At 71.5% G+C, this 115,343-nt stretch carries 92 protein-coding genes, 1 tRNA gene, 3 pseudogenes and 1 riboswitch (2 of these 97 cut by a window edge); of the genes and pseudogenes, 46 read left to right on the forward strand and 50 right to left on the reverse strand.

The genetic code is table 11. The annotated features are described in order from the left end of the window. From yidD to ABZ990_RS08235, 7 genes and pseudogenes are all read left to right on the forward strand, one after another. A protein-coding gene (yidD, locus tag ABZ990_RS08205; RefSeq protein WP_361227152.1) for a membrane protein insertion efficiency factor YidD crosses the window boundary here: on the forward strand, nucleotides 1-318 show its 3' portion. The gene continues 9 nt to the left of window position 1, outside the view; the window shows 318 of its 327 coding nt (coding positions 10-327); its start codon lies off the left edge, out of view; the stop codon is at nucleotides 316-318. A gap of 3 nt (nucleotides 319-321) precedes the next feature. Then, nucleotides 322-1,623 (forward strand): membrane protein insertase YidC, encoded by a 1,302-nt coding sequence (gene yidC / locus ABZ990_RS08210; protein WP_361227155.1) that lies wholly within the window; start codon nucleotides 322-324, stop codon nucleotides 1,621-1,623. A gap of 29 nt (nucleotides 1,624-1,652) precedes the next feature. Continuing rightward, nucleotides 1,653-2,162: a R3H domain-containing nucleic acid-binding protein gene (locus tag ABZ990_RS08215; RefSeq protein ID WP_361227158.1), complete on the forward strand. Its 510-nt coding sequence runs from the start codon at nucleotides 1,653-1,655 to the stop codon at nucleotides 2,160-2,162. A gap of 58 nt (nucleotides 2,163-2,220) precedes the next feature. Continuing rightward, nucleotides 2,221-3,004: pseudogene (gene rsmG / locus ABZ990_RS08220) on the forward strand (16S rRNA (guanine(527)-N(7))-methyltransferase RsmG). 325 nt (nucleotides 3,005-3,329) lie between these two features. After that, complete coding sequence (locus tag ABZ990_RS08225; protein WP_361227160.1) at nucleotides 3,330-4,418, forward strand: ParA family protein; 1,089 nt, start codon at nucleotides 3,330-3,332, stop codon at nucleotides 4,416-4,418. Next, nucleotides 4,415-5,503: a ParB/RepB/Spo0J family partition protein gene (locus ABZ990_RS08230; RefSeq protein WP_361227163.1), complete on the forward strand. Its 1,089-nt coding sequence runs from the start codon at nucleotides 4,415-4,417 to the stop codon at nucleotides 5,501-5,503. The genes ABZ990_RS08225 and ABZ990_RS08230 overlap by 4 nt, the downstream gene beginning before the upstream one ends. A 155-nt stretch (nucleotides 5,504-5,658) precedes the next feature. Next, nucleotides 5,659-6,276: a GNAT family N-acetyltransferase gene (locus ABZ990_RS08235; protein WP_361227166.1), complete on the forward strand. Its 618-nt coding sequence runs from the start codon at nucleotides 5,659-5,661 to the stop codon at nucleotides 6,274-6,276. An 81-nt stretch (nucleotides 6,277-6,357) separates the two neighbouring features. On the opposite strand, the gene trxA is transcribed toward ABZ990_RS08235, so the two are convergent. From trxA to ABZ990_RS08270, 7 genes are all read right to left on the reverse strand, one after another. Beyond that, entirely contained in the window at nucleotides 6,358-6,693 is a 336-nt protein-coding gene (gene trxA, locus ABZ990_RS08240) for a thioredoxin (RefSeq protein WP_361227169.1), read from the reverse strand. 47 nt (nucleotides 6,694-6,740) lie between these two features. Continuing rightward, nucleotides 6,741-7,706 (reverse strand): thioredoxin-disulfide reductase, encoded by a 966-nt coding sequence (gene trxB, locus ABZ990_RS08245; protein WP_361227172.1) that lies wholly within the window; start codon nucleotides 7,704-7,706, stop codon nucleotides 6,741-6,743. Nucleotides 7,707-7,906: 200 nt separating this feature from the next. After that, the gene (locus tag ABZ990_RS08250) at nucleotides 7,907-8,803 is read right to left on the reverse strand and encodes a hypothetical protein (protein WP_361227175.1); all 897 of its coding nucleotides are present in this window, start codon (nucleotides 8,801-8,803) and stop codon (nucleotides 7,907-7,909) included. Continuing rightward, nucleotides 8,800-9,510 carry an RNA polymerase sigma factor SigM gene (gene sigM, locus ABZ990_RS08255; RefSeq protein ID WP_361227178.1) on the reverse strand — a complete coding sequence of 237 codons (711 nt, stop codon included), beginning with the start codon at nucleotides 9,508-9,510 and terminating at the stop codon, nucleotides 8,800-8,802. The genes ABZ990_RS08250 and sigM overlap by 4 nt, the downstream gene beginning before the upstream one ends. A 66-nt stretch (nucleotides 9,511-9,576) precedes the next feature. Further along, nucleotides 9,577-11,313: a protein kinase family protein gene (locus ABZ990_RS08260; protein ID WP_361227180.1), complete on the reverse strand. Its 1,737-nt coding sequence runs from the start codon at nucleotides 11,311-11,313 to the stop codon at nucleotides 9,577-9,579. Between the two features lie 129 nt (nucleotides 11,314-11,442). Further along, nucleotides 11,443-13,824: a murein biosynthesis integral membrane protein MurJ gene (gene murJ / locus ABZ990_RS08265; RefSeq protein WP_361227183.1), complete on the reverse strand. Its 2,382-nt coding sequence runs from the start codon at nucleotides 13,822-13,824 to the stop codon at nucleotides 11,443-11,445. A gap of 46 nt (nucleotides 13,825-13,870) precedes the next feature. Next, nucleotides 13,871-16,234, reverse strand: a complete 2,364-nt coding sequence (locus ABZ990_RS08270) for a DUF6049 family protein (RefSeq protein WP_361227186.1) — start codon at nucleotides 16,232-16,234, stop codon at nucleotides 13,871-13,873. A gap of 221 nt (nucleotides 16,235-16,455) precedes the next feature. Between ABZ990_RS08270 and ABZ990_RS08275 the strand changes: the two genes are divergently transcribed. Beyond that, nucleotides 16,456-17,901 carry a CCA tRNA nucleotidyltransferase gene (locus tag ABZ990_RS08275; RefSeq protein WP_361227189.1) on the forward strand — a complete coding sequence of 482 codons (1,446 nt, stop codon included), beginning with the start codon at nucleotides 16,456-16,458 and terminating at the stop codon, nucleotides 17,899-17,901. A gap of 95 nt (nucleotides 17,902-17,996) precedes the next feature. On the opposite strand, the gene ABZ990_RS08280 is transcribed toward ABZ990_RS08275, so the two are convergent. The 3 genes from ABZ990_RS08280 to ABZ990_RS08290 form a co-directional block, all read right to left on the reverse strand. Next, nucleotides 17,997-19,256 (reverse strand): MFS transporter, encoded by a 1,260-nt coding sequence (locus tag ABZ990_RS08280; protein WP_361227192.1) that lies wholly within the window; start codon nucleotides 19,254-19,256, stop codon nucleotides 17,997-17,999. A gap of 127 nt (nucleotides 19,257-19,383) precedes the next feature. Further along, on the reverse strand, nucleotides 19,384-20,466 hold the full coding sequence (locus tag ABZ990_RS08285; protein ID WP_359876399.1) for an inositol-3-phosphate synthase: 1,083 nt from the start codon (nucleotides 20,464-20,466) through the stop codon (nucleotides 19,384-19,386). A 48-nt stretch (nucleotides 20,467-20,514) separates the two neighbouring features. Then, the gene (locus tag ABZ990_RS08290; RefSeq protein WP_361227196.1) at nucleotides 20,515-21,195 is read right to left on the reverse strand and encodes a PadR family transcriptional regulator; all 681 of its coding nucleotides are present in this window, start codon (nucleotides 21,193-21,195) and stop codon (nucleotides 20,515-20,517) included. A 422-nt stretch (nucleotides 21,196-21,617) separates the two neighbouring features. On the opposite strand from ABZ990_RS08290, the gene ABZ990_RS08295 reads away from it, so the two are divergent. Then, nucleotides 21,618-24,461: a transglycosylase domain-containing protein gene (locus ABZ990_RS08295; protein ID WP_361227199.1), complete on the forward strand. Its 2,844-nt coding sequence runs from the start codon at nucleotides 21,618-21,620 to the stop codon at nucleotides 24,459-24,461. Between the two features lie 113 nt (nucleotides 24,462-24,574). After that, complete coding sequence (locus ABZ990_RS08300) at nucleotides 24,575-26,086, forward strand: glycosyltransferase 87 family protein (RefSeq protein ID WP_361227202.1); 1,512 nt, start codon at nucleotides 24,575-24,577, stop codon at nucleotides 26,084-26,086. A 112-nt stretch (nucleotides 26,087-26,198) separates the two neighbouring features. On the opposite strand, the gene ABZ990_RS08305 is transcribed toward ABZ990_RS08300, so the two are convergent. The 3 genes from ABZ990_RS08305 to ABZ990_RS08315 all read right to left on the reverse strand — a co-directional run bounded on the left by ABZ990_RS08305 (nucleotide 26,199) and on the right by ABZ990_RS08315 (nucleotide 28,917). Then, complete coding sequence (locus ABZ990_RS08305; protein WP_361227205.1) at nucleotides 26,199-27,230, reverse strand: alanine racemase; 1,032 nt, start codon at nucleotides 27,228-27,230, stop codon at nucleotides 26,199-26,201. An 89-nt stretch (nucleotides 27,231-27,319) separates the two neighbouring features. Further along, nucleotides 27,320-28,438, reverse strand: coding sequence for a peptidoglycan bridge formation glycyltransferase FemA/FemB family protein (locus ABZ990_RS08310; RefSeq protein WP_361227207.1), 1,119 nt, complete (start codon nucleotides 28,436-28,438; stop codon nucleotides 27,320-27,322). Nucleotides 28,439-28,602: 164 nt separating this feature from the next. Next, the gene (locus ABZ990_RS08315; protein WP_361227210.1) at nucleotides 28,603-28,917 is read right to left on the reverse strand and encodes a hypothetical protein; all 315 of its coding nucleotides are present in this window, start codon (nucleotides 28,915-28,917) and stop codon (nucleotides 28,603-28,605) included. 307 nt (nucleotides 28,918-29,224) lie between these two features. Here ABZ990_RS08315 and rpsF point away from each other — a divergent pair, with 307 nt between their 5' ends. From rpsF to rplI, 4 genes are all read left to right on the forward strand, one after another. Beyond that, complete coding sequence (gene rpsF / locus ABZ990_RS08320; protein ID WP_004950685.1) at nucleotides 29,225-29,515, forward strand: 30S ribosomal protein S6; 291 nt, start codon at nucleotides 29,225-29,227, stop codon at nucleotides 29,513-29,515. Between the two features lie 73 nt (nucleotides 29,516-29,588). Further along, complete coding sequence (locus tag ABZ990_RS08325) at nucleotides 29,589-30,164, forward strand: single-stranded DNA-binding protein (RefSeq protein WP_361227213.1); 576 nt, start codon at nucleotides 29,589-29,591, stop codon at nucleotides 30,162-30,164. A gap of 58 nt (nucleotides 30,165-30,222) precedes the next feature. Further along, the gene (rpsR, locus tag ABZ990_RS08330; protein ID WP_008746874.1) at nucleotides 30,223-30,459 is read left to right on the forward strand and encodes a 30S ribosomal protein S18; all 237 of its coding nucleotides are present in this window, start codon (nucleotides 30,223-30,225) and stop codon (nucleotides 30,457-30,459) included. 18 nt (nucleotides 30,460-30,477) lie between these two features. Next, on the forward strand, nucleotides 30,478-30,924 hold the full coding sequence (gene rplI / locus ABZ990_RS08335; protein ID WP_361227217.1) for a 50S ribosomal protein L9: 447 nt from the start codon (nucleotides 30,478-30,480) through the stop codon (nucleotides 30,922-30,924). Nucleotides 30,925-31,088: 164 nt separating this feature from the next. Here the strand turns inward: rplI and ABZ990_RS08340 are convergent, their stop codons facing one another. Then, nucleotides 31,089-32,426, reverse strand: a complete 1,338-nt coding sequence (locus tag ABZ990_RS08340) for an MATE family efflux transporter (protein ID WP_361227220.1) — start codon at nucleotides 32,424-32,426, stop codon at nucleotides 31,089-31,091. Nucleotides 32,427-32,866: 440 nt separating this feature from the next. On the opposite strand from ABZ990_RS08340, the gene dnaB reads away from it, so the two are divergent. Beyond that, nucleotides 32,867-34,342: a replicative DNA helicase gene (gene dnaB, locus ABZ990_RS08345; protein ID WP_361227546.1), complete on the forward strand. Its 1,476-nt coding sequence runs from the start codon at nucleotides 32,867-32,869 to the stop codon at nucleotides 34,340-34,342. 102 nt (nucleotides 34,343-34,444) lie between these two features. Here the strand turns inward: dnaB and ABZ990_RS08350 are convergent, their stop codons facing one another. From ABZ990_RS08350 to ABZ990_RS08365, 4 genes are all read right to left on the reverse strand, one after another. Further along, the gene (locus ABZ990_RS08350) at nucleotides 34,445-35,008 is read right to left on the reverse strand and encodes a dihydrofolate reductase family protein (RefSeq protein WP_361227223.1); all 564 of its coding nucleotides are present in this window, start codon (nucleotides 35,006-35,008) and stop codon (nucleotides 34,445-34,447) included. 96 nt (nucleotides 35,009-35,104) lie between these two features. Next, nucleotides 35,105-35,464 (reverse strand): DoxX family protein, encoded by a 360-nt coding sequence (locus ABZ990_RS08355; RefSeq protein ID WP_361227226.1) that lies wholly within the window; start codon nucleotides 35,462-35,464, stop codon nucleotides 35,105-35,107. Further along, nucleotides 35,461-36,093, reverse strand: coding sequence for a TetR/AcrR family transcriptional regulator (locus ABZ990_RS08360; RefSeq protein ID WP_361227229.1), 633 nt, complete (start codon nucleotides 36,091-36,093; stop codon nucleotides 35,461-35,463). The genes ABZ990_RS08355 and ABZ990_RS08360 overlap by 4 nt, the downstream gene beginning before the upstream one ends. A gap of 100 nt (nucleotides 36,094-36,193) precedes the next feature. Further along, nucleotides 36,194-37,402 carry a GNAT family N-acetyltransferase gene (locus ABZ990_RS08365; protein ID WP_361227232.1) on the reverse strand — a complete coding sequence of 403 codons (1,209 nt, stop codon included), beginning with the start codon at nucleotides 37,400-37,402 and terminating at the stop codon, nucleotides 36,194-36,196. Nucleotides 37,403-37,561: 159 nt separating this feature from the next. On the opposite strand from ABZ990_RS08365, the gene ABZ990_RS08370 reads away from it, so the two are divergent. Then, nucleotides 37,562-38,944: a serine hydrolase domain-containing protein gene (locus ABZ990_RS08370; protein WP_361227235.1), complete on the forward strand. Its 1,383-nt coding sequence runs from the start codon at nucleotides 37,562-37,564 to the stop codon at nucleotides 38,942-38,944. A 57-nt stretch (nucleotides 38,945-39,001) separates the two neighbouring features. Here the strand turns inward: ABZ990_RS08370 and ABZ990_RS08375 are convergent, their stop codons facing one another. Continuing rightward, the gene (locus tag ABZ990_RS08375) at nucleotides 39,002-39,454 is read right to left on the reverse strand and encodes a GNAT family N-acetyltransferase (protein ID WP_361227238.1); all 453 of its coding nucleotides are present in this window, start codon (nucleotides 39,452-39,454) and stop codon (nucleotides 39,002-39,004) included. Between the two features lie 178 nt (nucleotides 39,455-39,632). After that, entirely contained in the window at nucleotides 39,633-40,511 is an 879-nt protein-coding gene (locus ABZ990_RS08380) for a GNAT family N-acetyltransferase (RefSeq protein WP_361227241.1), read from the reverse strand. 171 nt (nucleotides 40,512-40,682) lie between these two features. Between ABZ990_RS08380 and ABZ990_RS08385 the strand changes: the two genes are divergently transcribed. Then, complete coding sequence (locus ABZ990_RS08385; RefSeq protein WP_361227244.1) at nucleotides 40,683-41,366, forward strand: HAD-IB family phosphatase; 684 nt, start codon at nucleotides 40,683-40,685, stop codon at nucleotides 41,364-41,366. Between the two features lie 94 nt (nucleotides 41,367-41,460). On the opposite strand, the gene ABZ990_RS08390 is transcribed toward ABZ990_RS08385, so the two are convergent. The 3 genes from ABZ990_RS08390 to ABZ990_RS08400 form a co-directional block, all read right to left on the reverse strand. After that, nucleotides 41,461-41,940 (reverse strand): NUDIX hydrolase, encoded by a 480-nt coding sequence (locus tag ABZ990_RS08390; protein ID WP_361227246.1) that lies wholly within the window; start codon nucleotides 41,938-41,940, stop codon nucleotides 41,461-41,463. Nucleotides 41,941-41,975: 35 nt separating this feature from the next. Continuing rightward, the gene (locus ABZ990_RS08395) at nucleotides 41,976-42,872 is read right to left on the reverse strand and encodes a LysR family transcriptional regulator (RefSeq protein WP_361227249.1); all 897 of its coding nucleotides are present in this window, start codon (nucleotides 42,870-42,872) and stop codon (nucleotides 41,976-41,978) included. A 286-nt stretch (nucleotides 42,873-43,158) separates the two neighbouring features. Further along, on the reverse strand, nucleotides 43,159-43,536 hold the full coding sequence (locus tag ABZ990_RS08400) for a phage holin family protein (RefSeq protein WP_361227252.1): 378 nt from the start codon (nucleotides 43,534-43,536) through the stop codon (nucleotides 43,159-43,161). 51 nt (nucleotides 43,537-43,587) lie between these two features. Between ABZ990_RS08400 and ABZ990_RS08405 the strand changes: the two genes are divergently transcribed. From ABZ990_RS08405 to ABZ990_RS08420, 4 genes are all read left to right on the forward strand, one after another. Further along, nucleotides 43,588-43,905: a cupin domain-containing protein gene (locus tag ABZ990_RS08405; protein WP_361227254.1), complete on the forward strand. Its 318-nt coding sequence runs from the start codon at nucleotides 43,588-43,590 to the stop codon at nucleotides 43,903-43,905. A gap of 248 nt (nucleotides 43,906-44,153) precedes the next feature. Continuing rightward, nucleotides 44,154-44,369 carry a DUF5326 family protein gene (locus tag ABZ990_RS08410; protein ID WP_361227256.1) on the forward strand — a complete coding sequence of 72 codons (216 nt, stop codon included), beginning with the start codon at nucleotides 44,154-44,156 and terminating at the stop codon, nucleotides 44,367-44,369. Between the two features lie 329 nt (nucleotides 44,370-44,698). After that, the gene (locus ABZ990_RS08415) at nucleotides 44,699-45,469 is read left to right on the forward strand and encodes a helix-turn-helix domain-containing protein (protein WP_361227259.1); all 771 of its coding nucleotides are present in this window, start codon (nucleotides 44,699-44,701) and stop codon (nucleotides 45,467-45,469) included. Between the two features lie 137 nt (nucleotides 45,470-45,606). Continuing rightward, nucleotides 45,607-46,041 (forward strand): SsgA family sporulation/cell division regulator, encoded by a 435-nt coding sequence (locus tag ABZ990_RS08420; protein ID WP_359880199.1) that lies wholly within the window; start codon nucleotides 45,607-45,609, stop codon nucleotides 46,039-46,041. Between the two features lie 19 nt (nucleotides 46,042-46,060). Here ABZ990_RS08420 and ABZ990_RS08425 read toward each other — a convergent pair whose 3' ends face one another. Beyond that, nucleotides 46,061-47,428 carry a YibE/F family protein gene (locus ABZ990_RS08425; RefSeq protein WP_361227262.1) on the reverse strand — a complete coding sequence of 456 codons (1,368 nt, stop codon included), beginning with the start codon at nucleotides 47,426-47,428 and terminating at the stop codon, nucleotides 46,061-46,063. Between the two features lie 71 nt (nucleotides 47,429-47,499). Beyond that, a riboswitch (TPP riboswitch) is annotated at nucleotides 47,500-47,615 on the forward strand. On the opposite strand from ABZ990_RS08425, the gene thiC reads away from it, so the two are divergent. Further along, nucleotides 47,610-49,403 (forward strand): phosphomethylpyrimidine synthase ThiC, encoded by a 1,794-nt coding sequence (gene thiC, locus ABZ990_RS08430; RefSeq protein WP_361227264.1) that lies wholly within the window; start codon nucleotides 47,610-47,612, stop codon nucleotides 49,401-49,403. (Overlaps the previous riboswitch by 6 nt.) Before the next feature lie 101 nt (nucleotides 49,404-49,504). Here thiC and ABZ990_RS08435 read toward each other — a convergent pair whose 3' ends face one another. The 3 genes from ABZ990_RS08435 to ABZ990_RS08445 form a co-directional block, all read right to left on the reverse strand. Beyond that, the gene (locus ABZ990_RS08435) at nucleotides 49,505-50,425 is read right to left on the reverse strand and encodes a hypothetical protein (protein ID WP_361227267.1); all 921 of its coding nucleotides are present in this window, start codon (nucleotides 50,423-50,425) and stop codon (nucleotides 49,505-49,507) included. A gap of 157 nt (nucleotides 50,426-50,582) precedes the next feature. After that, on the reverse strand, nucleotides 50,583-51,917 hold the full coding sequence (locus ABZ990_RS08440; protein ID WP_361227270.1) for a metallophosphoesterase: 1,335 nt from the start codon (nucleotides 51,915-51,917) through the stop codon (nucleotides 50,583-50,585). A 440-nt stretch (nucleotides 51,918-52,357) separates the two neighbouring features. Further along, nucleotides 52,358-53,464, reverse strand: a complete 1,107-nt coding sequence (locus tag ABZ990_RS08445; RefSeq protein WP_361227273.1) for a LacI family DNA-binding transcriptional regulator — start codon at nucleotides 53,462-53,464, stop codon at nucleotides 52,358-52,360. A 458-nt stretch (nucleotides 53,465-53,922) separates the two neighbouring features. On the opposite strand from ABZ990_RS08445, the gene hisC reads away from it, so the two are divergent. From hisC to ABZ990_RS08470, 5 genes are all read left to right on the forward strand, one after another. Then, entirely contained in the window at nucleotides 53,923-54,996 is a 1,074-nt protein-coding gene (gene hisC, locus ABZ990_RS08450) for a histidinol-phosphate transaminase (RefSeq protein ID WP_361227549.1), read from the forward strand. 557 nt (nucleotides 54,997-55,553) lie between these two features. Next, nucleotides 55,554-57,056: a cytochrome ubiquinol oxidase subunit I gene (locus ABZ990_RS08455; RefSeq protein ID WP_361227276.1), complete on the forward strand. Its 1,503-nt coding sequence runs from the start codon at nucleotides 55,554-55,556 to the stop codon at nucleotides 57,054-57,056. 18 nt (nucleotides 57,057-57,074) lie between these two features. Further along, nucleotides 57,075-58,079, forward strand: a complete 1,005-nt coding sequence (gene cydB, locus ABZ990_RS08460; protein ID WP_361227279.1) for a cytochrome d ubiquinol oxidase subunit II — start codon at nucleotides 57,075-57,077, stop codon at nucleotides 58,077-58,079. A 91-nt stretch (nucleotides 58,080-58,170) separates the two neighbouring features. Then, on the forward strand, nucleotides 58,171-61,944 hold the full coding sequence (cydD, locus tag ABZ990_RS08465; protein ID WP_361227282.1) for a thiol reductant ABC exporter subunit CydD: 3,774 nt from the start codon (nucleotides 58,171-58,173) through the stop codon (nucleotides 61,942-61,944). A 20-nt stretch (nucleotides 61,945-61,964) separates the two neighbouring features. Continuing rightward, a complete protein-coding gene (locus tag ABZ990_RS08470) occupies nucleotides 61,965-63,674 on the forward strand; it encodes a GAF domain-containing protein (RefSeq protein WP_361227285.1) in 1,710 nt (569 codons plus the stop codon). A 170-nt stretch (nucleotides 63,675-63,844) separates the two neighbouring features. On the opposite strand, the gene ABZ990_RS08475 is transcribed toward ABZ990_RS08470, so the two are convergent. The 6 genes from ABZ990_RS08475 to ABZ990_RS08500 all read right to left on the reverse strand — a co-directional run bounded on the left by ABZ990_RS08475 (nucleotide 63,845) and on the right by ABZ990_RS08500 (nucleotide 70,476). After that, nucleotides 63,845-64,705, reverse strand: coding sequence for a Cof-type HAD-IIB family hydrolase (locus tag ABZ990_RS08475; RefSeq protein ID WP_361227288.1), 861 nt, complete (start codon nucleotides 64,703-64,705; stop codon nucleotides 63,845-63,847). Nucleotides 64,706-64,861: 156 nt separating this feature from the next. Further along, the gene (locus ABZ990_RS08480) at nucleotides 64,862-65,764 is read right to left on the reverse strand and encodes an LLM class flavin-dependent oxidoreductase (protein WP_361227291.1); all 903 of its coding nucleotides are present in this window, start codon (nucleotides 65,762-65,764) and stop codon (nucleotides 64,862-64,864) included. Between the two features lie 183 nt (nucleotides 65,765-65,947). Beyond that, nucleotides 65,948-66,490, reverse strand: coding sequence for an RNA 2'-phosphotransferase (locus ABZ990_RS08485; protein ID WP_361227294.1), 543 nt, complete (start codon nucleotides 66,488-66,490; stop codon nucleotides 65,948-65,950). A gap of 89 nt (nucleotides 66,491-66,579) precedes the next feature. After that, complete coding sequence (locus ABZ990_RS08490) at nucleotides 66,580-67,527, reverse strand: MerR family transcriptional regulator (RefSeq protein WP_361227551.1); 948 nt, start codon at nucleotides 67,525-67,527, stop codon at nucleotides 66,580-66,582. A gap of 154 nt (nucleotides 67,528-67,681) precedes the next feature. After that, nucleotides 67,682-69,472 carry an SDR family oxidoreductase gene (locus tag ABZ990_RS08495; protein ID WP_361227553.1) on the reverse strand — a complete coding sequence of 597 codons (1,791 nt, stop codon included), beginning with the start codon at nucleotides 69,470-69,472 and terminating at the stop codon, nucleotides 67,682-67,684. 101 nt (nucleotides 69,473-69,573) lie between these two features. Next, nucleotides 69,574-70,476: a M24 family metallopeptidase gene (locus tag ABZ990_RS08500; RefSeq protein WP_361227297.1), complete on the reverse strand. Its 903-nt coding sequence runs from the start codon at nucleotides 70,474-70,476 to the stop codon at nucleotides 69,574-69,576. Nucleotides 70,477-70,790: 314 nt separating this feature from the next. On the opposite strand from ABZ990_RS08500, the gene ABZ990_RS08505 reads away from it, so the two are divergent. The 4 genes from ABZ990_RS08505 (at nucleotide 70,791) to ABZ990_RS08520 (ending at nucleotide 74,496) form a co-directional block, all read left to right on the forward strand. Continuing rightward, nucleotides 70,791-71,798, forward strand: a complete 1,008-nt coding sequence (locus ABZ990_RS08505; RefSeq protein ID WP_361227555.1) for an ABC transporter ATP-binding protein — start codon at nucleotides 70,791-70,793, stop codon at nucleotides 71,796-71,798. An 11-nt stretch (nucleotides 71,799-71,809) separates the two neighbouring features. Further along, the gene (locus ABZ990_RS08510; protein ID WP_361227557.1) at nucleotides 71,810-72,748 is read left to right on the forward strand and encodes an ABC transporter permease; all 939 of its coding nucleotides are present in this window, start codon (nucleotides 71,810-71,812) and stop codon (nucleotides 72,746-72,748) included. Nucleotides 72,749-72,845: 97 nt separating this feature from the next. Then, the gene (locus tag ABZ990_RS08515; RefSeq protein WP_361227300.1) at nucleotides 72,846-73,760 is read left to right on the forward strand and encodes an ABC transporter ATP-binding protein; all 915 of its coding nucleotides are present in this window, start codon (nucleotides 72,846-72,848) and stop codon (nucleotides 73,758-73,760) included. 16 nt (nucleotides 73,761-73,776) lie between these two features. Beyond that, complete coding sequence (locus tag ABZ990_RS08520) at nucleotides 73,777-74,496, forward strand: ABC transporter permease subunit (protein WP_361227303.1); 720 nt, start codon at nucleotides 73,777-73,779, stop codon at nucleotides 74,494-74,496. 238 nt (nucleotides 74,497-74,734) lie between these two features. On the opposite strand, the gene ABZ990_RS08525 is transcribed toward ABZ990_RS08520, so the two are convergent. Both ABZ990_RS08525 and ABZ990_RS08530 read right to left on the reverse strand, forming a co-directional pair. Further along, nucleotides 74,735-76,027: an MFS transporter gene (locus ABZ990_RS08525; RefSeq protein WP_361227559.1), complete on the reverse strand. Its 1,293-nt coding sequence runs from the start codon at nucleotides 76,025-76,027 to the stop codon at nucleotides 74,735-74,737. 278 nt (nucleotides 76,028-76,305) lie between these two features. Beyond that, nucleotides 76,306-76,938: pseudogene (locus tag ABZ990_RS08530) on the reverse strand (FCD domain-containing protein); the annotation flags it as partial. A gap of 184 nt (nucleotides 76,939-77,122) precedes the next feature. Between ABZ990_RS08530 and lpdA the strand changes: the two are divergent. Both lpdA and ABZ990_RS08540 read left to right on the forward strand, forming a co-directional pair. Continuing rightward, the gene (gene lpdA, locus ABZ990_RS08535; RefSeq protein ID WP_361227306.1) at nucleotides 77,123-78,526 is read left to right on the forward strand and encodes a dihydrolipoyl dehydrogenase; all 1,404 of its coding nucleotides are present in this window, start codon (nucleotides 77,123-77,125) and stop codon (nucleotides 78,524-78,526) included. 276 nt (nucleotides 78,527-78,802) lie between these two features. Further along, nucleotides 78,803-79,408: a rhomboid-like protein gene (locus tag ABZ990_RS08540; protein ID WP_361227309.1), complete on the forward strand. Its 606-nt coding sequence runs from the start codon at nucleotides 78,803-78,805 to the stop codon at nucleotides 79,406-79,408. Between the two features lie 198 nt (nucleotides 79,409-79,606). Here ABZ990_RS08540 and ABZ990_RS08545 read toward each other — a convergent pair whose 3' ends face one another. The 9 genes from ABZ990_RS08545 to ABZ990_RS08585 all read right to left on the reverse strand — a co-directional run bounded on the left by ABZ990_RS08545 (nucleotide 79,607) and on the right by ABZ990_RS08585 (nucleotide 89,876). Further along, on the reverse strand, nucleotides 79,607-80,413 hold the full coding sequence (locus ABZ990_RS08545) for an HAD family hydrolase (RefSeq protein WP_361227311.1): 807 nt from the start codon (nucleotides 80,411-80,413) through the stop codon (nucleotides 79,607-79,609). Continuing rightward, nucleotides 80,410-81,699, reverse strand: coding sequence for a serine--tRNA ligase (gene serS / locus ABZ990_RS08550; RefSeq protein WP_361227314.1), 1,290 nt, complete (start codon nucleotides 81,697-81,699; stop codon nucleotides 80,410-80,412). Before serS ends, ABZ990_RS08545 begins: the two co-directional genes overlap by 4 nt. 543 nt (nucleotides 81,700-82,242) lie before the next feature. Then, nucleotides 82,243-83,178, reverse strand: coding sequence for a prephenate dehydratase (gene pheA / locus ABZ990_RS08555; protein WP_361227317.1), 936 nt, complete (start codon nucleotides 83,176-83,178; stop codon nucleotides 82,243-82,245). A 200-nt stretch (nucleotides 83,179-83,378) separates the two neighbouring features. Then, nucleotides 83,379-84,608 (reverse strand): iron uptake transporter deferrochelatase/peroxidase subunit, encoded by a 1,230-nt coding sequence (gene efeB, locus ABZ990_RS08560; protein WP_361227562.1) that lies wholly within the window; start codon nucleotides 84,606-84,608, stop codon nucleotides 83,379-83,381. 177 nt (nucleotides 84,609-84,785) lie between these two features. Next, nucleotides 84,786-86,744 carry a copper resistance protein CopC gene (locus ABZ990_RS08565; RefSeq protein WP_361227320.1) on the reverse strand — a complete coding sequence of 653 codons (1,959 nt, stop codon included), beginning with the start codon at nucleotides 86,742-86,744 and terminating at the stop codon, nucleotides 84,786-84,788. A 24-nt stretch (nucleotides 86,745-86,768) separates the two neighbouring features. Then, a complete protein-coding gene (locus ABZ990_RS08570; RefSeq protein WP_361227323.1) occupies nucleotides 86,769-87,257 on the reverse strand; it encodes a copper chaperone PCu(A)C in 489 nt (162 codons plus the stop codon). Continuing rightward, nucleotides 87,254-87,916, reverse strand: coding sequence for an SCO family protein (locus ABZ990_RS08575; protein ID WP_361227565.1), 663 nt, complete (start codon nucleotides 87,914-87,916; stop codon nucleotides 87,254-87,256). The genes ABZ990_RS08570 and ABZ990_RS08575 overlap by 4 nt, the downstream gene beginning before the upstream one ends. A gap of 121 nt (nucleotides 87,917-88,037) precedes the next feature. Next, nucleotides 88,038-88,796, reverse strand: a complete 759-nt coding sequence (locus ABZ990_RS08580; protein WP_361227326.1) for a YcnI family protein — start codon at nucleotides 88,794-88,796, stop codon at nucleotides 88,038-88,040. 180 nt (nucleotides 88,797-88,976) lie between these two features. Then, nucleotides 88,977-89,876 (reverse strand): hypothetical protein, encoded by a 900-nt coding sequence (locus tag ABZ990_RS08585; RefSeq protein WP_361227328.1) that lies wholly within the window; start codon nucleotides 89,874-89,876, stop codon nucleotides 88,977-88,979. 229 nt (nucleotides 89,877-90,105) lie between these two features. On the opposite strand from ABZ990_RS08585, the gene ABZ990_RS08590 reads away from it, so the two are divergent. Next, a complete protein-coding gene (locus ABZ990_RS08590) occupies nucleotides 90,106-90,609 on the forward strand; it encodes an ATP-binding protein (RefSeq protein WP_361227330.1) in 504 nt (167 codons plus the stop codon). Nucleotides 90,610-91,439: 830 nt separating this feature from the next. Here the strand turns inward: ABZ990_RS08590 and ABZ990_RS08595 are convergent. Together ABZ990_RS08595 and ABZ990_RS08600 are read right to left on the reverse strand one after the other, a co-directional pair. Beyond that, nucleotides 91,440-92,909, reverse strand: coding sequence for an aminopeptidase P family protein (locus ABZ990_RS08595; RefSeq protein ID WP_361227332.1), 1,470 nt, complete (start codon nucleotides 92,907-92,909; stop codon nucleotides 91,440-91,442). A gap of 309 nt (nucleotides 92,910-93,218) precedes the next feature. Further along, nucleotides 93,219-94,913, reverse strand: coding sequence for a PP2C family protein-serine/threonine phosphatase (locus tag ABZ990_RS08600; protein ID WP_361227568.1), 1,695 nt, complete (start codon nucleotides 94,911-94,913; stop codon nucleotides 93,219-93,221). 680 nt (nucleotides 94,914-95,593) lie between these two features. Between ABZ990_RS08600 and ABZ990_RS08605 the strand changes: the two are divergent. Both ABZ990_RS08605 and ABZ990_RS08610 read left to right on the forward strand, forming a co-directional pair. Then, nucleotides 95,594-96,446: pseudogene (locus tag ABZ990_RS08605) on the forward strand (bifunctional DNA primase/polymerase); the annotation flags it as partial. Nucleotides 96,447-96,728: 282 nt separating this feature from the next. Then, nucleotides 96,729-97,394 carry a hypothetical protein gene (locus ABZ990_RS08610; RefSeq protein WP_361227334.1) on the forward strand — a complete coding sequence of 222 codons (666 nt, stop codon included), beginning with the start codon at nucleotides 96,729-96,731 and terminating at the stop codon, nucleotides 97,392-97,394. 231 nt (nucleotides 97,395-97,625) lie between these two features. Here the strand turns inward: ABZ990_RS08610 and ABZ990_RS08615 are convergent, their stop codons facing one another. The 3 genes from ABZ990_RS08615 to ABZ990_RS08625 all read right to left on the reverse strand — a co-directional run bounded on the left by ABZ990_RS08615 (nucleotide 97,626) and on the right by ABZ990_RS08625 (nucleotide 100,484). Continuing rightward, a complete protein-coding gene (locus tag ABZ990_RS08615) occupies nucleotides 97,626-98,603 on the reverse strand; it encodes a DUF5926 family protein (RefSeq protein ID WP_361227336.1) in 978 nt (325 codons plus the stop codon). Between the two features lie 300 nt (nucleotides 98,604-98,903). After that, nucleotides 98,904-99,506: an ATP-binding protein gene (locus ABZ990_RS08620; protein WP_361227338.1), complete on the reverse strand. Its 603-nt coding sequence runs from the start codon at nucleotides 99,504-99,506 to the stop codon at nucleotides 98,904-98,906. A gap of 156 nt (nucleotides 99,507-99,662) precedes the next feature. Further along, nucleotides 99,663-100,484, reverse strand: a complete 822-nt coding sequence (locus ABZ990_RS08625) for a glycerophosphodiester phosphodiesterase (protein WP_361227341.1) — start codon at nucleotides 100,482-100,484, stop codon at nucleotides 99,663-99,665. A gap of 145 nt (nucleotides 100,485-100,629) precedes the next feature. On the opposite strand from ABZ990_RS08625, the gene ABZ990_RS08630 reads away from it, so the two are divergent. From ABZ990_RS08630 to ABZ990_RS08675, 10 genes are all read left to right on the forward strand, one after another. Then, nucleotides 100,630-102,192, forward strand: a complete 1,563-nt coding sequence (locus tag ABZ990_RS08630; protein ID WP_361227344.1) for a trypsin-like peptidase domain-containing protein — start codon at nucleotides 100,630-100,632, stop codon at nucleotides 102,190-102,192. Nucleotides 102,193-102,489: 297 nt separating this feature from the next. Next, nucleotides 102,490-102,574: transfer RNA gene (locus tag ABZ990_RS08635), tRNA-Ser, on the forward strand. Between the two features lie 398 nt (nucleotides 102,575-102,972). Continuing rightward, nucleotides 102,973-103,275 (forward strand): hypothetical protein, encoded by a 303-nt coding sequence (locus ABZ990_RS08640; RefSeq protein WP_361227347.1) that lies wholly within the window; start codon nucleotides 102,973-102,975, stop codon nucleotides 103,273-103,275. A gap of 205 nt (nucleotides 103,276-103,480) precedes the next feature. Continuing rightward, nucleotides 103,481-104,719: an acyl-CoA dehydrogenase family protein gene (locus ABZ990_RS08645; RefSeq protein WP_361227350.1), complete on the forward strand. Its 1,239-nt coding sequence runs from the start codon at nucleotides 103,481-103,483 to the stop codon at nucleotides 104,717-104,719. Next, nucleotides 104,716-105,837: a bifunctional MaoC family dehydratase N-terminal/OB-fold nucleic acid binding domain-containing protein gene (locus tag ABZ990_RS08650; RefSeq protein ID WP_361227353.1), complete on the forward strand. Its 1,122-nt coding sequence runs from the start codon at nucleotides 104,716-104,718 to the stop codon at nucleotides 105,835-105,837. The genes ABZ990_RS08645 and ABZ990_RS08650 overlap by 4 nt, the downstream gene beginning before the upstream one ends. A gap of 1 nt (nucleotide 105,838) precedes the next feature. Continuing rightward, nucleotides 105,839-106,876, forward strand: coding sequence for an acyl-CoA dehydrogenase family protein (locus tag ABZ990_RS08655; protein WP_361227356.1), 1,038 nt, complete (start codon nucleotides 105,839-105,841; stop codon nucleotides 106,874-106,876). Then, on the forward strand, nucleotides 106,873-107,445 hold the full coding sequence (locus tag ABZ990_RS08660) for an acyl dehydratase (protein WP_361227359.1): 573 nt from the start codon (nucleotides 106,873-106,875) through the stop codon (nucleotides 107,443-107,445). Before ABZ990_RS08655 ends, ABZ990_RS08660 begins: the two co-directional genes overlap by 4 nt. Next, a complete protein-coding gene (locus ABZ990_RS08665; RefSeq protein ID WP_361227361.1) occupies nucleotides 107,442-108,611 on the forward strand; it encodes a lipid-transfer protein in 1,170 nt (389 codons plus the stop codon). The genes ABZ990_RS08660 and ABZ990_RS08665 overlap by 4 nt, the downstream gene beginning before the upstream one ends. A gap of 314 nt (nucleotides 108,612-108,925) precedes the next feature. Next, entirely contained in the window at nucleotides 108,926-109,615 is a 690-nt protein-coding gene (locus ABZ990_RS08670; RefSeq protein WP_361227364.1) for a SigE family RNA polymerase sigma factor, read from the forward strand. 322 nt (nucleotides 109,616-109,937) lie between these two features. After that, on the forward strand, nucleotides 109,938-111,590 hold the full coding sequence (locus ABZ990_RS08675) for a long-chain fatty acid--CoA ligase (protein WP_361227367.1): 1,653 nt from the start codon (nucleotides 109,938-109,940) through the stop codon (nucleotides 111,588-111,590). A gap of 85 nt (nucleotides 111,591-111,675) precedes the next feature. Here the strand turns inward: ABZ990_RS08675 and ABZ990_RS08680 are convergent, their stop codons facing one another. Further along, nucleotides 111,676-115,343, reverse strand: the 3' portion of a protein-coding gene (locus ABZ990_RS08680) for a PAS domain-containing protein (protein ID WP_361227370.1). It continues 337 nt past the right edge of the window; 3,668 of the gene's 4,005 nt are visible here — the last part of the coding sequence; its start codon lies beyond the right edge, outside the window; it ends in the stop codon at nucleotides 111,676-111,678.

Here is a 115,343-nt window from a genome sequence, read left to right on the forward strand (position 1 = left end):
CCGCTGCTGGCTCTCATCAAGCTGTACCAGTGGACGATCAGCCCGCTCCTGGGCCCTGTCTGCCGGTACTACCCGTCGTGTTCCCACTACGGATTCACGGCCATAGACCGGCATGGCGCGATCAAGGGCACTGCCCTGACCGCCTGGCGCATCCTGCGGTGCAACCCGTGGTCGCCCGGCGGCGTGGACCATGTCCCGCCGCGCAAGCGACCGCGCTGGCACGAAACGCTGCGCCATGCCCTGCGCGGGGACGAGGGCGGGCTCTCCGCCGAGACGAGCCCGGCCGCAGAGACCTCGCCCAATGCTCAAGGAGCCTGATTAGTGGACACGATTGCCAGTCTGTTCAGCTTCATCACCACACCTGTCTCATGGGTGATCGTCCAGTTCCACACCATGTACGGGGCGATCTTCGGCCCTGACACCGGTTGGGCCTGGGGTCTGTCCATCGTGTCCCTGGTGGTGCTGATCCGTATCTGCCTGATCCCGCTCTTCGTGAAGCAGATCAAGTCGACGCGGAACATGCAGGCGCTCCAGCCGAAGATGAAGGCGATCCAGGAGCGCTACAAGAGCGACAAGCAGCGTCAGTCCGAAGAGATGATGAAGCTGTACAAGGAGACGGGCACCAACCCGCTCTCCTCGTGCCTTCCCATCCTGGCGCAGTCCCCGTTCTTCTTCGCGCTGTACCACGTGCTGTCCGCGATCGCCTCGGGCAAGACGATCGGCGTCATCGACGAGCCGCTGCTCGCCAGCGCCCGTCAGGCCCACATCTTCGGCGCGCCGCTGGCCGCCAAGTTCATGGACAGCCCGGAGAAGGTCGAGGCGCTCCACGCCTCGCTGACCGACGTCCGTGTCGTCACCGCGATCATGATCGTGATGATGTCGGCCTCGCAGTTCTTCACCCAGCGCCAGCTGATGATGAAGAACGTCGACCTCTCGGTGAAGACCCCGTACATGCAGCAGCAGAAGATGCTGATGTACATCTTCCCGCTGATCTTCGCCGGCATGGGCATCAACTTCCCCGTCGGTGTCCTCGTCTACTGGCTGACCACCAACGTGTGGACCATGGGCCAGCAGATGTTCGTGATCAACCAGAACCCGACCCCGGGCAGCAAGGCCCAGGACGCCTACCTGCAGCGTCTGCTCAAGAGCGTCACGCAGCACGGTGAGGTTCGCGGCCGTCGTCGGAAGACCATCGTCAAGGTGATCGTCGCCAAGGGCGCCGACCGCAACGACAACGAGCGCCGCTTCTTCGCGGGTCTGGCCAAGTCCGGCTTCGCCGCCCAGGCCGACGGCACCGTGATCAAGAGCGACAATGTCTCGGTCGAGGCCGAGGGAGGCGCTCCCAAGCGCCAGCAGCCCAAGCGCCAGACCAAGTCCCAGCGTCAGACGGGCAGCGGTCAGCAGGCGGGTGGCCAGCAGACGGCGGAGCAGCCCGAGCAGACGGAGCAGGCCGAGCAGGCCGAGCAGGCCGCTCCTTCGCTGGAGAAGAAGCCGCAGGCGTCGCAGAAGGGCGCCAAGGCCGGTTCCGCCTCCGCGGGTGACAAGCCCGCCCGCCCGAGCCGGGCCAATTCCGGCCAGCGCAAGGGCCAGCAGCGGCCCAAGCACCCCTCCTCCAAGAAGTAAGCCTCCACGAAGCTAGAAGGAGTCCATCCGTGACGGAAGGCACCACCTCCGCCGCCGAGGGTGTCGACACCCTGACCCGCCTGGAGCAGGAGGGTGAGATCGCGGCCGACTACCTCGAGGGCCTGCTCGACATCGCCGATCTCGACGGTGACATCGACATGGACGTCGAGGCGGACCGGGCCTCGGTCTCGATCATCAGCGACTCCAACGGCCGTGACCTGCAGAAGCTGGTCGGCCGTGACGGAGAGGTGCTGGAGGCCCTTCAGGAGCTGACGCGGCTCGCCGTCCACCGGGAGACCGGTGACCGCAGCCGTCTGATGCTCGACATCGCGGGCTTCCGCGCCAAGAAGCGGGCCGAGCTGGCCCAGCTGGGCGCCCAGGCCGCGAGCGAGGTCAAGTCCACCGGCGAGCCGGTGAAGCTGGACCCGATGACCCCGTTCGAGCGCAAGGTCGTGCACGACGCGGTCGCGGCGGCCGGTCTGCGCAGCGAGTCCGAGGGCGAGGAGCCGCAGCGCTTCGTCGTCGTGCTCCCCGCCTGAACCCTCTCTTCGTGTCGGCCCCGTCTGTTCGCAGGCGGGGCCGCGTTTTGTCAGCCTGATAGTCAGCACCCAGTGCGCTCGGACGGTACGTGCGCGGTACGGAAGGACGGTTCCCCGTGACGGAGGCAGCGGAGGCAGCGGAGCTTCCCCAGGCGCCGGAGCAGGCGCGGACGGTCTTCGGTGAATACTTCCCGGAGGCGGTCCGGTACGCGGAGCTCCTGGCGGACGCCGGGGTCAAGCGTGGTCTCATCGGCCCGCGGGAAGTCCCGCGACTGTGGGAGCGCCATCTGCTGAACTGTGCCGTGCTCTCCGAGGTCGTCCCGGAAGGCGTCACGGTCTGCGACGTCGGCTCCGGCGCCGGTCTGCCCGGCATCCCGCTGGCCCTGGTCCGCCCGGACCTGAAGATCACGCTGCTGGAGCCGCTGCTCCGCCGCACCAACTTCCTCCAGGAAGTCGTGGAGCTGCTCGGTCTCGACCATGTGACCGTGGTCCGCGGCCGGGCCGAGGAGATGCTGGGCAAGCTCCCGCCGGTGCATGTCGTGACCGCCCGGGCCGTGGCCCCCCTCGACCGGCTGGCCGGCTGGGGCGTGCCGCTGCTCCGTCCCTACGGCGAGATGCTGGCCCTCAAGGGCGACACCGCCGAGGAGGAGATCGTCGGAGCCCGTGCCGCGCTCGCCAAGCTGGGTGTGGTGGAGGCATCCGTGCTGCATGTGGGCGAGGGCATCGTCGACCCGCTGACCACGGTGGTCCGGGTCGAGGTGGGCGAGAGCCCCGGTGGTGTGCGGTTCGCCGCCAAGCGGGCCAAGGCCGCCCGGACCAGCCGGCCGCGCCGTCGCCGCTGACCCGGCAGCCGCAGTCGTAGCCGCAGGCACGTGTGTGCCTGCGGCTTTCCGCACCCTTGTGATCATTCCTCCCGCTCTGCTCCGTACAATCGGCGATACCTGCTGATGTCGGAGTGTCGAGAGCTCCCGGCCCTGTGGCACGTGCATCGTGTTTCACGTGAAACGTCGCTCACTGCTGCAAGGGATCATCAGCCGTGGCCGTGCGGTTGCCACGCCCCGGGATCGCACACCTCAGGCGAAGCCCCCCGTGAGGGTTACGGAGTTGTCCACAGAGGTGGATTCATCCACAGATCCACGGGCCTCGCTGGTTCACGGCCCCGGAAGCATGACAGGCTCTGTGCATCGCGAGCCTGAAGCCGAGGAGAGTGAATCCTTGCGGTCCGACGCCAACACTGCGGGACCGATGACCGACCCGGTCCCCGGTCCCCGAACCGAATCGGTCGGGGCGGATGTTTCACGTGAAACACCGCCTCCGATGGACGACACCCCCATCGGCCGTGCGGCCCAGCTGGCCGTCCAGGCCCTGGGCCGGGCCGGTGAAGGACTTCCCCGGCCCGCCCGGACCCGTGTGATGGTGGTCGCCAACCAGAAGGGCGGCGTGGGCAAGACGACCACGACCGTCAATCTGGCCGCGTCCCTCGCGCTGCACGGCGCCCGCGTCCTGGTCATCGATCTCGACCCGCAGGGCAACGCCTCCACCGCGCTCGGCATCGACCACCACTCCGATGTCCCCTCGATCTACGACGTCCTCGTGGAGAGCCGACCGCTCTCCGAGGTCGTCCAGCCGGTCCTGGATGTCGAGGGCCTGTTCTGCGCCCCCGCCACCATCGATCTCGCCGGTGCGGAGATCGAGCTGGTGTCCCTGGTGGCCCGGGAGAGCCGGCTCCAGCGCGCGATCCTGGCGTACGAGCAGCCGCTCGACTACATCCTGATCGACTGCCCGCCCTCCCTCGGACTGCTGACGGTCAACGCCATGGTGGCCGGCGCCGAGGTTCTGATCCCCATCCAGTGCGAGTACTACGCGCTGGAGGGTCTCGGCCAGCTGCTGCGGAACGTCGAACTGGTGCGAGGGCACCTCAACCCGGCCCTGCATGTCTCGACGATCCTGCTCACCATGTACGACGGCCGTACCCGGCTCGCCTCGCAGGTCGCCGAGGAGGTGCGCACCCACTTCGGGGACGAGGTCCTGCGCACCAGCATCCCGAGGTCGGTGCGTATCTCGGAGGCGCCGAGCTACGGGCAGACCGTCCTCACCTACGACCCGGGCTCCAGCGGTGCCCTGTCGTATCTCGAAGCCGCACGCGAGATCGCCCTCCGTGGCGTCGAGCTGCGCTATGACGCCACCCAGGCCCACGGCGGACAGCCGCCCATGGGCCACCAGAACAGCCAGCGAATGTCGGAGGGGATGCAGTGAGCGAGCGACGTAGGGGGTTGGGACGGGGCCTCGCCGCGCTGATCCCGGCTGCTTCCCCGGAGCCTCAGGTGTCGGCCGTCGGGGCGGGGGCCGCCGGGGCCACCGTGTCTCCCGCGGGTCTTCCCGCACTCGGCTCGGAGCGGGGGGTGGCTGCGGCGAAGCTGGTGACCCTGCCGGAGAGCGGCCGGCCGGTGGAGTCCGCGTCGTCGGAGCCGGGACCCGCGCCGCTGCCGGAGGCCCCGGCCGGTGCGTTCTTCGCCGAGCTGCCGCTGGACTCCATCACGCCGAACCCGTGCCAGCCGCGCACGGTGTTCGACGAGGACGCTCTCGCCGAGCTGGTCTCCTCCATCAAGGAGGTCGGTCTGCTCCAGCCCGTCGTGGTGCGCCGGCTGGACGACGAGCGCTTCGAGCTCATCATGGGCGAGCGCCGCTGGCGGGCCTGCCGCGAGGCCGGACTGGAGCGGATCCCGGCGATCGTGCGGGCCACCGAGGACGACAAGCTGCTCCTCGACGCCCTGCTGGAGAACCTGCACCGGGCCCAGCTGAACCCGCTGGAAGAGGCCGCCGCCTACGACCAGCTGCTCAAGGACTTCGACTGCACCCATGACCAGCTGGCCGACCGGATCGGCCGGTCGCGTTCGCAGGTCACCAACACGCTGCGGCTGCTCAGGCTCTCGCTGCCGGTACAGAACCGGGTCGCCTCCGGGGTCCTCTCGGCCGGTCATGCCCGTGCCCTGCTCGCCGTGCAGGACCCGGCGGCGCAGGACCACCTCGCCCACCGGATCGTGGCCGAGGGGCTCTCGGTGCGGAATGTCGAGGAGATCGTGACGCTGATGGGCTCCGAGCCCTCGGCTCCGGTCAAGCCCCGGAAGCCGAGGGCGGGCGGCCGGGTCGCGCCGGCTCTGCAGGATCTGGCGACCCGGCTCTCCGACCGGTTCGAGACCCGGGTGAAGGTCGACCTGGGCAAGGAGAAGGGCAAGATCGTCGTCGAGTTCGCCTCGATGGACGACCTGGACCGGATCCTGTCCACCCTCGCCCCGGGCGAGGGCCGTGTCCTCGGCCAGGGCAACGCCGACCAGGGCTGAGTTCCCGCAGTCGTCCCCAGGGCGGGGCGTGATCCGGACTTCACCGGATCACGCCCCGCCCTTTGCCTGTCGGCGGTATCGCCCCGAACAGGCCGTCGTTACGATGCGGAAAGGCTTATTCGTACGGCGCTGGCCGAGGGAAACGAGGAGGAGCCGTGGGGCGTCGGCTCGTACCGCTCACCCTGGACAACCTTCCGGATCTCCCCAAGCGGTGTCGCTCCTGTGTCTTCTGGGAGCTCGACCCGGTGAGCGGGGAGGCGGCCGTGAAGGCCGGCCGCCCGGAGCTGGAGAAAGAAGCCTGGATCTCCGCGGTGCTCCTCGAATGGGGTTCCTGCGGACGGGTCGTCTATGTCGACGAGGTACCGGTCGGCTATGTGCTGTACGCGCCTCCGGCGTATGTGCCCCGTTCCACCGCCTTCCCCACCAGCCCGGTCGCCGCGGATTCCGCGCAGCTGATGACGGCCTGGATCATGCCGGGCTATCAGGGCCAGGGGCTGGGGCGGGTCATGGTGCAGACCGTGGCGAAGGATCTGCTGCGGCGCGGGTTCAAGGCGATCGAGGCGTTCGGGGACGCCCGCTGGAAGGAGCCGGCCTGTGTGCTGCCCGCCGACCATCTGCTGGCCGTGGGCTTCAAGACCGTACGGTCGCACCCGGCCTATCCCCGGCTCCGGCTGGAACTGAGGTCGACGCTCTCCTGGAAGGAGGACGTCGAGATGGCGTTGGACCGGCTGCTCGGCGCCGTACAGAAGGAGCCGGTCCTGCGGCCCCTGTGAGGTGCGGCGGCCGGAACGACGGCGGCCCGCCCCCTCGGAAGGGGGCGGGCCGCCGATGTTTCACGTGAAACAGCGAGAAGGTCAGGCCTTCGCGACGAGGAAGTCCGCCAGGTCACGCTCAAGCGCGGCCTTCGGCTTGGCGCCGACGATCGTCTTCACGACCTCGCCACCCTGGTAGACGTTCATCGTCGGGATCGACATGACGCCGTACTTCGCGGCGGTGGCCGGGTTCTCGTCGATGTTGAGCTTCACGATCTCGATCTCACCGTGCTCGGCGGCGATGGCCTCCAGCGACGGGGCGATCTGACGGCACGGGCCGCACCAGGCCGCCCAGAAGTCGACGAGAACGGGCTTGCCGCTCTTGAGGACCTCTTCCTCGAAGTTGGCGTCGGTGACGTTCTTGAGAGTGCCGGCCACGGCAGGCTCCTTCATTCGTGGGGTGTGGGGTGGGGGAGAAGAAAGGGTCAGACCGCGGGGGTCTCGGCGAGCTTCTCGCTGTCGGCGAGGGCGGCCAGGAAGCGCTCGGCGTCGAGAGCGGCGGAGCAGCCGGTGCCGGCGGCGGTGATCGCCTGACGGTAGGTGTGGTCGACGACATCGCCCGCACCGAAGACACCGGTGAGGTTGGTGCGGGTGGACGGGGCCTCGACCTTCAGGTAGCCCTCCTCGTCCAGGTCCAGCTGGCCCTTGAAGAGCTCGGTGCGCGGGTCGTGACCCACGGCGATGAAGAGGCCCGTCACCGGGAGCTCGCTGGTCTCGCCCGTCTTGGTGTTGCGCAGGGTCAGACCGCTGAGCTTCGGGTCACCGTGGATCTCGGCGACCTCGCTGTCCCAGGCGAACTTGATCTTCGGGTCGGCGAAGGCACGCTCCTGCATCGCCTTCGAGGCGCGCAGCGAGTCACGGCGGTGGACGATCGTGACCGACTTGGCGAAGCGCGAGAGGAAGGTGGCCTCCTCCATCGCGGTGTCGCCACCGCCGACCACGGCGATGTCCTGGTCCTTGAAGAAGAACCCGTCACAGGTGGCGCACCAGGAGACACCGCGGCCGGAGAGGGTGTCCTCGTTCGGCAGGCCGAGCTTGCGGTGCTGGGAGCCGGTCGTGACGATGACGGCCTTGGCCTGGTACACGTTGCCGGCGGTGTCCGTCACGGTCTTGATCTCGCCCGTGAGGTCCACGGAGACGATGTCGTCCGGAACCAGCTCGGCGCCGAAGCGCTCGGCCTGGGCGCGCATGTTGTCCATGAGGTCCGGGCCCATGATGCCGTCACGGAAGCCCGGGAAGTTCTCCACCTCGGTCGTGTTCATCAGCGCGCCACCGGCGGTGACAGCACCCTCGAAGACGAGGGGCTTCAGCGAGGCGCGAGCGGTGTAGAGCGCAGCGGTGTATCCCGCGGGCCCGGAGCCGATGATGATCACGTTACGGACGTCGCTCACGGGTTTGTTCCTCGTCTCTGCAGACTGCCTACTGCCTACGGCGGCTGGGATTGCTTCCTTCACCCCACCCAACGGATCCTACGGGGCGGGCATTCCCGAGACCGTCACTCGGCACGACGAGGAATGAGTCAGGGTTTGTCCGGCGGATCGTGGCCGGGCGCCCCTGAATCGCGCACCAGGCGGGATTCGTCAGACACGGCCTAGCGCGGCAGGGACAGCTGGGCCAGGACCGTGGCCTTGCCGCTCTCTTCGTCGGCGCAGGAGACGTCCATCACATAAGCGTGCACCCGGGTGCTGTCCGCGGTGTCGGGGAGCACGACGAGATAGGCGGGCGTGCCGCTGTAGTCGCCGCGCTGGAAGGCGAGGACCGGGTCGGTGCGCTGGATGCCGGCCCGCACACAGGCGGGCAGCTCGTCGGCCGCCGCGCTCTTCTCGCTCTTCCCGCGCGCTTCGGCGGAGAACGATTCAGGAGCGCCGCCGCCCTCCTGGGAGGCCCTGAAGCCGGCGTCCCGGTGCAGCAGGGTGCGCACCGTGGTGGCGACCGGACGGCCGTCGAACCGGGTGGTGCCGGCGGCGACGGTCGTGTCGGCCGGGCTGTCGGCGGTCGTCTCGTCGTTCCGGTCGTTCGACTGGAGGAAGAACAGCCCCAGACCGAGGACCGCGGTGCCGAAGGCGGTGCCGAGGAAGGCGGTCCGACGGCGGATCCGGCGGGGGCGACCGGGTCCGGTGGCGGCGGACGGAAGCCGGGAGGGGCGGTCGGCCGCAGGACGGGCCGGGACGGAGGGACCGGGGCGGCCGCGCGATGTTTCACGTGAAACATGGGCGTCGGCGTCCGGCGCGGTCGCGTTCAGCAGGGCCTCGGCGGCGAGGGCGGCGTCGATCCGGCCGGCGATCTCGGAGGGCATCCGCGGCGGTCCGGGCAGGGTGCCGAGCAGTCCCCGGATGTCCTCCAGGGCGGTCCGGACATCGGTGCACAGAGAGCATCCGTCGAGGTGCTCGCGGATGGCCGCTCCCCGGGAAGGGGACAGCAGACCCTCGGTGAGGTCGGAGATCTCCGAGACGTCCGGGTGCCGAGTCGTGTCGGCCGTGGAAGTCACGCGCGCCCACCTCCGCCCTTCACAACAGCTGGATTGCCCGGTCCGGATGATGTCGGTCCCGGCACCGTTGGGACGGATGCCCCCGGCGTCCGGTTCCTTCCCCCATCGGAGCCCTCGTTACCCACCGTGTCACCGCGCAGATGAGTGAGGAGCGGCAGAAGTTTGGCCCGTCCGCGCGCGCATCGGCTCTTCACGGTGCCGGTGGGGACATCGAGCAGCCGTGCGGCCTCCGCCACCGGGTATCCCTGCATGTCCACCAGGACGAGGGCCGCCCGTTGTTCGGCGGGCAGCGTGGCGAGCGCGGCGAGCAGCTGGCGGTGCAGATCCTGCCGCTCGGCGGGCGCCTCGGCCGATTCATGAGGTTCGAGGAGCTGCTCGAAGCGGGCCGTGTCGTCCACGGGGGACGTCCGGCGCGAGGCCGCCTTGCGGGCCCGGTCGAGGCAGGCGTTCACGGTGATCCGGTGCAGCCAGGTCGTGACGGCCGACTGGCCCCGGAAGGTGTGGGCGGCCCGGAACGCCGACACCAGGGCGTCCTGGACGGCGTCGGCGGCCTCCTCGCGGTCGCCGAGCGTCCGGAGCGCCACCGCCCACAGCCGGTCGCGATGGCGCCGCACAAGCTCCCCGAAGGCGTCGGGATCACCGGCCACATGGCCGGCGAGCAGATCCTGATCGCTCGGGGAGCCGGATTCGACGGCCTCTGATGCCACGTCCCCCTCCTCGATCAGTGGCATTACCCGTATTCACGCTGGTGCAACATCCGGGGAGCGGGAAGGTTACGCCGAGGACCCCTTGAAGGACACGTTGGTGACGGCCTGCTTGTAGCCGGCGTTGCTGTATTCGTCTGCCCCGGAGTGCGGGAGTGCCGTGAACCAGATCAGTACATAGCGGACCTTCTCCGGTGACTTCAGGGTCATCGGGAGAGAGGAACCGGAGGTCGTCGCCGTGGCGAGCTTCTTCATCGAGTCGGGGGAACCCCCCGGACTCAGGGAGTCCGCCGCGTACATCGTCGCGGCCGTGTGATTGCCGCCGTAGCGCAGGTCTATGGACACGGAGGCGAGACTCTGCTCGGAGCCGAGGTCGTAGACGATGCCCACGCCCTGCCGGAAGGGCGCCAGCACCGGTCCCTCGAAGAAGCTCTTGGTACGCCAGTAGGTGGACGGGTCCTTGTCGTAGGTGGCGCCCACGTTGTTGGCGTTCTGCGGTGGGCCGTCCGGGGCGTACTCCTGCGCCGCTGCGATGGTGAGCGGCTTCGCCGGCTCGGGCTTCTCGTCCCCGCCCGGGGTCTGCTGGGTGGGCGCGGGGGTCTCGGGAGTGTTCCCCTGCAGGAGCCGGTCCGCGATCTGCCAGCTGCCCAGGCCGAGGGCGGCGATCAGGAGGGCCGAGACGGCCCACTTCAGCGCCTTTCCGGTACGGCTCTGCAGCGGGGGCGGCGGGACCACGACGGGCTGGGTGACCGCGGGATGCGCCGGCGGACGCCCGTAGGTGCCCTGCTGATAGGTGGTGCGCTGGTACTCGGGCGGGCTGGGGAGCGGGAACTCCGGCTCCGGCGGGCGGATGCGCGGCATCGCCGCGACGGCCTTGGCCAGCTCGTCCGGGGTGGTGCAGGGCGGCTCCTGGCGCGAGGCGGTGGCCCCGTCGTTCGCCAGGGCCCGCATCGCGATCTCCGAAAGCCCGCGGTGGACGCCCGCCCGTACCTGATCGGGGGCGAGCAGCCCGGTGCCCTTGGGCAGGCCGGAGAGCCCGTACGCGTCGCTCTCGTACGGCCAGCGCTGGGTGAGAGCCGCGTACAGCAGGGCACCGATCGCCTCGGTGTCCGTGCGCTGGGGGCGCTCGGCGCTGATGCCGCGCAGCGCGGCGTTCACGGCGAGGCCGCGGATGCGGTACTGGCCGGTGGAGCTGCGCAGGACGGCACTGGGGGTGAGACGCAGATGCGAGAGGCCCTCGCGGTGCGCGGCGGCCATGGCCTGCGAGACCTGGCTGACGAGCTGGTAGGCGTCGTGCGGCTCCATGGGGCCGGCCGCGAGCAGCGCGGTCAGTTCGGTGGAGTCGGGCAGCCACTCGTGGACGACGTAGACGAGGTCGTTCTCCTCGACGGCGTCGAGGACCTGGACGAACCGGGGGTCTCCGAGCAGCGCGGCCGAGCGGGCGGCGGCGAGCACGGAACGGGCGCGGGGGTGGTCGGCGGGCAGGATGTGCACGCCGACGGCGCGCCGCAGCTTCTCGTCCACGGCCCGCCAGCTGCTGAAGCCGTCCAGCCGGGTGACGCACTCCTCCAGCCGGTACCGCTTCGCCAGCTTGTGGCCGCTGTGCAGTTCGGTTGCCGTGGAGGAGGACGGCTCGCCGTCGCTCTTCCGGTCGGCCGCTTCGTCCTTCGTGGTCTCGGCGGAAGGATCCGCCTTCTTCCGCTCTTCCGCCACCCCGTCGGTCGCGGCCGTGTCCGCCTTGGCGGTCAGCGGGTCGTCACCGCTGTTGTCGGCCACGTCGACGGCAGCCGTGCTACGTTCCGCCACCGTCGTTCCTGCCTCCCCATCCGTTGCGCCACATCCAACAGCCATGCCAATTGTGCCCACAGTCCGGCGCTATGCACGACACGCGTCGGCCCCCGATGGTTGTGCCGATCGCGCGTTCTCGTGCGTGGATCAGCGTCCCAGACGGCCGCGGACCATGCCGACCATGGAGTTGAGTTCCGCGATCCGCATGCGCTTGGCCGCGACGAAGAAGACCCCGAGCAGGACCACACCGCCGACCACGAGGGCGGCGAGCGACCCCAGGGCGCCGTCACCGAGCAGCTTCATCAGACCGAAGCCGGTCGCGCCGCCGACGAGTGCGGCGGGCAGCGCGGCCAGGCACAGCCGGGCGTAGGTGCGCAGGACGTGCGCGCCGTCCAGATCGCCGCCGAGGCGGTTGCGCAGCCGGCGCCAGGCGATGCCGACGCCGACCGCGTAGGCCAGGCCGTAGGCGCCGGCCATGCCGACCACGGCCCACTGGGCGGGCAGCACCACGTAACAGACGGCCGAGACGGCCGCGTTGACCGCGGCGACGATGACGGTGTTGTAGAAGGGCGTCCGGGTGTCCTCGTAGGCGTAGAAGCCGCGGAGCACGACGTACTGGACGGAGTAGGGGATCAGGCCGAGGCCGAAGGCCATCAGGATGAAGCCCATGCCCCGGGCGGCCTCGACGCCGCTGGACGCGTAGAGCAGGGTGCACATCGGGACGCCGAGCGCCAGGAAGGCGAAGGCCACCGGGACGATCGCGACGGCCGAGTTGCGCAGGCCCTGGGAGATGTCGTCGCGGACCGCGCCCGCGTCGTCGTCGTGGGCGGCGCGGGAGATCCGAGGCAGCAGGGCGGCCATGACGGAGACGGTGATGATGGCCTGCGGCATGCCCCAGATCAGCTGGGCGTTGGAGTAGGCCAGGAAGCCGGCGCCGTTCTTGCCGGACTCCTCGCCGGCCGCGGTGGCGAGCTGGGTGACGACCAGGACACCGGCCTGGTTGGCGAGCACGAACAGCACGGTCCACTTGGCCAGCTTGACCGTCTTGCCGAGGCCGTGGCCCTTCCAGTCGAAGCGGGGGCGGAAGCGGAAGCCGGTCTCGCGCAGATACGGGATCATCGCCAGGGCCTGCACGACGAGGCCGAGCAGGGTGCCGATGCCGAGCAGGCGGACGCCCTCGTCGGGGATGGTCGTGACGCCCATGTGGGATTCGGCGGAGGTGCCGTACACCCAGATGAACAGGCCGAAGGTGGCGATCATGACGATGTTGTTGAGGACCGGGGTCCACATCATCGCGCCGAACTTGCCGCGGGCGTTGAGGATCTGTCCCATCACCACGTGCACACCCATGAAGAAGATGGTGGGCAGGCAGTAGCGGGCGAAGGTGACGGCGACGCTGTTGGCCGCGGCGTCGTCGGCGATGGTGCTCGACATCGCCTTGATCAGGAGCGGTGCCGCGAACACGGCGACCGCGACGATCGCGCCGAGCGCGACCATGACGAGGGTGAGCAGCCGGTTGGCGTAGGCCTCGCCGCCGTCCTCGTCGTTCTTCATGGAGCGGACCAGCTGCGGCACGAAGACCGAGTTGAGGCCGCCGCCGACGGTGAGGATGTAGATCATCGTCGGCAGGGTGTAGGCGACGGTGAAGGTGTCACCGAGCAGGGCGGCGCCGAGGGCGCCGGTGATCACCAGACTGCGGACGAAGCCGGTCAGCCGGGAGACCAGGGTGCCGGCCGCCATCACGGCGCTCGACTTGAGCAGCCCGGACGCGCGGCCGGTCTTCTTCGGCGCGGGGGGCGCGGGCAGCGGGTTCGGCTCCGGGGCGGGCGGCGGCACCTGGCCGGGGGCCTGCTGGTCGCGGTAGAGGTGGGCGAAGGCGTCCGCCTCGGTCGCCTCCTCCCCCGCCGCGGTCACCAGGTCGTCGACACCGGTGAACTGGACGGTGTGGGCGTCGTCGGCGTACGGCAGATGGCGCGAGGGGCCGTCGGGCTCCGGCGCGGGCGTCTGGGCCCACACCCGCGGGTCCGGGGCGTGCGGCTGCACGGCCGGCTGCTGGTAGAGCGACTGCGGCTGCGCGTAGGTGCCGGGCGGGGGCGGCGGGTGCGCGGCCCGGTCGTAGAGCGCCTCGGAGACCGGGTCCTGGGCGGACAGATCGCGCCCCTGGTAGGGGTCGTGGGTGTAGGCGTCCTGGACGTACGGATCCTGGCCGTACGGGTTCGGGGCGTACGGCGACGGCTCGGGGGTCCGGCCCTGCGGCGCCTGGCCGTACAGCGCCTGGGGCGCCTGGGGTGCCTGTCCGTAGGGTCCCTGCGGGTTCGCGTGCGGGTTCGGGGCGTACGGGCCCGGGGTGTACGGGGCCTGCCCGTACGAACCCTGCTGCGGCGCGTCCGCGTCCGGGTGCTGCGGGTGCGGGCCCTGCGGCGGCGTCGGCACCGGCGGGTGACCGCCGTCCGGTGTCGGGGGCGTACCACCGGACGGCGCGGTGTTGCCCGCGCCCTGACCGCGGTCACCGTCGTACGGCGCGTTCATGGTTTACCCCACCTCATCGTCCCCGGCCGACCGGCCACGACATCGCTCAACGGTCCACTTTCTCACCCGTGCCCGACGGGTCGCCGCTTTCGGACCCGGTGTTGGGTGTCGGGTCACTCGGCTGCTCCGTCTCGGCGCCGGGGTCCGCGGCCCCCGTTCCGGCCGTGTCCTCGCCCTCCCGACCGGCCTCGGGCTCCGCTTCCGCTTCCGCCTCGGCGGCCGCCTCGGCCGCGGCGCGCCGGGCGGCAGCCCGCTTGCGCTGCCGGTACATCCGGATGCCGGCGAGGACCAGCAGCAGGACACCGCCCGCGATGACGAGCATCACGGTGGGGGTGATCTCGGAGACCTTCACCGTGAACGTCATCGGAGCGCCGTAGGGCGTCCCGTCCTCGGTGTACAGCTGGGCCCTCATCAGGACCGGGCCGTTGGCGTTCGCCGAGGCGGTGAACTTCACCGACTGGCTGTGGCCGCCGTCGATCGTCACCGGCCGCGAGGCGACCGGGTCGCCCTCGACCAGCTTCAGACGGGTCCGGTTGTCGGAGGACAGCCGCAGCTCCAGATGCTCCACGCCCTGCAACAGCCGGTTCTGCACGGTCACCGGGATGGTGGCGCTCCGGCCGGACAGCGTGAGGTCCGACTTCTTGACCAGCTGCACCTCTTCGGTGAGGCTCCGCAGATAGCGCAGGACCTCCTCGCGGTAGAGGGTGGCCGAGGGGTTCTCGCCCCTCCAGGAGGTGGACATCTCCCGGCTGATCGCGTTGGTGAAGGGCGGCACGACCCGGTCCGCGGCGGTCAGGATCACCCGGAAGTCGTCCAGCTCGTCCCGGGTCTCCTTCATCTTCTGGAAGGCCGCGGTGTCGAGTTCCTGCGCGCGCAGCTTCTTCGGGTACGAGGCGCTGCCCGGGACCCGCGTGGAGGCGTCCGGGTCGGCGGTGTCCAGAGCGGCACTGGGAAGGTCCTGCGGCTCCGTCCACCGCTTGGCGGACAGCGCCTGCAGCGCCGCCGCCATGCTCTGGGCCTGCGCGGTGGAGGGCATGCGCTGCGGGGCGACCACGACGCTGCGCTGCTGTTCGGGCAGCTCCAGGGTCGTGGCCAGCGACTGGGCGAGGAACGACTGGATCGCCAGCGTGGAGTTCTCGGCGCGGACGAGGTCTCCCTGGAACGCCTTCGACAGCGCGGCGTCGCTCACCACCGCGGTCGTGCCGCCGCCCACCGCACGAGCGGCGGTCGGCGTGTACGGCAGATCGTCGCGGAAGCTGTCGCTGCGGGCGATCACATTGCGCGCGCCCGCCGAGGTGGCGACCGACATGACGGAGGGATCGACGGCACCGTCGACGGGCCAGGCGAAGTCGGTCGACGGCTTCACATGGAGCACCGTCTCGACCGTGCCGGACGCCAGCGCGGTCGCCTGCTGGAGGTGCGTCAGGGAGCCCGGGACCTCCTTGCCGTGGTGGGCGAGGGCGGCCAGATCGGGATCGGCGAAGGGCAGGGCGACGACCTTGTGGCCCTGCACGGCCTTCTCCAGCTGGTCCAGCCAGCGCTTGGCGATGTCCTGGTGCTGGCCCGGCACCGTGGTCGTGCCGTTCTTGACCATGTACGGCGCGGCCATGGCGTCCACACTGGCGAGCAGGTCCGGGTCGATGACCCAGGTCACCGGGAGGTCCTTGCCGAGCGAGACCATCTCGTCGAGCCGCCCGCCGGGGGCGAGGTCGGCGGCGAGATCGTCGTTCTCGAACACGGGGGTCTGCTGCTGGTTCGCGCCCGTCTCGGCGGAGACGTGCGCCGTGGAGATCAGCGGCCAGAGATAGGTGAGTTTGGTGCGCTTCTCGGTCTCGTCGGGCTGGTACGGCAGGAAGGTCCGCTCGATGCCGAGCACCCGGTCGTACGGCTGGCTCGCGGTCCGTCCGCTGACGGACACCCCGAGCTGATAGACGCCCGGGTCGTCGAGCTCCAGCTTGGACACGGGCACGGACAGCGAGAAGTCGCGGCTGAGCCCGGAGCCGAGCCGGGGGATCTCGACCGTGTAGCGCCCGCCGAGCGCCTCCCCTTCGCCGCCGAGACGGAAGGCGCCCCGGCCGGACACGTCGTCGATCTCGCTGCGATTGGTCATCCGGGGGCCGACCCGGAGGTCGACGGTGGCGTTGGTCACGGCCTGCTTGGTCCGGTTGGTGACCGTACCCGTGACGGTGAGCGTGTCGCCGTCCACGGGGGCCTTCGGCGCCAGGGTCTCCAACGACACGTCCACGCCGCCGGCGCTGTTCGCGCTCTCGGCGGCCTGGGCCGCCGGCGCGGGCACACCCTGAAGGAGGCCGGTCAGCAACGGCGCGGCCACAGCGAGTGAGGCCATGCGCCGTAGCCTGCGGCGGGCAGGTGAGGGATGGGTCCCCTGAATAGCTGCCGCCTCGCCCACGCGTCGCCCGTCCTCGTCGTTGTCTCGTGGTGTCAGTGGTGTCGGTGCTTCCGGATGCTGTGTCCAGGCATGGTAACGAGCAGCGCGGGGGCCGAGTGCCGGGGACCGCTCCGGCGGAGGGCGCGCACGGGCTTCCCCGGAACCTCTCCCGGGGCCGTTCGGGCCCCGCGGGCGGGAAACCGGGACGCCGGGGTGAGCCGGGGCACGTACCCTTTTCTGTTGTGCCGAACGCCAACGAAGACACCCCCACCGCACTGAGCCAGGTGCAGCGCCGCGCCGTCAGCGAACTGCTGCGCGTCTCCCCTGTCGCCGACGACCTCGCCCTTCGCTTCAAGGAGGCGGGGTTCAGCCTCGCGCTGGTCGGCGGCTCGGTACGGGACGCGCTTCTTGGCCGTCTCGGCAACGACCTGGACTTCACCACCGACGCCCGCCCCGAGGACGTCCTGAAGATCGTCCGGCCCTGGGCCGACGCGGTCTGGGAGGTCGGAATCGCGTTCGGCACGGTCGGCTGCCAGAAGAGCGGTTACCAGGTGGAGGTCACCACCTACCGCTCCGAGGCGTACGACCGCACCTCCCGCAAGCCCGAGGTCTCCTACGGCGACTCCATCGAGGAGGACCTGGTCCGCCGCGACTTCACCGTCAACGCGATGGCCGTGGCACTCCCCGAGAAGGAGTTCATCGACCCGCACGGCGGTCTGGAGGATCTGGCCGAGCGGGTGCTGCGCACCCCCGGTACCCCCGAGGAGTCCTTCTCCGACGACCCGCTGCGGATGATGCGTGCCGCGCGCTTCGCCGCGCAGCTGGACTTCGCCGTGGCCCCCGAGGTCGTCACCGCCATGACGGAGATGGCGGGCCGGCTGGAGATCGTCTCCGCCGAGCGGATCCGCGAGGAGTTCAACAAGCTCCTGCTCTCGGCCCACCCCCGCAAGGGCCTCGGGCTCCTCGTCGGCGCCGGTCTCGCCGCGCATGTCCTGCCCGAGCTTCCGGCGCTGCGTCTGGAGAGCGACGAGCACCACCGGCACAAGGACGTCTACGAGCACTCCCTCACCGTCCTCGACCAGGCCATCGACCTGGAGGAGAACGGCCCGGACCTGGTGCTGCGGCTGGCGGCCCTGCTCCACGACATCGGCAAGCCGCGTACCCGCCGCTTCGAGAAGGACGGCCGGGTCTCCTTCCACCACCACGAGGTGGTCGGCGCGAAGATGACCAAGAAGCGCATGATCGCGCTCAAGTACTCCAACGAGATGGTCAAGGACGTCTCGCGGCTGGTGGAGCTGCATCTGCGCTTCCACGGCTACGGCACGGGTGAGTGGACCGACTCGGCCGTCCGCCGCTACGTCCGGGACGCGGGCCCTCTGCTCTCCCGGCTCCACAAGCTGACCCGCTCCGACTGCACCACGCGCAACAAGCGCAAGGCCGCCGCGCTCTCCCGCGCCTACGACGGTCTGGAGGAGCGCATCGCCCAGCTCCAGGAGCAGGAGGAGCTGGATGCGATCCGTCCCGACCTGGACGGCAACCAGATCCAGGAGATCCTCGACATCGGCCCCGGTCCGGCCATCGGACGCGCCTACAAGTTCCTGCTTGAGCTGCGCCTGGAGAACGGGCCCATGGAGCGGGACGCCGCTGCCGCCGCGCTCAAGGAGTGGTGGGCGACCCAGGAAGGCTGAGCTGGAGCCGGCCGTTTCACGCGATGTTTCACGTGAAACATCGGTGGGCCGACAGTGCGGAGGGGCGGTGTTTCACGTGAAACACCGCCCCTCGGTCATTCGGCCGCGCGCCGCCACCACAAGGCCAGGGGGATGACGGCGTAGAGGACGGACACCAGCACGACGAGCGCGGACGAGCGCCCGTCGGGCGGCAGCATCAGGGCCGCGACCCCGGCCGCACCGACGAAGGCGACATTGAAGAGCACGTCGTAGAGCGAGAAGACGCGTCCGCGGTAGGCGTCGTCCACCGTGGTCTGGACGACGGTGTCCGTCGCGATCTTCACCCCCTGGGTGGTCAGGCCCAGCGCGAAGGCCGCCACCAGGAAGGGGGCCTTCGCGAAGGTCAGCCCCAGGGCGGGGGTGAGAACGGCGGCGCCCCCCGCGCAGCACATGATCCAGCCGAATGCTCCCAGGCGCCCGATCGCCCAGGGCGAGAGCACCGCCGCGGCGAAGAAGCCCGCCCCGGATGTGGCGACAGCCAGCCCGAGGACCGCGAGCCCCTGCGCCTCGGTGGTGCCCCACGTGTACCGGCTGAGCATGAGCAGCGTCACGAACAGCGCGCCGTAGCAGAACCGCATCAGGGTGACCGCGGCGAGCGCGCGGGCGGCGGGGCGCCGCTGGGACAGATGCCGCAGCCCGCTCACCAGTCCCCGCGCGGTGGAGGACAGCGCGGCGCCGAGCCGGGGCTGGATCTTGTCCGGGTCGGGCCCGAGCAGTTCGCGGGACATCCGGAGCGAGGAGAGCGCGGAGCAGAGGTAGAGCGCGGCACCCAGCAGGACGACGGCGGCGTCGGAGTTATGGGCGATCAGCCGGACGATGAAGGCGAGCCCCCCGCCGAGCGTCGCCGCGAGGGTGCCGGCGGTCGGCGACAGCGAGTTGGCGATGACCAGCCGCTCGTCGTCGACCACGCGCGGGAGCGCGGCGGAGAGTCCGGCCAGGACGAAACGGTTGACGGCCGTGACGGCGAGGGCGGAGGCGAAGAAGAGCGCGTCGGGCACGGAGGACAGCATGAGCAGCGCGGTCCCGCAGGCCAGGAGAGCCCGGAGCGCGTTGCCGTAGAGGAAGACCTGGCGCCGCTCCCAGCGGTCGAGCAGCACGCCGGCGAACGGCCCGACGAAGGAGTACGGCAGCAGCAGGACCGCCATGGCGGAGGCGATCGCGGCGGCGCTGGTCTCGTTCTCGGGGGAGAAGACGACATAGGTGGCCAGCGCGACCTGGTAGACGCCGTCGGCGCACTGGGAGAGCAGTCGCACGGTCAGCAGACAGCGGAAGTCCCGCAGATGGAGGAGGACGCGCAGATCACGCACGACGGACATGGCAGCAAGACTCACATACGACGAGGGTCCCCGGGCAGTGCCACGGGGACCCTCGTCGTCGGACCGTCGGTTCTCAGCGGTCCGTTCGGACTGCCGGACGGCCTTCAGGGGCCGGCCGGTGCGCGGTTCAGCGCTCGACCTCGCCCTTGATGAACTTCTCGACGTTGGCCAGGGCCTCGTCGTCGAAGTACTGCACCGGCGGGGACTTCATGAAGTAGCTCGACGCGGAGAGGATCGGGCCGCCGATGCCGCGGTCCTTGGCGATCTTCGCGGCGCGCAGGGCGTCGATGATGACACCCGCGGAGTTCGGGGAGTCCCAGACCTCGAGCTTGTACTCCAGGTTCAGCGGAACGTCGCCGAAGGCGCGGCCCTCGAGGCGGACGTACGCCCACTTGCGGTCGTCCAGCCAGGCCACGTAGTCCGACGGGCCGATGTGGACGTTCTTCTCGCCGAGGTCCCGGTCGGGGATCTGGGAGGTGACGGCCTGCGTCTTGGAGATCTTCTTGGACTCCAGGCGCTCGCGCTCGAGCATGTTCTTGAAGTCCATGTTGCCGCCGACGTTCAGCTGCATGGTGCGCTCGAGGCGGACACCGCGGTCCTCGAACAGCTTCGCCATGACGCGGTGCGTGATGGTCGCGCCGACCTGCGACTTGATGTCGTCACCGACGATCGGGACACCGGCCTCGGTGAACTTGTCCGCCCACTCCTTGGTGCCGGCGATGAAGACCGGGAGGGCGTTGACGAAGGCGACCTTGGCGTCGATGGCGCACTGGGCGTAGAACTTCGCCGCGTCCTCGGAGCCGACGGGCAGGTAGCAGACGAGGACGTCGACCTGTCGGTCCTTGAGGATCTGGACGACGTCGACCGGGGCCTCGGTGGACTCCTCGATGGTCTGGCGGTAGTACTTGCCGAGACCGTCGAGGGTGTGGCCGCGCTGGACGGTGACGCCGGTGGCCGGCACGTCGCAGATCTTGATGGTGTTGTTCTCGCTGGCGCCCATGGCGTCCGCCAGATCGAGGCCGACCTTCTTCGCGTCGACGTCGAAGGCGGCCACGAACTCCACGTCACCCACGTGGTAGTCGCCGAACTGGACATGCATCAGACCGGGGACCTTGGACGCCGGGTCGGCGTCCTTGTAGTACTCGACGCCCTGCACCAGCGAAGTGGCGCAGTTGCCCACGCCGACGATGGCTACGCGAACCGAACCCATTTCGGTTGCTCCCTGTGTGATCGTGGAAGCCCTGCGGCGAGCAGGGTTTCACTTGGCGGTGTCGTCGGACGGATCCGGCCGGGGAGTGCTCCCGGGCCGGGGCAGACCGTCCGTGTCTCCAGAGTTTTCGTGCTGCCGAGCGGTGTCCTCGGGTTCGGAACGCTGGTCCCGTCCCGCCCGCTCGCTCTCGATGAGCTCGTTCAGCCAGCGCACTTCGCGTTCCACGGACTCCATTCCGTGGCGCTGGAGTTCGAGCGTGTAGTCGTCCAGACGCTCGCGCGTCCGGTTCAGGGAGGCGCGCATCTTCTCCAGACGCTCCTCCAGCCGACTGCGCCGGCCCTCCAGCACCCGCATCCGCACGTCGCGTTCGGTCTGGCCGAAGAAGGCGAAGCGGGCGGCGAAGTGTTCGTCTTCCCAGGAGTCGGGGCCGGTGTGGGAAAGGAGCTCTTCGAAGTGCTCCTTCCCTTCGGTCGTCAGCCGGTAGACGATCTTGGCGCGGCGTCCCGAGAGTGAGGCCGCCACGGCGTCCTCGGGCCCACTGCCCGGCTCCTCGATCAACCGGCCGTTGGCGACCAGCGTCTTGAGGCAGGGGTAGAGGGTCCCGTAGCTGAACGCCCGGAAGATCCCCAGCGAGGTGTTGAGCCGCTTGCGCAGCTCGTACCCGTGCATCGGGGCCTCACGGAGCAGACCGAGAACGGCGAACTCGAGGATTCCTGAACGCCTGCTCACTCGCCGCCTCCTTCGCTCTGCGGACCCGCCCGCCGTGCGGACGGGTCTCGGTGACCTCATGGGAAAACTCGTATGCCGAGCCGATGTGCCGCGCTGATGTATCGACTCGATACATCCAGACGATAGGGCTGCCCCTGTGTCGCGACAAGGGGGGCTCGGGTGACCGGTGTCACATCACCAATTCACAGCAATCGACTTGCCTGATTTGGGGTGAACTCGGACTCTAGGCAGGTTTTGGCCGTGCGTAGTCTGTGCGGCATGCAGACCACCGGGAACCGCGCAATGCCGCGAAGCGTCAGTGAAGCGAGTGCCCGGTCGGCACGGTCCGGCCTTGTCCGAGGCGCGGCCGTGTGCATGTCGGGGGGACCGGAACTCAACTGCCGCTTCCAGGCGTACGCGCCTGCCCGAGGAGTAGTCGTTCGATGAGCGAGCACCGTCGCAAAATGCCGCAACAGCCGCCGACCGGCGGCCGCGCTGCGGCCCGGCGCGCCGCCCAGCAGCCCATGGGCCGCGGGCCGGCCCCTGACCATGATTCCGCTGCGGGGTCCCCTTCGGCCTCGTACGGTCCGCCCTCCACGCACGGTGGAGAGGAGCGTCCCTACGGCGGACGCGCCGAGGCCCGGCGGGCCGCTCAGCGGGGCGGGCGCAGGCGCGTACCCGAGAACGGAGGCGCCGGCGGGGGGCGCCGCGGCGGGGGCGGTGGCACGCCCCGGGGCGGCGGCGGACCCGGACGCTGCAGGGACGGCGGCCGGCCGCCCGGCAAGAAGCGGATGATCGACTATCCGCGTCACGACAAGTACGGCTGGAAGCGCTGGCTGCCCTCGTGGAAGCTGACGACGGGTCTGTTCCTGGGATTCATCGGCAGCCTGCTGGGCGCGAGCGTCGCCGCGTACGCCTGGGTGGACATTCCCAACGAGGCCCTCAGCGCCAAGCAGCAGAACAACGTCTTCTACTGGGACGACGGCACGCAGATGGCCGCGACCGGTGGTGACGTCAACCGTCAGATCGTCGAGTACGCGCAGATCCCGCAGGCCATGCAGGACGCGGTCGTCTCCGCCGAGAACAAGACCTTCTGGACCGACTCCGGCATCGACCCGTGGGGCATCGGCCGTGCCGTGTGGAACATGGCCAAGGGCGGGAACAAGCAGGGTGGCTCGACCATCACCCAGCAGTACGTGAAGAACAACCGTCTCGACGACCAGTCGCAGACGGTGAGCCGCAAGGTCAAGGAACTCTTCATCTCCATGCGGGTCGGCAACGACCTGGAGAAGAACGAGATCATGGCGGGCTACCTCAACACCTCGTACTACGGCCGCGGTGCCTACGGCATCCAGGCCGCGGCCCGCACGTACTTCGGCAAGGACGCCCGCAAGCTCAACCCGAGCGAGTGCGCCTTCCTCGCCTCACTGCTCAAGGGCGCCACGTACTACGACCCGGCCGGATCCCCCGAGATCGACCCGACGGCCACGGCCGAGAAGAACACCGTCCGGGCCAAGAAGCGCTGGAAGTGGATCCTCAACGAGATGGTCAAGGACGGGCGCCTGACCGCGGCCGAGCGCGCGAAGTACCCCGAGTTCCCGAAGGTGAAGCCTCGCAAGCAGGGCGCGCAGCTCGGCGGCCAGGTCGGCTACCTGGTGCGGACGGCCGAGGCGAACTTCATCAACAAGAACGACCTGGGCATCACCACGCAGCAGTTCGCCAAGGGCGGCTACGAGGTGCACACGACCTTCAAGAAGAAGAACGTCAAGGCCCTCGAGGACGCCGTCAGCGGCATCTACAAGGAGTACATCAAGCCGGAAGAGCGTCCGATCACCGACACCCATGTGCAGTTCGGCGGCGCGTCGGTGGACCTGAAGACGGGCGCCATCGTGGCGCTGTACGGCGGCAAGAACGCCACCGAGCACTTCATGAACAACGCGGACACGACCGGTGCCCAGGTCGGCTCGACCTTCAAGCCCTTCGTGCTGGCCGCCGCGATGCGGGACGGCGTGCGCAACCCCAAGCTCGACAAGGTGCAGGGCCCCACCGACCGTACGAAGGTCGACCCGGACAAGAGCCGCTACAACGGCCAGAACGGCCTGGTGATCAAGAACTACGACGGCACGGTCTGGCGCGACGAGAAGGACAAGGAGTGGCGCCAGGTCAACGATGACGACGCGAGCTACGGCAACATCGACCTGCGTGAGGCGATGGAGCACTCCGCCAACTCGCCCTATGTCCAGCTCGGCATGGACGTCGGCATCGACAAGGTCCGCCAGGCCGCCATCGACGCGGGTCTGCTGGAATCCTCGCTGGTGAAGGGCGATGTGCCGTCGTTCACCCTCGGTATCTCCTCCCCGAGCGCGATCCGGATGGCCGGCTCGTACGCCACTTTCGGCAACAACGGCAAGCAGAACGACCCCTTCTCCGTGACCAAGGTCCTCCAGCGTGGCGAGGTCATCTACGAGCACAAGCTGGCGCCCAAGCAGGCGTTCTCGACCGCGATCGCGAGCAACGTCACCGATGTCCTGAAGGACGTCGTCAAGAAGGGCACCGGACGGACGGCCGCCCTGCCCGATCGTGACTCGGCCGGCAAGACGGGTACGACCGACCGCAACAACTCTGCTTGGTACGTGGGGTACACCCCCGAGCTGTCGACCGCCGTCGACATGTACCGCTTCGACGACGACGACTCGGCCAAGGACCGCACGTTCGAGTCCATGTACGGAACCGGCGCCCAGCCGAAGATCCACGGAAACTCGTTCCCCTCCCGCATCTGGCGCGAGTACATGACCGCGATGCTGCAGGGCACCCCGGTGCAGGGCTTCCCGGAGCCCGAGGAGCTCGACGGCGAGCCGGTCTTCGGCGGCGGCGCCGTCAGCCCGACGCCGACGCCGAGCCCGACGCCGTCGCAGGAGCCGACCGAGGAGCCGTCGGAGGAGCCGACCACCCAGGCGCCGACCAAGTCCCCGAAGCCGGAGAAGTCCTGCACCGTCTGGGAATGGCCGTGCGATCCGAGCGGTGAGAACAACGGCGGGGCCGCGAACGGCGGTGCCACCGACGGCGGGGCCGCCAACGGTGGAGCCGCCAATGGCGGGGCCGCGAACGGTGGAGCCGCGAACGGCGGGGCCGCGAACGGTGGAGCCGCGAACGGCGGGGCCGCCAATGGCGGGGCCGCGAACGGCGGCACCGAGACCGGCGGAGCCGCCAACGCCGGGACGACCGGCGGCGACAACGGCGGGGGCCGGCCCAACGGCGGCACCGGCTGGGGTGCCATCGGCGGCTGAGCCGCCGCGCCCGGCACCTTCGAGGGCCGCCGCGCCCGGTCCGTACCTCGCGTACGGCACCGGGTGCGGCGGCCCTCCCCGCATTCCCGGGCCCGTACGGCAGGATGGCCCCCATGCCGAGCCTCCAGAAGACGAGCCCTCCGCGGGATCAGGTGGTCCGCCCCACCCACGCGGACGAAGTGGCGGCCCGGGGCAGCGAGCTGATCGGCGGGCCGGCCGGACGCCGGGCGGCACCCGGCCGAGGCGGGCTCACCCCGGTCGGCGTGGTGGCCCTGGTGACCCTCGGCATGTTCGCCCTCGGCATGGTGCAGAAACTGCCCTGCTACAACTGGGCCTGGTTCCAGGGCTCCACCTCCCAGTACACCCACGCCTGCTACTCCGACATCCCGCACCTGTTCTCCGGACGCGGCTTCGCGGACGGCCTGGTCCCGTACTTCGACCGGATCGGCGGCGACATACCGTTCCTGGAGTACCCGGTCCTGACCGGCCTGTTCATGGAGGTCGCCGCCTGGCTGACCCCGGGCGGCGAGCTGATCGCGCGGCAGCAGTCGTACTGGATGGTCAACGCGGGCCTGCTGATGGTCTGCGCGGCCGTGCTCGCCGTCTGCGTCGCGCGGACGCACCGCACGCGCCCCTGGGACGGTCTCCTGGTGGCCCTCGCGCCCGCCTTCGCGCTCACCGCCACCATCAACTGGGACCTGCTGGCCGTCGCCCTCACCGCCGCCGCGATGCTGCTGTGGTCGCGCGGGCGCCCGTTCGGCTCCGGGGTGCTGCTCGGCCTCGCGACGGCCGCCAAGTTCTATCCCGTGCTGCTGCTCGTCCCCCTGTTCCTGCTGTGCTGGCGGGCGGGGCGGCCGCGGGCGTTCGCCACGGCGGCCGCGGGCGCGGCCGGGGCGTGGCTCGTGGTCAATCTGCCGGTGATGCTGGCGGCGCCCGAGGGCTGGCGGCAGTTCTACGTCTTCAGCACCGAGCGGAACGTCGACTACGGCTCGATCTGGCTGCTGATCAGCCAGAACACCGGAAACACGATCCCGCCCGGCACGGCCAACCGCGGGGCGATGGCCCTCATGGCCCTCGCGGTCCTGGGCCTCGCGTATCTGACCCTGACCGCGCCGCGCCGGCCCCGGTTCGCCCAGCTGGCGTTTTTGATCGTGGCAGCGTTCGTGCTGGTCAACAAGGTCTACTCGCCGCAGTACGTGCTGTGGCTCGTGCCGCTCGCCGCGCTCGCCCGGCCGCGCTGGCGGGACTTCCTCATCTGGCAGACGGGCGAGGTGCTCTACTTCCTCGCCATCTGGCTCTATCTGGCCTACGGGGCGAGCGGCGACAAGCAGGGTCTGCCGGGCGACGGCTACCAGTTCGCGATCGTCCTGCACGTCCTCGGCACGCTCTGGCTGTGCGCGCTGGTCGTCCGCGACATCCTCGCGCCCGACCGGGACGAGGTGCGGCGGGACGGCTCGGACGACCCGTCGGGCGGGGTCCTGGACGGTGCCGGGGACGTGTTCGTCCTCGGCCGCACGGCGCGCACGGCGCGCACGGCGCGTACGGCGCTCGGGGCGCTCGGGACGCTTCCCGGGGAGCCGGACGGCCCGGGGCCGCGGGTGGAGTGGGGTACGCCGGAGAAGTGAACCCGGCGGATGTAAGAGGAGCGGCCCCCGGGGTGTCCCGGGGGCCGCTCCTCTCTCGTACGGGGGCGTCGGCGGATGCCGGTCCCGGACCGCCGGCGGGCGGTCCGGCGGATCAGCGCTCGACGATCCGGTCGAACTGGGTCGTGGTGTGGCGCAGGTGCGCGACGAGCTCGTCGCCCACCTTGGGCTCCTGGGCGTCGGCCGGCACGAACAGGATCGACACCTGCATGTGCGGCGGCTCGGCGAACCAGCGCTGCTTGCCGTCCCAGACGAACGGGGAGAGGTTCCGGTTCACCGTGGCGAGACCGGCACGGGCGACGCCCTTGGCGCGCGGCATCACGCCGTGCATGGCCTTCGGGGCCTCCAGGCCGACCCCGTGCGAGGTGCCGCCGGCGACCACCACGAGCCAGCCCTCCGAGGCGGCCTTCTGCTGCCGGTAGCCGAAGCGGTCGCCCTTGGCGACGCGGGTGACGTCGAGGACCGATCCCCGGTACTCGGTGGCCTCGTGGTCGCCCAGCCACAGCCGGGTGCCGATCCGGGCGCGGAACCGGGTCTGCGGGAACTGCTGCTGGAGCCGGGCCTGCTCCGCGGCGCGCAGATGGCTGACGAACATGGTGTGCAGCGGCAGCCGGGCGGCCCGCAGCCGGTCCATCCAGGCGATGACCTCATCGACGGCGTCGGTGCCGTCGGTGCGGTCCAGCGGCAGGTGCAGGGCGAAGCCCTCGAGGCGGACGTCCTCGATGGCCGCGTGCAGCCGGGGCAGGTCCTCCTCGTGGACGCCGTGGCGCTTCATCGAGCTCATGCACTCGATGACGACCCGGGCGCCGACCAGGGCGTGCACACCGTCCACGGACGACACGGAGCGGATCACCCGGTCCGGCAGCGGCACCGGCTCCTCGCCCCGCCGGAAGGGGGTGAGGACGAGCAGGTCGCCGCTGAACCAGTCCTTGATCTGGGCGGCCTCGTACGTGGTGCCCACCGCGAGCACGTCGGCGCCGAGCCGGGCCGCCTCCTCGGAGAGGCGTTCGTGGCCGAACCCGTAGCCGTTGCCCTTGCAGACCGGGATGAGACCGGGGAACTGCTCGGTCACGGTCTTCTGGTGCGCCCGCCAGCGAGCGGTGTCGACATAGAGGGAGAGCGCCATGGCCGGCCCGGGACCTTTCTGGTGGCTACGACAGATCGAGAGAAGGTGTACGAACTGCTTATGAGACTACGCAAGCCTCGGGCGTGCCGTCAGCGCCGCGACATGTAGATGTCCAGGGCCTTGTGCAGGAGCTTGTTGAGCGGGAAGTCCCACTCGCCCACGTACTCGGCGGCCTCGCCGCCGGTGCCGACCTTGAACTGGATGAGGCCGAAGAGGTGGTCGTTCTCGTCCAGCGAGTCCGAGATGCCCCGCAGGTCGTAGACGGTCGCGCCCATCGCGTACGCGTCGCGCAGCATCCGCCACTGCATCGCGTTCGAGGGCCGGAACTCACGGCCGATGTTGTCGGAGGCGCCGTAGGAGTACCAGACGTGTCCGCCGACCACGAGCATGGTGGCGGCGGAGAGGTTCACTCCGTTGTGGCGGGCGAAGTAGAGCCGCATGCGGTTGGGGTCCTCGTTGTTGAGGACGGTCCACATGCGCTGGAAGTACGAGAGCGGGCGCGGGCGGAACTTGTCGCGGACGGCCGTGATCTCGTACAGCCGCTGCCACTCGGCGAGGTCCTCGTAGCCGCCCTGGACGACCTCGACACCGGCCTTCTCGGCCTTCTTGATGTTGCGGCGCCACAGCTGGTTGAAGCCCTTGAGGACGTCGTCGAGCGCGCGGTTCGCGAGCGGCACCTGGTACACGTAGCGGGGCTGCACGTCGCCGAAGCCGGCGCCGCCGTCCTCGCCCTGCTGCCAGCCCATCTTCCGCAGCCGGTCGGCGACCTCGAAGGCGCGCGGCTCGATGTGGGTGGCCTCGATGTCCCGCAGACGCTTGACGTCCGGGTCCTGGATGCCGGCCTTGATCGCGGCCGCGTTCCAGCGGCGGATGACGACCGGCGGGCCCATCTTCACGGAGAAGGCGCCCTGGTGCTTCAGATGGGCGAGCATCGGCTGGAGCCAGTCGTCCAGGTTCGGGGCGTACCAGTTGATGACCGGGCCCTCGGGCAGGTAGGCCAGGTAGCGCTTGATCTTCGGCAGCTGTCGGTACAGCACCAGACCGGCGCCGACGAGCCGGCCCTCCTTGTCGAACCAGCCGAGGCTCTCCGAGCGCCACTCGGTCTTGACGTCCGCCCATGCCGGAACCTGGCAGTGACTGGCCGAGGGCTGGCTCTGGATGAACGCCAGATGCTGCTCGCGGCTGATGGTCCTCAGGGTCAGGCTCATGTCGGGGCGCTCCTCGGCAGGTGTGTCCCCATCGGGTCAGGGGCTCCGGCTCTCGCGCCGAAGCCTACTGCGACCTCGGAGCGCTCCGAATGGCCGTGCCGGGCCCGGCATCCCCCGTGACGTGCCGGGACCGGCACGAGGTCGAGTCATGATCGACTCGCCTGCTAGTGGATCACGCCGCCGAAGAGGCCGCCGTGGGCCATGCCCAGGAAGAAGCCCACGCCCGCCAGGCCGAGCCCCACGACCAGCACGAAGCGTTCGCGTGTGGTGGCGGAGATGTACTGCCCGTAGGCGCCGGTCAGGATCCCGATCAGACCGGACCAGGAGCTGAGCAGATGCAGGTTGTGGAACATCGCGGTGATGAAGGAGAGCAGGCCCAGCACCAGCGTCACGGCCATCAGGGTGTCCTGGACCGGGTGGGGCTTGCCGTCGGTGGCGAAGAGGGAGTGTCCGGAGTCGGGTCGCATTGCCTGTGCCATGGGGCACCTCCTGGCGTACCTGCGGGACGGCGGCGCCTGTGACGCCGCCGACATCCGTCGTGTACAGATTGCGGCCCTCCACCGCTGGATTTCAACCGCAGCGCCCTCTCGGGCCGTGTTTCGACCGCGGTGCCCCTCACCACTGAATTTCAACCGAGGGGTGATGTGCGGGTAGTCTGTACCGTCTGCACCGGTGTCTGCCCAGGTCCGTCCAGGACTCGCGTGGCCGGCGCCGTTGCTACACGCATCACGACCCTCCTGCCACGGAACGACCGTGGCCGCTGAGTCCAAAGGAGGTGGGTTCCACATGCGTCACTACGAGGTGATGGTCATCCTCGACCCCGATCTCGAGGAGCGCGCTGTCTCCCCGCTGATCGAGAACTTCCTCTCCGTCGTCCGTGAGGGCAACGGAAAGGTCGAGAAGGTCGACACCTGGGGCCGTCGTCGTCTCGCCTACGAGATCAAGAAGAAGCCCGAGGGCATCTACTCGGTCATCGACCTGCAGGCCGAGCCTGCGGTCGTCAAGGAGCTCGACCGCCAGATGAACCTGAACGAGTCGGTCCTCCGGACCAAGGTCCTCCGCCCCGAGACCCACTGAGCCTTCGGCTCAAAGGTTCTCGGGTCCGAGTAGCAACAAGCAGCCAGAAGCAATCCCGCCGAGAGGTTCACCCATGGCAGGCGAGACCGTCATCACGGTCATCGGCAATCTTGTCGACGACCCCGAGCTGCGCTTCACCCCGTCCGGCGCGGCGGTCGCGAAGTTCCGTGTCGCGTCCACTCCCCGCACCTTCGATCGTCAGACCAACGAGTGGAAGGACGGCGAAAGCCTCTTCCTGACCTGCTCGGTCTGGCGTCAGGCGGCGGAGAACGTCGCGGAGTCCCTTCAGAAGGGCATGCGCGTCGTCGTGCAGGGCCGTCTGAAGCAGCGGTCCTACGAGGACCGCGAGGGTGTCAAGCGCACGGTCTTCGAGCTGGACGTCGAGGAAGTCGGCCCCAGCCTGAAGAACGCCACGGCCAAGGTCACCCGTACCACCGGTCGCGGTGGCCAGGGTGGCGGCGGCTTCGGCGGCGGCCAGCAGGGTGGCGGCGGCGGTGGCTGGGGCAACGCCCCTCAGCAGGGCGGCGGCGGAGCTCCCTCCGACGACCCCTGGGCCTCCAGCGCTCCGTCCGGCGGCCAGCAGGGCGGTGGCGGCGGTGGCTGGGGTGGAAACTCCGGCGGCGGCTACTCGGACGAGCCCCCCTTCTAGGGCGCAAGCCCCGGAAGCGGCTCGTACCCCCACTTCTTGATCACACAGGAGAAACACCATGGCGAAGCCGCCTGTGCGCAAGCCTAAGAAGAAGGTCTGCGCATTCTGCAAGGACAAGGTCACGTACGTTGACTACAAGGACACGAACATGCTGCGGAAGTACATTTCCGACCGCGGCAAGATCCGTGCCCGTCGCGTGACCGGCAACTGCACGCAGCACCAGCGTGACGTCGCCACGGCCGTCAAGAACAGCCGTGAGATGGCGCTGCTGCCCTACACGTCCACCGCGCGCTAAGGGAAGGGTGACCGAAAAATGAAGATCATCCTCACCCACGAGGTGTCCGGCCTCGGTACCGCCGGCGACGTCGTCGACGTCAAGGACGGCTACGCTCGCAACTACCTGGTCCCGCGCGGTTTCGCGATCCGCTGGACCAAGGGCGGCGAGAAGGACGTGGCGCAGATCCGCCGCGCCCGCAAGATCCACGAGATCGCGACCATCGAGCAGGCCAACGAGATCAAGGCTCAGCTCGAGGGCACGAAGGTCCGTCTGGCCGTTCGCTCCGGCGACGCCGGCCGTCTCTTCGGCTCCGTGACGCAGGCCGACATCGCCGACGCGATCAAGACCGCCGGTGGCCCGGCCGTCGACAAGCGTCGTGTCGAGCTCGGCTCGCCGATCAAGACCCTGGGCTCGCACCAGGTGTCGGTGCGCCTGCACGCCGACGTCACCGCGAAGCTCGGCGTCGAGGTCGTCGCCGCGTAACACTGCCCCTGGCAGTTCGCGTTCAGCAGTACGGAAGGGCCGTACCCCCTCGGGGGTGCGGCCCTTCCGCTGTTTCACGTGAAACCTTGGCTTCGCGGTGCGCGCACGGTGCTTCACACGGTCCGCGCACGGTGTTTCACGTGAAACACCGCGAGCCGGGAGCGTCAGCGGGTGGCCCCGGTGACGACCCACCGGCCGGAACGGGCGCGCCACCACAGGGTCGCCAGGCGCACCGTCATCATCAGCGTCATCGCGCCCCAGAGCGCCGTGAGCCCGCCGCCGAAGGCCGGGACCAGCAGGGCGACCGGTGCGAAGACCACCAGCGTGACGAGCATGGCACCGGCGAGATACGGACCGTCGCCCGCGCCCATCAGGACGCCGTCCAGGACGAAGACGACCCCCGAGACCGGCTGGGAGAGCGCGACGACGAGAAGCGCGGGCAGCAGAGTGTCCCGGACCGCCGAGTCGCCGGTGAAGAGCGGGATGAAGAGGGGGCGGGCGAGGATGACCAAGGCTCCGAGGACGATCCCGGAGAGCACTCCCCACTGGACCATGCGACGGCAGACCTGCCGGGCACCGTCCGCGTCGCCGGAGCCGAGGTAGCGCCCGATGATGGCCTGCCCGGCGATGGCGATCGCGTCGAGGGCGAAGGCCATCAGGCTCCACAGGGACAGGATGATCTGGTGCGCGGCGACATCGGCGTCGCCGAGCCGCGCGGCGACGGCGGTGGCGATCATCAGGATCGCCCGCAGCGAGAGCGTACGGACCAGGAGCGGGGCACCGGCCTGGGCGCTGGCCCGTATGCCGGCCGCGTCGGGGCGCAGTGAGGCGCCGTGCCGCCGGGCGCCGCGGACGACCACGTAGAGATAACTGGCGGCCATGCCGACCTGGGCGATGACCGTGCCCCAGGCGGATCCGGCGATGCCGAGCCCGGCGCCGTAGACCAGGACGACATTGAGGACGCCGTTGGCGGCGAAGCCGGCGATGGCGACGTACAGCGGGGTGCGGGTGTCCTGGAGGCCGCGCAGCACTCCGGTGGCGGCGAGGACGACGAGCATCGCCGGGATGCCGAGGCTGGAGATCCGAAGATAGGTGACGGCATGGGCGGCGGCCGCGTCGGAGGCTCCGAAGACGTCGACGAGCCAGGGTGCACCGGGCAGGGTGACGGCGATGACGAGGGCGCCGAGCAGCAGGGCGAGCCAGATCCCGTCGATGCCCTGACGGAGGGCGGCCCCGAGATCGCCCGCGCCGACGCGACGGGCGACGGCCGCGGTGGTCGCGTAGGCGAGGAAGACGAAGACGCTCACCGCGGTGGAGAGCAGGGCCGAGGCGATGGCGAGACCGGCCAGCTGAGGGGTGCCGAGATGGCCGACAATGGCGCTGTCGGCCATGAGGAAGAGCGGCTCGGCGACGAGTGCGCCGAAGGCCGGCACGGCGAGGGCGACGATCTCGCGGTCGTGTCGGCGGCGGACGGCTGCGGGGGTCGCGGGGGCCGGATGCATACGCACAATCTAATCGTCCACAGGTAAGCGATGCAATGCTGTGGTGATCCTTACATTTCAGGAGCGGTGAGCTCCGGGTGTGCGCCGTTTGTTCTGATCTTGGTCCAAGCGGAGAAGTTTTTCTCCCCCACAGCCGGTGGACGGAAAAAGTGCAGGTGAGAGGCGTGTGGGAGGGTGGCCTATGAGTTTGTCCACATGGCTGTCCCCCGGTCCGTGCACAGGTTCCGCCGAGTTCTCCACAGCATCTGGGCCTTCACCCACAGGGCCTGTGGATAACCAGATTGGCTGAAGGTGCCGACGGCCCTACCGTGGACCGGCGACCAACGCGCCAGAAGCGGGTTCAAAGCCTCTCGTTTGTCCGAGCCGTGGCGTAAGAAAGAGTGGCACGGTTGTCCGCGGTGCGGACGTGAGGAGGTGGCCGGGTGAGCATGCCCGACCCCATGGACGATCCCTGGGCCGACAGCGGTCCCGGAGACCGCCTGCCCACCCGCACCCGCGGTGGCGGCGGCAAGGGCGGCGAGAGCCGCGGCCGTGGCCGCGAGGACCAGCACGAGCGCGGCAGCGAGGGCGGCTGGGACGGTGGGATGTCCCCGTTCGAGCGTGTCCCCCCGCAGGACCTCGACGCCGAGCAGTCCGTCCTCGGCGGCATGCTGCTCTCCAAGGACGCCATCGCCGACGTCGTCGAGATCATCAAGGGCCACGACTTCTACAAGCCGGCCCACGAGACCGTCTACTCGGCGATCCTCGACCTGTACGCGAAGGGCGAGCCCGCCGACCCCATCACGGTCGGCGCCGAGCTGACCAAGCGCGGCGAGATCACCCGGGTCGGCGGCGCCTCGTATCTGCACACGCTCGTCCAGTCGGTGCCGACGGCCGCCAATGCCTCGTACTACGCGGAGATCGTCCACGAGCGTGCCGTGCTGCGCCGGCTCGTGGAGGCCGGTACGAAGATCACGCAGATGGGATACGCGGCGGACGGCGATGTCGACGACATCGTCAACCGCGCCCAGTCGGAGATCTACCAGGTCACCGAGCAGCGCACCACCGAGGACTATCTGCCGCTCGGCGACATCATGGAGGGCGCGCTCGACGAGATCGAGGCGATCGGCTCGCGCAGCGGCGAGATGACCGGTGTCCCCACCGGCTTCACCGACCTCGACGCCCTCACCAACGGTCTGCACCCCGGCCAGATGATCATCATCGCGGCCCGTCCCGCCATGGGTAAGTCGACCCTCGCGCTCGACTTCGCGCGCGCGGCCTCGATCAAGCACAACCTGCCCAGCGTCATCTTCTCCCTCGAAATGGGCCGCAACGAGATCGCGATGCGTCTGCTCTCGGCCGAGGCCCGGGTGGCGCTGCACCACATGCGTTCCGGCACCATGACCGACGAGGACTGGACCCGGCTCGCCCGCCGGATGCCGGACGTCTCGCAGGCCCCGCTCTACATCGACGACTCCCCGAACCTGTCGATGATGGAGATCCGCGCCAAGTGCCGCCGGCTCAAGCAGCGCAGCGGCATCAAGCTCGTCGTCATCGACTACCTCCAGCTGATGCAGGCCGGCGGCTCCAAGCGCGCCGAGAGCCGTCAGCAGGAGGTCTCGGAGATGTCGCGAAACCTGAAGCTGCTCGCCAAGGAGCTCGAACTCCCGGTGATCGCGCTCTCCCAGCTGAACCGTGGCCCCGAACAGCGCACGGACAAGAAGCCGATGGTCTCCGACCTCCGTGAGTCCGGATCGATCGAGCAGGACGCCGACATGGTCATCCTGCTGCACCGCGAGGACGCCTACGAGAAGGAGTCCCCGCGGGCCGGCGAGGCCGACATCATCGTCGGCAAGCACCGTAACGGTCCGACTGCGACCATCACCGTCGCCTTCCAGGGCCACTACTCGCGCTTCGTGGACATGGCCCAGACCTGATCCGTCGCGGCGACGCGGATGCGGCGATCCGGACGCCGCGGTCGGGATGGCCTGGTGTGCGCCGCGCGCCGGATGCCGGGGCGCGCGGCGCGAGCCGGGCGCTCAGCGCCTGGTGTCGTACCTGGTCAGGGTCACGCCGCAGGGAAACGTCCGGGTCTCCACCAGGTCCAGGTTCACCCGGTCGTCCAGCGTGGTGAAGAACGGCGTGCCGCCGCCCACCAGGACCGGCGCGGTGGCCAGCAGGTACGTGTCGATCAGCCCGGCCCGCATGGCCGCCCCGGCGAGCGTCGCGCCGCCGATGGCCATCGGGCCGCCCTCCTCGGCCTTGAGCCGGGTGATCTCGGCGATCGCGTCGCCGGTGACCAGGCGGGTGTTCCAGTCGACCCGGTCGAGCGTCGAGGAGAACACCACCTTCGGCATCTCCCGCCAGCGGCGCGCGTACGCGGTCTCCGCCGGGGTGGCGCCCGGCCGCCGGTCGGCGGTCGGCCAGTGGGAGCTCATCGTCCGCCACAGCTTGCGCCCGTACAGCGACAGATCGGTCGCCCGCAGCCGGTCGGACCAGAACTGGAACAGCTCGTCGCTCGGCACGCTCCAGCCGATGTCGTCGCCGGGTGCGGCGATGTAGCCGTCCAGGGACAGGTTCATGCCGTAGATCAGTTTCCGCATGGCGCCAGCCTTCCGTGCTCCGGTCTCACGGGTACGGATCGACGCGGCGCGGGAAAGCCTCGTGGCTCCTGTCCCGACGCCTCGCCCGCCCCGGGGTCAGACCACGTAGCCCACGACGAGCACGGCCACCGAGAAGGCCAGCATGCCGAGGCAGTTGAGCCAGAACTCCTGCTTGAGGAACCGCGCCCGCAGGTGGGCATATGCCGCGCAGAGGAAGTACCCGATGACGGCGATGTTCGTGGCGAACGCGACGCCGGGGAAGCGGAGGCCGACGACCAGTCCGGCCGCCGCCAGGAGCTTGACCGCGATGAGGGCCCACCACCAGTCCCGTGGCAGCCGGACGCCGTCGAGGCAGCGCTGGATGAAGACGGGCGGTCGGAACGACATCACCGCGTCGCCGAACAGGACGAGCGCCAGCAGTGCCGTGAGCCACCAGTGGTGGGGGGTGTCGATCATCGCTCTTCTCCTTCACGGGCGATCGCGAATTCGATCACTTCGCGGAGCCGGTCCCTCGCGTCGTGCTCATCGAGGGCGCCGTTGGCGAAGGTCATGAGGAGGCCGAGATACGCGAAGTAGACGACGCGGGCACCGGGGCCGGCGTCGGCGGCCGGCCGCCCCGGGGGCGTGAGTACGGCTTCGATCTCGGTGATCAGGGACAGGGCGAGGTTCTGGAAGATCACCGACTCGCGCTGTCCGCGCACGATGACCGCCGCGTACTCGCGGGAGAGCTCCCTGTCCTGGGCGAAGTACCGGATGAAGGGCTCGAAGAGGGCCATGGCCGCTTCCACCGGGTCGCCGGGCGCGGGCGGTCCGGCGGCCGGGGCACCGGTGTCGGTTCCGGCGCCGGTCGCGCTCCTCGCGCGGTGCACGTCGTCGATCCAGTGGTCGAAGATGGCGACGAGGAGCGCTTCCTTGTCGCCCACCGACATCACGGTTCCGGTGCTGACCGCCGCCTCGGCTGCGATCTGGCGGACCGTCGTGGCGCCGAATCCCTGCTCGTGGAAGAGCCGTTCGGCTGCGGCCAGCACCTTCTGCCGGGTCGCTTCCCGCTTTGCCGCACGTGACTGAACAGGTTCAGTGAACATGTTCAGCGAAGCTACACCTGCCGAACCTGCGGAGGCAACGGTTCCCGACGCTCACTCATGTCCGCCTGGGCGTAAGGGGTATGGGCCCGGGGGTCCGCGCTCAGAACCAGTGGAGGCAGTGCGGGGGACGCGCGGTGTGGAAGAGGGCGTCGGCGAGCGCTGCGGCGTCCGAGTGATGGGCCCGGACCCGGCCCGCGCGGACGAGCGTGCTCGGGGTGGTCCCGCCGAGATACACCGAGCCCAGGTCGCTCACGTCCAGCGACAGGTCGGGCGCCCGGTCCGTGGGGACGCACGTGGCCTCGCCGCCCCGGACGGTCAGCAGGTGGCGCTGGTGCTCGCCCAGGAACGGATCGTCGACATCGAGGACGAGTTCGCCATCCGCGAGCCAGCCGCGTGCGGTCAGCGCGCGCGGGACGTCCAGCAGCCGCACCCAGAGCCAGTCGCCCTCGTTGCCCACCTGTCCGGCGCGGAAGTCGGTGAACTGCCAGCGCAGCGGGTTCTCGGCCGGGACGTGCCGGAACACGACCTCGGAGACCAGGTCGTGGCCGAGGACCAGGCGGGCCAGGGCCGTGAAGACGGCGTCGTCGGCGGCGATGGTCTCGTCGACCGTCAGCACGCCGGAATCGTTGATCGAGTACACGGCATACCCGTCCGGAACACCGCCGGCGTCCCGGTGGACGGCGACATGGCGCGGTGTACGGGCGATCGGGGGATGCCCCGCGCCCCGGGTCCACCAGTGGGGCGGACGGGACAGCGCGCCGGGCTGGGCGCGGCGGTAGCGGTCGTAGATCTCCTCCAGGAGCCCGCCGCACTCGGCACGCCGGTGGATCTCGAGGGAGCCGGTGTCCGTGCCGTCCAGGCGCGGGTCGAAGGCGGCCCGGTGGCGCTCCACCGTCAGACGGCGCGTGTACGTCGCGGGGCCGTAGCCGAACCTGCGGTAGATCGCGGCCTCGGAGGCCAGCAGCACGGAGAGGAAGTCCCCGCGCTGCCGTATCTCGGCGAGCTGATGACGCATCATCGCGCTGAGCACGCCCTGGCGGCGGTGCGACGGGACCACACCGACGCAGGTCACTCCGGAGGCCGGAACGACGGCGCCACCGGGCAACGTGAGCTCGAAGGAGTACGCACCGGCGGTACCGGTCGGCCGGCCGTCGTCGGTCTCGGCGAGCAGACAGCGGTCCATTTCGAGGGCCGACCACCAGAGCCCGCCCCCGTCCTCGTCCCGTGTCTCCGTGAAGCGCCCGAACGCGGTGTGGAGTGTGTCGACGAAGACGCCGGAGTCCTGATCGGTCGTCGTGCGGATCTTCAACGCTGCAGCCTCCCGAATACCGGCCCCACGACGCGTGGCGCCCGCCACAGTCCAGCCCCGACGGGAGGCCGGGGCAAGCGAATTACCGGGGGACGGAGACGGCGGCCGATGGCGCGAAATCCGGGCCGCGCCGACCGGAAGCGGGGTGATGATGTCGGTATGACCTCATCCTTCGAAGCTCTGCTGCCCAGCACCGAACGCGCTCTGCTGCACCGTATCGCCGTCGCTCAGACCGAGGGACGTGCGCCGTCCTTCGTCGCGGGCGTGGTGCGGGAGGGGAAGGCCGTCTGGTTCGGCGCGCGCAGTTGTGTGGACGGGCACGCGCCCGACGCCGGCACCCAGTTCCGGATCGGCTCGATCACCAAGGTGTTCACGGCGGTTCTGGTGATGCGGATGCGGGACGAGGGCCTGCTCGGGCTCGACGACCCGCTGGAGAAGCATCTGCCGGGTACCGGTGTGGGCGAGGTGACGATCGCCCAGCTGCTGAGCCACAGCGCGGGGCTGGCCGCGGAGACGCCGGCGCCGTGGTGGGAGCGGTCGTCGGGGGCCCTCCGGCCGGAGCCGGCCGACGTCCTGGGGGAGCGGCCGATGCCGCATCCGGCCGGGCGGCTGTTCCACTACTCCAACCCCGGGTACACGCTGCTGGGTTCGCTGGTCGAGGCCGTGCGCGGAGTGTCGTGGGAGGAGGCGCTGCGCGTCGGGATCCTGGAGCCGCTGGGGCTCACCCGTACGACGCTCCGGCCGGTCGCCCCGCACGCCGGGGGCTGGGCGGTGCATCCGTGGGCCGATGTGATGCTGTCCGAGCCCCTGGAGGACCTGGGGATCATGGCGCCGGCCGGGGCGCTGTGGTCGACGGTCGGGGATCTGGGCAGATTCGCCGCGTTCCTCGCCGAGGGCGACGACCGGGTGTTGTGCCGGGCGTCGGTGGAGGAGATGCGGGTGCCGGCGGCGCCCCCGGCCGCCGGTGACGCGGAGGGGGGCTATGGCCTCGGACTCCAGTTGCTGCGCCGGGACGGGCGTACCCTCGTCGGCCACACCGGCTCGCTGCCGGGCTTCCTCGCCGGCCTCTGGGTGAGCGTCGAGGACGGTGTGGCCGCCGTGGCGTTCGCGAACGCCACCTCAGGGCCCCTCGTGCCCACGGTGGCCGCGGATCTCGTCCGGATCGTCGCCGAGGCCGAGCCGCGCATTCCGGAGCCCTGGCGACCCCTTTCCGAGGCCGAGGCGGACCCGGAACTGCTGGCGCTCACCGGCCCTTGGTACTGGGGGACATCGGCCTACGGGCTGAGGGTGAACCCCGGAGGCGGAGTGACCCTGGAGCCGCTCCGGGGCGTCGGGCGGCGGGCGAGGTTCCGGCCGCTGCCCGAGGGCGGCTGGATCGGTCTCGACGGTTACTACCTGGGTGAGACGCTGCGGGTGGTGCGGCGGCCGGACGGCGCGGTGAGCCATCTCGATCTGGGGTCCTTCGTCTTCACCCGGGAGCCGTACGGGCCAAAGGACGCCGTGCCCGGCGGGGTGGACGAGGCCGGCTGGCGTGGTCTCTGACCGGCACCGCCGGAGGCGGGTGCGCGCTGTTTCACGTGAAACAGCGCGCGTCACCGCTCACAGACTCAGCTTGAACCCGAGGTGCGAGGGCTCGAAGCCGAGCCGCTCGTAGAAGCGATGGGCATCGGTGCGGGTGACGTCGGAGGTCAACTGCACCAGCCCGCAGCCCTGTGCGCGCGAGGTCTCGACGGCCCACTCGATGAGCCGGGTGCCGAGGCCGCTGCCGCGTTCGTCCGTGTGCACACGGACGCCCTCGATGACCGAGCGGGTCATGCCCCGGCGAGAGAGCCCGGGAATGAGCGTGAGCTGAAGGGTGCCGACGACCTTGTCCGCCCGCACGGCCACGACGACATGCTGGTGCGGGTCGCCGTCGAGCCGGTCGAATGCCTCGGCATACGGGGTGAGATCGCCCGGCGACTCGCGCAGCGCGCCCAGGGGATCGTCGGCGAGCATCGCCACGATGGCGGGGAGATCGCCGCGTGTGGCGGGCCGGATCGCGAGATCGCTCATGAGGGGGATGTCCTTCCGGTCGGTGGCGGAAGGCGGGGCGGGGCCGATCGTCACCGGCCCGCCTCCCGCCTTGCTGCTGAGGCCCGTGCGCGGAAGCCTGCGCATGGGAACGTGTGCCCGGGAGCCCGTGCACGGGGACTGCCGCTCTCCCGCACCCGGTCTGCCGCTAAGACACGGCCTAGCCCGCCGCGACGGTCAGCGGGGCGAAGCGGCGGCGGTCGTCGCCCGGCAGATCAGGGATCGAACGGACCATGAGGGACGTGCGGGTGATCCGGTCCATGCCGTTCGCCTTCAGCCAGGAGACCAGGGCGCTGTGCCGTCCGGAGTCGATGTCCGTGCGCAGCGGCCGGTCGGTGGCGGCGGCCAGCGAGGCCACCAGAGCCTGGGCCGTCTCCGGGTCGTGGGCGATCAGGGGGCCGAGGACATGGGTGTCCACGTTGGGCCAGAGAGCACCGAAGCCGGTGATCCGGCCGTCGTGCTCGGCGACCCGCAGGTGGTCGGCGAAGGCGGGCAGCCGGGCGAGGACATGGGTGCGGTCGGCGCCGAAGACCTCCTGGTCGAGACGGAGGAGGGCCGGCAGGTCCTCTGCGGTCGCGGGCCGGACGGACGCCCCCGGCGGGAGCTCCGGAGCCGGCTCGGCGAAGGTGAAGCCGCCCTTGAGCATCTCCACCTGGGCGATCTCGGAGAACCCGAGCTCCTCGTAGAGGGGCCGGCCGTTGGAGGTGGCGTACAGCGTCAGCGGGGTGTCGCCGGCCTCCGCCACGATCTGGCGCATCAGGCGTCGCCCGATGCCCCGGCGGGCGTACCGCTCGGCGACCAGCATCATGCCGATCGCCGCCAGCCCGGGTCCGTACGAGGTGACCACACAGGCGGCGGCCAGGCCCTCGCCGTCAGGGGCGTCGATGCCGTAGCCGGTGCCCGCGGCGAGCAGTAGGCCCCACTTGTGCTCTTCCCGGAGCCAGCCCCGGCTCTCGGAAAGATCGGCGCACGCGAGGAGATCGTTCGGGGGCAGACACCGGATCGGAAGCTGGTCGAGCGAGGGAGGTGAAAGCGGCATGGCGATCATGCTGGGCGACGCGGCGACAGCGTGTCCACCCGTTTGCGGGAGCCATGACGGCGAGACGGACCTGTGGTGCGACCGGTGGATGTTTCACGTGAAACACGTCGGACGAGTCGTCCTTCCCGGATCCGTTCCGGGGCGTGAGCGGGCGTACTAGCCTCGGCATACATGGCGGACAAAGAAGCTCCTCGCGGCGGGCACAGACTGCATCTCTTCGATCTCGACGGCACGCTGATCCGCGGCTCGGCGGCAGCGGTGGAGATCTCCCGGCAGCTCGGACTGAGCACGGAGATCGAACGGTTGGAGCGGGACTTCCTGGTCCGGGGGCTCGCCCCCGACGAGTTCGCCGTCCAGGCGCGGGAGCTGTGGGCCGAGCTCACCCTGGAGCAGGTTGCTGCGGCTTTCGAGGGGGCGCCCTGGCTGGCGGGCATCCGGGAGGTGTGGGCGGAGATCCGTGCCGGGGGCGACCACTGCGCGGTCATCTCGCTCTCGCCCGACTTCTTCGTCGAGCGGCTGCTGGACTGGGGCGTGGAGGCGGCCGAGGGGTCGCGCTGGCCCGCGGTCCCGTTCACCGGGCCGATCCACCGCCCCGGCATTCTCAATGCCGCCGCGAAGGTACGGATCGCCGGGGAGCTCTGTGAACGGTTCGGGGTCCGGCCGGCCGACTGTGTGGCCTATGGCGACTCGATGTCGGACGCGGCGCTCTTCGGGATCGTCCCGGAGACGGTCGCGGTGAACGCCGATCACCACCTGGTGGACCTGGCGACGCACCACTACGCCGGAGCCGATCTGCGCGAGGCGTACGCGATGGTCCGGCGGGGCGGGGCGGTGCCGCCCGGGCTCAGGGGCTGATCCGGCCGGCGTCCGGGCCGAGGCAGGGGCCGCCGCCGACCGGACCCGGAGGCCGTTCGGCCGGCGGTACGCGGACCGTGTCGTGGACGGTGGCTCAGCCCAGGTCGGGGGCGTGCATCGCGCGGACGCCCTCGATGTTGCCGTCGAGATAGTGGCGCAGCGACAGCGGTACGAGATGGACGGCGGCGATCCCGACCCGGCTGAACGGGACGCGGACGATCTCGTACTCGCCCAGCGGCTCGTCGATCTCCGGTCCGTGCCGCTGCCCGGTGTCCATGGATTCGAGCCGGCAGACGAAGAAGTGCTGCACCTTCACCCCGGAGACGCCGCCGCCGACGATGTGCTCGACGGTGTCGACGAAGCAGGGCACCACGTCGGTGATCTTGGCGCCGAGTTCCTCGTGGACTTCGCGGTGCAGGGCCTCGACGACCGTCGGGTCGCCCGGTTCGACCCCGCCCCCTGGCGTCACCCAGTAGGGATCGACGCCGGGCTTGGTGCGCTTGATGAGGATCAGGTCGTCCCCGTCGAGCAGGATGGCGCGTGCGGTGCGCTTGACCACTGGTCGTTCGGTCATGGGGAGAAAATGGCCCGTCCCGGATGTCCTGAAACTCACCACTGCTCGGCGGCCCGCAACAGCCGCTCGTGCGCGCGGGCGAGATGCGGCAGGGCGAGCGTGCCGGTGCGGACCACCAGGAAGTAGGTGCGCAGCGGGGGCACGGGCGGGTCGAGCAGGGCCACGAGCCGTCCCCGGGCCAGGTCCGGTTCGCACAGATAGCGCGGCAGGACGGCGAGTCCGGCCCCGGCGACCGTGGACTCCAGGACGGCGCGCAGATCGGGGACGATCACGGCGGCGGTGCCGGACGGCTTGGTCTCGAAGACGGCCGCCCAGTAGCGGGTGACGAACGGCAGCGACTCGTGCACCTCGACCACGGGCAGCCGCTCCAGGGCGGCGGCGCCCTCGCGCGGTGGCCTGCCGGGGGCGAGCGGCCCGGCCCAGCGCGGGGCGGCGACCAGGACGAGTTCCTCGTCGCAGAGCGGGGTGGCGGTGAACAGCCCGGCACGGGGCCGGGCCGTGGCCACGGCCAGCTCGTGATGGCCCGCGGCCAGCCCGTCGAGGATCTCCTCCGCGTTGCCGAGCAGACTGAAGCGGACGGCGAGCCCCTGGGCGACCAGCGGGGTGAGCGCGGGCAGCACCCGGGCCGAGGTGAACTCGGGAGGCCCGGCGGCGTGCAGCGTACGGACGCCGTTCTGCTCGTCCAGGCCGGTCTCGGCGATCTCGACGAGCGCGTCGAGGTGCGGTGCGGCCCGCCGGGCGAGTTCGTCGCCGATGGTGGTCGGGGTGACCCCGCGGGCCTGCCGGAGGAAGAGAGGGCGCCCGAGCCGGCGCTCCAGGGTGCGGATCTGGCCGGTGACGGCCGGCTGGGAGAGGCCGAGCAGCGCGGCGGCGCGGGTGAAGGATCCGGCCCGGTGCACGGTGACGAAGGTGCGCAGCAGGGTCAGGTCCATGCCCGCCCCCTCCCGGCCTCGCGGCCGTCGGACTCGCTTCGCCGGTGGGCGGACCGTCTGGCGGCGCCCCGGAACCGTCCAACTATAAATAAGTCGATAGGTCGCTGTCGCTACCGTGATTGGACACTGACGCAGAGTCAACTAGCCTTGTTCGAGCGGGAGTCCACAGGGCGAGACCTTGTGGTCCGCGCGGAACGGGGCGTTCCGAGCCACGAGGGGGGAGGCTCGGAGCGCCCCCTTTCTGTTGTCGTCGGCGCCGGCCGGGCCGGGCCGGGCCGGGCCGTTTTCAGTCGTTGTCGGGCAGGACGACGTTCAGCGCCCAGGAGACGACGGAGATGATCAGGCCGCCCAGCACGGCGGTCCAGAAGCCCTCGACGTGGAAGCTGAGGTCGAGCACCCCGGCCAGCCAGGACGTCAGCAGCAGCATCAGTGCGTTGACGACCAGGGTGATCAGCCCGAGTGTGAAGATGAAGAGCGGGAAGGTGAGCAGCTGTACGACCGGCTTCACCAGGAAGTTCACCAGGCCGAAGACGAGGGCGACCAGGATCAGGGTCCATGCCTTCTTGGCGGTGCTGTCGCCGGTCAGTGTGATGTCCTGGAGCAGCCAGATGGCGACTCCCAGCGCGCCCGCGTTGGCGAGCGTCTTGACGACGAAATTCTTCATGTACCAGATCGTGGCAGACAGGGTCTGGTCAACGGCAGGGGCGGACAAGAGATGAAGGCATTCCGGCTGGACGAGCTGGAGGCGGAGCGGGCGGCCAACGACGGCGCGTACCTCCAGTTCCTGCGGGAGCGGAACATGTCGGTGGGCCTGTACGCCCTCGACGCGGGCGCGCTGGACCCGCAGCAGCCGCACCGGCAGGACGAGGTGTACTTCGTCGCGAGCGGACGGGCCTCGATCACCGTCGGGGACGAGACGACGCAGGTCGCGCGGGGCAGCGTGGTGTACGTGCCGGCCGGGGTGCCGCACCGCTTCCACCACATCACCGAGGATCTGCGGGTCCTGGTGGTCTTCTCCCCGCCGGAGGCGTGATCCGGCTGGTCGCGGGCCTGGCCGCCGAGGCGGTCACCGGGGTGGTCTCAGGGTCGGCACCCTGATTCACCGGGCAGCCCCTAGGGGTCGGATCAGGGAAGAGCGAGGGCCGGGCGGCCCCCGCTCGGGTGGTCGGCGCCTCTAGCATCGAAGGTGTCCGGCACGGTGGGTGCCGGCGGGCCACCGGGCCCGAAGAGAAGGCTTCGGCTCCGGGCTCTTCAAGACTCTTCCGAGATGAGGTAAGCGCAATGGCGGTGAAGGAGATTCTCGCGGGGATGCCGTGGTGGGTGAAGTGGATCGCCATACCCGTCATCGCTCTGGCCGTGTTCGGCGGTCTGATCACCACGGTCCTGAGCTTCGTGATCGGCGTGGTGTTCAAGGTGCTGCTCTTCGTGGCGCTGGTCGGCGGTCTGATCTTCGTGGTCCGCCGGGTCACCTCGGGCGGCTCGCGCGGGGGCTGGTGACACCGACGGCTCCCGGCCGGCCCCATCGGACCGGCCGGACCGCCGGGATCGATGGGACGGACCGGACCGGCGGGATGGACCGGACCGGCGGTGAGACCGGCTAGCACGGGCTCTTCGTCGGTTCGATGCCTCCGTCGGGTTTTAGCCCGGCCGGGGGAACGCGCAGGTTGAAACGGGGGTACCCGTGTGACCTGCCATTAGAGTGGAAATCCTCTGCCGCTCCCGGAAGTTCAGGTCTCGGCCTTTACGGTTCCAGGCCGCGGCGGGCGCGCGGGGGAGGCCCCCGCGGGCGGGTGCGACGCACTCGTCGACACGCCTGGGGGTGACCTGTGGCCACTGCTTCGCAGCCCGCTGCTCCTACCCTGATCGGCTCAGTACAGCGGGCCCTGAGACTGCTGGAGGCCGTGGGCTCCCACGGGGACGGGGCCCCCGCCAAACAGCTGGCACGCGAAGCGGGACTGTCGCTGTCCACCGCGTACCACCTGCTCCGCACCCTGGCGCACGAGGGCTATCTGCGCCGTGAGAAGGGTGTCTTCCTCCTCGGTGACGCCGTCGGCCTACTGGCCGGCGGCGGTGCTGTGCAGAATCGTCGCACCAAGATCGAGGAGTCGCTCGCCCACTGGCGCGACACCATCGGGGTGCCCCTCTACTTCGCCCTCTACCGCGAGGGCGAGATCGAACTGGTCTCCGTCGCCGACGCTCCGGCCTCCCCGGCCGTCGAGGAGTGGGCCGACTTCCGGGAGACCGGCCACGCGCACGCGCTCGGACAGTGCCTTCTCGGTCAACTCGATCCGAAGAGCCGTCAAGAACATCTCGACCGTCACCCGGTCCGAACCCTCACGCCGTATACGGTGCGTAGTCAACATGAGCTTCTGGACCGTTTGGGTGGAATAGGGCGAATGGAGCCCCTGGTGGAACGCCAGGAATATGCGCTCGGCACAGTCTGTGGCGCCATCCCCATCACCGTGGGCTCCACGGCCGCCGCGCTGGCCCTTTCCCTGCCGCTGCACCAGGAAGAACGGTTGCTGCCCGCAGTCGAATGGCTACGCAATGAGGTCGGAGCGCTCTTCTCCTCCCTCGCCCTCTCTATCAGTATCTGAAAAATCACTCCTTGTGATCTGCTAGCGCTTACAGCACGATTGCGTCAAGAGGGCCATGGTGGATCATTCCTGGCCGTTTCGACCACAGCTTTCACCAAGCCTGCGTACACAACTGCCCATCCGATGCGGGGTACATGATGCGAGAGACGGTTCAGGCCGAGGTCCTGATGAGCTTCCTCGTCTCCGAGGAGCTCTCCTTCAGGATCCCGGTGGAACTGCGATACGAGACCGGTGACCCCTACGCGGTGCGGATGACGTTCCATCTCCCCGGGGACGCGCCCGTGACCTGGGCATTCGGTCGAGAACTCCTGCTCGACGGGATCAACGGACCCAGCGGGGACGGCGACGTGCACATCGCGCCGACCGACCCCGACGGACTGTCCGATGTCATGATCCGGCTCCAGGTCGGTGGCGACCGCGCCCTGTTCCGGGCGAGTGCGCCACCGCTGGTCGCCTTCCTCGACCGTACGGACAAGCTTGTCCCGCTCGGTCAGGAACGGACACTCGGCGACTTCGAGGACCACCTGGAGGCGGCACTCGGACGGATTCTCGCCGAGGAGAACGCGGGCTGAGCCCGCGCCCGGAGTGGTGTCACTTGGCCCGGCGCCGCCGACCGCCGCGGCCTTTCCGACCGCTCCACCCCGCCGGCCGTCCCACCGGCTGTCCCCCTTCCCGTTCCGCCGGCGCGTCCCCGGCGCCCGGCCGGTCCGCCGACACCACGAGCGCCGCGAGCGCGGTGGTGACCGGGACCGACGCGACCAGACCGATCGACCCGACCAGGGTCCGCACGATCTCCTCCGCGACCAGCTCACTGTTGGCCACCGTGCCCACGCTGCTCTGGGCGATGGAGAACAGCAGCAGCAGCGGCAGCGCCGCGCCCGCGTAGGCGAGCACCAGGGTGTTCACCACCGAGGCGATGTGGTCACGGCCGATCCGGATGCCCGCCCGGTACAGCGCCCGCGGCCCCATGGCCGGGTCCGCCTGGTGCAGCTCCCAGACCGCCGACGTCTGGGTGACGGTCACATCGTCGAGCACGCCGAGCGAGCCGATGATGATGCCGGCGAGCAGCAGACCCGACATGTCGATGTCCGGATAGAGACCGTGGATGAGACCGGTGTTGTCGTCCGTGTTGCCGCTCAGCGAGGCCCAGTCGATGAAGAACGAGCCGAGCAGACCGATCAGCAGCAGGGAGACGAGTGTGCCGAGCACCGCCACCGAGGTGCGCGCCGACAGACCGTGACACATGTAGAGCGCGATCAGCATGATCGCGCTCGATCCGACGACGGCCACCACCAGCGGATTCGATCCCTCGATGATCGCCGGCAGGATGAACATGGTCAGCAGCGCGAAGCTCACGACGAGCGCGATCAGCGCCATCACCCCGCGCATCCGGCCGACGAGCACGACGACCAGCGCGAAGATGCCGGCGAGCACGGCGAGCGGCACCTTCCGGTTCACATCGGTGACCGAATACTGGAGTTCGCGCGGTGCGTCCGGCGCGTACGCGACGATCACCCCCTGCCCCTGGCGGAGCTGGCGCGGTGCGTCCGGCGGGACGATCTCGGTGAAGGTACGGCCCTTGTGCGGACCCGTCGTGACCTCGACCGTGGCCTTCGCGCACAGCTTCTCCGCGGCGCTCGCCGCCGCGCCGTCCCCCGGGGCCGGCTCCCCGGCGCCCGGTGCCTGGGCGGCGTTCACGTCCTTGCAGTCGAGGTGCGCGACCGAGACGACCCTGCCCTGCTCGGTCTGCCGGTCGAAGCCGACCCCCGTGCGATGGTGCGCCGGGGCGCTGCCCGGCCACAGCATCACCAGGCCGACGACCACGGCCGCGGCGAAGGGGACGAGGACCGCGGCGATGACCTTTCTCAGGTGCAGGGAGACGGGCGCGGCCGGCCCGTGGTGGTGGCTGTGACCCTGTGAGGGGCCGTGCGGATCGGGGGCGTGGGGCGTCGGGTTCACCGGTCGATCATCCCAACAGGGCCCGAGGCCCACTGTTCAGCGCGCCAGAGATGGCGCTAGCGTGGTGACGCCTTTGCACACGCGGGAGCTCGGAGCACCGGGCTGAGAGGGCGCTGACGATTCGCTGCGCCGACCGCCGAACCTGTTACCGGGTAATGCCGGCGTAGGGAGATTCGGTCATATGACCATTCAGGATGCGCACACCCCTGCCTCCGATCGGAACGAGCGGCAGGAGCGCACGCCGGGCTGGCACAAGGGATACGTCGAGGGCTCCCGCCCCGACATCCGGGTGCCGGTCCGCCAGGTGCACCTCACCAACGGCAACGACGTCACGCTGTACGACACCTCCGGCCCGTACACCGACCCCGCCTTCGACACCGATGTCCGGCGCGGTCTGCCGCCGCTGCGGGAGAACTGGATCACCGGCCGGGGCGACACCGAGGCATATGCCGGTCGGCCCGTCCGCCCCGAGGACGACGGCATCAAGCACACCTCGCCGCGCGGCGGGCTCAGGAACCTCGACGCGGTGTTCCCCGGCCGTCCCCGGCTGCCGCGCCGGAGCCGGACCGGGCGCGCGGTGACGCAGCTCGCGTACGCCCGGCGCGGCGAGATCACGCCCGAGATGGAGTTCGTCGCCCTCCGGGAGAACGTCTCCCCCGAGGTCGTACGGGAGGAACTCGCGGCCGGCCGGGCCGTTCTGCCGGCCAACGTCAACCACCCGGAGATCGAGCCGATGATCATCGGCAAGCGGTTCCTGGTGAAGGTCAACGCCAACATCGGCAACTCCGCGGTCACCTCCTCCATCGAGGAGGAGGTCGAGAAGATGACCTGGGCGACGCGTTGGGGCGCCGACACGGTCATGGACCTGTCCACCGGCCGCAACATCCACACCACCCGCGAGTGGGTGCTGCGCAACTCCCCCGTCCCGATCGGCACGGTGCCGCTCTACCAGGCGCTGGAGAAGGTCGACGGCCGGGCCGAGGAACTGACCTGGGAGATCTACAAGGACACCGTCGTCGAGCAGGCCGAGCAGGGCGTCGACTACATGACGGTGCATGCCGGTGTCCTGCTGCCGTACGTGCCGCTGACCGCGCGCCGCAAGACCGGCATCGTCTCGCGCGGCGGCTCGATCATGGCCGCCTGGTGCCTGGCGCACCACCAGGAGAACTTCCTCTACACGAACTTCGAGGAGCTCTGCGAGATCCTGGCGGCCTACGACGTCACGTACTCGCTCGGCGACGGTCTGCGGCCCGGCTCGATCGCCGACGCCAACGACGAGGCGCAGTTCGCGGAGCTGCGCACGCTGGGCGAGCTGAACCGGATCGCCCGGCGGCACGACGTACAGACGATGATCGAGGGCCCGGGACACGTCCCGATGCACAAGATCCGCGAGAACGTGGAGCTCCAGCAGGAGATCTGCGACGAGGCGCCGTTCTACACGCTCGGCCCGCTCACCACCGATGTCGCTCCGGCATATGACCACATCACCTCGGGCATCGGCGCGGCGATGATCGCTTGGTGGGGCACGGCGATGCTCTGCTACGTCACCCCCAAGGAGCACCTGGGCCTGCCGAACCGGGACGACGTGAAGACCGGCGTCGTCACCTACAAGATCGCCGCGCACGCGGCGGACCTGGCGAAGGGGCACCCCGGCGCGCAGGCGTGGGACGACGCGCTGTCGGACGCGCGGTTCGAGTTCCGCTGGGAGGACCAGTTCAATCTGGCCCTCGACCCGGACACGGCGCGGGAGTTCCACGACGAGACGCTGCCGGCGGAGCCCGCGAAGACGGCGCACTTCTGCTCGATGTGCGGGCCGAAGTTCTGCTCGATGAAGATCAGCAGGAGCATCACCGAGCAGTTCGGCGGGGATGCTCCGGCGGCGAGCGACGAGGAGATCGCCGCCGGGATGCTGCGGAAGTCCGAGGAGTTCGCGGCGTCGGGCAACCGGGTCTATCTGCCGATGGCGGACGGCTGACCGACCTCCTGCACCGTCTGACAGGCTGACCGGCCGGCGGGCTGATCGAGCGGCCCGCCGGCGACCGGGCGACCGGCTGATCGACGGCGGACGGCCGGTGATCAGCCGGGGTCGTGCCCCGGCGCGCCGAGGTCCGGCCCGGTGAAGCCAGGGCGGGTGAAGTCGGGTCCGGTGAAGTCCGGGGCGCTGGAGGCGGACCGGGGGAGGCGGCCGGTACCCGGAGCCGGGTGCACCGGGTCCTCCTGGGCCTCCGGGTTCCCCCGGTGTTCGTCCGGGATCGGTGGCAGGGCGCGGGCGTCGCGGAGGAAGGGGACGATCCCCCGGTCCCGCAGCGCCCGGCGCCAGGCCTCCTCGGCGCGCGCGGTCTCGTCGTCGGCGGTCGTGGTCGTGGTCGTGGCCGCGGTGGGGGTGGGGGTGGGGGTGGGGGTGGCGGCCGGATTCCCGGCCTGGGCGGTTCCGTTGCGCAGGGCCGTGATCACCAGGGCCATCGCCCCGCACAGCAGCCCGGCCGCCGCGCCGGCGCCGAAGTACAGGCCCGTGGTGAGCAGGGTGTCCGCGAAGGCGGGAGCCGGTTCGACGAGCCGGAGGACCGCCCCGGCCAGGAGCAGGATCGTGGCCGCCGTGCCCGCGAGGAGGGGAGCGAGGACGGTGAGGGCGGTGACGAGCTCCGTCCCGCGCGCGTGGGCGGGGCGCATTGCCGTATCGCCGCCTCCGTGGACGGAACGGGCCTGCTCACCGGCCTGCTCATGGGCCTGTTCACCGGCTCGTGTACGGGCCCGGGCCTGTTCGCGCACCCGTATGAAGTGGTCGTACTCGGTCGCGGCGGTGGTCGTGATCGGTTCCACGGCCTCCAGCGCCCGTGCGCGCAGCTGCGCGACGGTGGGCCGGGCGGCTCCGGCCGGGCCGGGGACATCCCTGCCGGGAACCTCCGCGCCGGCCAGGGCGTGCAGCACGTCGTCGAGGGTCTGTTCGAAAGCGAGGCGGTCTTCGGTCAGCAGATGTGGGGCCACGTACATGCGCATCCCCCGATGCTCCGTGGGGGCCAAAACCGGCCGGAAAAGACTGCCGGTCGGGCGGAAACGGAGGAGGACCCGCCACGGAGGCACCGGCCGGGAGCACGTGGCGTGTGGTGGCGGGGCGTCCCGGGGTTCGGATTCCCCGGGTGCGTACGGTTATGCCTCAGGCGGGCAGGGGGAGTTGGACGACCAGTAGCTTTCCGGCCATGGTCACTCCGCCGTCCATCGCGATGGCCAGACCGTCGGCGTAGACGTGCGGGCCGTCGACGACCGGGCGCTCGTCCTCCCCGCCGTCCTCCGTGCCGACCTGGCCGAGGAGGTACGGGATCGGGCTGTGACCGTGCACGATCCGCCGGCCGCCGTACGTGGCGAGCAGCTCGCGCACGGCGCCCGGGCCGCTCGCCTCGTCGCGGAAGGCGAAGCGCTTGGTGAACTTCCGGAAGAGGTCCCAGACCTCGTCCGCGTCGTTACGGGTGAGGATCTCGTGGACAGTGTCGTTGACGTCCTCGATGTTCGCGCCGTAGTCGAGATACGCGGTGGTGTCCGAGTGCAGGAGCAGGTGGTCGTCCTCCGCCACGACGGCGTCGAGCCGGGACATCCACTGGAGGTGGACGTCTTGGAGGCGGTCCATGTCGTGCTTCTGGCCGCCGTTGAGCAGCCAGGCGGCCTGGAAGGTGGCGGTGCCGGCGCCGGAGTTGACCGGCGTGTCGCCGAAGCGCTTGGCGCCGATCAGCAGCAGCTCGTGGTTGCCCATCAGGGCCTTGCAGTAGCCGCCGGCGGCCGCGGCCTCGGCGGACAGCCGCATCACCAGGTCGATGACGCCGATGCCGTCCGGACCCCGGTCGGTGAAGTCGCCGAGGAACCACAGCCGGGCGTTGCCCGCGGCCCAGCCGCCGTTCTCGTCGATGAGGCCCTGGGCGCGCAGGGCCGCCACCAGCTCGTCGAGATAGCCGTGGACGTCGCCCACGACATAGAGCGGGCCGCGGCCGTCGGAGGCCTGGGCGTCGGGGCGCGGCAGCGGATCGACGTGCACCTGGACGGTGTCGCCGCGGTTGATGACCGGCAGGTCGCGCTCGGTGGGGGTGTACCCCTCGGGCAGCGCGTCCTCGGGGAAGGCGTTCCCGGGGTGCCCGTCGGTCGTCCGCGCCACGGGCGCGGGGGCCGGTGCGAGGGGTTCGGGGACGGTCCCGGGGGCGACCGGCGCGTGCGCGGGGGCGGGCGCGGCGGCCGGCGCTCCGGCGGCGAAGACGTCGTAGGGCTCGGACTCCTCGCCCCGGTACGGGTTCAGGGGGTGTCCGAGCGGGAGGCTGCCCAGGTGGAGCGTGGCGTCCGCGGGCAGGGGAGCCACGGGCGCGGTCGCGGGAGCCGGGGCGTGCGCCGGGGCGGTCCGCGGGTCGGCGGGCTGCCCCTGGACGGGCACCTTGGCGTACGGAGGTACACGGAAGTCACGCAACGTCGCCGTGCGCACTACGGGTTCCTGCCCGTCCCCCTGTGTCATCGACCCCTCCACCACCGTCGCGATGCCCTGCACATCGCGGACCGGCCTGGTCGTGATGGTCCGCGGTGTCGTCCGCCCATCATAGGAATGAGCGTCCTCCTGTGTGACGCACCAGGGGTGGTGAATCCGGGTCCACTCCGGGTTCACCGGCCGTTTCGCCCGAATTAGGAAGATCCGGTTCAGGGCTCGGCCCGGGCCGCGTCGCGGTGTGCGACCGCGTGCGACCGATGCCGGGCCGAATGGTTCACGCGTCCCCCGGCTCCCCCGCCCGCCCCGGGGCTCCGGGCCGCGCCCGGAGCCTGTCCCCCGCCCGGCCCCCCTCGGGCCGTGTCGTTCCCCTTCGCGGGGCCGCTGCTCCCGGTGCCCTCTCGGGCCGGGCCGCCCGGGTCCGTCACGGTTTTCGCACGGTCCGGGCGGCCCTTTTCGGCGCTTGACGGTTTTCAGTCCTTCGAGGGAGAGCGGGGCGGGCTCACCGTCGTCCGCGGCGGCCGTCGCTGCGACGAGGTACGGACGATCAGCTCCGTCGGTATCACCCGCTCGACTGGACCGTCCGTCTCGATCCCCTCGATGGCGTCGATGAGGAGCTGGACGACGGCGGTGCCGATCCGGCGCGGTTTGAGCGAGAGCGTCGTGATGGGCGGTTCGGTGGTGGCGTACACCGTGGACTCGCTGCAGCACACGAGCAGCAGGTCGTCCGGGACCCGCAGCCCGTAGCGGCGGGCCGCGGCGAGCAGGTCGGTGCCGTTGGGGTCGAAGAGCCCGTACACGGCGTCGGGGCGGTCCGGGCGGGCGAGCAGCCGGTCGGCCGCGATGGCGCCCGCGCACGGATCGTGCGCCGGATAGGCCTCGTAGACGGGGTCCTGGCCCACCCGCGCGCACCAGTCGAGGTACGCGGTGGTGGAGAGCCGGGTGTACGTGTCGGTCGTCGTCCCGGTGAGCAGACCGATCCGGCGGGCGCCGGCGGCCGCGAGGTGGTCGAGCAGATCGAGGACGGCGGCCTCGTGGTCGTTGTCCACCCAGGCGGTGACCGGCAGCGTGCCGGCGGGGCGTCCGTCGGAGACGACGGGCAGGCCCTGGCGGACGAGTTCGGTCACGACCGGGTCGTGGTCGGAGGGGTCGATGACGACGGTGCCGTCGAGGGCGACGTTCGACCAGACGTCGTGACGGGAGGTGGCGGGCAGGATGACCAGCGCGTAGCCGCGGGCGAGCGCGGCCGAGGTGGCGGCCCTGGCCATCTCCGCGAAATAGGCGAATTCCGTGAAGGTGAAAGGTTCATCCCCGTACGTGGTCACGGTCAGGCCGATGAGGCCGGACTTGCCGGTGCGGAGCGTGCGGGCGGCCGCCGAGGGGCGATAGCCCAGTCGGTCGGCGACCTCGCGGACGTGACGGCGGGTGGCGTCCGGGAGCCGGCCCTTGCCGTTGAGTGCGTCGGAGACAGTCGTGATGGAGACCCCGGCGGCGGCGGCCACGTCCCGGATGCCCGCCCGGCCCTGCCGGGTTCCCCGGGTTTGTGCCCGGCTCACCTGGTGCTTCCCTGCTGCTGTCATGGCGAGCCGATAGTAGGGCGATGCGGGTGGGTCGGGCCGCGCGCATATGCAGGCATCGAGAGGCACGTTTCTGCAAGGTAATGCAGGGTCAATCCCCTTGGAAAGCAAGGGTATTTCGGATGTCGCCATAGGTCCTGCGGCCCCTTGCGTCGATGTGCCTGGCGAGAGGTGGAGGTCTCGAAGAGGTCTCAACTCACCTCTATGGGGGACGCGCGCCACGGCGCCCGCCACCGGCGCGCGCCATCTTGATGTGCGCCCCCTGGAGGAAGAGCGGGCCGACGGGCCCCTCGCCACGCCCCGGCGGGCCCGGCTCGCCCCCGAGCGCCCCGAGTTGTCCCCTGCCAGTTGTTCCCAGGCCATTCGCAGCGGAGCCGAATCCTCATAAGGTGAGCAGTATTGGTGACAGGTACGGAGGAGGACACACTGTGAGCGAGACCAGCGGGATCCCCGGGGCGGATGTGGCAGGCCCGAAGCTTCGCGCCGAACTGGACGGCGTCCCCACTTACAAGCCGGGCAAGCCGGCCGCCGCCGGTGGCCCGGTCGCCTTCAAGCTGTCCTCCAACGAGAACCCCTATCCGCCGCTGCCCGGCGTGATGGAGAGCACCCTCGCCGCGGCCGCGGACTTCAACCGCTACCCGGACATGGCCTGCACGGGTCTGACGCAGGAGCTGGCCGACCGCTTCGGCGTGCCGGTCTCCCACCTGGCCACCGGCACCGGCTCGGTCGGCGTGGCGCAGTCCCTGCTCCAGGCCACCTCGGGCCCGGGCGACGAAGTGATCTACGCCTGGCGGTCCTTCGAGGCGTACCCGATCATCACCCAGATCAGCGGGGCGACTTCGGTGAAGGTGCCGCTCACCGACGGCGAGGTGCACGACCTCGACGCGATGGCCGCCGCGATCACCGACCGGACCCGGCTGATCTTCGTCTGCAACCCCAACAACCCCACGGGCACCGCGGTGCGCCGGGCCGAGCTGGAGCGCTTCCTGGACCGGGTGCCCTCCGACGTGCTCGTGGTGATCGACGAGGCGTACCGCGAGTTCGTCCGCGACGCCGAGATTCCGGACGGCATCGAGCTGTACCGCGACCGGCCGAACGTGGCGGTGCTGCGGACCTTCTCGAAGGCGTACGGACTGGCCGGCCTGCGGGTGGGCTTCGCCGTCGCGCACGAGCCGGTGGCGGCCGCGCTGCGCAAGACCGCGGTCCCGTTCGGCGTGAGCCAGCTGGCGCAGGACGCCGCGGTGGCCTCGCTGCGGGCCGAGGACGCGCTGTTCGGGCGGGTCGGCGCGCTGGTCGCCGAGCGCGAGCGGGTCCACGCCGGCCTCGTGGCCCAGGGCTGGACCGTGCCGGAGACCCACGCGAACTTCGTCTGGCTGCGGCTCGGCGAGCGGACCATGGAGTTCGCCGCCGAGTGCGAGCGGCAGGGCGTGGTCGTCCGGCCGTTCGCCGGTGAGGGCGTGCGCGTCACGATCGGCGAGGACGAGGCGAACGACCTGTTCCTGAAGGCGGCGGAGGGCTTCCGCAAGGACGCGTGACGCCCGCACCTTTTCCGGTTGGTACGGCCCCGGGGCCGGTCGTGAAAGCGACCGCCCCGGGGCCGTCGCCGTTCCCGGGCCGGCCGTGCTCCGGGGCCCGATGAATTCGAGCCGCGCGGTGCCGTGCCTCGTCAGGCCGTTCGGCCCCGGTCCTGCGACCGGTCCTCGGCGCGACGGGCCTCCCGGAGGCCGTCCGGGGGCCGTTCGACGGCCTTCGGCATGGCCGGAAATCGTGGGTACACGTCCTCTGTGGCGCGCGCCACGGGATCCGGCCACCGCGCAGGGTCACCCCTTCGGTCCGGTGTCCCGGGGCGGTTGCTCGGCTCTTCGGATAAAAGCCCTGGTCAGCGCGGTGTGGGTGGCCGGAGGGAAGGTGGCGAAGGTCCCGCTCGGGGGGTGACCCCGGGTAGGGGACCCCGGCCGAAGGGACGTATTGCATATGAGCCATAATGCTTGTGAATGTGAACGCGTTCACAAGCGTGTCCCTGTTCCTCCAGGAATGTGTGGGATCAAAGGGGCAGACTGCCGATGTGACCACGGCGATGTAAGGAGCAGACGTGGACCTCGCTTTGGCGCCCGAGACACTGGCGCGCTGGCAGTTCGGCATCACCACCGTCTATCACTTTCTCTTCGTCCCGCTGACGATCTCACTCGCCGCGCTCACGGCAGGTCTACAGACGGCCTGGGTGCGCACCGACAAGGAGAAGTACCTCAGGGCCACCAAGTTCTGGGGCAAGCTCTTCCTGATCAACATCGCCATGGGTGTCGTCACCGGCATCGTGCAGGAGTTCCAGTTCGGCATGAACTGGTCCGACTACTCCCGCTTCGTCGGCGACATCTTCGGCGCCCCCCTCGCCTTCGAGGCGCTGATCGCGTTCTTCTTCGAGTCGACCTTCATCGGTCTGTGGATCTTCGGCTGGGACAAGCTGCCGAAGAAGATCCACCTCGCCTGCATCTGGATGGTGTCGATCGGCACCATCGCCTCGGCGTGGTTCATCCTGGCCGCCAACTCCTGGATGCAGCACCCGGTCGGCTACCGGTTCAACCCCCAGCGGGGACGCGCCGAGCTGACCGACTTCTGGCTGGTGATCACTCAGAACACCACCCTCAACCAGGTCTTCCACACCCTCTCGGCGGCCTTCCTCACCGGTGGCGCCTTCATGGTCGGCATCGCCGCGTACCACCTGGCCCGCAAGCGCCATGTCGCGGTGATGAAGACCTCGCTCCGGCTGGGTCTGGTCACGGTGGTGGTCGCCGGTCTGCTCACCGCGCTCAGCGGTGACACGCTCGGCAAGGTCATGTTCAAGCAGCAGCCGATGAAGATGGCCTCGGCCGAGGCGCTGTGGGACGGCCAGGACAGTGCGCCGTTCTCCGTCTTCGCCTACGGAGACGTCGAGAAGGGCCGCAACACCGTGGCCATCGAGATCCCCGGTCTGCTGTCCTTCCTCGCCGACAACGACTTCAGCTCGTATGTCCCCGGCATCAACGACATCAACAAGGAAGAGCAGGCGCGGTTCGGGCCCGGCGACTACCGGCCGATGATCCCCACCACGTACTGGAGCTTCCGGTGGATGATCGGCTTCGGTATGTCGTCCTTCCTCATCGGACTCGTCGGACTCTGGCTGACCCGCAAGAGGTTCTGGCTGGCCCCCGCGCTGCGGACGGGCGAGGACGAGGTGCCGCATCTGGTGCCGTTCAAGAACAAGGCGCTCAGCCCCAAGCTCGCCCACGCCTACTGGATCCTGGCCCTGTGGACGCTGGCCTTCCCGCTGATCGCCAACTCGTGGGGCTGGATCTTCACCGAGATGGGCCGTCAGCCGTGGGCCGTCTTCGGGGTGCTGCAGACCCGCGACGCCGTCTCCCCCGGGGTCTCCCAGGGTGAGGTGATCACCTCGATGAGCCTCTTCACGGCCCTCTACGCGATTCTCGCCGTGATCGAGGTGAAGCTGCTCGTCAAGTACATCAAGGCCGGCCCGCCCGAGCTGACCGAGGACGACCTCAACCCGCCCACCCGGATCGGCGGGGACGACGCCGACCGCCCCATGGCCTTCTCGTACTGAGGCTCAGGAGATCGAGGCATGGAACTCCACGACGTCTGGTTCGTACTCATCGCGGTCCTCTGGATCGGCTACTTCTTCCTGGAGGGATTCGACTTCGGAGTCGGCATCCTCACCAAGCTGCTCGCCCGGGACCGGACCGAGAAGCGCGTCCTCATCAACACCATCGGACCCGTCTGGGACGGCAACGAGGTGTGGCTGCTCACCGCGGGCGGTGCGACCTTCGCCGCCTTCCCCGAGTGGTACGCCACGCTCTTCTCCGGCTTCTATCTGCCGCTGCTGATCATCCTGCTCTGTCTGATCGTGCGCGGTGTCGCCTTCGAGTACCGGGCCAAGCGGTCCGGGGAGAAGTGGCAGCGCAACTGGGAGCACGCCCTCTTCTGGACCTCCCTCGTCCCCGCGTTCCTGTGGGGTGTGGCCTTCGGCAACATCGTCCGGGGCGTGAAGATCGACCAGGACTTCGAGTACGTCGGCAACTTCTGGGATCTGCTCAACCCGTACGCGATCCTCGGCGGCCTGGTCACGCTCACCCTCTTCACCTTCCACGGCGCGGTGTTCACGGCGCTCAAGACGGTCGGCGACATCCGCGACCGGGCCCGGGCGCTCGCGCTCAAGCTCGGGATCGTCACGGCGCTGCTCGCGCTCGCCTTCCTCATCTGGACCCAGCTGAACCACGGTGACGGCTGGAGCCTCGCCGCGATGCTGGTCGCCGTGGTGGCGCTGGTCGGCGCGATCGGGGCGAATCAGATCGGACGCGAGGGATGGGCGTTCATGCTCTCGGGCGTCACGATCGTCGCGGCGGTGGCGATGCTGTTCCTGACGCTGTTCCCGAACGTCATGCCGTCCACGCTCAACGAGGCGTGGAGCCTGACGGTGACCAACGCGTCGTCCAGCCCGTACACGCTCAAGATCATGACGTGGTGCGCGGCCATCGCGACGCCTCTGGTGCTGCTCTACCAGAGCTGGACCTACTGGGTGTTCCGCAAGCGGATCGGCACGCAGCACATCGCCGACGCCGCGCACTGACCCTCTCTCCGCCCGGCCGGCTCCTGAGGGGCCGGCCCTCTCCGGGGCGGTGTTTCACGTGAAACATCGCCCCCGGGGAAGGATGTTTCACGTGAAACCGATCGATCCGCGTCTGCTCCGTCACGCTCGGGCGACCCGCTTCTTCCTGCTGGCGGTGGTCGGACTCGGCCTCGTGGGGGCGGTGCTGATCGTCGCCCAGGCGATGCTGATCGCCGATGTCGTGGTGGGGGCCTTCCAGAAGGGCCTGCCGGTCTCCGGTCTCACCACACCGCTGGTGCTGCTGGCGATCGTGGCGGTGGGGCGGGGGCTGGTCTCCTGGCTCACCGAGCTGGCCGCCCACCGGGCCAGCGCGGCGGTCAAGTCCGAACTGCGCGGCCGGCTTCTCCAGCAGGCCGCGGCGCTCGGGCCCGGGTGGCTCGGCGGGCAGAAGGCCGGCTCGCTGGCCGCGCTCGCCACCCGGGGCGTGGACGCGCTCGACGACTACTTCGCCCGCTATCTGCCCCAGCTGGGGCTCGCGGTCGTGGTGCCGGTGGCGGTGCTCGCCCGGATCGTCACCGAGGACTGGATCTCGGCGGCCATCATCGTGGTGACCCTGCCGCTCATCCCGCTCTTCATGATCCTCATCGGCTGGTACACCCAGGCCCGGATGGACCGTCAGTGGAAGCTGCTGTCCCGGCTCTCGGGGCACTTCCTCGATGTGGTGGCCGGTCTGCCGACGCTCAAGGTGTTCGGCCGGGCCAAGGCGCAGGCCGAGAACATCCGGAAGATCACCGCCGAGTACCGGCGGGCGACCATGCGGACGCTGCGGATCGCCTTTCTCTCCTCCTTCGCCCTGGAACTGCTCGCGACGCTGTCGGTCGCGCTCGTCGCGGTCGGCACCGGAATGCGGCTGGTGCACGGCACTCTCGATCTCACGACCGGGCTCGTCATCCTGATCCTGGCGCCCGAGGCGTATCTGCCGCTGCGACAGGTGGGTGCGCAGTTCCACGCGGCGGCGGAGGGACTGGCCGCCGCCGAGGAGATTTTCGAGGTCCTGGAACAGCCGGTGCCCGCCGGCGGTACGGGGGCGGTGCCCGCGTCCGTACGGCTCGAACTCGACCGGGTGACGGTACGGCACCCCGGCCGCACCACGGCCTCGCCCGCCGGCGCCTCGCTCACCGTCGAACCCGGCGAGACCGTGGCCCTCGTCGGACCGAGCGGCGCCGGCAAGTCGACCCTGCTCGACGTGGTGCTCGGCTTCACCCGCCCGGAGGCGGGCGGTTCGGTACGGGTCGGGGGCGCCGATCTCGCCTCGCTGGACCTGGAGGAGTGGCGCTCGCGGATCGCGTGGGTGCCACAGCGCCCGCATCTCTTCGCCGGGACCATCGCGGAGAACGTCCGGCTGGCCCGGCCGGATGCCTCCGACGCGGCGGTCCGGCAGGCGCTGCGCGATGCCGGCGCGGACGGGTTCGTCGCCGATCTGCCGGAGGGTGCCGACACCCTGCTCGGTGAGGACGGTGCCGGTCTCTCCGCCGGTCAGCGCCAGCGGCTCGCGCTGGCCCGGGCGTTCCTCGCGGACCGGCCCCTGCTGCTTCTCGACGAGCCGACCGCCGCCCTCGACGGGGACACCGAGGCCGGTGTCGTGGACGCCGTCCGCCGGCTCGCGGTCGGCCGTACGGTGCTGCTGGTCGTGCACCGGCCGGCGCTGCTCGCGGTCGCGGACCGGGTGGTGCGGATCGGCGCGGCCGAGGAGTTCGGGGCGCCCGAGGGGGCCGTGCGCGATGCGGTGGCCGATGGCGCGAGGACCGTGCCGCTCGCGTCCGTGGCCGCCGGCCCCGGGGGAGCGGGGACCGCTCCGGCCGCTCCCGCGGTCGTGGAATCCCGGCAGTCCGTGTCCTCCCTGGACACCGGCGCCGTGGACACCGGCCTCATGGGTTCCGGCTCCACCGACACCGGCTCTCTGGGCTCCGGCTCTGGCTCCGGCTTCATGGACGCCGGCGCCGTGGGCCGGGCGCCGTCCGCGCGGCGGGTGTTCGGCCGGGTGCGGGCGATGGCGGGCGGGCTCCGGGGGCGGGTCGCGCTCGCGCTGCTGCTGGGCAGCCTGGCGCTCGGATCGGCCGTGGGCCTCATGGCGGTGTCCGGGTGGCTCATCTCCCGGGCGTCCGAACAGCCTCCCGTGCTCTATCTGATGGTCGCCGTGACCGCGACCCGCGCCTTCGGCATCGGGCGCGCCGTGTTCCGCTACGCCGAGCGTCTCGTCTCGCACGACGCCGTGCTGCGGATGCTCGCCGATCTGCGGGTCGCCGTCTTCCGCCGGCTGGAGCGGATCGCGCCCGCCGGACTGCGCCGCACTCGGCGCGGCGATCTGCTGGCCCGGCTGGTGCACGACGTCGACGCGCTCCAGGACTACTGGCTGCGCTGGCTCCTCCCGGCCGGGGCCGCACTGGTCGTCGGCGCCGGATCGGTCGCCTTCACCGCCTGGCTGCTGCCCGAGGCCGGCGCGGTCCTCGCCGCCGGACTGCTGCTCGCCGGCGTCGCCGTGCCGCTGACCGGCGCCGTGCTCGCCCGGCGCGCGGAACGGCGGCTCGCCCCCGCGCGCGGCACGCTCACCACCACCGTGGTCGACCTGCTGAGCGGCTGCGCCGAACTCACCGTCGCCGGCGCCCTGAAGGGCCGCGTCGAACGGGCCGCCGCGGCCGACCGTACCCTCACCGCCATCGCCTCCCGGCAGTCCGCCGCCACCGCGCTGAGCGCCGGTCTGTCCGCCCTGGTCTGCGGCCTCACGGTGGCCGGTGCCGCGCTCGTCGGCGTCCAGGCGGTGCGGGACGGCCGGCTCGACGGCGTCGCGCTCGCCGTGGTCGTCCTCACCCCGCTCGCCGGGTTCGAGGCCGTCACCGGGCTGCCTCTCGCCCTCCAGTACCGCCAGCGCGTGCGGCGCAGCGCCGAGCGGGTCCTCGACGTGCTCGACGCCCCCGTCCCCGTTCCCGAGCCGGCCGCACCCGCGGCTCCCCCGGCGAGTCCGTTCCCGCTGGAACTGGACGGGCTCACGGCGAGGTACGCCGGAGCGGACCGGCCCGCGCTGGACGGCTTCGGGCTCCGGCTGGAGGCCGGGCGCCGGGTGGCCGTGGTCGGCGCGTCCGGCTCCGGCAAGACGACCCTCGCCCAGGTGCTGCTGCGCTTCCTGGACACCGAGTCCGGTGCGTACCGGATCGGCGACGTCCCCGCCCGGGACCTCGACGGCGACGACGTCCGCCGCTTCGTCGGCCTGTGCGCCCAGGACGCCCACCTCTTCGACAGCACGCTGCGCGAGAACCTGCGGCTCGCCCGGACCGGGGCGAGCGACGGCGAACTGCGCGACGCCCTGCGCCGCGCCCGGCTCCTGGACTGGGTGGACACCCTGCCCGACGGGCTCGACACGCTCGTCGGCGAGCACGGCTCGCGGCTCTCCGGCGGTCAGCGGCAGCGCCTCGCGCTCGCCCGGGCGCTGCTCGCCGACTTCCCCGTCCTCGTCCTCGACGAGCCGGCCGAGCACCTGGACCTGGCCACCGCCGACGCGCTCACCGACGATCTGCTGCGGGCCACCGAGGGACGCACCACCGTCCTCATCACCCACCGGCTGCACGGACTCGACGCCGTCGACGAGGTGATCGTCCTCGACCGGGGCCGGATCGCGCAGCGCGGACCGTACGCGGACCTGGCGGCGGCCGACGGGCCGCTGCGGCGGATGCGGGAGCGGGAGCGGGCGAGCGATTCGCTGCTCGTGACCGGGGCCGCCGCGACCGCCGCCGACGCCGCCGCTACCTTCGTACCGGGGACCGCGCCGGACGACCGGTCCGCGTCCCCGGCCCCCGCGCGGTCCGCCCAGCCGACTGCCGCCGCCCCATAGGAATCAAGAGGCTCACGGTCATGACCGCCGCGCCCGACGTACCGGACCCGCTCGACGCCGCGACCCAGGCGACCCGCGGTCTGCGCGGTCTGTCGACCGAACTGACCGCGCGCGTGCCGCTGCTCCTGGAGGCGATGCGTTCCGTCGGCACCGGCCTCGAACTGCACACCACCCTCGACCGGATCTGCGAGACGGCGGCGGCGCTCGCCGGCGCCCGGTACGCGGCCATCGGCGTCGTCGACGAGGAGCGCGACGGCCTGTCCGACTTCGTCACCTACGGCGTCAGTGAGGACATCGCGCGCCGGATCGGCCACCGGCCCGACGGGCACGCCGGGCTGCTCGGCGCGCTCATCCGCGATCCGCGGACGATCCGGCTCGCCGATGTGGCGGCCGATCCGCGTGCGGCCGGGTTCCCGCCCGGCCATCCGCCGATGCGGACCTTCCTCGGTGTCCCGATCAAGGTGCAGGGCGAGATCTTCGGCAATCTCTATCTCGCCGAGAAGAACGACGGCGGCGAGTTCAACGACTACGACGTCCACATGGTCCGGGTGCTCGCCACCGAGGCCGGGATCGCCATCGGCAACGCGCGGCTGTACGAGGCCGCCCGGCAGCGCGAGCGCTGGATCGACGGCTCCGTCGCCGTCACCACCGCCCTGCTCTCCGGCGGGGACGCCGACGACGCGCTCACGGTCGTCGCCGAGCAGGCCCGGCGGCTCGCCGACGCCGGCGCGGGCATCGTGCTGCTGCCGGCCGAGGAAGGCGGTCTGGAGGTCGTCGCCGTCTCCACCGACCAGACGAGCCGGACGCTCGGCCTGGTGATCCCGCCCGAGAGTCCGGTGACGGAGAGTCTGCTGGAGGGCGAGGCGGTGTTCCTCGACGACGCCGCCGGCGATCCCCGGATGGCCACCCCGCTCGCCGCGGAGTACGGGCCCGCGATGCTGCTGCCGCTGCAGAGCGGCGGCCGGGTGCTCGGGGCGCTCGCGGTGCCGAGGGCCCGGGGCGCGCGGCCGTTCACGGAGGCGGAGCGGACCCTGGCCGCCCAGTTCGCCTCGCAGGCGGCGCTCGCGCTGATGATGGCCGAGGCCCAGCGGGACCGGGAGCGGCTCGCCGTCTACGAGGACCGCGACCGGATCGCCCGCGATCTGCACGACCTGGTCATCCAGCGGCTGTTCGCCACCGGGATGATGCTGGAGAGCGCCCAGCGCAAGTCGATCGTGCCCGCCGTGCGGGACGGGGTCGGCAAGGCGGTCGACGAGCTGGACGTGACCATCCAGGAGATCCGTACGGCGATCTTCGCGCTCCAGCAGGGGCCGGCCGAGGCGCCCTCGGGGCTGCGTACCCGGGTCCTGCGGGAGATCAACACGGCGGCCGTGCCGCTCGGCTTCAAGCCCGCGCACCGCTTCCTCGGCGCGATCGACGCGACCGTCGGCGAGCTGACCGGCAAGAACCTCATCGCCGCGCTGCGCGAGGCGCTGTCGAACGCCTTCCGGCACGCGGAGGCGTCCCGGATCGAGGTGGTCCTGGACGCCACGGTCACGCTGGCGGACGGCACCCCGGGGGTCCGGCTGTCGGTGGCCGACGACGGGATCGGGATCCCGTCCGGGGGCCGGCGCAGCGGTCTGCGCAATCTGGCCCGGCGCGCCGAGTCGCTCGGCGGCGCGAGCTGGTGCGACCCGGGCATCGGCGAGGACGGGGCCGGGACGACGGTGGTGTGGCAGGCGCCGCTCTGACCTGGGCTCCCGGGGCGTTGCCCGGAGGCCGGGACGGCGGGGCGGCTGAACGTGGTGTGGTGTGGTGCGGTGCCGGTGTGGCGCCGGTGTGACGCGGGCCAGGAGGCGGGCCCGTGCCGGGTGGTCCGGGGGCCGGAGGCAGGGCTGGGGCCCGTGCCGGGCCCGGGGGATCAGCGGGCGAGGACCGATTCGGCGACGAGGCGTTCGATGACCAGGGCCACGCCGTCCTCGTTGTTGCCCGCGGTGACGCCGGTGGCGGCGGCGACGGCGTCGGGATGGGCGTTGCCCATGGCGTAGGAACGCCCCGCCCAGCCGAGCATCTCGATGTCGTTGGGCATATCGCCGAAGGCCACGACCTCCTCGGGCGTGATCCCGCGCTCGGCGCAGCACCGGGCGAGGGTGGAGGCCTTGGAGACACCGAGGCCGCTGATCTCCAGGAGCGCGGTGGGGCTGGAGCGGGTGAAGGAGGCGAGCGCGCCGGCGGCCTCGCGGGCGGTGCCGAGGAAGGCGTCGGGGTCGAGGTCCGGGTGCTGGGCGAGCAGCTTGAGGACGGGGTCGCCGGTGCCGGGGGCGTCCTCGAACAGGAGCTTCTCGGCGTCGGCGACGGTGGCGCCCGGGTCGAGGAAGAACGGCGGGTAGTCCGGCTCGTAGTGGATGCCGGTCGTCATCTCGACGGCGAAGGTGGTGCCGGGGACGGTGGTCCGCAGCGCCTTGACGATGTCCAGAGCGGTGGGCCGCATCAACGGGCGCACGTCCAGAAACGTTTTTCCACGGTGCAGGTCGACCACCGCGGCGCCGTTGGCGCAGATGGCGAGGCCGTGACCGTGGACGTGGTCGCTGACGACGTCCATCCAGCGGGCCGGGCGGCCGGTGACGAAGAAGACCTCGATACCCGCCTGCTCGGCGGCCGCGAGGGCCGCGACGGTGCGCGCCGAGACGGTCTTGTCGTCCCGCAGCAGAGTGCCGTCGAGATCGGTGGCGATCAGGCGGACGGACCGGTTCTCGGGGTGCGCGGAGTCAGAGGGAGTCACCGCTTCATTGTTCCGCACAACGCGCACGTGCGTGCGGAAGCCCGCACATTTGAGTACGGGAGCGGGCCGGAGCCCGGCGGTTTCCGGCCAGTCGGCGCCCTGGGGGACAAGGGGCGGGTGCCGACGGGCCGGGGATCGTGCGCCGGGGCGGTCGGGTCAGCCGAGCTGGGCGAGGGCCTCGGTGGCGATCTGCTCGAAAACGTCCTGGTCGGCGGCGAAGACGGAGTCGGCGACCGGCCAGTGGATCACGATCTCGGTGAAGCCCAGCTCCCGGTGACGGCCGGCGAAGTCGACGAAGGCGTCGAGGGACTCCAGGGGCGCGTTCCGGTCCGGGGTGAAGCCGTGGAGAAGGATCCTGTCCATTTCCGAGACGTCCCGGCCGACCTCGGCACAGGCCTTTTCCAGCTTCTCGCCCTGGATGGCGAGCGCTTCCCGCGACTGCTCGGGGGTGCCGTTCTCGTACAGCTTCGGGTCGCCGGTCGTCAGCCACGCCTGACCGTGGCGGGCGGCGAGCAGCAGCCCGCGCGGGCCGGTCGCGGCGACCGCGAACGGCAGCCGGGGGCGCTGGGCGCAGCCGGGGATGTTGCGGGCCTCGTGAGCCGAGTAGAAGGCGCCCGGCTCGGTCACCGCGTCCTCGGTGAGCAGCCGGTCGAGCAGCGGGACGAACTCGGCGAGGCGGTCCGCCCGCTCCCTCGGCGTCCAGGGCTCCTGGCCGAGCGCGGTGGCGTCGAAGCCGTTGCCGCCCGCGCCGATGCCGAGGGTGATCCGGCCACCGGAGATGTCGTCGAGCGTGATCAGCTCCTTGGCGAGGGTCACCGGGTGCCGGAAGTTCGGCGAGGTGACCATGGTGCCCAGACGCAGCCGGTCCGTCGCGGTCGCGGCGGCGGTGAGAGTCGGCAGCGCGCCGAACCAGGGGCCGTCGCGGAAGGTCCGCCAGGACAGGTGGTCATAGGTGTACGCGGCGTGGAAACCGAGCTCCTCGGCCCGCTGCCAGGTGGCGCGGCCCCCCTCGGCCCATCGTCGGGTGGGGAGGATCAGGGTGCTCAGGCGCAGGTTCATGCATCGAGCCTACGTCGGGCGCGCCGGAGACGAGGCGGCCGCTCCGGGCCTGGTCAGGACCGTGGAGGGGCTGGGGCGGGAGTGCGGCGGGACCACGTCGGGGCTCCCAGGAAGGGCGGCGGCCGGGCGCGGTGACGGCGGTCACCGGGGCGAGAGGGACCACGCCGGTCTCGGTGCCGTGGATCAGGCGAAGCGGATGTACCGCGGGGGTACGGCGGTGGTGAGCCAGACGCCGTTCGCGCTGACGTGGAAGACGTGGCCGTCCCGGTGCATCGCGCCGGCGTCGACGGCGAGGACCACGGGGCGCCCGCGGCGGGCGCCGACCCGGGTGGCCGTCTCGCGGTCTCGGGAGAGGTGCACATGGTGGCGGGCCATGGAGCGCAGCCCTTCTTCCCGGATCGCGGGCAGCCGGGTGGCGACCGTGCCGTGGTAGAGGTACGCGGGCGGTTCGGCGGGCGGCAGGTCCAGGTCGACCGGGACGGTGTGGCCCTGGGCGGCGCGGATACGGGTGCCTTCGACGGTGAAGCGCTTCTTGTCGTTGGCGGCGACCACGTGGTCGAGTTCGGCGCGGGTGATCGGGAAGCCGTGTGCGGCGGCGGCGCGCAGGAGGGTGTCGATCTCGGTCCAGCCGTGTGGGTCGAGGACGAGTCCGAGGCGGTCGGGTTGGTGGCGCAGATGTTTGGAGAGGTATTTCGACACTCTCACCACGCGTTTCTCGTCCTTCACGAATTCATTGAATCCCCAGGTTTGATCCACAGGCAAGTTGATTTATCCACAGGCTAGTTGGCGATTCTGTGGACAACCCGGCCGCACTTTCAGTCTATTTGGGGGATTTCGTTGCCCTTTGCCCGAGTTGAGGTGAGTGCATCCAATGTCCGTGTCTGGACTTCCCGTTCGGCGGCGGCCGTGATGAACGCCGACACGTTCCGCTCGCCAACGAGCTCCCGCACGGCCCGGATCGTCTCGGCGGGCAGGGTCACCGCGCGCGGCTCGCGGCCGCCGGGCACCGGGGCGTCCGGGGAGAGATGGAACTGGAGGTGGGCCGTGGCGAACAGGCGCATCGCGCGTGCCAGTTCGGCGTCCACGGTCTGCTGGGCGAGCGGCCGCAGCCGTCGGACCAGGGTCGCGGCCTCGGTCGCGTCCGCGTCCGTCGGCGGACGGTGTTCCAGATAGCGCGCGAAGACGTGCTCGCTCGTGAACTCCAGGAAACGGGCGGCGATGTGCTCGACCTGGCCGCGAAGTTCCCGCAGATGCCCGGTGATCGCCCCGAGCGGCACCCCCGCGGCGTACAACTCGGCGGCCACCGCCAGCTCCTGGGGGCTCGGAACCAGGTACTCCTCGCTCTCCCGGCCCGTCACGCGCTCCAGGACACCCAGCTCGATGGCCTCCTGGACCGCGTCCTCGTCCGGCTCGCCGCCGAACCGCGCGTCCAGCTCGGCGCGCGAGATCCGGTCGGCCTCCTCGTCCGTCCACGGCCCGTCGACCTCGGCGACCAGCCCGAGGACCCCGCCCAGACCGCGCCCGGCGTCCCACGCCTCCAGGAGTTCCTTGATGGAGGCGAGGGTGTAGCCGCGGTCGAGCAGATCCGCGATCTGCCGGAGCCGGGCGAGATGCGTCTCGCCGTAGACGTTCGACCGGCCGCGGCGCTCGGGACGGGGCAGCAGGCCCCGGTCCTGGTAGGCGCGGATGGTGCGCACGGTGGCCCCGCTGCGATGGGCCAGATCCTCGATCCGGTACTCCGGGGGTACCGACTGCTCCGACACATCCGCTCCCACCGACCGATCCTTCCACCCGATGGTACGACCCGCCCCCGGACCTCCGTCCGGACGTACGGACGTACGGAGGCCCGGACGTACGGACGGCTTGCCGGGGCGGGTCCCCCGACGGCTCCGCGCCGCCGGGGGCGCGGAACCGCGTCTACGCCGGCGGCTGCCAGCGCGCGAACGCCCGCAACACCCCCGGCGAGAGCCGGGACAGCGCGTGCGCGCCCCGCGCCTCGGGGGTCACCGGCACCACGGCCCGGTCGTGCAGTACCGCGCCCAGGATCGCCTCCGCGACCTTCTCCGGCGGGTAGTTGCGCAGCCCGTACAGCCGCGACGCGTTCTTCTGGCGCCGCTTCTCCTCCGCCGCGTCCGTCACGCCCGCGAACCGGGCGGTGGAGGTGATGGCGGTGTTCACGATGCCGGGGCAGATGGCCGAGACCCCGATGCCCCGCTCGGCGAGTTCGGCCCGCAGGCACTCGCTCAGCATCAGCACCGCCGCCTTCGAGGTGCTGTACGCGGGCAGCGCGCGGGACGGCTGGAAGGCCGCGGCGGACGCCGTGTTGACGATGTGGCCGCCCTGTCCGCGCTCGGCCATCCGCTCCCCGAAGAACCGGCAGCCGTGGATCACGCCCCACAGATTGACGTCGAGGACCCGCTGCCACTCCTCGCTCGTGGTGTCGAAGAAGGAGCCGGTGAGGCCGATGCCCGCGTTGTTGACGAGCACGTCGACCACGCCGTACTCCTCGGTCACCCGCGCGGCCAGCTTCTCCATCGCCTGCTCGTCGGCCACGTCGACGGTCTCGCCCCAGGCCGCGGGCGCCCCGATGAGCCGGGACATCTCTGCCGTACGGGCCGCGCCCTCGGCGTCCCGGTCCACCGCGATCACCCGCGCGCCCGCCTCGGCGAAGGCGAACGCGGTGGCCCGGCCGATGCCACTCGCGGCACCGGTCACCAGGACCAGCTGGCCGCCGAACCGCTCCGCGTACACGGGCCGGGTCCGGCGCTTCGCCGCGGGCTTCGGGGCCGCTGCCGCCGGTTCCTCGTGCCGGTCGACGAACTCGGTGATCCAGGCGGCCAGCTGGTCGGGCCGGGTGCGCAGCACCCAGTGCTTGACCGGCAGGGTGCGCCGGGTCAGGTCCGGCACCCAGTCGCCCAGGTCGTCGTAGAGCCGCTCGGAGAGGAACGCGTCACCGGTCGGCGTGATCAGCTGGACGGGCGCGTGGGCGTACGCGTCGGGGCGCGGGCGGGTGAGCCGGGAGCGCACGTTGTCGCGGTAGAGCCAGGCGCCGTTGGCCGCGTCCGACCGCAGCGACGCGGTCGGGTAGCCGCCCGCCGGGATACCCTCCATCCGCTCCAGGAGTGCCGGCCAGTGCTTGCCGAGCGGTCCGCGCCAGGCCAGTTCGGGCAGCTTCGGGGTGTGCAGCGCGTACACGTACCAGGACTTGGCGCCCTGGCCGAGCAGCTGGCCCAGCCGGCGCGGGGTGGGCCGGGTCATCCGCTTCTTGATCCAGTGCCCGAAGTGGTCGAGCGAAGGGCCGGACATCGAGGTGAAGGACGCGATCCGGCCCTCGGTCCGTGCCACCGTCACGAACTCCCAGGACTGCACCGAACCCCAGTCGTGGCCGACCAGATGGACCGGCCGGTCCGGGCTGACCGCGTCCGCGACGGCCAGGAAGTCGTCCGTCAGCTTCTCCAGGGTGAAGCCGCCGCGCAGCGGGCGCGGCGCCGTCGAACGGCCGTGGCCCCGGACGTCGTACAGCACCACGTGGAAGCGCTCGGCGAGCCGCGCCGCGACCTCGGACCACACCTCCTTGGAGTCCGGGAAGCCGTGGACGAGCAGGACCGTCGGCCGGCTCGTGTCGCCCAGCTCCGCCACGCACAGCTCGATCCCGCCCGTACGGACCCGGCGCTCGCGCGCCCCGCTCAGCCCGGTGTCGGCCGTCATCGGACCTCCCCTTCCCGTTCCTCGTCCACTGTCGTCACTCGTGTCGTACGGCTTGCCCGTGGCGCCCGTGGCGCCCGTGGCGGCGGTGTCGGTCGTGTCGCTCATGCCGCCGTCTCGTTCCAGCGGCGTACGTGCGGCAGGTCGTCGTCCAGCCAGAACGCGCTCTCCTCGGGGTCCCGGGAGTCGGTGACCACCAGGATCTCCTCGAACTTCGCGCCCGTGCCCCGGAATCCGAGGTGCGGTTCGACCGCCCAGAGGCCCGGCTTGGGCGGGTGATCGGAGAACTTGTACGGCGACCACAGCGGCGACCAGCCGTCCCGGTGGCCGTGCAGCGCGTCGCTCGCCAGGCCCTTCAGGGACTGGGTGCCGAAGCCGAACAGCGTGGGCGCCCAGCGCCGTTCGCGCACCCGGTCGACCTTGTGGGCGATGACCCCGAAGGGATAGGCGCGGTGCCGGTTCTCGTACCCCTGGCGGACCATGAGGCGGTCCACGTCCTCGTAGATCTCCCGCAGGGGGCGGCGCTCGCGCACCTCGCGGAGGATCAGGGTGCGGTGCTCCGCCAGATCGGCGAGCAGCTTGTCGTGGAGGGGGTCGAGCCCGAGACAGCCGGAGTAGCCGATGTCCGCCGTGTAACCCCGGTACACCGGGGCCATGTCGAGGATGAACGGCATCCCCGCCTCCAGGCGGCGGTCGGTGGGGAAGAACTGGAGCGGGATCTTGAAGCCGGCGAAGGCCGTGCGGTCGCCGAACCAGGCGAACGGCCGGTGGAACCAGTCCTTCACCCCGCGCTCGTACAGCCACTCGCGCTGCATCCGCGCCGCCTCGCGCTCGGTCACCCCCGGCTTCAGCTGGGCCGCGACCGCCTCCGCGCACGCGTACGCGAGCCGCTGCGTCTCCCTGAACCCCCGCAGCTCCGCGTCGAGTTCACGCGCCGCCACCGTGCCCGAACCCGTCCCCGGCCCCGGCCTCGTTCCCGTGCCACCCGCCGTACCCGTCGATGCCATGCCACCACCCCGCCCGTCCCGCTCAGCGCCGGCTGCGCTACGTAGCCGTAACTTGACACTGATGAATGTGACAATGGTCGGCGGCTGCGTCAAGGGGTGTGCGCGAGCCTGTGGACAACGCACCCAGGCCGCCGGCCGGCTCACCCGCCCCCGGCCCCGGCCCCGGCCGAGATCCGCCGTACGCCCCCCGGGACTTGTCCCTCCTCAGTCCGCCGGACGGCCCCTAAGGCCCCGTACACCTGGAGGCGGAGACGGATCGGACCGCTGGTCTGACGACGGCCGTGACGCACGCCACTACCGTCGATTCCGTGACTGTGATCGCGACCGAAAGCCTCAGCAAGCGGTTCCCCCGGGTGACCGCTCTCGACCGGCTCTCCCTGGACATCGGGCCCGGTGTGACCGGACTGGTGGGCGCCAACGGAGCCGGCAAGTCCACGATGATCAAGATCCTGCTCGGTCTGTCCCCGGCCACGGAGGGCCGCGCCGAAGTCCTCGGGCTCGACGTCGCCACCGAGGGCGGCCGGATCCGCGAGCAGGTCGGCTACATGCCGGAACACGACTGCCTGCCGCCCGACGTCTCGGCCACCGAGTTCGTCGTCCACATGGCGCGGATGTCGGGCCTGCCCGCGACCGCCGCCCGCGAGCGGACCGCCGACACCCTGCGCCACGTCGGCCTGTACGAGGAGCGCTACCGCCCGATGGGCGGCTACTCGACCGGCATGAAGCAGCGGGTGAAGCTGGCCCAGGCCCTCGTCCACGACCCGCGCCTCGTGCTGCTCGACGAGCCGACCAACGGCCTCGACCCGGTCGGCCGCGACGAGATGCTCGGTCTGATCCGGCGGGTGTGGACGGACTTCGGGATCTCGGTCCTCGTCACCTCGCATCTGCTCGGCGAACTGGAGCGGACCTGCGACCACGTCGTCGTCATCGACGGCGGCCGGCTCCTGCGCTCCAGTTCCACCAGCGACTTCACCCGCACCACCGCCACCCTCGCGGTCGAGGTCACCGACTCCGACGCGCACCCGGACGGCACGGAGGCCCTGCGCGCCGCGCTCACCGCCGCCGGAGTCACCCTCCACGCGGGCGTGGAGGACGGATTGCCGGGCGCGGGGCACATCCTGCTCCTGGACGCGCCCGGCGAGGAGACGTACGACCTGGTCCGCGACACCGTCGCCGGCCTCGGGCTCGGCCTGGTCCGCATGGAACAGCGCCGCCACCACATCGCCGAGGTCTTCACCTCCGCCGACCAAGCCCAGGCCCAGGCGCAGCCGCAGCCGCACGGGCAGGACCCGCAGAACCAGAAGGAGGTGCCGACGCGATGACGACATCCCCGATGTCCCCTGCCCCTGCCCCCGGCCCCGCCCCGGCGGGCGCCCCCGGCGGCTCCGGCCCCGAGGCCACCCGTATCCACAACATCGGATACCGCGGCTACGACGGCCCCCGCCTCGGCCGCGCCGCCGCCCGCCAGGCGCTGTTCTCGCAGTCGCTGCGCGGCGCGTACGGACTGGGCCGCAGCGCCAAGTCCAAGGTGCTGCCGATGCTGCTGGCCGGCGTGATGTGCATGCCCGCGCTGATCGTCGTGGCGGTCGCGGTGTTCACCAAGGCGTCGAAGCTGAACGTCGGTTACACCGAGTACGCGGTGTACCTCCAGATGGTCATCGGCATCTTCGTGGCCGCCCAGGCCCCGCAGTCCGTCTCCCGCGATCTGCGGTTCCGTACCGTGCCGCTGTACTTCGCCCGCCCGATCGAGCGCGTCGACTACGTCCTCGCCAAGTTCGGCGCGATGGCCTCGGCGCTGTTCGTCCTCACCGCCTCGCCCCTCCTGATCATGTGGATCGGATCGCTGCTCGCCAAGATGGATTTCGCCACGCAGACGAAGATGTTCGGTGAGGGCCTCGCGTCGGTGGCCCTGCTGTCGCTGCTCTTCGGCGGCATCGGCCTCGTCATGGCCGCCCTCACCCCGCGCCGCGGGTTCGGCGTCGCCGCCGTCATCGCCACGCTGGTGATCTCGTACGGGGCGGTCTCCACGCTCCAGGGCATCGCCTACGGCACCGACAACCCGGGCGTCATCAAGTGGATCGGCCTCTTCTCGCCGATCACCCTCATCGACGGGGTGAGTTCGGCCTTCCTGGGCGGGACCTCGGCGTTCCCCGGCCGTGACGCCGCGGCGCCGGGCGCCGGGGCGGGCGTGGTCTATCTGCTGGTCGTCCTCGCCCTGATCGCCGGTTCGTACGGGGTGCTGATGCGCCGCTACCGGAAGGTCGGCCTGTGACCGCCCCCGGCCCCCGCACCCACGTCAGCCCCGGTCCCGGCGCCCGCTCCCTCTTCAGCCCCGGTACCCGCCCCCTTCACCAGAACGGGCCGCGCTCATGAGCGTTCTCACCATCGACCATGTCTCCCGCTGGTTCGGCAACGTCGTGGCCGTCAACGACGTCACCATGACCATCGGCCCGGGTGTCACCGGCCTGCTCGGCCCCAACGGCGCCGGGAAGTCCACCCTCATCAACATGATGGGCGGCTTCCTCGCCCCCTCCGCCGGCAGCGTCACCCTCGACGGGACGACGATCTGGCGCAACGAGTCCGTCTACCGCTCGATCGGCATCGTCCCCGAACGGGAGGCCATGTACGACTTCCTCACCGGGCGCGAGTTCGTCGTCGCCAACGCCGAACTGCAGGGCCTCGGCGACGAGGAGGCGCGGCGGGCGCTGGCCACGGTGGAAATGGAATATGCCCAGGATCGCAAGATCTCCACGTACAGCAAGGGCATGCGGCAGCGCGTGAAGATGGCCTCGGCCCTCGTCCACGAGCCGTCCGTGCTGCTGCTCGACGAGCCGTTCAACGGCATGGACCCGCGCCAGCGCATGCAGCTGATGGAGCTGCTGCGCCGGATGGGGGCCGAGGGCCGTACGGTCCTGTTCTCCTCGCACATCCTGGAGGAGGTCGAACAGCTCGCCTCGCACATCGAGGTGATCGTGGCCGGACGGCACGCCGCCTCCGGCGACTTCCGGCGCATCCGCCGGCTGATGACCGACCGGCCGCACCGCTATCTGGTGCGCTCCAGCGACGACCGGGCGCTGGCCGCCGCGCTGATCGCCGACCCGTCGACGGCCGGGATCGAGGTCGACCACGCGGACGGCGGAGGACTGCGGATCCAGGCCGTGGACTTCGGCCGGTTCACCGAACTGCTGCCGCAAGTCGCCCGCGAGCGCGGCATCCGGCTGCTGACGGTCTCGCCCTCGGACGAGTCCCTCGAATCCGTCTTCTCGTATCTCGTAGCGGCCTGAAAGGAGCCCGACTCCCATGTACAACCCCACCGTCGCCCGGCTCACCTACCGGGCCCTGCTCGGCCGCAAGCGGGCGCTGATCCTCTTCGCGCTGCCCGCGATGCTGATCCTGATCGCCGTCGCGGTCCGGATGTTCAACGGTGCCGACGACCAGGTCGCCGCCGACGTCCTCGGCGGGTTCGCGCTCGCCACGATGGTGCCGCTGATCGGCGTGATCGCCGGAACCGGCGCGATCGGACCGGAGATCGACGACGGCTCGATCGTCTATCTGCTGGCCAAGCCGGTGAAGCGGCCGGTGATCGTCTTCACCAAGCTGATCGTCGCCATCGCCGTGACCATGGTCTTCTCGGCCCTGCCGACGTTCATCGCCGGATACATCCTGAACGGCAACGGACAGCAGGTCGCCGTCGCCTACACCGTCGCCGCCCTCGTCGCGTCCATCGCGTACAGCGCGCTCTTCCTGCTGCTCGGCACGGTCAGCCGGCACGCCGTCGTGATCGGTCTGGTCTACGCCCTGGTGTGGGAGGCCCTGTTCGGCTCGCTGATCGCGGGCGCCCGTACCCTCAGCGTCCAGCAGTGGGCGCTCGCGCTGGCCGAGAAGGTCACCGGGGACGGCCTCGTCAGCTCCGAGGTCGGACTGCCGACGGCCGTGGTGCTGCTGGCCGTCGTGACGGTCGTGGCGACCTGGTTCGCGGGGTACAAGCTGCGGACGATGAGCGTGGCGGGCGAGGAGTAGGCGTACGGACCGTACGGAGCGTACGGAGCGTACGGACGTCTCCACGCGCGCGTAGAAGTACGCGTAGCGGTACGCGTACGGGTCATGGGTCCGAGTCACGGGTCCACGCACGCGTACGGGGTACGCGAACGGGCTCCGGGCGCCGTCTCCTTCGAGGAGGCGCGCCCGGAGCCCGTAGTGCTTCTCTTGCTTCAAGGGCCTTTCGGGACCAGGGTTCTTACGCTGTACGAGCCCGCTTCTACACCGTACGATCGCGGGCCGCGAGCAGCCCCACCACCAGCGCCGCCGCGCACACGCCGAGGACCGTGACGATCGGTGCCGTCCAGGAGCCGGTCGCCTGGTGCAGGGTGCCGGCGGCCAGCGGGCCGAAGGCGGCGAGGAGATAGCCGACGGTCTGGGCCATGCCGGAGAGCCGGGCGGCCGTCATCGCGTCGCCCGAGCGCAGCACGATCAGGGTGAGCGCGAGGCCCACCGCCCCGCCCTGGCCGATGCCGAGGGCGGCCGACCACAGCCAGGCACCCTCGACCGGGGCCACCATCAGGCCCACGTACCCGGCCGCGACCATCGAGGTGACGAGCGCGATCAGTGGGCGCTGGCTGCGCATCCGGCCGGCCAGCAGGGGGACGGCGAAGGCGCCCGCGACCTGGACCAGGTTGTTGAAGGCGAAGACGACACCGGCGGTCGACCGGTCCATGCCGTGGTCGGTGAAGATCGTCGGCATCCAGGCGATCAGCACGTACGTCCACAGCGACTGGAAGCCCATGAACAGGGTCACCTGCCAGGCGAGCGGCGAGCGCCACACCGAGCGGCGCTCCAGGGCGTGCGCCACCGTCTCCGGCGCCACCGCCGTACCCGTCCCCGTACCCGTCCCCGTGCCCGTTCCCGCGCCCACGCGCGTGTGCGTCTGGAGCGGGGCCCGGCGTATCAGGAGCTGGGGCAGCCAGGCGAGGGCCGCGACGCACGCGAGCACCGACCAGGAGGCCAGGGAGCCGCGCCAGCCGCCGAGGGCCCGCTCCAGCGGGACGGAAGCGGCCGCGCCGAGGGTGGCGCCCGCGATCATCGCGCCCGTGTAGACGGAGGTCATGGCCGCGGCCCGGTCGGGGAAGTCCCGCTTGACCAGGCCGGGCATCAGGACGTTCAGCAGGGCGATCGCGGTGCCGACGAGGACGCCGCCGCCGAAGAGCGCGGCCGTCGACGGCAGGACGCGGACGACGACCCCCGCGGCGAGCAGCAGCAGGGCCGTGAACAGCACCCGTTCGGCGCCGTAGCGCCGGCCGAGCCAGGGCGCGACGACGGCGCCGGCGCCCAGGAAGAGCACGGGCACCGAGGTCACCAGGGAGCCGGTCGCCGACGACAGCCCGTACTCCTGCGCCAGTTCGCTCACCAGGGGCGAGACGCTCGACAGGGCGGCCCGCATGTTGAGCGAGGCCAGCACGATGGCGAGGAGGAGCAGCGCCGGGTGGGCGAGCCGGGAGCGGCCCGGCCCCGGCGCGGCGGCTGTACCGGTGGTCGCCCCGGCGGACGTCTCGATGGCCGTCTCGGTGGTGGACCGTACCGAGGACCGTTCGGCGCCTCCCGTACTCACGGCCGTCGTTCCGGAAGTCCCGTCCGTCACCGGGACACCTCCGGCCCCGCCGCACCGTCCGTGCCGCCCGCACCGCCCGTGCTCCCGACGGTGCCGCCCGCACCGTCCGTACCGCCGGGGGCGCCGCACGCGGGGTCCGTACCGCCGTCGTTCCCGCCCCGGTCCGTGCCGTCGTCGCCTCCGCCCGCCCCCGCGAGCAGCAGGTTCGTCTCCATCGGCAGCCGCAGCAGCTCGCGGGCGCCCGCCGACGCGGCCTCCGCGTCCCCCCGCTCGATGGCCACGACCACGGCCTCGTGCGCGTCGATGTCCACCGGCGGCATCGCGCGGTCGCCGAGGGCGCTGCTCAGCACCTCGTGCACCTGGGTGGAGAAGAAGCGGTACACCTCGCGGAAGGCCGTGTTGTGGGTGGCCTCGACGACCGCGAGATGGAAGGCGAGGTCGGCGTCCGCGTTGCGGTCGCCCTCCTCGCGCAGGGTGGTCAGGGCCGCCCGCAGCCGCAGCAGGTCGTGGGTGTCGCGCCGGACCGCGGCGAGCCGGGCAGCCTCGGCCTCCAGGGCGGCGCGCAGTTCCAGGACGTCGCGTGCGCCCGCGCGCCGTACGCCGTTGAGGACGGCGGCCGGGTCGGCGGTGGACCTGACGAATGTGCCGTTGCCCTGCCGGGACTCCAGGAGTCCCGCGTGGACCAGCACGCGGACCGCCTCGCGGACGGTGTTGCGGCCGACCCCGAGGAGCTGCGCCAGTTCGTGTTCGGTGGGGATGCGGTCGCCGACCGACCACTCGCCCTGGGCGAGCTGGGCGCGCAGCTGTCCGACCACCGAGTCCACCAGCGAGGTCCGCCCCGCCGCCTTCAATGCCATCGCCGTCCTCCGCGGTCCGTCGGCTTCGTTTCCCGCACCCGTCATTCGCCCGGTTGCCCAGTCATCCTACAACTGCAATCCCAGGGTCCCGGGAGTGCCGGGAGCGTCGGGAGTGCGAGGAGCGGCGGAGCTACTGTGGGCACGTACGCGGACTCAACACCCTCATCACCCTCGGGAGTCAGTCATGTCAGACCGCTTCGACGTCGTCGTACTCGGAGCTGGCCCCGGCGGCTATGTCGCCGCCATCCGCGCCGCCCAGCTGGGCAAGCGGGTCGCGGTCGTCGAGGAGAAGTACTGGGGCGGTGTCTGCCTGAACGTCGGCTGCATCCCGACCAAGGCGCTGCTGCGCAACGCCGAGCTGGCCCACATCTTCACCCACGAGGCCAAGACCTTCGGCATCAAGGTCGACGGCACGGTCTCCTTCGACTACGGCGAGGCGTTCCGCCGCAGCCGCACGGTCGCGGACGGCCGCGTCAAGGGCGTCCACTACCTGATGAAGAAGAACGGCATCACGGAGTTCGACGGCCGGGGCACCTTCCTCGACGCGCACACCCTCCAGGTGGCGAAGGCCGACGGCACCACGCAGACGATCAGCTTCGACAACTGCATCATCGCCACCGGCGCCTCCCCGAAGATGCTGCCCGGCACCGCCCGCAGCGAGCGCGTCGTCTCCTACGAGGAGCAGATCCTCGCCGAGGACGCCCCGCAGTCGATCATCATCGCCGGTGCCGGCGCGATCGGCATCGAGTTCGCGTACGTGCTGAACAGCTACGGCACCAAGGTCACCATCGTCGAGTTCCTCGACCGGGTCGCCCCGCTGGAGGACGAGGAGGTGTCCAAGGAGCTGGCGAAGCAGTACCGCAAGCTCGGCATCGACGTCCTCACCTCCACCCGGGTCGAGGCCATCGACGAGTCCGGCCCGCAGGTCCGTGTCACCGTCACCGGCAAGGACGGCGCGCAGAAGGTGCTGGAGGCCGACAAGGTCCTCCAGGCCATCGGCTTCGCCCCGAACATCACCGGCTACGGCCTGGAGAACACCGGTGTCGCCCTCACCGAGCGCGGTGCCATCGACGTCGACGGCCGCTGCCGCACCTCCGTGCCGCACATCTACGCCATCGGCGACGTGACCGCGAAGCTGATGCTCGCGCACACCGCCGAGTCCATGGGCGTCATCGCCGCCGAGACCCTCGCCGACGCCGAGACGATGGAGCTCGACTACGCGATGATCCCGCGCGCGACCTACTGCCAGCCGCAGATCGCCAGCTTCGGCTACACCGAGAAGCAGGCGCGCGAGCGGGGCTACGACGTCAAGGTCGCCAAGTTCCCGTTCACCGCGAACGGAAAGTCGCACGGCCTCGGCGACCCGACCGGCTTCGTGAAGATCATCGCCGATGCCAAGTACGGCGAGATCATCGGCGCGCACCTGATCGGCCCGGACGTCACCGAGCTGCTGCCCGAGCTGACCCTGGCCCAGCAGTGGGACCTGACGGTCCACGAGGTCGCGCGCAACGTGCACGCCCACCCGACCCTGGGCGAGGCCGTCAAGGAAGCGATCCACGGCCTCGCCGGCCACATGATCAACTTCTGATCCGGCCGGTCCCGACGCGTCGGGACGCGCTCGACGAGCCGGGGCTCCTCCCCAGGAGCAGGGGCTCCTCTCGACGAGCCGGGACTCGTCTCCATGAGCCGGGACTCGTCTCCATGAGCCGGGATTCCGCCCGGCTCATGGAGGATTCTCGGCGATATACCGGTTTCGCTCATGGTTCACCCTCTTCGAGGTGATAGGCACGGAAACGTGCCGAGCGACAGCGACACCGACTCCCCCGCACCGGGTGGCGAACCGTCCCGACCGATCAGGTCGTGGGTGCGTTCGTCACCCGGTACGCATGTGTGGCTGGCGGTCGTCGCGCTCACCAGCCTCGTGATCGCGCTCGCCCCGGAATCGGTCGACCGCTATCTGATGCACCGCAACAGCAGCAATCTCTACGAGCTGGCCCGGCATCCGATGCGCGCGCTGCTCGGCAGCGCCTTCTGGATCGAGGACCCGGGGAGCCTGCCCCTCTACGTGGTGCTCTTCGAGATCCTGCACGCGCCCGTGGAGCGCTGGCTCGGCACGCTGAAATGGCTGGTCGTCGTCGTCACCGCGCATGTCGCCGCCACGCTCATCAGCCAGAAGGTGGTGCTGCAGTCGATCCAGGACCACGATGTGCCGCGCAGCATGGCGCATGTCGTGGACATCGGGGTCAGTTACGGACTCGCGGCCTCGGCCGGCATCCTCACGTACCGGCTGCCGCGGCCCTGGCGCTGGTTCTACCTGGCCGGAGCGGTGGTGTTCTTCGCCGTGCCGCTGGTCACCAGCCACACGTACACCGACCTCGGGCACGCGGTCTCGCTGCTGATCGGGTTGGCCTTCTGGCCGCTGAGCAGGGAAAAACCGCTGGAGGGCGGCGGGGAGGGCGACGCACACTAGAGGAACGGGAGCGGGGCGGCCGCTTCGAGCACGCGGCGGCGAACCGCGTGGGCCGCCCCGCTTCCGTATGTCCGGCCGAGGGCCAAGGGCCGGGCGCGTACACCGGGCCGGGGCCCGTGGGCCGTACACCCGGTAGCCGGGCGTACGGCCTCGTCGGGCACCTCAGGCACCCCAGGCACCTCAGGCACCCCAGACACCTCAGGCGTCGAGCAGGCGCTCCAGGACGGCGGCGATGCCGTCCTCCTCGTTCGAACCGGTCACCTCGTGGGACACGGCCTTCAGCTCCTGATGGGCGTTGGCCATGGCCACACCGTGGGCCGCCCAGCCGAACATCGGTATGTCGTTGGGCATGTCGCCGAAGGCGATCGTGTCCGCGGACTTCATCCCCAGCCGGCGCGCGGCCAGCGACAGACCGGTCGCCTTGCTGAGCCCGAGCGGCACGATCTCCACGATGTCGGGACCGGCCAAAACGACGTCGACAATGCCGCCGACGGCCTCGCGGGCGACCCGGGTCAGCTCGTCGTCGGTCAGCGTCGGGTGCTGGATGTAGAGCTTGGTGAGCGGCTCCGCCCACACGTCGGCCGGGTTCTCGAACGGGAGGTACGGCAGCGGCCCGTCCTGGTGCCGGTAGCCGGGTCCGACCAGGACCTCGCCGTCCAGACCGTCGCGGCTGGCGGCCAGGGCCAGCGGCCCGACCTCCGTCTCCAGCTTGGTCATGGCGGCCTGGGCGAGCCTCCGGTCCAGGGTCAGCGAGGTCAGCAGCCGGCGCTCGCCCGCGTGGTAGACCTGCGCGCCCTGCCCGCACACCGCGATCCCCTCGTAGCCGAGGTCGTCGAGGATGGGGCGGGTCCAGTTGACGCCCCGGCCCGTCACGATGATGTGCGCCGCGCCGGCCGCCGCAGCGGCCTTGAGCGCCTCGCGCGTCCGGACCGAGACGGACTCGTCGGCACGCAGCAGCGTGCCGTCGAGGTCCGTCGCGACCAGACGGTAGGGGAAGGTGCTCACTTGGAGACCGGCTCCAGGACCTCACGGCCGCCGAGGTAGGGACGCAGCACCTCGGGCACGCGCACCGAGCCGTCGGGGAGCTGGTGGTTCTCCAGGATCGCCACGATGGTGCGCGGGACGGCGCACAGCGTGCCGTTCAGGGTGGCCAGCGGCTGTACGGCCTTCTTGCCCTCCTTCTCCTCGCGGAGACGGATGGACAGCCGGCGGGCCTGGAAGCTGTCGCAGTTGGAGGCGGAGGTCAGCTCACGGTACTTGCCCTGGGTCGGGATCCACGCCTCGCAGTCGAACTTGCGCGAGGCGGAGGCGCCGAGGTCGCCGGTGGCGACGTCGATGACCTGGAAGGGCAGCTCCAGGGAGGTGAGCCACTGCTTCTCCCACTCCAGGAGACGGCGGTGCTCGGCCTCGGCGTCCTCCGGAGCGACGTACGAGAACATCTCGACCTTGTCGAACTGGTGGACGCGGAAGATGCCGCGGGTGTCCTTGCCGTACGTGCCGGCCTCGCGGCGGAAGCACGGCGAGAAGCCGGCGTAGCGCAGCGGCAGCTTGTCGGCCTCGATGATCTCGTCCATGTGGTACGCGGCGAGCGGCACCTCGGACGTACCGACCAGGTAGTAGTCGTCCTTCTCCAGGTGGTACACGTTCTCGGCGGCCTGGCCGAGGAAGCCGGTGCCCTCCATGGCACGCGGGCGGACCAGCGCCGGGGTGAGCATCGGGATGAAGCCGGCCTCGGTGGCCTGGGCGATCGCCGCGTTGACGAGGGCCAGCTCCAGCAGGGCGCCGACACCGGTCAGGTAGTAGAAGCGCGAGCCGGAGACCTTGGCGCCGCGCTCGACGTCGATGGCGCCCAGCGCCTCGCCGAGCTCCAGGTGGTCCTTGGGCTCGAAGCCCTCGGCGGCGAAGTCGCGGATCGTGCCGTGCGTCTCCAGGACGACGAAGTCCTCCTCGCCGCCGACGGGAACGTCGGTGTGGACGAGGTTGCCGATCCGGAGCAGCAGGGCGCGGGCCGTCTCGTCGGCCTCCTGCTGCTCGGCCTCGGCGGCCTTCACGTCGGTCTTCAGCTGCTCTGCCTTGCGCAGCAGCTCGGCCCGCTCCTCGGGAGTGGCCTTGGGAATGAGCTTGCCGAGCGCCTTCTGCTCGGAACGGAGCTCGTCGAAGCGGACGCCGGACGACCTGCGCCGCTCATCGGCGGAGAGCAGGGCGTCGACAAGGTCGACGTCCTCTCCACGGGCGCGCTGGGAGGCGCGAACACGGTCGGGGTCCTCACGGAGCAGGCGAAGGTCAATCACCCCACCAGGCTACCGGTGTGGCAGGGAGAGCCGCCCTCCATAAAAGATAGATCTGTGACGTTTTGCCCGAATTGATTTCCTTTCTTTCCTTTCCTTAATCGGGGTGACGGGGCGTGGAATCGGCGCGGGCGCACGCCTTCCTCCCCACCTTCGCTTCACTTATCCACAGGCTGTGCGGAAAAACTGTGGACGGGGGAAGGTGGGGGCGGGGGAGGGATTTTCCCACCCCTTTCGTACGGAGAAAGCGACGGCCCTGCGGAGATAGGGCGTCTCAACAGCGGCGATACCGGACGAGAGGGGCGAACGGAGGATGCGGAACGGGCTCCGGGCGGGCCAGGCGGGGCGTCGGCGGCACTGTAAGCATGTCGACTTGTCCCCAGGTCGAGCTGTGGTCCTGTGGATAACTTGACGGAGCTGTGGGCGGGTACGGCACAGCACGCGGCCGGGGCCCTTGTGCCGGGCCCGGCCCTTCCTCATCTCATATGTCAGACACAGGTGTTCCGGCTCAGGCTCAGGCCCGGTCCCGGGCCCGGCAATCTCGGCTCAGGCCCGGCCGTCCTGCGCGCGGGCCAGCCAGTCGGAGGCCTCCGTGAATTCGGTGTCCGAGGTGCCGCGCCGCAGCGCCGGCAGTTCCCCGGCCGAGACTCCCGCCCTCGGGTACGAGCCGAGGAAGCGCACCTTCCGGCACGAGCGCTTCAGCCCCATCAGGGCTTCTCCGACCCGGCGGTCGGAAATATGCCCCTCGGCGTCGACGGCGAAGCAGTAGTTGCCGATGCCCGCACCCGTCGGACGGGACTGGATGAGCATCAGGTTGACCCCGCGCACCGCGAATTCCTGGAGGAGTTCGAGCAGGGCGCCGGGGTGGTCGTCGTGGGGCCACAGCACCACCGAGGTCTTGTCGGCGCCCGTCGGCGCCGACGGGCGGGCCGGCCGGCCCACGAGCACGAAGCGGGTCTCCGCGTTCTCGGCGTCGTGGATCTCGGTGACCAGGGCCTCCAGGCCGTACGTCGCCGCCGCGAACTCGCCCGCGAAAGCCGCGTCGAACCGGCCCTCCCGCACTAGCCGGGCCCCGTCGGCGTTGGAGGCGGCCGACTCCCACACCGCGTCCGGCAGATGGGCCCGCAGCCAGTTCCGCACCTGCGGCTGGGCGACCGGGTGCCCGGTGACCGTCTTGATGTCCGCGAGCGTGGTCCCGGGCCGTACGAGCAGGGCGAACGCGATCGGCAGCAGCACCTCGCGGTAGATCGTCAGCGGCTCGCCGGACGCCAGCTCGTCCAGGGTCGTGGTCACCCCGCCCTCGACCGAGTTCTCGATCGGGACGAGCGCCGCGGCCGCCTCGCCGTTGCGTACGGCGTCCAGTGCGGCCGGCACCGAGACCATCGGGACGAGTTCCCGCGTCGCGGCCTCGGGCAGCGTACGCAACGCGGCCTCCGTGAACGTGCCTTCGGGGCCGAGATACGTATACCGGGTGGCTGACATAGGGGTCACCCTAATGGCAGCGAACCCGGTCCCCGGGGCCCGTCCACGCCTCGGCGCGCGGCCGGGTCGGGCGGCGGAGGGGGACGGCCGAAGCGGTCGCCGGGCCGGTGTCGCGTTGATGTCGCGTTGGTGTCGCACCGGTCCGACGGCCGCCTTGGCATATGACTCGAAGGGGCAGGGACTGTCTTCTGGATCAGGCCCTACGCCTCCAGGAGCCGCTGGCCCACGTACTCGCCCGTGGCCGGTCCGCCCGGCACCGCGAACAACCCACTCGCCTCGTGCCGGATGAACGTGGACAGCGCGTCGCCCCGGTCGAGCTTGCGCTGCACCGGTACGAAGCCGCGCAGCGGATCGGCCTGCCAGGCGATGAACAGCAGTCCGGCGTCCGGGGTCCCGTCCGCCGCGATGCCGTCGTGGTAGCTGAACGGACGGCGCAGCATCGACGCTCCGCCATTTTGTGCGGGGGCGGAGATCCGGGAGTGCGCGTTGTTCGGGATGACGGTCTTGCCGTCCGCCCCGAGCTTGTTCAGATCGAGCGGGGTGGTCTCCGAGCCGCCGCTCAGCGGCGCGCCGTCCGACTTCCGGCGGCCGATGACCTGCTCCTGCTTCTCCCGGGACAGCCCCTCCCAGTCGTCGAGCAGCATCCGGATCCGCCGGACGACCGCGTACGAGCCGCCCGCCATCCACGCCTGCGCGCCGGACGCGGTGTCGGGCACATAGATCTGCTGGTCGAAGCTCGCCTGCGCGGGCACGGGGTTGTTGGTGCCGTCGACCTGGCCCATCAGATTGCGGGCCGTCATCGGCTGGGCGGTGGCCCCGGCCGAACGGTTGAAGCCGTTCATCTGCCAGCGCACCCGGGCCGCCCCGGCCGCGTCCTTCTGTACGGCGCGCAGCGCGTGGAAGGCGACGAGCGCGTCGTTCGCGCCGATCTGCACCCACAGATCGCCCTCCGACTGCTTGGGGTCGAGGACGTCGGAGGAGAAAGCGGGCAGCGGGTCGAGCTGCGAGGGCCGGTGGGCGGTGAGCCCGGTGCGGTCGAAGAAGGTCCGGCCGAAGCCGAACGTCAGCGTCAGGGAAGAGGGGCCGGCGTCCAGCGAGACACCGGTGTCGGTGCCCGGAGTCCCGCCCGCCATCAGCGTCCTGGCCGTCGCCGACCAGCGGCGCAGCAGTGCGGCGGCCTCCTTGCGGCCCGCGCCCGGCACGAGGTCGAAGGCGACCAGATGACCGCGGGACTGCAGCGGCGTGCTGATCCCCGCCTGATGTTTCCCGTGAAACATCACCTCGGTCGAACCGACCGTGGTGAGGGCGGGCGCGCCGGCGGCGGACCCCTCCGAGACGGCCGAGGCGATCCCGGCGCCGCTGACCGCGCCGACCACCAGTCCGCCGGCACCGGCCGCGCCGAGGGTGCCGAGCACCCGGCGCCGGGACATCTCGACGGTGGTGCTCGCGGTTTCGGCGGTGGCTCCGTCCGGGCCGCCCCCGGACGAGCCCCGGGACGTGCTCCCGGACGTGCTCGCGGCCGGGCCGTTCTCGGACGTGCTCACAGACGGATTCACAGACGGATTCACAGACGGATTCACAAGCTTGTTCTTGGACTTGCTCACGGGTCAGCCGATCTTCACGGTCTTCTGGATGGTGGTCTGGTCGATCTCGGAGGTACGGACCGTCACCTTCATCAGCCACTCGCCCGGCATCGGCAGCTGGACGCCGGACGCGCTCCAGTGGCCGCTCTGGACGCGGTCGGGGACGACGGGGAGCGGGCCGATGTTCTTCGCCGCCAGGGTGAAGGAGACCTTCACCTCGGGGACGTCCAGGGCGCTTCCGTCGGGCCGCACCACGAAGAGGTGCAGCGCGTTGGCGCCCGTACGGCCGGGGTCGAGGGTGAGCTGGACGGTGCCCTTGCCGTTCGTACCGCCGGTGTCGAAGGGCAGCCGGACGTCGACGGGGCGGTCGGGGACGGCGGGGGCACCGGCCGCGGTCCGGCCGGGGCCCGCCTCCTCCTCGGTACGGGCGGGCTCGGTGGAGGTCAGGACAGTGGTCACGGCGAGCAGGACGACGGCGACGGCGGCCTCGGTGAACACCGAACGGCGCAGGCCGGACCGTTCCGGGTCGGCCTCCCGCTCCTTCTTCCGGCGCGCGGTGGCGACGGCGGCCCGCTGCCGGGCGAGCTGCTCGGCCCGCTCGGAGCCGACCCCCGCCTCGCCGGAGTCCACCGTCTCGTCGGCGGCCTCCACCTCGCTCGATTCGCCGTCGCCCTCCCCATCGTCGTCCCGGTCCCCGTTCCCGTCCCGGTCCCCGTCAACGTTCCCGTCTTCCCCGGCGGCCGGTTCCCCGACCCGCCGGACCCAGCGCCGCGAGATCCAGGCGATGCTCAGGAGGACGGCGACCAGACCGGCCTTGACCATGAGCAGCTGCCCGTACCGGGTGCCGGTCAGCGCCGACCAGGTGCCCACCTGCCGCCAGGACTGGTAGATCCCGGTGGCGACGAGGACGGTGACCGCGCCGAAGGCGACCGCCGAGTAGCGCTCGATCGCCCGCCGTTCGAGGGAGGGGGCACGGTGCAGCGCCACGAGAAGGGTGGCGAGTCCGCCCAGCCAGACCGCGACGGCCAGCAGGTGCAGGATGTCCACCGGCATGGCGATGCCCGGCTGGAGCCCGGTCGAGGCGTGCTCGGCGAGCGCCCAGGTCCCGGCGATGCCGGCGGCGACCACGGTGCCGCCGAGGGCGAGCCCGAAGGTGAGGTCGCGGTGGTCGGCCTCCTCGCGCCGCCGGGCGTACGCGCCGAACAGCACGGCCACGAAGAGCGCCGCCGCGCCGAGCAGCAGCAGCCGCGAGGAGAGCGCGGCCCCCGTCTTGGTCTCCAGGACGGCCCGCAGCCCGTCCAGGTCGAAGACGTCGGCGAGCTTGCCCGTGCGGGTGTACGGGTGCCGGAGCAGCAGCAGCGCGAGGGTGGCGGCGGTCAGCGTGAGCCAGCCGCGGACCACCAGCTTCTGCACGGGGCGTACGGCCGCGCCGTGCGGCCAGCACATCAGGACGAAGGCGCCGCCGCCGACGAGGACGACGAATCCGGCGTACGCGAGGTAGCGCGCGGTCCCGTACAGCGCGCCGACGAGTCCGCCGCCCACCGGTGTGTCGGGCAGCACGACGGCGGTCTTCGAGGGGGCGCCGACGGAGAAGGTGAAGGCCCCGGAGACGGGGTGGCTGTCGGCGGAGACGGCCTGCCAGGCCACCGTGTAGGTGCCGTCGGGCAGACCGGGCAGCAGGGCGACCCCGTAGCGGACGGTCGCGTTGCTGCACAGGTCGCGGATCTCGCCGGTGTCGACGCGCTTGCCCGCCGGGTCGAGGACCCGCAGGGAGTCGTCGCTGAGGGCGACCTGCTCGGAGAAGGTGAGGTTGACCTCCTTGGGGGCGATGGCGACCACCGCCCCGTCCTGCGGGTCGCTGCCGGTCAGTGCCGCGTGCGCGGACGCGGGGCCCGCCATGGCGAGCAGGGCGCCGAGGAGCGCGGCGGTGACGAGCAACAGCCGGGCGAAGGCCGGCCCGAGGCGCGGGGCGGTGGTCAGCATGGGTGGGTCACTCCCTCACAGGGCTCAGTGCTGCTTCGGGTTGTGGTTGGGCGCTTCGACGGAGAGCTCGACCTTGAGGGCGGCGGACTTCTCGAAGTGCAGCTCGACGGCGACCTTCTCGCCCTGCTTGGGGTGCTGCTTCATCTGCATGAACATGATGTGGTTGCCGCCGCGTTCGAGCTTCAGCTCCCCGTTGGCGGGGATGTCGAACGCCTTCACCTGCTGCATCTTCTGGTTCTTCGTCTCGTGCAGCGAGACGTCGTCCGAGACGGAGCTGGTGACGGAGGTGAGCTTGTCGGCGGTGTCCCCGGTGTTGGTGATGGTGAGGAAACCGCCGCCCATGTCCATCACGGGCTGCGGCATGAACGCGCCGCTCACCTTCAGTTCGGGCTTGCCCGCGCCGGCCTTCGGAGAGGCGTCCGAGGAGTCGGACGAGGAGCAGCCGGTCAGGGTGAGCGCGGCGGCGACGGCTATCGCGGAGAAGGCGGACAGGGTGGTGGTGCGGCGGTTCACGGGGTCTCTCCCTTGATGAGCTTCGGCAGGTCCTTGGCGTAGTCGTCGGCGCTGGTGCTCTCGCCGTACAGGACGTAGCCCTGGTCGGTCGTCGGCGAGAACGCGATGACCTGCGCTCCGTGCATGGAGACGACCGTGCCGTCCTTGTCCTTCGTGGCCGGGTCGATGCCGATGCCGATCGACCGGGCACCGGCCTGGATCGCGGCGAAGTCGCCGGTCAGTCCGATGAAGGAGGGGTCCCCGGCGGCGGGCAGCCACTTGCCGAGCTCGGCGGCGGTGTCGCGGGCGGGGTCGGTGGTGACGAAGACGACCTGGAGCTTGTCCTGGTCGGCCTTGGGGAGCTGCTTGCGGGCGATGGCGATGTTGCTCATCGTCAGCGGGCAGACGTCGGGGCAGTGGGTGTAGCCGAAGTAGATCAGCGTCGGCTTGCCCTTGGTCCGCTCGCGCAGATCGAAGCTCTGTCCCTTGGTGTCGGTGAGGACCAGGTCGGGCTTGGTGAACGGCCGGTCGAGGACGGTGGCCGCCTTGGCGGTGTCGGACTCGCCGGCGAGCTGGGCGACACCGCCGTTCGCGCTGCCGGGCCGGGGGCTGTCGTCGCCGTCGCCGGAGCCGACGGCGATGGTGATCGCGACGGCCGCGGCGATCGCGGTCGCGGCGATGAACAGCGGGGCGCGGCGGCCCGGTCGGCGGCCCTCGGCGCCCGCTGTGGTGCTCCCGGCCGTCTGGACGGCCGGGGGTGTCTTGTCGGACATGGTGCGTCTTTCGGTTCGGGGACGGGCGTCAGGCCGAGCGGCGGCGGCCGGCCAGGACACCGAAGGCGACTCCGGCGATCCCGAGGAGGATGCCGACGACGCCGAGCACGCGGGCCGCGGTGTCGGTGGTCGAGGTCTCGGTCTTGGCTTCGGCCGCGGTCTCGGTCTTGGCGTCGGCCGTGGTGTCGGTCTTGCCGTCGGTCTTCTTGTCGGCCGAGGCGCCGTGACCGTCGTGCTCGGCGTCGGCGGCGGCCGACAGCTTCAGGACCGGCGCCGGGTTGTCGGGTTCGGCCGCGCCGTCCTGGGGCTCCTCGATCCAGCGCACGACCTCCTTGTTGTCGTACGTCTGGAGGGCCTTGAGGACGAGCCGGTCGGTGTCCTCGGGCAGCCGGCCGAGGGAGATCGGGAACTGCTGGAACTGACCAGGGCCGATCTTCGAACCGTCCGCGGTCCAGGTGACCTTGCTGACGGCCTCGTTGATCTTCTCGCCGTGCATCTCCAGCGGCTTGGCGAGCTTGGACCGGGTGACGTCGACCTTCCAGCCGGGGACCGGCTGCGGCATCACGGAGGCCAGCGGGTGGTCGGCCGGGAAGCTGAGCTCGATCTTGATGGTGGAGGCGTTGTCGCGCTCGTTCGGGACCTTCAGGTTGACGGTCGCGTACCCGCCCTGGGCGGCCTCGCCCTGCGGCTGCACGCTCACGTGCGCGAAGGCGGTGCCGGACAGCAGCAGGACGGCGGAGGCGGCGATTCCGCCCGCGACGGCGATACGGGACAGAGCAGTGCTCATGGGAGGACTCCACTCGATGGAGGAACGCGGGATACGTGCGGGGGACGGCCCGTGCGTACGGATACGTGTACGGATACGCGTACGGGTACGCGTGCGGGGCGTCCGCGGTCCCGCTCCCGTCCCGGTGGGGAGGCCGCCGGGGCCCAAAAGGGCCGGTCGGTGGCGGTGGAGCGGTCCGCGTCAGGCTGCGAGCACGCAGCGGACGGCGGCCGGCGGGCCGCGCCGGATCACCGTGTCCGCGAGGGCCACCACGACGGGCGGTGGCGAGGAGTCGAAGGCGGTACGGGCGGAGCCGCGGGGACCGGCGGCCGGGGCGGCCGGCAGGCCGGCGAGCAGGGCCCGTACGAAGGAGAGCGCGACGCGCAGCGAACGGACGAGCGCGGCGCCCGTGAACTCGGCGGCGCCCTCCGTGGACAGCCGTACGAGCCGGCCGAGGGCCAGGTCGCCGCGGCGCAGCAGCCAGCCGGTGGCGAGCGCGGCGAGCAGATGGCCGAGCAGCATGGGCAGGCTGGGGAACATCCCGGCGACCGGGTCGGCCGAACCCATCGCGTGGGACAGATGCGACGGCGCCCCGGTGGCCGCCGACGCGGTCGCCGCGGTTGCTGCGGTCGTCGCCGCCGTGGTCGCCGTGGTCGTCGTGGTCGTCGCACCGAACGCGGACGAGGGGCCGAGTCCGGCGTCGTCGACGATCCGGGCGGCCTCGGCGGCGTTCAGCTGGGCGGCGCCGCGCCCGCAGATCAGGTCGGCCGCGAGCCGGACGAGCGCGTCGTTCGCCCGGAGGCCGGTCCCGGTGCCCATGCCCGTGCCCGTGCCCGGGGTGAGCGAGCGCTGTCCGAGACCGAACAGAGCGTGCAGGGCGAGCTGTCCGAACGCGAGGGCGCCGACGACGCCCGCCAGCGAGCGTTCCCGGCCGGTGAAGAGCACGGCCACCCCGAAAACCCCGAGGAAGGCGGCGATCAGCGACCACGGCGCGATGCCCGCGCAGGCGGCCAGCGCGTGGCCGAGCGCGGCCAGCACGACACAGACCGCGGTGAACACCGCGGCCCTCAGCATGCGTGGCGCGAACGCGGGGGCAGACATGGCGGGGCCATCATCGCACCAGGCCCCTCCCGGCGATACGGCAGGTCCGGAAGGTCACTCTTGCGCCGTCCTCGGGCGGTTCGCTCCGCCATACATCGGGCCGGACCGCACGTGAATCCGCCGAACGAGCGGACCGCGTTCTCTCGCGTGCTTACGGAGGGTTCTGATCGGCAATAGGTATCGGTATGTCGTGCCGCAGCATGTCGAGCCGCAGCCAGGAGGCTGGAGCATGAGCATCTGGTGGTCCTTCCATCTGCGCCGCGATGCCGCGAGCGTGCCGCTCGCCCGGCGGCTGCTGCTCGGCGCGATGGAGACGGCGGGGGTCGACCCGGACGTCTCGTACGAGCTGTCGGTGGCCTTGACGGAGGCGTGCGCGAACGCGGTCGAACACGGCGGCCATCCCCTTGAAGGCGGGGTTGGGGGCGCCGGGGACGCGGTTCGCGGCGCGGAGGAGTACCGGGTGACCGCTTATCTCGACGGCGAGACCTGCCGGATCGAGGTGGCGGACTCCGGGCCGGGCTTCCCTGGTTTCCCGGGACGCGCGGGCCAGGCCCGCGAACGGCTCCCGGCCCCGTCCGCGCCGGATCCGGACGCGGAGAGCGGCCGGGGTCTGCGCCTGATCGAGGAACTCGCCGACCACGTCCACTTCGGCCGGACGGGCCGGGGCGGCGCGCTCGTCAGCTTCGACAAAATCATCAAATGGCGCACGGACGCCCCCTTGGTCCTGGCCTGACGCCCGCCCACCAGTGCGGTCCCACTTTGCCGCCTCGCGCGCGTGCGGGCCGCCTCCCTACCGTCGCGTCCCAGTGCGGGCTCACCCCTGCTCCCGTGAGTGCGGGCCGAGCCCATGCCGTCACGTCTTTGTGCGGGCTGGCCTATGGCCGAGTGAGCCGAAGGGGTGCGTCGGGGGAACAGTGCCGAACGCGCGCAGGCCCGCGAGGAACGAGTGGGCCGAGCACGATCGGTGCTGTGAGTCCGACTCCAGCACCCCGTGGGGGTCCCCCCGCCGAAGGTAGGGGGAGAACCGAGGCACAAAAAAGGCCAACGCGGCGCAAACAACATGCGCTCGCCTGTAGCCGCTTTGCGCTCGTGCGGGCTTCACACCAGCCCTCTCGCTTACGTACAAGCCCAGCCCCCGCACGTCTCACGCCCGTGCGGGCCGCACCCCAGCCGCCGCGCTTACCTGCGGGCTTCACCCCAGCCGCCTCACGCGCGTACAGCCCCCGCCCCAGCCGCCGCGCTTACGTGCGGGCCAGGCCCCAGCCCGCCACACCCACGTACAAGCCCAGCCACCGCCGCCACACTCACCCGCGGGCCCCACACCGGCCGTCCCGCTCACGTACAAGCCTCACCCCAGCCGTCTCGCACTCGTGCGGGCTTCACCCTTGCCGCCGCACCTACGTACAACCCCGGCCCCACAGCCGTACGCCCGCGCAGGCCCCCACCCTCACCCCCCCCGAAGACCCGAGGCGCCCCACCAAAAAACCAAAGAAGCCCCCGCCGACCAGTGGTCGGCGAGGGCTCCTTCACGTCATATGACGTGAAGCAACGTGATGCGGGAGGTCAGCCCTGGAGGCCGGCCATCCACGCCTCGACGTCCTCGGAGCGGCGCGGCAGCGTGGCGGAGAGGTTCCGGTTGCCGTCGGCGGTGACGAGGATGTCGTCCTCGATCCGGACGCCGATGCCCCGGTACTCCTCGGGCACGGTCAGGTCGTCGGCCTGGAAGTAGAGGCCCGGCTCGACGGTGAGGCACATGCCCGGCTCCAGCGTCGTGTCGACGTACGTCTCGGTGCGCGCGGCGGCGCAGTCGTGGACGTCCATGCCGAGCATGTGGCCGGTGCCGTGCAGGGTCCAGCGGCGCTGGAGGCCGAGCTCCAGGACGCGCTCGACCGGGCCCTCGACGAGGCCCCACTCGACGAGCTTCTCGGTGAGCACGCGCTGCGCGGCGTCGTGGAAGTCGCGGTAGCCGGCGCCGGGCTTCACGGCGGCGATGCCGGCTTCCTGCGCCTCGTACACGGCGTCGTAGATCTTGCGCTGGATGTCCGTGAACGTGCCGTTGACGGGCAGGGTGCGGGTGATGTCGGCGGTGTAGAGCTCGTTGGTCTCCACACCGGCGTCGAACAGCAGCAGGTCGCCGGCGCGGACCGGGCCGTCGTTGCGGACCCAGTGCAGGGTGCAGGCGTGCGGGCCGGAGGCGGCGATGGTGCCGTAGCCGACGTCGTTGCCCTCGACGCGGGCGCGCAGGAAGAAGGTGCCCTCGATGTAGCGCTCGCTGGTGGCCTGGGCCTTGTCGAGGACCTTGACGACGTCCTCGAAGCCGCGGGCGGTGGCGTCGCACGCCTTCTGCAGCTCGGAGACCTCGAACTCGTCCTTCACGAGGCGGGCCTCGGAGAGGTGGATCCGGAGCTCTTCGTCCGTCTCGGCGGTGACCTTGTCGGTCAGCGCGGCCTCGATGCCGGCGTCGTGGCCGCGGACGTTGCGGACCGGGCCGGTGGCCTCGGCGAGGTACGCGGCCAGTTCGCGGACGTCCTTCGCCGGGAGGCCGAGCAGCTGCTCCGCCTCGGCGAGGGAGTGGCGGCGGCCGACCCACAGCTCGCCCTGGCCGTCGAGCCAGAACTCGCCGTTCTCGCGGTTGGAGCGCGGCAGCAGGTAGAGGGTGGCCTCGTGGCCGCCGTCGACGGGCTCCATGACGAGGACGCCGTCCTGCGTCTGGTCGCCGGTGAGGTAGGCGTACTCGGTGGAGGCGCGGAAGGCGTACTCGGTGTCGTTGGACCGGGTCTTCAGGTTGCCGGCCGGGATCACCAGGCGCTGGCCCGGGAAGCGGGCGGACAGCGCGGCGCGGCGGGCGGCGGTGTGCTCGGCCTGCGCGATCGGCGCGAGGTCGTGGAGTTCGGTGTCGGCCCAGCCGGACTGCATGTTCTCGGCGAGCTCGTCGGAGACGCCCGGGTACAGGCCGTTCTTGCGCTGCTTGATCGCCTGCTCTTCGGACTGTTCCGGGGTCTCCGGGGTGTCCGTCGTGAGCTCTTCGGCCACGGGTCTGCCTCCTTTTGGTACGACTCTGAACCATCCCCATCGTACGGTCGTACGGAAGAGGGCCCGGAGGCGGAAGGCCCTTGGGGGCCGGGGCGACGGGGTGGCCGGTGACTGTTCTCACGCGATGGTCACGCAGTGCTCGGGGCGCGTGCACAGTCCGTTGATGTCCGGCATATGCCAACTCGCCTGTCCTATGCCATTCCTATGCCTTTCCCGTCGGCGAGTGCCGCATCCGCGGAGAGTGCCCCCCCGGATCCCGGACCCCGAACCCCAGACCGTGGGAAACGGCGGGGCGGGACCCCCGGCGGACTATTCGAAGCGGACAGCCAGCAGGACGGCGTCCTCGGCCCCCTCGGGTCCTTCGGCTCCCATGGCGGCCTCGACGCCCTCGGCTCCCTTGGTGCGCTCGAATCCTTCACGGCCTTCACGGCCCTCGCAGCTCCCTCGGCCTTCGCGCCCCTCGGCGCCGCCCACCCCCCGCGTACCGCCGGCATCCCGCATCCCGCCCCCACCCCGCCCGCCGGGCAGGACGGCCCGCAGGACGTGGTCGGCGACGGCGCCCGGGTCGGTGCGGGCGGCCTTCGGGACGCTCGCGGCGGCCGCGTGCAGCCGGGCGAAGGCCCGGTCGGTGCCGTCGCCGGTACGGCGCAGCAGTCCGTCGGTGTACAGCAGCACCGTTTCTCCGGGTGCGGGAGTCAGCTCCACGCTGGGCGCCTCCCAGCAGGCGAGCATGCCGAGCGGGGCGGACAGCGAGGTCTCCACGAACTCGGTGCGCCGGGCGCCGACGAGCAGCGGGGGCGCGTGTCCGGCGCCGGCGAGGAGGATCCGGTGGGCTCGCGGCTCGCAGTAGGCGAAGAGCGCGGTGGCCGAGCGGGCGGGTTCGGTGAGCCGCAGCAGCAGTTCCAGATCGGACAGGACGGCGACCGGGTCCTCGCCTTCCATCACGGCATACGCGCGCAGGGAGGCGCGCAGCCGTCCCTTCGCGGCCAGTACGTCCGGTCCGTTTCCGCAGACGGAGCCGACCGCGAGGCCGAGCGCGCCCTCGGGCAGCGGCAGCGCGTCGTACCAGTCGCCGCCGCCCCGGGTGCCGCCGCTGTGGCGGACGGCGAGCTGGACGCCGGGGGTCCGGGGAAGCCGCCGGGGCAGCAGTTCCTCGGCGAGCGCGGCGGCGTGCGCGCGGGCGCGTTCGACTTCGAGGAGCCGGGCGAGGTGGGTGGTGGCGAGGCTGCCGTAGAGGCCGACGAGGTGGCGCTGGCGGTCGGCGGGCTCGGCGGGTTCGTCGTACAGCCAGACGGCGGCGCCGAGGGTGCCGGTGTCCTCGGTGGCGAGGGGCAGCGCGTAGCTGGCGGCGTAGCCGAGCCGGGCGGCGACCTCGCGGTGCCGGGGGTCGAGGTCCCGGGCGGTGCGCAGGTCGGGGATGGTGATCGGGCGGGGCAGGGCGCCTTCGGGGCGGGCATCGAGCCCGTCGAGGATGCGGCCGTACGAGGTGACGCCGCGTGGCACGGTCTCGATGGTGCCGAGTTCGGCGTGGGCGAGGCCGAGGCCGATGGTGCTGGCGGGGCCGAGTCCGTCGGCGGGTTCGAGGACGGCCAGACCGCGGCGTGCGCCTACCAGGGAGGCGCCGGCGCGCAGGAGTTCGCGCAGCGCTTCGTCGAGGGAGGCGGTGCGGATCAGGGCCTCGGTGAGGTCGTGGAGGAGGGTCAGATCCGAGACCCAGCCGGCCAGCTGGTCCTGGAGCGGGGTGGTGCGGGAGGGGGCTTCGTCCGGGCCCGGTGGTCCGCCGGACAGGGGCGGGGGGAGTGGCGCGCCGGAGGGCTCCGCAGTGTGCGGGGGAGTGGTGACGGCGGAATCGATTCCGGCCACATTCGGCGCGTGAGGCGTACTCATGGCGCTCGTCTTTCCGACCAGCACATTCGCTGCAATAGCACCGCGAACCCCCAAGTCATTCTGCGCAGCTATCCATAGATCCACATCTACACGGACATGTAGAGGCATGTCCAGCATCGTCACGTGCGGACTTCTGGTGTCCGTGAGGCCGTACGAGAGGGTTGAAACCCAGGGGAAGTTGGCTGAAAATTGCCCCCGGTGTGCACCATTTGCGGTCGACTGGCGTCGTTTTAAAGCGCGTCATTTCAAGCATGACGGGTACGTAATCGGTGACGGGCAGGGGCAGTTGGAGACGCCCCTGGACACGGACGCGGAACCCGAGCGTCCTCATCACCGCAGGCCGCACCCTTACCCCGAGTGGCGGGGAACGTGTTCCGGCAGGACCGACCGCCTGGAACGACCGCCGACCGCCGGAAGCGCGCAGGGGCCCGGAGCTCGCGATGCTCGTGAGACCGGGCGCAGACCGTACGAACAGCGAAGAGCCGCGTGCACGGGTGTGTGCGCGTGTACGTGATGTTGTGATGTGGATTCGGCGTTCAACGAAAGGAACGAGCGCTCATGCGCGAGATCCTCGGAAGGCGACGCAGGCTCCGGTTCCGGCGTGACAAGCGCGAGACGGGTACCGAGGGCACCGAGGGCAGGACGAGCGACGCGGGTGGCACCGGCGGCGCGAACGGCGCGGCCGGCGCGGGCGGCACAGGTGGCACCGGCGGATCGGGAGGTCCGGGGCGTCCGGGCGGTCCGGGAGGCTCGGACGGTACGGGCGGTTCGGGCGGCGGGGACGGTGGTGCACCGGACGGCGGTGACGGCGCGGCCCGGCGTGACGAGGCGCTCCGGTGCGCGGCCTGGGGCTGGCCGGTGCTGCCGGGCGCGGGACTGCGGACGGACGGCGCGCGGGCGACGGGCTTCCTGCGGACACGCGTTCGGGTGATGGACTCCCGTCCGGGCGCGGACCCGGGTCGGGGGACCGGTCCCGGCGGCGTCGTGAGCTGCGCCTGCCCCGACCCCGAGTGCGTCGTGCCCGGCGCGCATCCCTTGGACCCGGAGCTCCTCGCGGCCACCACCGACCGCCGCATGATCCGCTGGTGGTGGGACAGCCGCCCGGATGCCCCGGTGCTGCTCGCCACCGGTGGCCGCGCCCCGTGCGCGGTGAGCCTGCCGGCCGTCGCGGGCGTCCGCGCGCTCGCGGCGCTCGACGGGCAGGGCCTGCGGCTCGGCCCGGTGGTGGCGACGCCCACCCGCTGGGCGATCCTCGTCGCCCCGTACCGCCTCGAACGGCTCGGCGAACTCCTCTACGCGAAGGACGGCGTGCCCAGTTCGCTGCGGTTCCACGGCGACGGCGGCTATCTGCCGCTGCCGCCCTCGGTCACCGGGACCGGGCAGGTCCGCTGGGAGCGGGCGCCGCTGGGGCACCGGGCGGGACCGGCGGGCGCGGCTGGTCCGGAGGGTGTGGCGGGCGCGGCGGAAACCGCTGGTCCGGCGGGCGCGGCGGGCATGGCGGGTACGGCTCCGGCGGGCGACGGCCTCGCGGTCCGGGGCGGGCGCGAGGGTTCCACGGGGCCCTGGCTGCCCGATGTGGAAGCGGTCCTGGACGCGCTCGTCGAGGCGAGTTCGAGCATGCCGGGCGGCGGCAGTCGGCTCGCGTACTGACCCCTCTCCGCCGGGGGCCGCGCGGGCGGGGCCGTACGAACGCGCCGTACGAACGCGCCGTACGAACGCGGCGCGCGAGCAGAGCCGTAGGAACGCAGCCGTACGACGCAGCCGGGCGAGACACGGTGGCCGATCCGGTCACGGGTTCGCCGTCTCACCCGAACAGGTGAGGGCGGTCCGGCATCCCGGAACGGCGCCTGCGCGCCCCGCCGGGAGCCGGACGGGGCGCGGATAGGTTCACCGGAAGAACATCCCGGTTCCGGTGGACAGATGGGCCGTCGTATGAGGCACAGGCGCGTGACCCCGGTGGCGCTGCGCGCGTTCGCGTTCGCGCTCGGACTCGTGGTCGCGGCCGCTGCTTTGGTGCCGGTCATGGCGACGGCCGGCCCGGCGGACCGGCCCGCACCGGCGGCTCTCGGGGGCGGATCGCCGGCCGTGCTCGCCGCGCCGGAGTCTCCCGCGCCGGATCAACCGGTGCCTTCCGCTCCCGCGCAGCCCCCGGCCCCCGAGACCCCAGTGGTCCTTGAGGTCTTCGCCCCAGAGCCCGGCCCCGACCCCGACCCCGACCCCGATATCGCCCCCGCTCCCCTTCCCGTGGTCACGCGCTGCGGTCCCGAACTCTCCTCGCCCGACGGTGTCGAGGCCCAGACGTGTGTGGTGAGCGAGGGGACCGGGGTCCGCGCGCGGACGTATTACCGCAACGCCACCGGCCGGGAGCTGGACGCGGTCCTCACCTTTCTCGCGCCCGCCGGCCGGACCGTACAGGTGCGCTGTGCGATCGAGGCGCGCGACGAACCGGGAACGTGCCAGACACCAATGGAACCGAGGGAAGAGAGCCGTGCGGCGGAGTATTCGGCGGTCGCGGAATTCGCCGGATCGGGAGAGGGCGACAGCACGCCACTGTTGCTGCGTTCGGGGAGCAACGGAGCCCGAACGGAGGGTAGTTGAGCCCTGTACGGCTTCGCGGGCGCGGAGCGCGCGCGGTTTCGGGCATGGAAAGGCCCGGTCGCTGGCGACGGGGGATGCACCAGCGACCGGGCTTCAAGAACGGTAACAAGAGATTGGCCGTTCGCAAATTCGATCTCGGTTATTCGGACAGGGATTTAGCCCGTCCGGCGAGAATGTGTGGCGGAGGTCACCGACTGACCGGTCTGTCAGTCACGGATACCGCGCGGGGTATCAGCTGAGCGTCACCTGACGGTTGGTGAGACCGCCGCGCGCCCGGCGCTCCTCGACGGTGAGCGGAGCGTCCGAGGCGAGCGCCTCGGTGAGCCGCTCGGCGAACTCGGCGGCCGGCTTCTCGCACTGCTCCGCCGTCATCGAGGTCGGCAGGTCCCACACCGGAACGGTCAGACCGTGCGCCCGGAACGAGCCCACCAGTCGGGTGTCCGCGCCGAGCGAGGACGTGCCGGCGGCCTGGAGCCGGGCCAGCGCGTCGAGCAGCTTCTCCTCCGGGTACGGCATGACCCAGCGCAGGTGGTTCTTGTCCGGGGTCTCGCACCAGTAGGCGGAGTCGACGGAGGACAGCTTCACGGTGGGGATGGCGGCGGCGTTCGCGCGCTCCAGGGAGGCGGCGACCTCCGGGCTGGAATTGTCCGAGGACTCCGGAATCCAGAATTCGAATCCGGTGTGCACTTCAGGCGCAAAATCGCTGTTCGGGTCGAGCAGATCCTGGAGCCGCGGCCCCTCCGCCGGTACGCGGCGCGCGGTGACCGGCGTGCCGGGCTCGGTCACCAGGGCGCGCTCCAGGGTGTCGGCGAGGTCGCGGCCCAGGTCGCCGGTGGAGGAGTCGTTCTGCAGCGCGAGCAGTACGGAGCCGTCGTCGCGGCGCAGCGCGGGCCACGCCATCGGCAGCACGGTCGCGAGGGTTACCGACGGAACGCCCTCGGGCAGCCCGCCCTTGAGGGTGAGCGGCACGGTCGCGGCGGGCACCAGCTCGCGCAGCGCGACCCAGTCGCACTCGCCCGGCAGACCCTCGAACGGCCGCTGGACCAGCTCGGCCACGGCGTGCGAGGCGGCCCGCCCGTGGCACGCCTTGTAGCGGCGGCCCGAACCACAGGGGCACGGCTCCCGCGCGCCGACGACCGGGATCTCCCCGTCGGCGAGCTGGGCCTTGCCGGCCGTGCCGGGCTTCGTCTGGGGGCGCTTCTTGGCCATGGTGGGGTTTCTCCCGATCGCGGCGTTCCAGTGATCCAGTGTTCGGCCGCGAGCCTAGCCGCCCGGTGTCCTTTGACGCCCCTTTCTCCGTTGTCCGTACGGGCGGTGCGGGGGCGCGGCGGTACGGGGCGGTTCGGCGGCGCGTAAGGACGTACGAGAGGCGCGACGTACGAGAGACGTCGGGGTCGCACGTACAACCGAGGAACCGAGGAACCGAGGAACCAAGGAGCCAAGGAACGAGGAAAGGGCGGCGGTCCGTGCGGGACCACCGCCCTTGGGATCACTCCAAGTCGCTCCGGGTCACTCCAGGTCGTCGTACGCGTCGAGGAACCCGAGCCCGGACCCGCCGCCGACGCGCGCCGCGAAGTCCTCGCGACGGTGTCCGCCGGTGACCCGGACCCAGACCGTGACCTCGCCCGTCGCGCTGTCCCGTACACCCCAGTCCTGCGCGAGCGCCCCGATGATGTTCAGCCCGCGGCCACCGTGCGCGGTGACCGAGGGCGTGGCCGGAACAGGGCGGGTCGGACCGCCGCCGTCCGTCACCTCGACCAGGAGACCGCCCGCTCCGTCGATGCTCCAGGCGGCCCGGACCTCACCTTCTCCGATGTCTGCGCGGCCCAGCGGCCTGCCATGGCGATACGCGTTGCTCAACAGCTCCGAAAGGATCAGCACCGCGTCGTCGACGACCGATTCGGCCATGCCGCTGCGGTCCAGCTGCTCCCGCATCCGGTGCCGTGCCTGCCCCACGCCCGCAGGGCCATGAGGAACGGCCATGCTCGACGACGTGGGCACTGTCTGTGCCACCATCAACGCCACCCCCGAGACCTCCTTTGCCCCACGCCACCGTGTGGATGCCCCGATGACCTGGGCCGGAAACCGGCCAGTAATGCCAGGGTGGCGCACTCGTGACGATCGCGTACGCCCCGAACGCGCCGGGGCACACCCCCTTACCCCTGTGACGGATGGGGCAAATGGGGTGAAGACGGGCCCGGGATTTCTCCCGGGGAAACGGTTCTACAGGGAGTGGCTTCACGGGGAGCGGTTCCCACGGGAGCGGCTCTACAGGCGGCCCAGCTGGGTCAGCACCTGCTTCGGCCGGTTGGTGATGATCCCGTCCACGCCGAGCTCTACACACAGTTCGACGTCGGCCGGTTCGTTCACCGTCCATACGTGGACCTGGTGTCCGGCCTCCTGTAGGCGCCGGATCACGGCCGGGTGGTGGCGCACGATCCGGATCGACGGGCCGGCGATCCGCGCGCCCGCCGGCAGCCGTCCGTCGCGCAGCCGAGGGGTGACGAACTGGGTGAGCGAGACGGTCGGCAGCATGGGTGCTGCCGCCGCGACGCGGTGCAGCGAGCGGGCCGAGAAGCTCATGACGCGGACGGACGACTCCTCGGGCGCCGCGGGCGCGGCGAGACCGAAGCGGTCGAGCAGCCGGAGCAGCTTGTCCTCGACCTGACCGGCCCAGCGGGTGGGGTGCTTGGTCTCGATGGCCAGCTCGATGGGGCGGCCGGTGTCGGCGACCAGTTCCAGGAGGCGTTCGAGGGTGAGGACGGAGGTGGCGCCGGGGTCGTCCCAGTCCGGGACCTCGCCCGCCTCGTCGCGGCCCTTCCAGGTGCCGAAGTCGAGCGCGGCGAGGTCGGCGAGTTCGAGGGCGGAGACGGCGCCGCGGCCGTTGGAGGTGCGGTTGACGCGCCGGTCGTGGACGCAGACGAGATGGCCGTCGGCGGTGAGCCGGACATCGCACTCCAGGGCGTCCGCGCCGTCCTCGATGGCCTTCACATAGGCGGCCAGGGTGTGCTCGGGGGCGTCCTCGGAGGCTCCGCGGTGGGCGACCACCTGGACGGGAAGGCGGCTCGGCTGCCGCGGTGCGTGGGTCACCGCGACATGGTACGGGCGCCCGATATGTCCGCAGTAAAGAATCGGGTGCCGATGCACAGCTCCGGCTTACAGTGGCCTGACGTGCTGTGGGAAAAGCTGATCGCAGCACCCGACGACGCCCGCGCAGTGCAACGAGGAGAGAGCTGTGAGCACCGAGAACGAGGGTACGCAGGTTCCGGAGAGCCGGCCCACCCCGTCCGCCCCCGCGGCGCCCCCCACGCCTCCCGCGCCCCCCGTCGCGCCTCCGGCCCAGGCCGAGACCCAGGCAGAGACCCCGGCCGAGAAGCAGATCGAGCCCCAGGCCGGAACTCCGGGCGCGGCCCCGGCCCCGCAGGAAGCCCCGGCGGCCGAGACCGCGCCGGCGCCGGTGGCCGAACCCGCGCCCGCGCCCGATTTCGCGTCCGACCCGGCGCAGACGCAGGCCCAGCCGGTACAGCCCGTACAGCCGGCTCCGGCCCAGCTGCAGACGGCCCCGGCCCCCGCCCCCGCCGCCGATGCCGGCGCAGGCTGGCCGCCCGCCCCGCCCGTGGCCCCGGCCTGGGGCGTACCGCAGCAGCCCGTACCGGAGACGGCGCGTAAGCGTGGCGGCGGTCTGATCGCGGCGGTCCTCGTCGCGGCCCTGGTCGCGGGAGGCATCGGCGGCGGGGTCGGCTACTGGGCCGCGAACCAGCGCGACGGCGGCCCCGGCGGCTCGACCACCATCTCCGCGGGCGACTCCCCTTCCTCCTTCAAGCGCGACCCCGGCACGGTCGCCGCCGTCGCCGCCAAGTCCCTGCCGAGCGTCGTCACCATCAGCGCGAAGTCCGGCGGCCGGGACGGCGAGGGCGGCACCGGCACCGGCTTCGTCTACGACCGGGAAGGCCACATCGTCACCAACAACCACGTGGTGGCCTCGGCGGCGAACGGCGGCACACTCTCCGCGACCTTCTCCAACGGCAAGACGTACGCGGCGGAGGTCGTGGGCCGGGCGCAGGGCTACGACGTGGCCGTACTGAAGCTGAAGAACGCCCCCTCCGGTCTCACCCCGATCCCGCTGGGCGACTCCGACAAGGTTGCCGTCGGCGACTCGACCATCGCGATCGGCGCGCCCTTCGGCCTGTCGAACACGGTCACCACGGGCATCATCAGCGCCAAGAACCGCCCGGTCGCCTCCGGTGACGGCTCCGGCGGCAAGAACTCCTACATGAGCGCGCTGCAGACCGACGCCTCGATCAACCCGGGCAACTCCGGCGGGCCGCTGCTCGACGCGAGCGGCGCCGTGATCGGCATCAACTCCGCGATCCAGTCGGCCGGCAGCGGCTTCGGCCAGTCGCAGGCGGGCTCCATCGGCCTCGGCTTCGCGATCCCGGTCAACCAGGCGCGCAACGTCGCCGAGCAGCTGATCAAGACCGGCAAGCCGGTCTACCCGGTCATCGGCGCCACCGTGAACATGCAGGACCAGCTCGACGGCGGCGCCGGCGCCGTCATCGCCGAGGAGGGCTCCGGCGGGACCCCGGCCATCAGCCCCGACGGCCCGGCCGCCAAGGCGGGTCTGAAGGGCGGCGACACGATCGTCGCCTTCGGCGGCCGCCCGATCGACAACGGCCGCACCCTCATCGGCGAGATCTGGACCCACCAGCCCGGCGACAAGGTCGAGATCACCTACAAGCGCGACGGGAAGACCTCCACCACCACCGTCGTGCTGGGCGAGCGCACGGGCGACAGCTGACCTCCACTGACGCGGCCGAACTCCGCGTCAGCGGGGGACGGGCGGGTACGGCCCCGGGGCTCCGGCTCCGGGGCCGTACCCATGCCCGTTCCTTCAACCGTCCCCGTCCCCGTGTCCGTCCCCTTCCTCGTATCCGCGCCGTGCCGTACCGGCTGGAGGAGGCCCGCGCGGGCAACTGGAAGGGCCCACTCCAGCCTTCCCGCAGGCCTCCGGTGGGCCTCACGTGGGCCACGGCCCCCGCGACCGCCCGGAGGCCGGTAGGCTGTAGCCGCTCCGCAGCAGGTGAGGCGGGGCGAGGGTGGGTTGCCCGAGCGGCCTAAGGGAACGGTCTTGAAAACCGTCGTGGCGCGAGTCACCGTGGGTTCAAATCCCACACCCACCGCAGGAAATCGGCGTCCGCGCCGCGTACAAGGGGTGTCCCGGTCAGGGGCACCCCTTCTTCGTGCGTCCGGCGCCCTCGCGGAGGGCCGAGGTTCGAGGCCGGTGGGGGCGGCGCGAAGAACGGTGTGTGAGGAGGTTTATCGATAAGTCCTCACACCTGAGGGGGAATCGGAGGGTCCGGGGCGATTGGTCCGGGATGTGCTGGGCAACTCTGGTCTCGCGAGATCGGAAACACGACCGGAAACACGACCGAAAGCAAGATCGGAAACACGATCGGAAAGACCAGGGCGGTCGATCAACCGCCTTGTCGAGCAAGCACTGTTCACAGCCCCAGCCGCAGTCCCTTGATTCACCGCGGATCCCTTCCGGATCCAGAGCCCAGTTCCCGGAGGAACCCTTATGCCCAGCATCCGCACCGCCCGCGTCCTCGCCGTCGCGGCCGCTCTGCCACTCGCCGCCGTGCTGTTCGGCGGGGTGGCCCTGGCCGACGACGGCGGATTCGCGAACGACGGATCGGACGCCAGTGCCGCCTCGGTCCTCGGCAGCGGGGTGATCGGCGAGAACGACGGCAATTCGACCACCACCCAGCAGGTGGCCACCGGTCCCGCCGCCTCCAACGAGAACCACACGACGAATGTGAGCGGCTCCGCCTTCACGGAGATCAAGCAGCCGGACAAAGTGTTGACCTTCTCCTTCTTCTGACAGCCGGTCCGAGGGGGCGGCGTGTGGTGAACGCGGGCCCGTGCTCCGGTGCTTCGGTGCCGGCGCGCGGGCCGCTCGTGTGCGGGGCGTGTGCCTCCGGCGCTCCGGGCGCCCCGTGTGTCCGGCCTTGACAGTTCTCCGGAACCTGACGGACAGTCAGGAAATCCGAGTGGGCAGTCCCGCCGCGACACGAGAGGGCCATGCCGTGCATCTCGCCCCGACCGAACGCCAGTTACGGCTCCGCGCCGAACTCCGCGCGTACTTCCGCGACGTGATGCCCGACGGCCCCCCGTCCCCCGTCGACTCCGCCGCGCAGCGCACGCTGCTGCGGCGGATCGGTGCCGACGGCATGCTGGGGATCGGCTGGCCCGAGGAGTACGGGGGCCAAGGGCGCGGTCCCGACGAGCAGTTCGTCTTCTTCGACGAGGCGTACCGGGCCGGCGCCCCGGTCTCGATGGTCACGCTCAACACCGTCGGACCGACCCTGATGCGTTACGGCACCGACGAACAGAAGGCGTACTTCCTCCCCCGCATCCTGCGCGGGGACGTCGTCTTCGCCATCGGCTACAGCGAACCCGAGGCGGGCACCGACCTGGCCGCCCTGCGCACCCGGGCCACCCGTGAGAGCGGAGAGAGCGGAGAGAGCGGAGACGGCGGGGAGAACAGGGAAGGGGAAGACGATCCGGTCGGCGGGGGAAGCGGCGGCTGGCGGATAGACGGGCAGAAGGTCTTCACCTCCAACGCCCAGAACGCCGACTGGATTTGGCTCGCCTGCCGCACCGGCACCACCGAGGACCGCCACCGGGGCATCTCGATCATCCTCGTCCCCACCTCCGCGCCCGGCTTCTCCTGGACCCCGATCGAGACCGTCGGCGGGCTGACCACCACCGCCACCTACTACGACGCGGTCCGCGTCCCGGCCGGTCATCTCGTCGGCCCGGAGAACGGCGGCTGGGGGCTCCTCACCAACCAGCTCAACCACGAACGGGTCGCCCTCGCCGCCCTCGGCATGCAGGCCGAGGACTTCTACGAGGCGGCGCTCCGCCAGGCCCGGCGCCCGGCCGCCGCGGACCGCCGGCGGCGGATCGACGAGCCATGGGTACGGATACGGGCCGCCGAGGCGCACGCCCGGCTGGCCGCGACCCGGCTGCTCAACTGGCGTCTCGTCGGCGACGTGGGCGCGGGCCGGCTCGCCCCCGGGGACGCGAGCGGCGTGAAGTTCGCGGGAACGGAGTCGGCGGTCGAGGTCTACCGGCTGTGCCAGGAGATCGCCGGCCCGGCGGCGCTGGTCCGCACCAGCTCGCCCGGCGCGTTCGACGACGGCGGGCTGGAACGGATGAACCGGGCCGCCCAGATCAACACGTTCGGCGGCGGCGTGAGCGAGGTGCAGCGCGAGATCGTCGCGACGATGCGGCTCGGCATGAAGCGGAGGGGACGGCGATGATTCCGCCCCACCCGGACGCCCCGGCCCCCGGACTTGGTCCCGTCCCGGCCTCCGACCCCGCCCCCGGGGCCCGTTCCCTGCCCCCGCCCCTGCCGTACGAACGACTCGCCGCCTACGAAGGCCGGCCCGTCTCCCGTCCCTTCGCCGGCAAGGACCCCGTCAACGAGCCCATGATCCGCCACTGGTGCGAGGCCATGGGCGACACCCACCCCGCGTATCGCGGCCCCGGCGCCGTCGCCCCGCCCACCATGCTCCAGGCCTGGACCATGGGCGGTCTGTCCGGGCACGGGGACGAGGACGGGCACGGGGACGGTTCCGGGGACGGGCCCGGCGCGTACGAGGAACTCTCCGCCCTCCTCGATGCCGCCGGCTACACCTCGATCGTCGCCACCGACTGCGAGCAGGAGTATCTGCGGCCGCTGCGGCCCGGCGACACGATCGTCTGCGACTCCGTCATCGAGTCGGTCTCGCCCCGCAAGACCACCCGGCTCGGCACCGGTCACTTCATCACCACCCGGATGAACGTCAGGACCGGCGGCGGCGAACTCGCCGGCACCCACCGCTTCCGCGTCCTCAAGTACGCCCCCGCGCCCCCGGCGTCCACCCGTCGCCCCGCGCCCCCCGCGCCCCCGGAAGCCGCCCCCCGCCGCTCCCCTCGCCCCCTCCGCCCCCGCCCCGTCGTCAACCGCGACAACGCCGGCTTCTGGGCCGGAGTGGCCGAACACCGCCTCCTCATCCAGCGCTGCGTCACCTGCGCCACGCTCCGGTTCCCCTGGCTGCCCGGCTGCAACGCCTGCGGCTCGCGCGCCTGGGACACCGTCGAGGCGAGCGGCGAGGGCACCGTCTACTCGTACGTCGTCATGCACCACCCGCCGTTCCCGGCCTTCGACCCGCCCTACGCGGTCGTGCTCGTCGAACTCGCCGAAGGCGTACGGATGATCAGCAACGTCGTCGGGGTCCCGTACGACGAGGTGCGCATCGGCATGCCGGTGCGGCTGGAGTTCCGGAAGGTGGACGCGGAACTCGAACTCCCGCTGTTCAGAGCCCTGTTGTCCACGGATCATGAAGAAGGCACAGACCGCGAAGAAGGCGCGGTGCGCGAGGAGGGTGAGGACTGACATGGACTTCACCCCCACCGAGGAGCAGTCGGCGGCCCGCGCGCTCGCCGCGCGGATACTCGGGGATCTCGCCACCCACGAACGGCTCGCCGCCACCGGCACCGGCAGCGATCCCGAGCTGTGGAGGGCTCTGTGCGCGGCGGGTCTGTCCGAGGCCGTCCTGGAGACCGGTCTCCTCGGGCTCGTCCTGCTCGCCGAGGAACAGGGGCGTACGACGGCGCAGGTCCCGTTCACCGCGAGCGCCGTCTACGGGCTGCTGACCCTCGCCCGGCACGGCACGCGGAAGCAACGGGCCCGGCTGCTGCCCGGACTCCTCGCCGGGACGATGGTGGTGACCGGCGCCTTTCCCGCGTACGACGGCCAGGGCGCCGTCCGCGCGGGCCCGGGGGGCCGGCTCGCCGGTGCCGTCCCGTGGGTGCCGTGGCTGCGGGACGCCACCCATGTCCTCGTCCCCGACGAGACGCGGGCGCTCTGGCTCGTGGCCCTGCGGGGTGCCGGGGTGGAGCCCGTCGAGCTCACCGCGCCCTGGTCGGCCGGCCGGCTGGTGCTCGACGGGGCGCGTGGGGAGCGGGTGGGGGTGCCCGGGGCGTACGCGGGGGTGCTGGGCGCCGCCCGGATCGCGTTTGCCGGGCTGCAGGCGGGCGTGTGCGCCGGTGCGTTGGCCCGCGCGGTCGCGTACACCTCCGTACGCGAGCAGTTCGGCCGTCCGCTCTCCGCCCACCAGGCCGTCCAACTCCGGGCGGCCGACGCGTACATGGACACCGAGGCGATCCGGGTCACGGCCTACGAGGCGGCCTGGCGGTACGACGAGGGCCTGTCGTACGCCGAGGAGGCGCTGACGGCCGCCTGGTGGGCCGCCGAGGCCGGAACCAGGGTGGTGCACGCCGGACAGCATCTGCACGGCGGTCTCGGCGCCGACCTCGACCACCCCGTGCACCGGCACTTCCTCTGGGGACGGCAGCTCGGCGCGTATCTGGGCTGCGGCACCGAACTCCTCGCCGAACTCGGCGACCTCCTCGCGAAGGGAACGCCCGCATGACGACAGACCCCGCAGGGGTACGGGCGGCGCCCGTACGGGGGACGGCGCGGGTCCGGCCGGGTGACACGCTCGCCCCGCTCGTCGTCCCGGTCACCCGCACCCTCGTCGTCGCCGGGGCGATCGCCGCCCGCGACTACCAGGACGTGCACCACGACGCCGAGCGCGCCCGGGAGAAGGGCTCCCCGGACATCTTCATGAACATCCTCACCACCAACGGTCTCGTCGGCCGCTACATCACCGACCGCTTCGGCCCGCGCGCCGTCCTGCGCGCCGTCTCCATCCGGCTCGGGGCCCCCAACTACCCCGGGGACACCATGACGTTGACCGGAACGGTGACGGAGGTCGACGGCGCGACGGTACGGGTCCGGGTGGTCGGCGCGAACGGGCTCGGCCACCATGTGACGGGCACGGTGACGGTCGACGTCCCCACGGAGCCGAAGGCCCCGGCGGATCCGCCCACCCCGGAAGTCCCGGAAGTCCCGCCGGCCCTGACGGCCCTCACGCCCCCGACAACCCTGACAGGGACCCCTGGCCCCGACCCCGACCCCGACCCGGAGGGCCCCCGATGACCGCGCACGCCCGCGCGGACGGGCTCGGCGGGCGCGCCGCCATCGCCGGGATCGGGGCCACCGCGTTCTCCAAGGACTCCGGCCGCAGCGAGCTGACCCTGGCCGTGGAGGCCGTGCACGCGGCCCTCGACGACGCCGGGCTCGCCCCCGGCGACGTCGACGGCATGGTCACCTTCACCATGGACACCAGCCCGGAGATCACCGTCGCCCAGGCGGCCGGCATCGGCGAGCTCTCCTTCTTCTCCCGGGTCCACTACGGGGGCGGCGCGGCCTGCGCCACCGTCCAGCAGGCGGCCCTCGCCGTCGCCGCCGGGGTCGCCGAAGTCGTCGTCTGCTACCGGGCGTTCAACGAGCGCTCCGGCCGCCGTTTCGGCTCCGGCGTACAGCACCGCGAACCGTCGGCGGAGGGCGCGGCGCTCGGCTGGCCGCTGCCGTTCGGGCTGCTGACCCCGGCCTCCTGGGTCGCCATGACCGCCCAGCGCTACCTCCACACGTACGGGCTCTCGCCGGACGTCCTCGGCCATGTCGCCGTCACCGGCCGGCGCCACGCGGCCACCAACCCCGCCGCGTACTTCTTCGGCAGGCCGATCACCCTCGCCGACCACGCCGCCTCCCGCTGGATCGCCGAGCCGCTGCGGCTGCTCGACTGCTGCCAGGAGACCGACGGCGGCCAGGCCCTCGTCGTCACCTCCACCGAGCGCGCCCGCGACCTCGCCCGCCCGCCCGCCGTGGTGGTGGCCGCCGCGCAGGGTGCGGGGCGGGGCCAGGAGGCGATGACCGGCTTCTACCGGGACGCGCTGACCGGGCTGCCCGAGACGGGGGTGGTGGCCCGCCGGCTGTGGCGGACCTCGGGGCTCGCGCCCGGCGACATCGACGTCGCGATCCTCTACGACCACTTCACCCCGTACGTCCTGATGCAGCTGGAGGAGTTCGGCTTCTGCGGGCCGGGCGAGGGCGCCGGTTTCGTCGAGGCGGACGTACTGCCGCTGAACACCCACGGGGGCCAGCTCGGCGAGGCGTATCTGCACGGCATGAACGGCATCGCGGAGGCGGTCCGGCAGCTGCGCGGCAGCTCCGTGAACCAGGTGGCGGGGGCGGCCCGGGCCCTGGTCACGGCGGGCACCGGGGTCCCGACGTCCGGCCTCGTCCTGGGCACGGACACCTGAGGTCCGCCCACCCTTCTCCCGTCACCCGGGTGTCTTCCGAACCCCCACGACCCCGCCCCCCGACCCCTGAGGCATCCCCGAGAGGGCCCTGAGGGGCCGCCTCCGGGCGGCGTACCGACCCGCCCCGACCGCCGCCCCGGACCTCATCCCCGAGCCCGCCCCTGATCCCGTCTCGGGGTCCGACCCTGACCCCTCCCCCTACCGGCTCCACCCTCAGGAGGTGGGGCGCTCTCCACCCCTACAACCTGAGGGGGACCAGGGGTCGGGACCTGGGACCGATCCCCGCCGCACCCCCTCGCTCTTAACGTGGAGTCATGACTCCGCGACCCTCCGGCTCTGTCTGCGCCGGTGCCTCGACGCCCGCCGGCCGCCGCGCGGCCCGTCTCGGCGTCCTGTCCCTCGTCCCCGCCCAGCCGGGACCGGCGGACCACACCGCGCCTGCGGCCCCCGTGGCCTCCCTGGTCCCTGCGGCCCCCGTGGCCCCTGCGGCCGTCCAGGCCCGCCCGTTCGCGTACCCCTCCTTCGCCTCGTACGTCCGTGCCCGGGGCCCGGTCCTGCTGCGCGCCGCGCGCTCGCTGACCGCGAACCCCTCGGACGCCGAGGACCTGCTCCAGACGGCGCTGGCCAAGACGTTCGTCGCCTGGGAGCGCATCGAGGACCACCGCGCCCTGGACGGCTACGTCCGGCGCGCGCTGCTCAACACCCGTACGTCCCAGTGGCGCAAGCGCCGGGTCGACGAGTACGCGTGCGAGGAGCTGCCGGAGCCGGCCCTGGACCGGGAGCCGGACCCGGCGGAGCGCCAGGTGCTGCACGACGCGATGTGGCGTGCGGTGATGAAGCTCCCCGAGCGGCAGCGGGCGATGGTCGTCCTCAGGTACTACGAGGACCTGAGCGAGGCGCAGACCGCCGAGGTGCTCGGGGTCTCGGTCGGCACGGTCAAGAGCGCGGTCTCGCGGGCGCTCGGCAAGCTGCGCGAGGACCCGGAGCTGGCCCCGGCGGCGTGACGCGGTGATGGTGCGGCGGGGCGGGGCGGCGGTCCGGAAGGGCTCCGTCTCCCGGAAGGACTCCGCCCCCTTGAGGGGCGCCGCCCCCCGGAAGCACCCGGAATCAATGATTCCGGTACGGCCCCCGGAACCGTAGTCCGTCACCTCGCCGACCGGCGCCTCCGGCGTCGTGGCAGGTCACCCGGGCATACGTTACCCTCGGTTACGCCAGTGATCACTGGCGAAATTGGATACTCCCGGGTAGTGACATACCGGGTGGACGTGAGCAGAATCAGCACACCCCCACCTCACTACCGCCGCGTAGCGCCCTCGGGAGGACGCCGTGCTGAGCACCATGCAGGACGTACCACTGACCGTGACCCGCATCCTCCAGCACGGGATGCGTGTCCACGGACAGTCGACCATCACCACCTGGACCGGCGAGCCGGAGCCGCAGCGCCGCACCTTCGCACAGACCGGTGCCCGCGTCGCCCAGCTGGCCCATGCCCTGCGTGACGAGTTCGGTGTCACCGACGGCGAGTGCATCGCAACCCTCATGTGGAACAACGCGGAGCACGTCGAGGCGTACTTCGCGATCCCCGCCATGGGCGCGGTCGTCCACACCCTCAACCTGCGGCTTCCCGCCGAGCAGCTGGCCTGGATCGTGGGCCACGCCGCCGACCGGATCCTCCTCGTCAACGGCTCGCTCCTGCCGCTCGTCGCCCCGCTCCTCCCGCATCTGCCGACCGTCGAGCACGTCGTCGTCACCGGCCCCGGCGACCGCTCCGTCCTCGACGGCGCGACCGCGCGCGTCTGGGACTACGAGGAGCTGATCGCCGGCCGTCCGGTCACGTACGACTGGCCCGAGCTGGACGAGCGCGCCGCCGCCGCCATGTGTTACACCTCCGGCACCACCGGCGACCCCAAGGGCGTCGCCTACTCCCACCGCTCCATCTACCTGCACTCCATGCAGGTCGGCATGACGGAGTCGATGGGGCTGAGCGCCAAGGACACCTCGCTGGTCGTGGTCCCTCAGTTTCATGTCCTCGCGTGGGGGATCCCGCACGCCGCCTTCATGACCGGTGTCAGCCTGCTGATGCCGGACCGGTTCCTCCAGCCGGCGCCGCTCGCCGACATGATCGAGATGGTGCGCCCGACGCACGCCGCCGCCGTCCCCACCATCTGGCAGGGGCTGCTCGCCGAGGTCCTCGCCCGCCCCCGCGACCTCACCTCGATGGCCCAGGTCACCATCGGCGGCGCCGCCTGCCCGCCCTCCCTCATGGAGGCGTACGACAAGCTGGGCGTCCGGCTCGTGCACGCCTGGGGCATGACGGAGACCTCCCCGCTCGGTACCGTGGCCCACCCGCCGGCCGGTCTCACCGCCGAAGAGGAGTGGCCGTACCGCGTCACCCAGGGCCGCTTCCCGGCGGGCGTGGAAGGCCGGCTGGTCGGCCCCGACGGCGAACTCCTGCCCTGGGACGGCGAGTCGGCCGGTGAACTGGAGGTACGCGGCAACTGGATCGCGGGCTCCTACTACGGCGGCGCCCACGGCGAACCCCTGTGCCTGGACGACAAGTTCAGCGCCGACGGTTGGCTCAAGACCGGTGACGTCGGCATCATCACCGCCGACGGCTACCTCACCCTCACCGACCGGGTGAAGGACGTCATCAAGTCCGGCGGCGAGTGGATCTCCTCCATAGACCTGGAGAACGCCCTGATGGCCCACCCGGCCGTCGCCGAGGCCGCCGTCGTCGCCGTCCCGGACGAGAAGTGGGGCGAGCGCCCGCTCGCGACCGTCGTCCTCAAGGAGGGCGCGAGCGCGGACTACACGGAGCTGCGGGCCTTCCTCCTCGCCGAGGGCGGCGTCGCGAAGTGGCAGCTCCCCGAGCGCTGGGCCATCGTGCCGGCCGTCCCGAAGACGAGCGTCGGGAAGTTCGACAAGAAGGTGATCCGCAAGCAGTACGCGGACGGCGACCTGGACGTCACGCAGTTGTAGGGCAGTTGCTCTGATCTCGGCGCCAACCGACCGGCTCGGCCGATCGGTTGGCGCCGATCACATGACAAGAGGCGCCTGGCGCCGGTCAGTTGGTGCCGATCTTCGCGAGCAGGTCGACGATCCGGGACTGCACCTCGGTGCTGGTCGACCGCTCGGCGAGGAAGAGGACCGTCTCGCCCGAGGTGAGCCGCTCCAGCTCCGACTCGTCGAGGCCCGCCGAGGTGTAGACGACGAGCGGAGTGCGGTTCAACTGCCCGTTCGCGCGCAGCCAGTCGATGATCCCGGCCCGGCGGCGGCGTACCTGCATCAGGTCCATCACCACCAGGTTCGGCCGGAGATCCTGGGCCAGTGCGACCGCCTCGGTGTCGGACGCGGCCCGCGCGACCTGCATCCCGCGCCGCTCCAGCGTCGCCGCCAGCGCCTCCGCGATGTCCTCGTTCTCCTCGATGAGCAGCACCCGCGACGGGTGTTGCTCGCTGTCCCGGGGCGCCAGCGCCTTCAGCAGGACGGCCGGATCGGCGCCGTACGCCGCCTCACGGGTCGCCTGCCCGAGCCCGGCCGCGAGCAGCACCGGCACCTCGGCGGCGACGGCGGCCTGGCGCAGCGACTGGAGCGCGGTACGGGTGATGGGACCGGTCAGCGGGTCGACGAAGAGCGCGGCCGGGAAGGCGGCGATCTGCGCGTCGACCTCCTCGCGGGAGTGCACGATCACGGGGCGGTAGCCGCGCTCGCTCAGCGCCTGCTGGGTGGCCACGTCCGGCGCGGGCCAGACGAGCAGCCGGCGCGGGTTGTCCAGGGGCTCCGGGGGGAGTTCGTCGTCGACGGGCTGCGGCAGCGGCTGGTTCGCCACCTCCACGGCACCGCCGGGGCCGTCCAGCGGCTCCGGACCCTCCGCCGAGCCCTCGGCGGGCGCCTCTATCGCGTACGAGCGGCCCTCCGGCGCCGGGGGCGTGCCCAGCTTCGACACGGGCAGACCCGCGGACACGGGAACCGGCGCGGGTACCGGCGTGGATACCGGCATCGGCGCGGACGCAGGGGCCTGCGCGGGAGCCGGGGCACCGACGGTCGCCGGTACGGGCAGGGGCATCGGAGCGGGCATCGCCGAGGGCACCGGCAGGGGCTGGCCGCCCTGCGGCTGGGGCTGCTGCGGCTGGGGCGCGGGGAGCGCGGCAGCGGCGGCCGGGGCCGGGCGGTTCTCCTCGGCCGGGTTGCCGAGCTTGCGGCGCCGACCGGACGCGGGGGCGGGGGCCGGGGCCTGGGCGGCGGGTGCCGCGACGGCGGATACGGCGGGAGCGGCCGGGGCGGCCGGGGCGGCCGGCGGGGTCAGCGGGACGCCCTGTCCGAGGGTCCGCACACTGAACGCCCGTCCCTGCGAGGCGTCCTGGGGCGCGGGGGCCGCCGGAGCCGCCGGGACCTCGGGCGGCAGGGGTACGGAGCCGGTGCCGGTCGCGGTGGCCGCGCCCAGAGCCGTACCCGAACCCGAACCCGTGCTCGTACCCGAACCCGAGCCCGAACCCGTGCCTCCGCCGGTGCCGGGCGTCGGCGCGGGCAGCGGGTGCGGCTGCGGCGAGGCGTGCTCGTCTCCCGGCAGCGCCCGTACGGCCGCGTGCTCGGCGGGGTGTTCGTCCGGCGCGCGGTCGGCGTCGGCCGGCGGCAGCGCGAACGGCGTCCGCGGTCCCGCCTCGGCGGCCGCGGCCCGCTCCTGCGCGGCGGCGAGCGCCCGGCGGCGCCGCCCGGTCGGCTGCTGCTGCGCCGCGGGAGCCTCGGCCGACGCGACGGCGGGCAGCGCGGGCAGAGCGGAGGCGGGCATGCCGGAGGGAGGCACGGGCATGCCGGAGGGCCCGGACGCGGGCACGGGGGCCAGCGCCGGAGCGGCGGATACGGCGGGGGTACCGGCGTCGGCCGGAACACCCTGCGGCGGAACCGTGTCACCGAGCGCGGGGCGCGGCTGCGCGCCCTCGGCGGCGGTCACGACCGCGCCCTCGGCGGGCCGGCCGCGGCGGCGGCCGGTGCCGGTGGACTGCCCGGCCGAGGTCGGGGGGCCGGCCTGGGCGGGGATCAGCTCATGGGGCGTACCGCCGGGCGGGGTGTCGCCCTGCCTGCCCCGGCGGCGGCCGGTCGGCTGCGGCACCGCCGTCGCGTCCTCCGACGCCAGCGGGCTCTCCAGGAACGCGTCCGTGGACGCCCGGCGCCCGCGCCGCCGTCCGCTTCCCGCCACGGCCTCGGACGGGGCCGGCTGGGGCGACTGGGCGGACTGGGTGGCCTGCGCGGGCAGCGCGATGGGCTCGGCGCCCGCCGGCCGCTGCTCCTGGCTCCCGCGCGCGGCGGGAACGGCTACGGCCGGCTCGGCAGCAGCCTCGGACGGCGAGGCGCCCCCCGGCTCGTCCCCGGACTCGCCGGCGGCCTCGGCCCCGGTCTCGCCGGTCTCGTTCTCGTCGACGTCATCGACGTCGTCGGACCCGTTCCCGGCCTCGACCTCGACCTCGACCTCGGCCTCGCCCTCGGCCTCCGGCGCGAGGGTGCCGCGTCCGGCGCCGAGCGGCACCTCCACGACGTACGCGCCGCCCGCCGTCCCCGGCACCTTGTGCGTCTGCACCACACCACCGTGCGCCGCGACGATCCCGCGCACGATCGGCTGATGGACCGGGTCGCCGCCCGGGTACGGGCCGCGCACCTCGATCCGTACGACGTCACCGCGCTGCGCCGCCGCGACCACGATCGTCGAGTCGCCGGGCGCCGCTTTGCTCTTGCCGGTCGCGTCGACCCCGGCCACGTCCGCGACGAGATGCGCGAGCGCGGTGGTGAGCCGTACCGCGTCCACCTCGGCCTCGATCGGCGGCGTGTGCACGGCGAACTGGACCCGGCCCGGACCGATCAGCTCCACTGCCCCGTCGATGCCGCCGGTCACGATGCCGCCGAGCGGCACCACGGTCTTGTCCAGCTCCTCCGCGCCCGCGTCGAGGCGCTGGTAGCCGAGGACGTTGTCGACGAGGGTGGTCATCCGGGCGTAACCGGCGGCCAGATGGTGCAGCACCTGGTTGGCCTCGGGCCACAACTGCCCGGCGTCGTCGTCGGCGAGGGTGCCCAGCTCGCCGCGCAGCTCCTCCAGGGGCCCGCGCAGCGACCCGGCCAGGACGGCCGTCAGCTGCGCGTGCCGGGCCGCGAGCGCCGCGTACCGCTCCCGCTGCTGCTCCAGCTCGGTGGCGTGCCGCTCGGCGCGGTCGGCGAGCTCGGTGGCGTGCTCCTCCAGCAGCCGCTCGTGCGGCCTGCGGTCGGTGAAGGTCATGACGGCGCCGACGAGCTGGTCCCCGTCCCGTACCGGCGCGGTGGTCAGGTCGACCGGCACCCGGTCGCCGTTCTTCGCCCACAGCACCTGCCCGCGGACCCGGTGCTTGCGGCCGGAACGGAGGGTGTCGGCGAGCGGCGACTCGTCGTACGGGAAGGGGTCGCCGTCGGAGCGCTTGGCGAGGATCAGCCGGTGCAGATCGGCACCGCCGAGCTCGGGCGCCCGGTAGCCGAGGATCTGCGCGAAGGCGGGGTTGACGAGGACGACCCGGCCGTCGGTGTCGGTGCCCACGACGCCCTCGGACGCGGCGCGCAGGATCATCTCGGTCTGCCGCTGGGAACGGGCCAGTTCGGCCTCGGTGTCCACGGTGCCGGTGAGGTCGCGGACGACCAGCATGAGGAGTTCGTCGCCGGTGTAGCCGCCGCCGTGCACGTGCCCGTGGCCGGCGGCGCCGTGCGGGGCGTACG

Source organism: Streptomyces sp. NPDC046203 (assembly GCF_040646255.1).
In the GTDB taxonomy this organism is placed as follows: domain Bacteria; phylum Actinomycetota; class Actinomycetes; order Streptomycetales; family Streptomycetaceae; genus Streptomyces.

Bases quoted from the DNA above. Each gene is read 5' to 3' on its own strand.
- ABZ990_RS08225 (WP_361227160.1), top strand. From the start codon at position 3,330: ATGACAGGCTCTGTGCATCGCGAGCCTGAAGCCGAGGAGAGTGAATCC.
- murJ (WP_361227183.1), bottom strand. From the start codon at position 13,824: ATGAACGCGCCGTACGACGGTGACCGCGGTCAGGGCGCGGGCAACACC.
- ABZ990_RS08280 (WP_361227192.1), bottom strand. From the start codon at position 19,256: ATGTCCGTCGTGCGTGATCTGCGCGTCCTCCTCCATCTGCGGGACTTC.
- ABZ990_RS08285 (WP_359876399.1), bottom strand. From the start codon at position 20,466: ATGGGTTCGGTTCGCGTAGCCATCGTCGGCGTGGGCAACTGCGCCACT.
- ABZ990_RS08295 (WP_361227199.1), top strand. From the start codon at position 21,618: ATGAGCGAGCACCGTCGCAAAATGCCGCAACAGCCGCCGACCGGCGGC.
- ABZ990_RS08300 (WP_361227202.1), top strand. From the start codon at position 24,575: ATGCCGAGCCTCCAGAAGACGAGCCCTCCGCGGGATCAGGTGGTCCGC.
- ABZ990_RS08305 (WP_361227205.1), bottom strand. From the start codon at position 27,230: ATGGCGCTCTCCCTCTATGTCGACACCGCTCGCTGGCGGGCGCACCAG.
- ABZ990_RS08310 (WP_361227207.1), bottom strand. From the start codon at position 28,438: ATGAGCCTGACCCTGAGGACCATCAGCCGCGAGCAGCATCTGGCGTTC.
- ABZ990_RS08315 (WP_361227210.1), bottom strand. From the start codon at position 28,917: ATGGCACAGGCAATGCGACCCGACTCCGGACACTCCCTCTTCGCCACC.
- rpsF (WP_004950685.1), top strand. From the start codon at position 29,225: ATGCGTCACTACGAGGTGATGGTCATCCTCGACCCCGATCTCGAGGAG.
- ABZ990_RS08325 (WP_361227213.1), top strand. From the start codon at position 29,589: ATGGCAGGCGAGACCGTCATCACGGTCATCGGCAATCTTGTCGACGAC.
- rpsR (WP_008746874.1), top strand. From the start codon at position 30,223: ATGGCGAAGCCGCCTGTGCGCAAGCCTAAGAAGAAGGTCTGCGCATTC.
- rplI (WP_361227217.1), top strand. From the start codon at position 30,478: ATGAAGATCATCCTCACCCACGAGGTGTCCGGCCTCGGTACCGCCGGC.
- ABZ990_RS08340 (WP_361227220.1), bottom strand. From the start codon at position 32,426: ATGCATCCGGCCCCCGCGACCCCCGCAGCCGTCCGCCGCCGACACGAC.
- dnaB (WP_361227546.1), top strand. From the start codon at position 32,867: ATGGACGATCCCTGGGCCGACAGCGGTCCCGGAGACCGCCTGCCCACC.
- ABZ990_RS08350 (WP_361227223.1), bottom strand. From the start codon at position 35,008: ATGCGGAAACTGATCTACGGCATGAACCTGTCCCTGGACGGCTACATC.
- ABZ990_RS08355 (WP_361227226.1), bottom strand. From the start codon at position 35,464: ATGATCGACACCCCCCACCACTGGTGGCTCACGGCACTGCTGGCGCTC.
- ABZ990_RS08360 (WP_361227229.1), bottom strand. From the start codon at position 36,093: ATGTTCACTGAACCTGTTCAGTCACGTGCGGCAAAGCGGGAAGCGACC.
- ABZ990_RS08370 (WP_361227235.1), top strand. From the start codon at position 37,562: ATGACCTCATCCTTCGAAGCTCTGCTGCCCAGCACCGAACGCGCTCTG.
- ABZ990_RS08375 (WP_361227238.1), bottom strand. From the start codon at position 39,454: ATGAGCGATCTCGCGATCCGGCCCGCCACACGCGGCGATCTCCCCGCC.
- ABZ990_RS08380 (WP_361227241.1), bottom strand. From the start codon at position 40,511: ATGCCGCTTTCACCTCCCTCGCTCGACCAGCTTCCGATCCGGTGTCTG.
- ABZ990_RS08385 (WP_361227244.1), top strand. From the start codon at position 40,683: ATGGCGGACAAAGAAGCTCCTCGCGGCGGGCACAGACTGCATCTCTTC.
- ABZ990_RS08390 (WP_361227246.1), bottom strand. From the start codon at position 41,940: ATGACCGAACGACCAGTGGTCAAGCGCACCGCACGCGCCATCCTGCTC.
- ABZ990_RS08395 (WP_361227249.1), bottom strand. From the start codon at position 42,872: ATGGACCTGACCCTGCTGCGCACCTTCGTCACCGTGCACCGGGCCGGA.
- ABZ990_RS08400 (WP_361227252.1), bottom strand. From the start codon at position 43,536: ATGAAGAATTTCGTCGTCAAGACGCTCGCCAACGCGGGCGCGCTGGGA.
- ABZ990_RS08405 (WP_361227254.1), top strand. From the start codon at position 43,588: ATGAAGGCATTCCGGCTGGACGAGCTGGAGGCGGAGCGGGCGGCCAAC.
- ABZ990_RS08410 (WP_361227256.1), top strand. From the start codon at position 44,154: ATGGCGGTGAAGGAGATTCTCGCGGGGATGCCGTGGTGGGTGAAGTGG.
- ABZ990_RS08420 (WP_359880199.1), top strand. From the start codon at position 45,607: ATGCGAGAGACGGTTCAGGCCGAGGTCCTGATGAGCTTCCTCGTCTCC.
- thiC (WP_361227264.1), top strand. From the start codon at position 47,610: ATGACCATTCAGGATGCGCACACCCCTGCCTCCGATCGGAACGAGCGG.
- ABZ990_RS08435 (WP_361227267.1), bottom strand. From the start codon at position 50,425: ATGCGCATGTACGTGGCCCCACATCTGCTGACCGAAGACCGCCTCGCT.
- ABZ990_RS08440 (WP_361227270.1), bottom strand. From the start codon at position 51,917: ATGACACAGGGGGACGGGCAGGAACCCGTAGTGCGCACGGCGACGTTG.
- ABZ990_RS08445 (WP_361227273.1), bottom strand. From the start codon at position 53,464: ATGACAGCAGCAGGGAAGCACCAGGTGAGCCGGGCACAAACCCGGGGA.
- cydB (WP_361227279.1), top strand. From the start codon at position 57,075: ATGGAACTCCACGACGTCTGGTTCGTACTCATCGCGGTCCTCTGGATC.
- ABZ990_RS08470 (WP_361227285.1), top strand. From the start codon at position 61,965: ATGACCGCCGCGCCCGACGTACCGGACCCGCTCGACGCCGCGACCCAG.
- ABZ990_RS08480 (WP_361227291.1), bottom strand. From the start codon at position 65,764: ATGAACCTGCGCCTGAGCACCCTGATCCTCCCCACCCGACGATGGGCC.
- ABZ990_RS08495 (WP_361227553.1), bottom strand. From the start codon at position 69,472: ATGACGGCCGACACCGGGCTGAGCGGGGCGCGCGAGCGCCGGGTCCGT.
- ABZ990_RS08500 (WP_361227297.1), bottom strand. From the start codon at position 70,476: ATGGCATCGACGGGTACGGCGGGTGGCACGGGAACGAGGCCGGGGCCG.
- ABZ990_RS08510 (WP_361227557.1), top strand. From the start codon at position 71,810: ATGTCCCCTGCCCCTGCCCCCGGCCCCGCCCCGGCGGGCGCCCCCGGC.
- ABZ990_RS08515 (WP_361227300.1), top strand. From the start codon at position 72,846: ATGAGCGTTCTCACCATCGACCATGTCTCCCGCTGGTTCGGCAACGTC.
- ABZ990_RS08520 (WP_361227303.1), top strand. From the start codon at position 73,777: ATGTACAACCCCACCGTCGCCCGGCTCACCTACCGGGCCCTGCTCGGC.
- lpdA (WP_361227306.1), top strand. From the start codon at position 77,123: ATGTCAGACCGCTTCGACGTCGTCGTACTCGGAGCTGGCCCCGGCGGC.
- pheA (WP_361227317.1), bottom strand. From the start codon at position 83,178: ATGTCAGCCACCCGGTATACGTATCTCGGCCCCGAAGGCACGTTCACG.
- efeB (WP_361227562.1), bottom strand. From the start codon at position 84,608: ATGTCCCGGCGCCGGGTGCTCGGCACCCTCGGCGCGGCCGGTGCCGGC.
- ABZ990_RS08565 (WP_361227320.1), bottom strand. From the start codon at position 86,744: ATGCTGACCACCGCCCCGCGCCTCGGGCCGGCCTTCGCCCGGCTGTTG.
- ABZ990_RS08580 (WP_361227326.1), bottom strand. From the start codon at position 88,796: ATGAGCACTGCTCTGTCCCGTATCGCCGTCGCGGGCGGAATCGCCGCC.
- ABZ990_RS08585 (WP_361227328.1), bottom strand. From the start codon at position 89,876: ATGTCTGCCCCCGCGTTCGCGCCACGCATGCTGAGGGCCGCGGTGTTC.
- ABZ990_RS08590 (WP_361227330.1), top strand. From the start codon at position 90,106: ATGAGCATCTGGTGGTCCTTCCATCTGCGCCGCGATGCCGCGAGCGTG.
- ABZ990_RS08600 (WP_361227568.1), bottom strand. From the start codon at position 94,913: ATGCTGGACATGCCTCTACATGTCCGTGTAGATGTGGATCTATGGATA.
- ABZ990_RS08610 (WP_361227334.1), top strand. From the start codon at position 96,729: ATGAGGCACAGGCGCGTGACCCCGGTGGCGCTGCGCGCGTTCGCGTTC.
- ABZ990_RS08615 (WP_361227336.1), bottom strand. From the start codon at position 98,603: ATGGCCAAGAAGCGCCCCCAGACGAAGCCCGGCACGGCCGGCAAGGCC.
- ABZ990_RS08640 (WP_361227347.1), top strand. From the start codon at position 102,973: ATGCCCAGCATCCGCACCGCCCGCGTCCTCGCCGTCGCGGCCGCTCTG.
- ABZ990_RS08650 (WP_361227353.1), top strand. From the start codon at position 104,716: ATGATTCCGCCCCACCCGGACGCCCCGGCCCCCGGACTTGGTCCCGTC.
- ABZ990_RS08655 (WP_361227356.1), top strand. From the start codon at position 105,839: ATGGACTTCACCCCCACCGAGGAGCAGTCGGCGGCCCGCGCGCTCGCC.
- ABZ990_RS08660 (WP_361227359.1), top strand. From the start codon at position 106,873: ATGACGACAGACCCCGCAGGGGTACGGGCGGCGCCCGTACGGGGGACG.
- ABZ990_RS08665 (WP_361227361.1), top strand. From the start codon at position 107,442: ATGACCGCGCACGCCCGCGCGGACGGGCTCGGCGGGCGCGCCGCCATC.
- ABZ990_RS08670 (WP_361227364.1), top strand. From the start codon at position 108,926: ATGACTCCGCGACCCTCCGGCTCTGTCTGCGCCGGTGCCTCGACGCCC.